This window comes from Pedobacter sp. KBW06 (assembly GCF_003852525.1).
Classification (GTDB): domain Bacteria; phylum Bacteroidota; class Bacteroidia; order Sphingobacteriales; family Sphingobacteriaceae; genus Pedobacter.
The window spans coordinates 790,906-906,248 of the sequence record NZ_QAJL01000005.1 but is presented as its reverse complement, the minus strand read 5'-3'; the positions used below and the strand labels follow the sequence as shown (position 1 = coordinate 906,248).

Annotated in this window: 87 protein-coding genes, 2 tRNA genes and 1 pseudogene (2 of these 90 only partly in view); 53 read left to right on the top strand and 37 right to left on the bottom strand. The window is 43.7% G+C overall.

Annotation, left to right across the window (positions count from 1 at the left end; genetic code table 11):
• On the top strand, window positions 1-277 hold the final stretch of the coding sequence (locus DBR43_RS29850) for a CHAT domain-containing protein (RefSeq protein WP_124586963.1). 1,547 nt of this gene lie to the left of the window's left edge; 277 of the gene's 1,824 nt are visible here — the last part of the coding sequence; the start codon falls outside the window, past its left edge; it ends in the stop codon at window positions 275-277.
• Entirely contained in the window at window positions 270-3,224 is a 2,955-nt protein-coding gene (locus DBR43_RS29845) for an ATP-binding protein (protein WP_124586962.1), read from the top strand. Before DBR43_RS29850 ends, DBR43_RS29845 begins: the two co-directional genes overlap by 8 nt.
• Before the next feature lie 69 nt (window positions 3,225-3,293).
• On the opposite strand, the gene DBR43_RS29840 is transcribed toward DBR43_RS29845, so the two are convergent.
• A complete protein-coding gene (locus tag DBR43_RS29840; RefSeq protein WP_124586961.1) occupies window positions 3,294-6,491 on the bottom strand; it encodes a hypothetical protein in 3,198 nt (1,065 codons plus the stop codon).
• A gap of 214 nt (window positions 6,492-6,705) precedes the next feature.
• On the opposite strand from DBR43_RS29840, the gene DBR43_RS29835 reads away from it, so the two are divergent.
• Window positions 6,706-7,488, top strand: coding sequence for a hypothetical protein (locus tag DBR43_RS29835; RefSeq protein ID WP_124586960.1), 783 nt, complete (start codon window positions 6,706-6,708; stop codon window positions 7,486-7,488).
• A gap of 103 nt (window positions 7,489-7,591) precedes the next feature.
• On the opposite strand, the gene DBR43_RS29830 is transcribed toward DBR43_RS29835, so the two are convergent.
• A complete protein-coding gene (locus DBR43_RS29830; RefSeq protein ID WP_124586959.1) occupies window positions 7,592-8,050 on the bottom strand; it encodes a hypothetical protein in 459 nt (152 codons plus the stop codon).
• Between the two features lie 115 nt (window positions 8,051-8,165).
• Here DBR43_RS29830 and DBR43_RS29825 point away from each other — a divergent pair, with 115 nt between their 5' ends.
• The 5 genes from DBR43_RS29825 (at window position 8,166) to DBR43_RS29805 (ending at window position 15,345) form a co-directional block, all read left to right on the top strand.
• Complete coding sequence (locus tag DBR43_RS29825; protein WP_124586958.1) at window positions 8,166-8,492, top strand: hypothetical protein; 327 nt, start codon at window positions 8,166-8,168, stop codon at window positions 8,490-8,492.
• Between the two features lie 84 nt (window positions 8,493-8,576).
• Window positions 8,577-9,335, top strand: coding sequence for an SH3 domain-containing protein (locus tag DBR43_RS29820; RefSeq protein ID WP_124586957.1), 759 nt, complete (start codon window positions 8,577-8,579; stop codon window positions 9,333-9,335).
• Window positions 9,336-11,115: 1,780 nt separating this feature from the next.
• Window positions 11,116-12,024, top strand: a complete 909-nt coding sequence (locus DBR43_RS29815) for a hypothetical protein (protein WP_124586956.1) — start codon at window positions 11,116-11,118, stop codon at window positions 12,022-12,024.
• Window positions 12,025-12,058: 34 nt separating this feature from the next.
• A complete protein-coding gene (locus tag DBR43_RS29810) occupies window positions 12,059-13,483 on the top strand; it encodes a DUF262 domain-containing protein (protein ID WP_124586955.1) in 1,425 nt (474 codons plus the stop codon).
• Window positions 13,483-15,345 carry a DUF262 domain-containing protein gene (locus DBR43_RS29805; RefSeq protein ID WP_124586954.1) on the top strand — a complete coding sequence of 621 codons (1,863 nt, stop codon included), beginning with the start codon at window positions 13,483-13,485 and terminating at the stop codon, window positions 15,343-15,345. Before DBR43_RS29810 ends, DBR43_RS29805 begins: the two co-directional genes overlap by 1 nt.
• 168 nt (window positions 15,346-15,513) lie before the next feature.
• On the opposite strand, the gene DBR43_RS29800 is transcribed toward DBR43_RS29805, so the two are convergent.
• The 6 genes from DBR43_RS29800 to DBR43_RS29775 all read right to left on the bottom strand — a co-directional run bounded on the left by DBR43_RS29800 (window position 15,514) and on the right by DBR43_RS29775 (window position 22,279).
• On the bottom strand, window positions 15,514-16,665 hold the full coding sequence (locus DBR43_RS29800) for an FAD-dependent oxidoreductase (RefSeq protein ID WP_124586953.1): 1,152 nt from the start codon (window positions 16,663-16,665) through the stop codon (window positions 15,514-15,516).
• Between the two features lie 77 nt (window positions 16,666-16,742).
• Entirely contained in the window at window positions 16,743-17,600 is an 858-nt protein-coding gene (locus DBR43_RS29795) for a helix-turn-helix domain-containing protein (protein ID WP_124586952.1), read from the bottom strand.
• Window positions 17,601-17,883: 283 nt separating this feature from the next.
• Window positions 17,884-18,396, bottom strand: coding sequence for a hypothetical protein (locus DBR43_RS29790; protein ID WP_124586951.1), 513 nt, complete (start codon window positions 18,394-18,396; stop codon window positions 17,884-17,886).
• Window positions 18,397-18,489: 93 nt separating this feature from the next.
• Window positions 18,490-18,565: transfer RNA gene (locus tag DBR43_RS29785), tRNA-Lys, on the bottom strand.
• Between the two features lie 212 nt (window positions 18,566-18,777).
• Window positions 18,778-20,010, bottom strand: coding sequence for a hypothetical protein (locus tag DBR43_RS29780; protein ID WP_124586950.1), 1,233 nt, complete (start codon window positions 20,008-20,010; stop codon window positions 18,778-18,780).
• Between the two features lie 19 nt (window positions 20,011-20,029).
• A complete protein-coding gene (locus tag DBR43_RS29775; RefSeq protein WP_124586949.1) occupies window positions 20,030-22,279 on the bottom strand; it encodes a TonB-dependent receptor domain-containing protein in 2,250 nt (749 codons plus the stop codon).
• Window positions 22,280-22,437: 158 nt separating this feature from the next.
• On the opposite strand from DBR43_RS29775, the gene DBR43_RS29770 reads away from it, so the two are divergent.
• The 7 genes from DBR43_RS29770 (at window position 22,438) to DBR43_RS29740 (ending at window position 29,349) form a co-directional block, all read left to right on the top strand.
• Window positions 22,438-23,430 carry a helix-turn-helix transcriptional regulator gene (locus DBR43_RS29770; protein ID WP_124586948.1) on the top strand — a complete coding sequence of 331 codons (993 nt, stop codon included), beginning with the start codon at window positions 22,438-22,440 and terminating at the stop codon, window positions 23,428-23,430.
• A 272-nt stretch (window positions 23,431-23,702) separates the two neighbouring features.
• Window positions 23,703-25,265 carry a glycerol-3-phosphate dehydrogenase/oxidase gene (locus DBR43_RS29765; RefSeq protein ID WP_124586947.1) on the top strand — a complete coding sequence of 521 codons (1,563 nt, stop codon included), beginning with the start codon at window positions 23,703-23,705 and terminating at the stop codon, window positions 25,263-25,265.
• 50 nt (window positions 25,266-25,315) lie between these two features.
• On the top strand, window positions 25,316-26,818 hold the full coding sequence (glpK, locus tag DBR43_RS29760) for a glycerol kinase GlpK (RefSeq protein ID WP_124586946.1): 1,503 nt from the start codon (window positions 25,316-25,318) through the stop codon (window positions 26,816-26,818).
• 136 nt (window positions 26,819-26,954) lie between these two features.
• The gene (locus DBR43_RS29755; protein ID WP_124586945.1) at window positions 26,955-27,683 is read left to right on the top strand and encodes an MIP/aquaporin family protein; all 729 of its coding nucleotides are present in this window, start codon (window positions 26,955-26,957) and stop codon (window positions 27,681-27,683) included.
• Window positions 27,684-27,689: 6 nt separating this feature from the next.
• Window positions 27,690-28,469 carry a hypothetical protein gene (locus DBR43_RS29750; protein WP_124586944.1) on the top strand — a complete coding sequence of 260 codons (780 nt, stop codon included), beginning with the start codon at window positions 27,690-27,692 and terminating at the stop codon, window positions 28,467-28,469.
• Window positions 28,470-28,548: 79 nt separating this feature from the next.
• A complete protein-coding gene (locus DBR43_RS29745; RefSeq protein ID WP_124586943.1) occupies window positions 28,549-28,854 on the top strand; it encodes a hypothetical protein in 306 nt (101 codons plus the stop codon).
• A gap of 57 nt (window positions 28,855-28,911) precedes the next feature.
• A complete protein-coding gene (locus DBR43_RS29740) occupies window positions 28,912-29,349 on the top strand; it encodes a tail fiber domain-containing protein (RefSeq protein ID WP_124586942.1) in 438 nt (145 codons plus the stop codon).
• Window positions 29,350-29,401: 52 nt separating this feature from the next.
• Here DBR43_RS29740 and DBR43_RS29735 read toward each other — a convergent pair whose 3' ends face one another.
• From DBR43_RS29735 to DBR43_RS29720, 4 genes are all read right to left on the bottom strand, one after another.
• Window positions 29,402-30,433 carry an adenylate/guanylate cyclase domain-containing protein gene (locus DBR43_RS29735; protein ID WP_124586941.1) on the bottom strand — a complete coding sequence of 344 codons (1,032 nt, stop codon included), beginning with the start codon at window positions 30,431-30,433 and terminating at the stop codon, window positions 29,402-29,404.
• Window positions 30,434-30,507: 74 nt separating this feature from the next.
• Window positions 30,508-31,464: an XAC2610-related protein gene (locus DBR43_RS29730; RefSeq protein WP_124586940.1), complete on the bottom strand. Its 957-nt coding sequence runs from the start codon at window positions 31,462-31,464 to the stop codon at window positions 30,508-30,510.
• 141 nt (window positions 31,465-31,605) lie between these two features.
• Window positions 31,606-35,151, bottom strand: coding sequence for a M1 family aminopeptidase (locus DBR43_RS29725; protein WP_124586939.1), 3,546 nt, complete (start codon window positions 35,149-35,151; stop codon window positions 31,606-31,608).
• Window positions 35,145-36,047, bottom strand: coding sequence for an ABC transporter ATP-binding protein (locus DBR43_RS29720; RefSeq protein ID WP_124586938.1), 903 nt, complete (start codon window positions 36,045-36,047; stop codon window positions 35,145-35,147). Before DBR43_RS29720 ends, DBR43_RS29725 begins: the two co-directional genes overlap by 7 nt.
• A gap of 206 nt (window positions 36,048-36,253) precedes the next feature.
• On the opposite strand from DBR43_RS29720, the gene DBR43_RS29715 reads away from it, so the two are divergent.
• A complete protein-coding gene (locus tag DBR43_RS29715) occupies window positions 36,254-37,750 on the top strand; it encodes a sensor histidine kinase (RefSeq protein ID WP_124586937.1) in 1,497 nt (498 codons plus the stop codon).
• Entirely contained in the window at window positions 37,747-38,472 is a 726-nt protein-coding gene (locus tag DBR43_RS29710) for a LytR/AlgR family response regulator transcription factor (protein ID WP_124586936.1), read from the top strand. Before DBR43_RS29715 ends, DBR43_RS29710 begins: the two co-directional genes overlap by 4 nt.
• Before the next feature lie 139 nt (window positions 38,473-38,611).
• Here the strand turns inward: DBR43_RS29710 and DBR43_RS29705 are convergent, their stop codons facing one another.
• Window positions 38,612-39,178, bottom strand: a complete 567-nt coding sequence (locus tag DBR43_RS29705; protein WP_124586935.1) for a DUF922 domain-containing protein — start codon at window positions 39,176-39,178, stop codon at window positions 38,612-38,614.
• 115 nt (window positions 39,179-39,293) lie between these two features.
• Between DBR43_RS29705 and DBR43_RS29700 the strand changes: the two genes are divergently transcribed.
• Window positions 39,294-41,327: a hypothetical protein gene (locus tag DBR43_RS29700; RefSeq protein ID WP_124586934.1), complete on the top strand. Its 2,034-nt coding sequence runs from the start codon at window positions 39,294-39,296 to the stop codon at window positions 41,325-41,327.
• Here DBR43_RS29700 and DBR43_RS29695 read toward each other — a convergent pair.
• Together DBR43_RS29695 and DBR43_RS29690 are read right to left on the bottom strand one after the other, a co-directional pair.
• Complete coding sequence (locus DBR43_RS29695; RefSeq protein ID WP_124586933.1) at window positions 41,324-41,938, bottom strand: hypothetical protein; 615 nt, start codon at window positions 41,936-41,938, stop codon at window positions 41,324-41,326. The genes DBR43_RS29700 and DBR43_RS29695 overlap by 4 nt on opposite strands.
• A 13-nt stretch (window positions 41,939-41,951) precedes the next feature.
• Window positions 41,952-42,617, bottom strand: coding sequence for a DUF2625 domain-containing protein (locus DBR43_RS29690; RefSeq protein WP_124586932.1), 666 nt, complete (start codon window positions 42,615-42,617; stop codon window positions 41,952-41,954).
• 105 nt (window positions 42,618-42,722) lie between these two features.
• Here DBR43_RS29690 and DBR43_RS29685 point away from each other — a divergent pair, with 105 nt between their 5' ends.
• Both DBR43_RS29685 and DBR43_RS29680 read left to right on the top strand, forming a co-directional pair.
• Window positions 42,723-43,583, top strand: a complete 861-nt coding sequence (locus tag DBR43_RS29685) for an SDR family NAD(P)-dependent oxidoreductase (RefSeq protein WP_199757162.1) — start codon at window positions 42,723-42,725, stop codon at window positions 43,581-43,583.
• Window positions 43,567-45,138 (top strand): class I adenylate-forming enzyme family protein, encoded by a 1,572-nt coding sequence (locus DBR43_RS29680; protein ID WP_124586931.1) that lies wholly within the window; start codon window positions 43,567-43,569, stop codon window positions 45,136-45,138. Before DBR43_RS29685 ends, DBR43_RS29680 begins: the two co-directional genes overlap by 17 nt.
• Here DBR43_RS29680 and DBR43_RS29675 read toward each other — a convergent pair.
• Window positions 45,109-47,718: an MGH1-like glycoside hydrolase domain-containing protein gene (locus DBR43_RS29675; RefSeq protein WP_124586930.1), complete on the bottom strand. Its 2,610-nt coding sequence runs from the start codon at window positions 47,716-47,718 to the stop codon at window positions 45,109-45,111. The genes DBR43_RS29680 and DBR43_RS29675 overlap by 30 nt on opposite strands.
• A 119-nt stretch (window positions 47,719-47,837) precedes the next feature.
• Here DBR43_RS29675 and DBR43_RS29670 point away from each other — a divergent pair, with 119 nt between their 5' ends.
• The 8 genes from DBR43_RS29670 to DBR43_RS29635 all read left to right on the top strand — a co-directional run bounded on the left by DBR43_RS29670 (window position 47,838) and on the right by DBR43_RS29635 (window position 59,951).
• On the top strand, window positions 47,838-48,899 hold the full coding sequence (locus DBR43_RS29670; RefSeq protein ID WP_124586929.1) for a helix-turn-helix domain-containing protein: 1,062 nt from the start codon (window positions 47,838-47,840) through the stop codon (window positions 48,897-48,899).
• Window positions 48,900-48,992: 93 nt separating this feature from the next.
• Entirely contained in the window at window positions 48,993-49,187 is a 195-nt protein-coding gene (locus DBR43_RS33245; protein ID WP_199757161.1) for a hypothetical protein, read from the top strand.
• 166 nt (window positions 49,188-49,353) lie between these two features.
• Entirely contained in the window at window positions 49,354-51,750 is a 2,397-nt protein-coding gene (locus DBR43_RS29660) for an outer membrane beta-barrel family protein (RefSeq protein WP_124586928.1), read from the top strand.
• A 152-nt stretch (window positions 51,751-51,902) separates the two neighbouring features.
• The gene (locus DBR43_RS29655) at window positions 51,903-52,469 is read left to right on the top strand and encodes an RNA polymerase sigma factor (protein ID WP_124586927.1); all 567 of its coding nucleotides are present in this window, start codon (window positions 51,903-51,905) and stop codon (window positions 52,467-52,469) included.
• Window positions 52,470-52,534: 65 nt separating this feature from the next.
• Complete coding sequence (locus tag DBR43_RS29650; protein ID WP_124586926.1) at window positions 52,535-53,506, top strand: FecR family protein; 972 nt, start codon at window positions 52,535-52,537, stop codon at window positions 53,504-53,506.
• Window positions 53,507-53,698: 192 nt separating this feature from the next.
• A complete protein-coding gene (locus tag DBR43_RS29645; RefSeq protein ID WP_199757160.1) occupies window positions 53,699-57,097 on the top strand; it encodes a SusC/RagA family TonB-linked outer membrane protein in 3,399 nt (1,132 codons plus the stop codon).
• Between the two features lie 25 nt (window positions 57,098-57,122).
• Window positions 57,123-58,655, top strand: coding sequence for a SusD/RagB family nutrient-binding outer membrane lipoprotein (locus tag DBR43_RS29640; RefSeq protein ID WP_124586925.1), 1,533 nt, complete (start codon window positions 57,123-57,125; stop codon window positions 58,653-58,655).
• Between the two features lie 15 nt (window positions 58,656-58,670).
• Window positions 58,671-59,951: an amidohydrolase/deacetylase family metallohydrolase gene (locus DBR43_RS29635; protein ID WP_233603272.1), complete on the top strand. Its 1,281-nt coding sequence runs from the start codon at window positions 58,671-58,673 to the stop codon at window positions 59,949-59,951.
• Between the two features lie 50 nt (window positions 59,952-60,001).
• On the opposite strand, the gene DBR43_RS29630 is transcribed toward DBR43_RS29635, so the two are convergent.
• Together DBR43_RS29630 and DBR43_RS29625 are read right to left on the bottom strand one after the other, a co-directional pair.
• Window positions 60,002-61,915 (bottom strand): amidohydrolase, encoded by a 1,914-nt coding sequence (locus DBR43_RS29630; protein WP_124586924.1) that lies wholly within the window; start codon window positions 61,913-61,915, stop codon window positions 60,002-60,004.
• A gap of 138 nt (window positions 61,916-62,053) precedes the next feature.
• Window positions 62,054-62,857 carry a hypothetical protein gene (locus tag DBR43_RS29625; RefSeq protein WP_124586923.1) on the bottom strand — a complete coding sequence of 268 codons (804 nt, stop codon included), beginning with the start codon at window positions 62,855-62,857 and terminating at the stop codon, window positions 62,054-62,056.
• A 95-nt stretch (window positions 62,858-62,952) separates the two neighbouring features.
• Between DBR43_RS29625 and DBR43_RS29620 the strand changes: the two genes are divergently transcribed.
• Window positions 62,953-63,168, top strand: coding sequence for a hypothetical protein (locus tag DBR43_RS29620; protein WP_124586922.1), 216 nt, complete (start codon window positions 62,953-62,955; stop codon window positions 63,166-63,168).
• A 56-nt stretch (window positions 63,169-63,224) separates the two neighbouring features.
• Here the strand turns inward: DBR43_RS29620 and DBR43_RS29615 are convergent, their stop codons facing one another.
• Window positions 63,225-63,728 carry a DinB family protein gene (locus DBR43_RS29615; RefSeq protein WP_124586921.1) on the bottom strand — a complete coding sequence of 168 codons (504 nt, stop codon included), beginning with the start codon at window positions 63,726-63,728 and terminating at the stop codon, window positions 63,225-63,227.
• A 294-nt stretch (window positions 63,729-64,022) separates the two neighbouring features.
• Between DBR43_RS29615 and DBR43_RS29610 the strand changes: the two genes are divergently transcribed.
• From DBR43_RS29610 to DBR43_RS29560, 11 genes are all read left to right on the top strand, one after another.
• A complete protein-coding gene (locus tag DBR43_RS29610; protein WP_124586920.1) occupies window positions 64,023-64,616 on the top strand; it encodes an RNA polymerase sigma factor in 594 nt (197 codons plus the stop codon).
• A gap of 121 nt (window positions 64,617-64,737) precedes the next feature.
• Window positions 64,738-65,946, top strand: coding sequence for a FecR family protein (locus DBR43_RS29605; protein WP_124586919.1), 1,209 nt, complete (start codon window positions 64,738-64,740; stop codon window positions 65,944-65,946).
• A gap of 256 nt (window positions 65,947-66,202) precedes the next feature.
• Window positions 66,203-69,589, top strand: coding sequence for a SusC/RagA family TonB-linked outer membrane protein (locus DBR43_RS29600; RefSeq protein WP_158622629.1), 3,387 nt, complete (start codon window positions 66,203-66,205; stop codon window positions 69,587-69,589).
• A gap of 11 nt (window positions 69,590-69,600) precedes the next feature.
• On the top strand, window positions 69,601-71,043 hold the full coding sequence (locus DBR43_RS29595) for a RagB/SusD family nutrient uptake outer membrane protein (protein ID WP_124586917.1): 1,443 nt from the start codon (window positions 69,601-69,603) through the stop codon (window positions 71,041-71,043).
• 18 nt (window positions 71,044-71,061) lie between these two features.
• Complete coding sequence (locus DBR43_RS29590; RefSeq protein ID WP_124586916.1) at window positions 71,062-71,820, top strand: DUF4397 domain-containing protein; 759 nt, start codon at window positions 71,062-71,064, stop codon at window positions 71,818-71,820.
• A gap of 62 nt (window positions 71,821-71,882) precedes the next feature.
• The gene (locus DBR43_RS29585; protein ID WP_124586915.1) at window positions 71,883-72,806 is read left to right on the top strand and encodes an ABC transporter ATP-binding protein; all 924 of its coding nucleotides are present in this window, start codon (window positions 71,883-71,885) and stop codon (window positions 72,804-72,806) included.
• A gap of 43 nt (window positions 72,807-72,849) precedes the next feature.
• Entirely contained in the window at window positions 72,850-75,159 is a 2,310-nt protein-coding gene (locus tag DBR43_RS29580) for a Gldg family protein (RefSeq protein WP_124586914.1), read from the top strand.
• A 1-nt stretch (window position 75,160) separates the two neighbouring features.
• On the top strand, window positions 75,161-77,833 hold the full coding sequence (locus DBR43_RS33360) for a MutS-related protein (RefSeq protein WP_233603271.1): 2,673 nt from the start codon (window positions 75,161-75,163) through the stop codon (window positions 77,831-77,833).
• A 1-nt stretch (window position 77,834) separates the two neighbouring features.
• A complete protein-coding gene (locus DBR43_RS29570; RefSeq protein WP_124586913.1) occupies window positions 77,835-80,618 on the top strand; it encodes a M16 family metallopeptidase in 2,784 nt (927 codons plus the stop codon).
• Window positions 80,619-80,629: 11 nt separating this feature from the next.
• On the top strand, window positions 80,630-82,918 hold the full coding sequence (locus DBR43_RS29565) for a Gldg family protein (protein WP_124586912.1): 2,289 nt from the start codon (window positions 80,630-80,632) through the stop codon (window positions 82,916-82,918).
• 73 nt (window positions 82,919-82,991) lie between these two features.
• Window positions 82,992-83,789 carry a sterol desaturase family protein gene (locus tag DBR43_RS29560; RefSeq protein ID WP_233603270.1) on the top strand — a complete coding sequence of 266 codons (798 nt, stop codon included), beginning with the start codon at window positions 82,992-82,994 and terminating at the stop codon, window positions 83,787-83,789.
• Between the two features lie 128 nt (window positions 83,790-83,917).
• On the opposite strand, the gene DBR43_RS29555 is transcribed toward DBR43_RS29560, so the two are convergent.
• Together DBR43_RS29555 and DBR43_RS29550 are read right to left on the bottom strand one after the other, a co-directional pair.
• Entirely contained in the window at window positions 83,918-84,508 is a 591-nt protein-coding gene (locus tag DBR43_RS29555) for a hypothetical protein (protein ID WP_124586911.1), read from the bottom strand.
• A gap of 213 nt (window positions 84,509-84,721) precedes the next feature.
• Entirely contained in the window at window positions 84,722-85,402 is a 681-nt protein-coding gene (locus tag DBR43_RS29550; RefSeq protein ID WP_124586910.1) for an ankyrin repeat domain-containing protein, read from the bottom strand.
• 463 nt (window positions 85,403-85,865) lie between these two features.
• Here DBR43_RS29550 and DBR43_RS29545 point away from each other — a divergent pair, with 463 nt between their 5' ends.
• The gene (locus tag DBR43_RS29545; RefSeq protein ID WP_124586909.1) at window positions 85,866-86,672 is read left to right on the top strand and encodes an AraC family transcriptional regulator; all 807 of its coding nucleotides are present in this window, start codon (window positions 85,866-85,868) and stop codon (window positions 86,670-86,672) included.
• A 60-nt stretch (window positions 86,673-86,732) separates the two neighbouring features.
• A complete protein-coding gene (locus DBR43_RS29540) occupies window positions 86,733-88,346 on the top strand; it encodes a serine hydrolase domain-containing protein (protein WP_124586908.1) in 1,614 nt (537 codons plus the stop codon).
• Between the two features lie 6 nt (window positions 88,347-88,352).
• On the opposite strand, the gene DBR43_RS29535 is transcribed toward DBR43_RS29540, so the two are convergent.
• The 5 genes from DBR43_RS29535 to DBR43_RS29510 all read right to left on the bottom strand — a co-directional run bounded on the left by DBR43_RS29535 (window position 88,353) and on the right by DBR43_RS29510 (window position 94,468).
• Complete coding sequence (locus DBR43_RS29535) at window positions 88,353-89,339, bottom strand: 2-hydroxyacid dehydrogenase (protein WP_124586907.1); 987 nt, start codon at window positions 89,337-89,339, stop codon at window positions 88,353-88,355.
• A 79-nt stretch (window positions 89,340-89,418) separates the two neighbouring features.
• Window positions 89,419-90,726, bottom strand: a complete 1,308-nt coding sequence (locus DBR43_RS29530) for a paraquat-inducible protein A (protein WP_124586906.1) — start codon at window positions 90,724-90,726, stop codon at window positions 89,419-89,421.
• Window positions 90,713-92,002, bottom strand: coding sequence for a paraquat-inducible protein A (locus tag DBR43_RS29525; protein ID WP_233603268.1), 1,290 nt, complete (start codon window positions 92,000-92,002; stop codon window positions 90,713-90,715). The genes DBR43_RS29530 and DBR43_RS29525 overlap by 14 nt, the downstream gene beginning before the upstream one ends.
• Window positions 92,003-92,193: 191 nt before the next feature.
• Entirely contained in the window at window positions 92,194-93,711 is a 1,518-nt protein-coding gene (locus DBR43_RS29520) for a TlpA family protein disulfide reductase (RefSeq protein WP_124586904.1), read from the bottom strand.
• Window positions 93,712-94,213: 502 nt separating this feature from the next.
• Complete coding sequence (locus tag DBR43_RS29510; RefSeq protein ID WP_124586902.1) at window positions 94,214-94,468, bottom strand: hypothetical protein; 255 nt, start codon at window positions 94,466-94,468, stop codon at window positions 94,214-94,216.
• A 329-nt stretch (window positions 94,469-94,797) separates the two neighbouring features.
• Here DBR43_RS29510 and DBR43_RS29505 point away from each other — a divergent pair, with 329 nt between their 5' ends.
• The 3 genes from DBR43_RS29505 (at window position 94,798) to DBR43_RS29495 (ending at window position 96,881) form a co-directional block, all read left to right on the top strand.
• Window positions 94,798-95,589 (top strand): SDR family oxidoreductase, encoded by a 792-nt coding sequence (locus DBR43_RS29505; protein WP_124586901.1) that lies wholly within the window; start codon window positions 94,798-94,800, stop codon window positions 95,587-95,589.
• A 69-nt stretch (window positions 95,590-95,658) separates the two neighbouring features.
• Window positions 95,659-96,060: a GlcG/HbpS family heme-binding protein gene (locus DBR43_RS29500; RefSeq protein WP_124586900.1), complete on the top strand. Its 402-nt coding sequence runs from the start codon at window positions 95,659-95,661 to the stop codon at window positions 96,058-96,060.
• 17 nt (window positions 96,061-96,077) lie between these two features.
• Complete coding sequence (locus DBR43_RS29495) at window positions 96,078-96,881, top strand: helix-turn-helix domain-containing protein (RefSeq protein WP_124586899.1); 804 nt, start codon at window positions 96,078-96,080, stop codon at window positions 96,879-96,881.
• A gap of 246 nt (window positions 96,882-97,127) precedes the next feature.
• Here the strand turns inward: DBR43_RS29495 and DBR43_RS29490 are convergent, their stop codons facing one another.
• The 3 genes from DBR43_RS29490 to DBR43_RS29480 all read right to left on the bottom strand — a co-directional run bounded on the left by DBR43_RS29490 (window position 97,128) and on the right by DBR43_RS29480 (window position 99,222).
• Entirely contained in the window at window positions 97,128-98,432 is a 1,305-nt protein-coding gene (locus tag DBR43_RS29490; protein ID WP_124586898.1) for a serine hydrolase, read from the bottom strand.
• A gap of 5 nt (window positions 98,433-98,437) precedes the next feature.
• Window positions 98,438-98,875, bottom strand: a complete 438-nt coding sequence (locus DBR43_RS29485; protein WP_124586897.1) for a MarR family winged helix-turn-helix transcriptional regulator — start codon at window positions 98,873-98,875, stop codon at window positions 98,438-98,440.
• 274 nt (window positions 98,876-99,149) lie between these two features.
• A tRNA-Lys gene (locus DBR43_RS29480) sits at window positions 99,150-99,222 on the bottom strand.
• A 244-nt stretch (window positions 99,223-99,466) separates the two neighbouring features.
• On the opposite strand from DBR43_RS29480, the gene DBR43_RS29475 reads away from it, so the two are divergent.
• Entirely contained in the window at window positions 99,467-100,492 is a 1,026-nt protein-coding gene (locus tag DBR43_RS29475) for an NAD-dependent epimerase/dehydratase family protein (protein ID WP_124586896.1), read from the top strand.
• 20 nt (window positions 100,493-100,512) lie between these two features.
• Entirely contained in the window at window positions 100,513-100,932 is a 420-nt protein-coding gene (locus tag DBR43_RS29470; protein ID WP_124586895.1) for a DUF2141 domain-containing protein, read from the top strand.
• Window positions 100,933-101,016: 84 nt separating this feature from the next.
• Here DBR43_RS29470 and DBR43_RS29465 read toward each other — a convergent pair whose 3' ends face one another.
• From DBR43_RS29465 to hmpA, 4 genes are all read right to left on the bottom strand, one after another.
• Window positions 101,017-102,921: an AAA domain-containing protein gene (locus DBR43_RS29465; protein WP_124586894.1), complete on the bottom strand. Its 1,905-nt coding sequence runs from the start codon at window positions 102,919-102,921 to the stop codon at window positions 101,017-101,019.
• A 12-nt stretch (window positions 102,922-102,933) separates the two neighbouring features.
• A complete protein-coding gene (locus DBR43_RS29460; RefSeq protein WP_124586893.1) occupies window positions 102,934-103,434 on the bottom strand; it encodes a GNAT family N-acetyltransferase in 501 nt (166 codons plus the stop codon).
• Between the two features lie 80 nt (window positions 103,435-103,514).
• Complete coding sequence (locus DBR43_RS29455) at window positions 103,515-103,967, bottom strand: RrF2 family transcriptional regulator (protein WP_124586892.1); 453 nt, start codon at window positions 103,965-103,967, stop codon at window positions 103,515-103,517.
• Window positions 103,968-103,977: 10 nt separating this feature from the next.
• Window positions 103,978-105,186, bottom strand: a complete 1,209-nt coding sequence (gene hmpA, locus DBR43_RS29450; protein WP_124586891.1) for an NO-inducible flavohemoprotein — start codon at window positions 105,184-105,186, stop codon at window positions 103,978-103,980.
• Between the two features lie 265 nt (window positions 105,187-105,451).
• On the opposite strand from hmpA, the gene DBR43_RS29445 reads away from it, so the two are divergent.
• Window positions 105,452-105,883: a VOC family protein gene (locus DBR43_RS29445; protein ID WP_124586890.1), complete on the top strand. Its 432-nt coding sequence runs from the start codon at window positions 105,452-105,454 to the stop codon at window positions 105,881-105,883.
• A 386-nt stretch (window positions 105,884-106,269) separates the two neighbouring features.
• Here DBR43_RS29445 and DBR43_RS33090 read toward each other — a convergent pair whose 3' ends face one another.
• From DBR43_RS33090 to DBR43_RS29435, 3 genes and pseudogenes are all read right to left on the bottom strand, one after another.
• A complete protein-coding gene (locus tag DBR43_RS33090) occupies window positions 106,270-106,422 on the bottom strand; it encodes a hypothetical protein (RefSeq protein ID WP_158622627.1) in 153 nt (50 codons plus the stop codon).
• Window positions 106,423-106,571: 149 nt separating this feature from the next.
• On the bottom strand, window positions 106,572-108,395 hold the full coding sequence (locus DBR43_RS29440) for a serine hydrolase domain-containing protein (RefSeq protein WP_124586889.1): 1,824 nt from the start codon (window positions 108,393-108,395) through the stop codon (window positions 106,572-106,574).
• A gap of 83 nt (window positions 108,396-108,478) precedes the next feature.
• Window positions 108,479-109,297: pseudogene (locus DBR43_RS29435) on the bottom strand (LysR family transcriptional regulator); the annotation flags it as partial.
• A gap of 127 nt (window positions 109,298-109,424) precedes the next feature.
• On the opposite strand from DBR43_RS29435, the gene DBR43_RS29430 reads away from it, so the two are divergent.
• Together DBR43_RS29430 and DBR43_RS29425 are read left to right on the top strand one after the other, a co-directional pair.
• Window positions 109,425-110,663, top strand: coding sequence for an MFS transporter (locus DBR43_RS29430; RefSeq protein WP_199757159.1), 1,239 nt, complete (start codon window positions 109,425-109,427; stop codon window positions 110,661-110,663).
• A gap of 33 nt (window positions 110,664-110,696) precedes the next feature.
• Window positions 110,697-111,992: a serine hydrolase domain-containing protein gene (locus tag DBR43_RS29425; RefSeq protein WP_124586887.1), complete on the top strand. Its 1,296-nt coding sequence runs from the start codon at window positions 110,697-110,699 to the stop codon at window positions 111,990-111,992.
• Window positions 111,993-112,026: 34 nt separating this feature from the next.
• Here DBR43_RS29425 and DBR43_RS29420 read toward each other — a convergent pair whose 3' ends face one another.
• Window positions 112,027-113,712, bottom strand: a complete 1,686-nt coding sequence (locus tag DBR43_RS29420; protein WP_124586886.1) for a patatin-like phospholipase family protein — start codon at window positions 113,710-113,712, stop codon at window positions 112,027-112,029.
• 192 nt (window positions 113,713-113,904) lie between these two features.
• Between DBR43_RS29420 and DBR43_RS29415 the strand changes: the two genes are divergently transcribed.
• The 3 genes from DBR43_RS29415 to DBR43_RS29405 form a co-directional block, all read left to right on the top strand.
• Window positions 113,905-114,486, top strand: a complete 582-nt coding sequence (locus DBR43_RS29415) for a Crp/Fnr family transcriptional regulator (RefSeq protein WP_124586885.1) — start codon at window positions 113,905-113,907, stop codon at window positions 114,484-114,486.
• Between the two features lie 128 nt (window positions 114,487-114,614).
• Entirely contained in the window at window positions 114,615-115,040 is a 426-nt protein-coding gene (locus DBR43_RS29410; protein ID WP_124586884.1) for a MoaF-related domain-containing protein, read from the top strand.
• Window positions 115,040-115,343, top strand: partial view of a DsbA family protein gene (locus DBR43_RS29405; protein WP_199757158.1) — the 5' portion only. Its footprint extends 320 nt past the window's final position; the window shows 304 of its 624 coding nt (coding positions 1-304); it begins with the start codon at window positions 115,040-115,042; its stop codon lies beyond the right edge, outside the window. Before DBR43_RS29410 ends, DBR43_RS29405 begins: the two co-directional genes overlap by 1 nt.

Sequence of the window (115,343 nt, the reverse complement as noted above, 5' to 3'; positions counted from 1 at the left end):
GATTCTGGTTGCAGGGGATGATGACCTGAAGTTTCTCAACCTCTCCCCGTTTATCTTTGATGCCCTTGCTTTTGATTCAGTCGGGAAGTCAAAAATAGTGATATTGAACGAATATCAAGAGCAGAAAGATTGCTATCAGTTCAAGGATATATGCAAGCCCGATAGCGTTATAGATTTTGAATTTGTGGAGAATCGAAACCGTTTCTCGACTGTGAAAATGGAACTGGAACATTACCGAACAGATATGTTGGGGATAAACAAGAACGATAATGATTAAGCAAGAAACACCACCTAGCCCTTTTAAGTTCCTGGATGCCTATCTCAAGGAGGATAAGGATGAATTCTTTGGACGAAAAGCTGAAATCAATGAACTTTATCGCCTGGTTTCCAGACATAGGTTTGTAGTGGTCTATGGAAAGATTGGTACAGGAAAAACGAGTCTGGTCAGGTGCGGGCTGGCCAATTGTTTCGAAGAAACAGACTGGTTCGCACTTTATGTCAGGCGGGGGAATAATTTTTTGGAGGCCATGGCCCGCAGTCTGGTGGCCTGTGGTATCAGGATGGAATCAGAATCTGTTAAAGCGATAGAGAAAGGGCTGATTGCCTTGATTAAGCAAAAGCTTCGTCCGGTTTATATCATATTTGATCAGTTCGAAGAATTGTTAATCCTTGGTGATGACCAGGAAAAGAAAGATGCTTATCGTTTGATCAGGTCTATTCTCTCTAATGAGAAACTTGCTTCCTGTAACCAGATTGTAACGATCAGAGAAGAGTATTTTGGTTCCCTTGAGCTTCTGGTCAAAGATACTCCGCGGTTGCTTGATGCCCGGCTTCCGCTTCGTCCTATGGACAGGAAACAGGTGATGGAAGTAATAAGACAATCGGGACCAAAGTACAACATTACATTCGAGGATAATGCCATAGAGCGTATGGTAGACATTCTTCAGGACCAGTCGGACATCTCTCTGCCTTATCTTCAGGTGTATATGGATCAGCTGTGGCGCAGAGATTTTGAGCGTACTTATCCTAAGGGGCTGAGTACGGATATGGGGCTTCCTTATCTCCATTGGGAGGTTAAGGAAATAGAGGAATCGGGTGCGCTAAAGGATGTTCTTCAACGTTTCTTACATGAGCAACTTGAACTAATTGGTAAGGAGCTTGATCTCTTTCTGGTCGTCAGACCTGATATAACGCATCCCTTCAGTAATACGCAGGACCTTTTGGATGAAATTCTAGATGCATTGGTGACTGCTGAAGGGACTAAGTATCCGCTCGAAGTTTCAAGTGACATGAAAGGAATGAAGTTAGGTGATTCTGCTACCCAAGTATTTAAGGATTTTGAGCCGCGGCTTCTTGAGGAGGTACTGTCTTTGCTTGAGTCTCACAGAATAGTGCGAAAGGAAATTCGTTATGTAGAACTGGCTCATGATAAAATTGCTGAGCTTATTTATCAGAAACGGACTCAGCTGATAGGAGAACAAAACGACCTGAAAGTGATCATTGACCAGGTTCAAAAGGATGAGAACAGAAGTTATCTAAGTAATAATGACATTAATCGGTTTGAAAAAATCATTGGCCGACTGGATCATGAAACAAGGGGGTTTATTGAACTTAGTAAAAAGGCAAACCGACGGTTTAAGATTTGGAAATGGGTTTTTGCGGTGGTGGTGGTGTTTTTGTTGTTATTTGGAGCTGGTCTCTGGCAATATGGAATACTCAGGAAAGGATACCGGAAATTATATGCGGAGGCATTTTATGGATCACGTTTTGACAAATTTCCCAATAAAGCTCTTGCCATTAATATTGCAAAGTACCTGTATGACAAGCAGGAAAACGAGGAAAATAAAAAGGAATTGCTTCCCAGTTACTTAAAACTATTCAGGAACCCTTCGGTGCAATCTATGCTGAGTACCAGTCTGATCAATATTAAAGGGGATGGGCTGCGGTCTTTTGAATTTGATATTTCTGACGAAGGGGGCTATATCTCCAGTAGAATTGGAGAGAGTGGCTATCGTTTTCAGTTATGGAACAATAAGGGGGACTCAGTTACGACCTTTGACCGGATAAAATACATGTATTTCATTCAGGGAACCGACCTGTTGTTTCTGGCCAATAGAAACCGGGATTCGACCTCGCTGCTTGCAGAACAGTCTAATTCTTTCGTAATTTATGACTGTAAACATAAGAAGGTACACTTGGAGATGAAACTCGATAACCGATATCTTTATACTTATGATAATTTTCTAGAGGACGACTGGAGCAGAGATGACTCTTATCGTGTACGCTATCTCTCAGATGGAAAACTCATTGTTCCGACAAGGAAAGTGGGAGATGGTTTGAGCCGCCAGGGGGAAGTGCTTATTGTTTCTCCTAATGGAAAAACGGAGCGGGTTAACGGACACTTTTCAGTGAGTAATTCAACGGACCGAAAATGGATTATGACCGGAAGATCTGAGGCGAATAGTAAGGGACTCATTGAAATTTACAATCCTTCAAATGTTAAAAAGCCCATTTTCAGTATCTCTAATGCGAGTTTTGGTGATTTTACTCCAAATAATTCTGCAGTATATTTAAAGGGAAATGAAATCCTGCTGACTAAACTGAATGGAGTGCCGATTAATGTAGTGCCAAATGTTAGCGGGGCTGTGCGTGTAAAAGTCGATGAGCGCGCAAGATATGCGATTACTGAGAATGCCAATCATATATTTACGATGTATGATTTTTTAACCAAAAAGCCCCGGATCACAGAGGATAAGCTGGAGGGAGTTGACTTTGCACGTACGAGGGTTTTACTGAATAAGGTACTCAAAAATAACAAGGAGAAAAGCCAGTTTAGATTTGAAGGATTTGATGGGAAGTTGTTTGGTTCTTTCGGGCTTGATTCCGCTATTGTAAAGACTGTCTTTAACCCTGCTACGGGTGACGTCCTGGTCATGGATAAGGCTTTCAGGCTCTGGCTTCTTAATGGGGATTTAAAGCTTAAGGCAGTCTATCAGCTAACTCCAAACGACTTTTTTGGCTTTACCGCTAATGGAAAATACATTTATTATGTCAGAGATACTATGCTTAATATACTGGAGAATAAGCAAAATATGGTCAATCTGTCGGATGTAAAACAAACGGGAGACTGGCTTCTTGAAAAGGAGAAACTGAAGAATATGAATATTGAGGTGACTCCGGAGATTGTGAAAAAATATGATTTACCCGGCAAGTGGTTGCTTTGACAAAGCATCTTCCTGAAGCAGATTAAGAAATAAAAAAAGCTATGAATTCAATAAAGAGCAAGGCACTAATTATTCTTTCCTAAAATAGAAATCTCTGTAAAGCGCCGTCAAAGCATCCATGGCCCGGTCACAATGTGGCAGTATGGAACCATAGAAGTTGGGCTGGTCAGGTGTCTTTATGCTGTCGAGCATCTGTAAGAAATCAATCTCGTAAAGTTCGTAGCTGGTAACCTGATCGTATTCGTTCTCTTTGTCCATGTCAAACTTGAGATAAATGATCGGGTAGGGTGGAGTCTCGTAAAAGTCCTGCGGCTTGGTCTGTTCAATGCCTTTTATGCTAAGACCGTCAAACGGTAGTCTTTGCTGATCTTCCCCGCGTTTTCTTTTTAGCCATAGCAACAATAGATCGCTTAGGTTTTCACCGCTAAAGTATTGGGAGCTGTTTTGGGAGCTGAGCGTAAGGGCTGGATCCAGTATTTTGGGCTGGCGGTTAAGGAATTCAAAATAAACAGAGGTATCCATGCTCGATTCTGAATGGCAAAGTATGGCCGTACTGAGGTTGGTCCAGGTTCTTCTGCTGTTTTCGATGTAGGGTTCCAGGTCTACGCAGTTCCTGGTAATGTCAGTCAAACCATTTTCTGCTTCCAGGGCAATGTAGACCCCCAGTTCCTTCATTTTTTTAAGGCTGTCATTGAAAGATGTAGGGCTAGCTGGTCTGAATATGTCCAGGATTTCATTTAGCATTTGTGGATTAAAAGGGGTTGAAGGCAGCGAGGGAAAAAAGGTATCATGTTCAGCATAGAAACTGATTCGGCCAGGGCCGATATTGGGGGAGAAAGGAAAGTTAGCAATACCGGTACCATCATATACCCTGTTAAGTCCAATTCTGCAGTCAAATATGGTAATGGTGATCGGTTTTTTTAGCAGGTTAATATTCGTCTTATCTCCATCAATATCAATGGTCATCCGCATAGAAAAAGCCCCATACAATGGGCGGTCATTATTTGGGCCGAAGTAATAGTTTTTTGCCGGATTGAACTGATCGGTACCTATGAAATATTCATATTGTATTTTCAGTGTACCATTGGAGGTAAAGCGCCCAAGAAGGTAGATGAATTGGTCGATGTTCTCAGGTAAATTTGCAATCAGGTTATCATAATGCCGGTTCAGAAGGTCGATTTTGGCCGGGGCAAGATATATCCTTTGTCCTGCCATGAATGGTGGAACCAAGGGGTAGCTTCCCAGAAAATCAAACGTGAACTTCCTTTTGAAGGAGAATGCGAAAAAATCTTCCAGTACAGACAAATTTGATGGGTAGGTTATAGGGGTGTATGGAATTCCATCGGCAAAGTTGCTATCGGTTGGATTGAACAGAAAGGTGTCCAATTGCATCTTGTTCTGATTTGGTACGATTGGTTTGAATTCATGGATAACGGGCTGGATGTTCTTGAATATCTGGAACAATAGGTCCAGCGCGGCTGAGGTATATGCCCGTAGGGCAGATTTTAGTACAGTTTCGGAGCTTAAGCCGAAAGCCATGCCATGGAACCATGAAAATAATTTCCTGAACTCCAACGCTGTATCAAAAAAGCTCTCGTATTGCCCCTGAAGTGCTGAAGGCCTGATTTGGTCGATATTTTCTGTTAACATACTAATATATTTCTCAGTTGCCTGCCCGGAAATGATGGGGTTTAGTAATTCCTTTTCATTCTTCAAAATAGTTTGGAGCTCGGGTAGGATTGACTTCCATAGCGCTTTTTCTGCCGGCGTCTGCAGAGCATCCATAAACTGGTGGTAAAGACTCACTAGCAGCACGGGCCTTTTTTCAATCGGAGACCAGATAAAACTGTCGTATTGACCGATACGGGGAAATGAGAGGAATTCGAACTTTTCCAACTCGGAATCCCTTAGCCTGGTGAAGCGGACATTCGAGGACTCGATCAGCGCGATATTTCCGAGGTGTTCCAGGTCCGAGATGAACCGTTCAATGCTGATCGGAAAGATACTTATGGTTTCTATTTGTTGTGATTTCTCTTCAAAATCAGCTTCCATCTGTAAGTTTTTACTTTCATTTACCTTATCGATGATCAGGTCTATCCCTCCTTTGATTTCCCCTAAATGCGCCTGTGTATACTTGATCATGAAATCTACCTGATCGATCAATGTTACTATGTTTTCGCTAACGATACCAATTTCTTCTCTGAGTGCCTGGATGCTTTCATTGATCTGTCTCAGACCTGCCGCGAGGAAGGACAGTTCATTGTCTTCCCCACCATTAAGGGATTGGATAATGGACATTGTGGTCATCACAGCTCCAACACCGGTTGCAAAGCTGGCGGCGGTGAAACCTATGGTGGCAATCATAGAGAATGCCTCATAAGCGTCAACGGCGGATTTGGTTCCATTGATGATGGCATTACCAAGTTTAGGGTTTTTAGTGGCGACCAACATTCCGGCCAGGGCTCCCCATCCGCGTGCTTCTTCCATTTGATATTTAAAGACTTCAAGATCGTCAGGAGCGGCAGGTTGTTTTAGGATCGCGTCGATGTGCGCTTTTAATTCTTTGGTAATTTCTTCTGTATTTGCTCCCCTTGAGGCGAGCTCTTGCTCCAAAAGTGCATCATAAGCAGCACCTCCCTCAGCACCTCCGTTTTTTTCGATAGCTTTTTCGATGGATTCCCGCAGTAGTTCCTGAAGGGAACCCGCAGGAGCTTTCAGTAATAGCTCCAGGTCGTTTTGCGGAAGGTCGAGTTGAGAGGCGAATTCGTCAAGCAATATGATGTTTTCTTTTGCGGCATTCAACAGGCTGCTGCTCCCGTGCAAACCACCATTATTTCTGATCATTTCTCCCATAGCTTCATGAAGTTTAGGAATGTCCTGGATCATTCGGTATATATTGCCTTCGATATCTGCGCGGATGATTTCCTTTCCCAGTTCTTTCCTGGATTTTCCTGCACTCTCACTGTATATCTTGGCAAGCTGAAGAACTGAGGATAATGGCTTTAGTTTTTCGAAGCGTACAGATGCCAGGTTGACTAGTGCTCCGCTATAGTCTATCTCGGTGGCATAGGCATCAAGAAAAGACTTTAGAAATGGCTTGGCATATTTTGTGGATCCGTTATTTGGGAGTTTGCCCCAAAGCTTGTGATAGGCATCAAACAGGTCAACTGCTTTTTCAGGTGAATCGAGGATCTGTTTGTAGGTATATTGATCTTTAATGGTGCGCCTCATACGCGGGGTAAGTGGCGGTTGATCGAGAGCTGGCATAGTGAGAATGTCTAATTAACTGATATATAATTTGGTTGTTCGGTTTCTTGTGTCTATTTGATAATGCTTCAGTTAAAAGTAGGAATTAAAATTCGAAATAAACACTTATATGTGAGTTGTTTAGGGGGTATTTCCTTTCTATTTGTTGTTCTACCGATCTGCACTCAAGTTCCAAAGCTGTATTAAAACAATTCTATCAGCAATTGGTCTCCAAATGCCTCGAAAATACATTTTCAATCCTCCAAATTTTTTATATTTAATTATTAATATGATTGAAACAAAGTCAGGTACTGACAAAAAACAGACATTTATGCAAAATAATCTGAATCAGGAGATTGCGGGAAGAATTTATCTGCTCAATCTATTTTTAGAAAGAACATCTACTATGCTTGTCATGGGTAAACAAGGAGTGTCACCTTTTCCTTTAGGATTGGAATTCAACGAGCAAGAGTTAAGAAGTCTTGATAACTCACTCCGAATTTTGGTATCAAAAATTTTAGGGCAGGCTGAAATTGATGAAAGTGTTTTTTTTGCTCCTGTGGATTATGCTTATCGCTATGGGTTTGGAGTCACTAAGTGGTCATGGTTGGAGAAATTTCATGAAGGATTATTTAATTCAAAAAGATTTTTGATGACTCATCTAACCCAGGAAGTTCCTTCCAATGTTACTATACACGTAAGTGGACCTGGTGCAGTTGTAGGAATAAATGAAATAGGAATACTGACAAATAATTTTGGATTAACAGATGGTGACCTATCACAGCTTGCAGAAGAACTGATCAGATTAAGAGAGGCAATGAAATTGGAAAGTCAAGCGTCGCCCGAAGAAGATATAGCTGTTGCTGCTGTTGCTGCTGCGGAAATAGCCGCTAAACGTGGAGACGAATTAGGAATACTACAGCACTTAAAGGACGCTGGGAAGTGGGCTTTTGATGTTGCGACCGAAATTGGAGTTTCTGTCGCGGCCAGCGTGATTGAGAGGCAGCTCCCCAGATAATGAATTCAGATTAAAAGTTGGTTGATTTACTTATTTCCACTAATTATAAAAAAAATATTTAGGAAAAACTGTGTCAAGACAACAACCATAATAGCGTATTTCATTAATTTTCATTTGGTTTTATCTCGATACTATCAGTTATTGGCTCACGATATTTGACCATTCTGACTTTGTTCGTTTTGTAGCCATTGGGTAATACCTCCGTGATGAAAAAGTCATATTGTTTATCGAAGTCATACTTTGTTTTAGTGACAATTTTCGAAAGTTCCTTCCAGCTAATATATTTTTGATCAGGTTTGATAGAAAGGATTTCATTAACATTCAGTGCTTTTTTTGGGTACGCAAAGCTCAAATTATAGCCGTGACCGTAAGGTGGTAAACATTGACAATAGAACATGTAATAAGCTCCATTTCCCTCTGTACCTATTTCGAGGATACTATTTTCAGAACTAACATTAATCGTGTCTGCCAAAAAATGAATTTGTTTTTTTTCCTGACCAATGCTTCTTTTATTAAAACCAATCAGGCAGGTAATGCTAAGTATATATAATGTTTTTCTCATATCGTTTTTATTTGTAATCAGGAATAGCAGTAAGTTTTTAGATTTATGGGTTCCCGTAGTTTTCTATTGATTAGAACATCTAAATTCACCGATCTAAATATAAAAGGCTCAAACAATGAAATTACTATTTAAAACGGCTAATCCAGAAACATTAAAATCTGCAATTATTAGAAAGATTGAAGATGCTGAATTGAAGACATGGTCAATTCTAGAAAGTGGCGAAGTGAAATATCTTAAACATACACAGCAATGGGGGGATAAGGGAGTGATTCTTCTTACCACGGATACAGAAAAGGGAGCCCTAGTTGTCAAAGTTTTAAAGTTTCCAAGTGTAACTGAAGAGCTGAAGGATTTTGAGGGTTACTACTATGGCCGGTTTTGCGAAATCATTTTCGTTAACTTTCCAGGAAGATTTACTTCTATTGAAAGAATAGGAGTATAATCTTTATTTGAGGGGTATTTTTACTGAAAATTTTTCATGGGTTTACATCGGGTTTCTGATTTTGGAATAAAAAAAGCACTAAACATGAATAAAATATTTACAAATTTCATCGCAATATTTGGGTTAACAATTTTGATTTCTTGCGCTCAAGGTAATCAGGAGAAAAGTGGTGTAGATCCCACCTTTCCAAAAGAAAGTGTAGAGCCGATGCCAACTATCTATGGTATCGATCATGAAAGCGTAGAAATAAGAAAAGGGCCCGGAACGAAATTTGGGAAGGTTATAAACGAAAAAGCAACGAAATCGTTAGGTGAAACACACTATTGTCAGGTAGATTTTTCTACAAAAGTTGAGGTGTTGGAAACAAAAGGCAGCTGGTCTAAAATAAGAGTCGTTGATCCACAATGGCTTTCGGCTAGTCACGTTGGATGGATCCCTTCAAAGGTAATCATTAGCCCGGAGGATCAGGAAAAGCAATCGATCGGTGAATTGGATAAAGAAAGTTATGAAATTCTAGAAACAGAGCATAACCGGGCAGTCCAAAATTTTCATGTTTTATTAAAGCGTGCAAAGTTTGATAAAAATTACGTTTACCAATTTATCAAGGCATTCAGGAAAGAAAACTGCACAATGAATTGTAATGTGAATTTATACGATAGTAAATCAGTAAGCAACCTAATAGGAGTTTATCCGCTCGAAGGTAAGGATTACCTGAAAATGGCTGATCATTTAATTTCTGCATCGTCCTTCGACGCTACTGAAGTTAGAGATTGGTATCCTTATCAAGATTTTAAGTATAAGGAGTTTGGTGGCAGAAATTGGAAAAAAAAACCTGTTAAATAACAGGTATATGTTGCTATTTGCACTTGAAAACAAAAGTTGATGTATCTGTTGGAAAAGATAAAACACCCTAAATACCCTTTGAATTAAAAATATGAAATATGTCCTGTGAATCTGCTGCAGTCTCTTATCAAATCGAGAGAAGTACCTTCACCTGTAGGGGTGAATTTTCTGTCAAACTCTTGCTTTGTTGAAGTTAGCTTAAACAAGGAGTCAGGGAGAAAGAAACCGTTTTGCCATCCTATCAAATCGTTATTCGCGATCTTGGTGTTTTCTGCAATTCGCAGTTCAAGTTGCGAGTTATTTTGAAAAATTTCGGGCACGTCTTTATCTACTTCACCTATTGTAGGTTATTCTTGCTGTAATCTCATTAATTTCCATCTTTTTTTTTCATGCGTGGCAGGAACCAACTTTGCATGATTGATAAAGTTTAATGCAATGTAGCTTGCAAATGTCCCCATCCCTAAAATAACAATTGTAATAATGAGCAGCTTATAAACACGATAATTCAATGGCTGGCTAATGAGAGGAGCTCTTTGGTTTTCAGGAACAAGTGTCAAGTCTATATGAAGACGTTCGGCAGTTTTGATGATGAGATCGGCCCGCTCCGTCTCGGGGGCAGATTCAATTAATTTTCGCTCGTTAATGTCGCGGCTAATAAAAAAGCCATCACAGCGGCGCTGATGTTGGCAAACAAAGAGATTGGATGCGTTATGTATTAGGCTACACTAAATGCATCTAAAAGAATTAGTTTCATGGTTGAGGTAGTTAATTAGATTTGTTAATGTAGGGCAGCAATGACTTCTCTACATCTCATATAAATATAGTAAATCAATAGTTAAAGAAAATATCTTTATCAAGATCTTGACCGGTCTAATTGTTGAAATGGATTTATTTTCTAAAATTTTAAACCCATTATTTAATTACTGTGCTTATTCCATTATTAGCGTGCTTTGACGACGACCAAGATATAAAAAGAGGCTAGATATCTGACTTTACGGAAAACCGTAAAAATAAGAATTCGCAACGCGTTACATTTGCTATCGAGAGCTCCAAACAAAAGGACAAGGACGATGGAACATCGATGAGAATTGAAAAATAAAGAATAAACCAAGTTATAAACTATAAAATTAAATGTTATGCCACAAAGAGTATTAAATGACGATTGGGAGGATTATGACAATCGGAAAATTAGAGACCAAAGAGATGGGCGGTATTTCTCCTGTGAAGAGCCTTGGGAGGTAGATTATTTGATAAGGAAAATCCAAAAGCACAAACCACAGACCTCAGATCAAGCTATTCTTTCTGCAATTCAATCTTGTTGTAGAACTGTAGCAGCACCTAGACCAAGAAAATCATTTGTAGAATGTGTAATGTCTAAATTGTAATTGTAAAATGGGATGAAAAAATCATCCCATTTTACTTTCGAAGGAAATATATAGATGGAAGAAAAGGATAATAAATTGTTTTCGTATTTGCGGGTAATGTCCTTGCCTTTGATACTGCTATTTTTAATGTATTCTAACATTTGGCCCTAGTTGTAGTGGTCCCATCCAAATCTCATCAGTGATGAGGGTGAAGAGAAACTAATTTTCCAATTAGGGATGACGGAGATTTCAAAAGCGGAAACTTTGGGTATTTAAATTAATAAAACTGTTTATAAAAATAGTTTAGTTACCACCGAAAACTGATATTTCCCGAAATAAACCACTTAATGCTACGGTGATCAAATAAATATAAAGATAATTTTTTTAAATTTGAGAAACGCTCAATCTCTTTTAAAATGCCCACTAACGAACTCGAAGAACATCCTTATCTAAAATATTATGAGACTCTTGGCGAACAGATCTCAACCGATTATTATAAAGGTATCATCGTCGGATCATTCCCTATTTATGCCATCACGAATAGTATCAATGAAGAAACTGTAATAGTTACTGAAAGATTTGGCAAAGAGGCCTCCATGCGTTTTTTTTATGGAAGTAAAAAAAGTGAGCTATGGAAATACATTGGTCTTGCGCTTAATGGTCAGGATCCCAGAAAAGTTGATGGTAATTATCTGGAACCAGTGGTTGCGATAAAGAATTGTATTCAGCTTCTCCTTGATCATCATCTTTTGATGTCAGATGTCTTGTTCCGAGTAAATAGAATTGACCAGAGCTCATACGACAATGATCTGATGGTCAATTCTGATATTGAGTGGAATAATGAAGCCAGAAGCTACAACCTTGATCTTATTTCACAGCTTTCGGAAAATAAGGGTGTAGAAAACATATACTTCACCTCAACGATTACACAGGGCAAAAGTCCATACACTTGGTTTCTTCTAATCTTTTCGGGAAGGATTCAGATCAATGAAGTGTTTGATGTTGGCCTAAGGGTTTGGAGTGCAGAGGCAGATATCGATTTTGGGAACGGAGAGATTAGACGCTTCAAACTATTTCTATTACCAACCCCAAAGCCACGTGGAATGCATTGGAAAGTGAAAAGGACCGCTATGTTTGAAAACTATATTTCTGCTCTATTCACAGATTTCTATAACGAAATCGATCCAATTCCGGCGGCAATGCTCACCTCCGTTCAAAAAAAGAGGCTGTCAGAGTTAAGAGATAGTACGCTCGTGGAATGCTACAGGCAGGCGCTTGTGTATTCGAATACCGTATTTAGAGGAGATAACCCAATATCTTGTTAATCAACAGGGATTAAAATCCCAATATTCAAATTGAATGAACAATTCTATTTTAGCAGAAATTAAGAAAGTCAAAGTTGTACTGAAAAACGACGGATTATGTATCCCAGTTTACCAGCGACCATACCGATGGAAAGAGAAAAATGTTTCACTTCTTCTAGAAGATATATTTGAGGCCTGGCAGAATGGACAACAATCCTACAGGATTGGAGCACTTATTCTCCATAAAGAGAAAAGCGATGAGGGCAATATCTATAATATCGTGGATGGCCAGCAGAGGATTACCACTTTACTTTTGATATTAAAAGTAATAGGTGATCCATTGGTAGAGGCGCACATAGATACGTTAAGATATCCCCACGGTGATTCTCATGAAAATATAAGATCCAATCATCTATTTATAATGCTCTGGCTAAAGGAAAACCTTGGGGAGAGGAAAAAGGAATTTCTACTTTTCCTTACTGAGCACTGTGAAATGGTTGAAATTGTTGTCGATAGCCTGAGTGAGGCATTTCAGATGTTTGATTCTCAGAATGGTAGAGGAAAGGAACTCGAAGCCTATAATCTGTTAAAGGCCTATCATATCAGATCAATGGATGAGGAAGATCAAGAAACAAAGATTCTATTGGATCAGAGATGGGAAAACGGCACTAGAGTTTCCTCATTAGCTAAGGGCGAGTCTGTGGATATTCTAAAACAGATCTTTGGCGAGCAGCTCTACCGTACCCGAGTATGGAGCAGAAGAGGTGAGGCATTAGGTTTTGTAAAGAAGAATATAGAAGAGTTTAAGGGATTTACTATTTCCCAAAGAGATTCTGCAAAATATCCTTTTCATAATACTCATTTTCTGCAATTACTGGCTACCAGGCATCTCAACCATATTGGTGGCAGTGTCAAGGGCATAAAAGGCCGTTTCAATAGTAAGCTTGATGAGGGGATTGATCCCTTTGTTTCCATCAATCAAACAATTGTTAATGGAAAAGCCTTTTTTGATTATATTGAGACCTATAACCAGATCTACCAGCGGCTCTTCCTAAACTTAACGGATTCTCAGGAGCTTGCTGAGTTTAAAAATTTTTACAAAGAGCAGTGTCTATACAAACATAACAGAGCTGGCGATCGATATCTCTGCGAGGTATTTAAATCACTTGTCTTTTTGTTGTTCGATAAGTTTGGGGAAGATGGACTAATGAAGTATTACAAAATACTATATGCTATTATCTATCGAGTAAGGCTTGAAAAACAACAGGTGAAATATGATTTCGTTGCAAAAAACAAGAGCTTTATAAACGCTTTTTTCGTAATCAATAACGCAAAAAGTTACATGGAACTCCTGGAATTAGAAAAGAAATCAAAATATTCCATTACGCTAGCAAAGGACGTCGATAAGGTCAGACATTTTTTTACAATTAACAACATCACAATAATTACAGACGAGGAATTACAGGTAAAATTAGCATAATGGAAACCAAAGATTTAAATAAGAACATATCCGATATCCTTAAATCAAGATATGTTGTTCCGCTTTATCAACGCAACTATGCATGGGGACAGGAAGAAATTAGCCAGCTCCTGCAAGATGTCTATGAAAATTTCACCAAAGACAGCAAATCGAATTATTATATCGGAAGCCTGGTAGTTCTAGAACGAAAAAACGGTGATTTCGAGGTTATCGATGGTCAACAGCGACTAACTACTATTACGCTGATAGGTAAGGTGCTCAAAAATAACGACATAAAGGTAGCAAGCCTATGCTATGACTCTAGACCAGAGGTAGAAAACTTTTTCAATGCACTGTATAGATATCAGTCCATGGAAGGAATTACCTATCATAGTAGGACATCCCATTTATATGAGGCATTAGGTTACATCAAAAATGCACAGCTTAATCCTGACAGCGAAATCGAAAAATCGATTGCCAACTTAAGTGAGCAGGAGCTAAGTGATTTTCGAGACTATTTTTTTGATAAAGTGATCTTAGTTAGAGTAGAGATCCCCGAAGATACTGACGTAGCTAAATATTTTGAGATTATGAATAATAGGGGCGAACAGCTCAAAAAACATGAAGTTCTAAAGGCTAAGTTATTAAGTAAGATTGGAGTCGATCAGGAACAGCAAGATGTATTTGCGCTGATTTGGGATACTTGCTCACAGATGGATGTACAGATACAGAAACTTTTTTCATTAGAACAGAGAAAGCAGTTCTTCGGCGATGACTTTAATTCCTTTCAATTTGATTCCGAGGAAATGGAATACAGTGAAGTGGAAGCAGACGGCAGTAAAGAAAATACTATTGGATTTATTCTGTCGCAAAGGACAGATGAAAAGAGTAACAAAGGCGCAGGTAAGATAGGCGAAGATGTTGAGGATGAAGCAGAGGATAGCTCTATTATTGATTTTCCAAATTTTCTAATGCATGTACTCAAATTAGAGAATAATAAAAAATATTTGAAAAAAACCGGTAAAGATATACCACTCAATGAAAAATACCTATTAGAGGTTTACCAGGTTCTTGAAAATGAAATCAAGCCTATGTATTTCGCAGAATGCTTACTATTTTATCGCACTGTATTTGACCGTTTCGTGATCAAGGCAACAACGAAAGAGGATTCAGAGGATAATTATGAATGGACCTTAAGAAAGCCAAATAGATATTATTATGAAGCAAAAAAGCATTATAAATTTAACTACCTAAATACTTTTAATGATCAGGATCGTCTAATCAAGTCGATGTCAATGTTACAAGTTACCTTTAGGACAAGAATATATAAGAATTGGCTACAGGACCTATTGAGTTGGTTTACTTCATACAAGGATCTTAAAATGTCTTCAGATCACCTGCAGAAAAAGATCGATACCTGGATGTTGGATTATTATAACCAGCATGAGAGATTGAATGGGATAGGAAAAACGAAACTTTATTCAGATGGAACGAATACACCTCACTTTCTGTTTAATTTTATAGACTATCTATATTATCTTGATAATCCTAGAAAATATTCAAGCTTATCATTCAAATATCGGAATTCAGTAGAACATCATAGACCACAGTCCAGGCCAAGGGAAGTGGGGAATGACGTAATCAACTGCCTTGGCAATCTTTGTTTGGTCAGCAAGGGGCATAATTCAAAAATGAATAACGAGGAGCCAAATGGTAAGGCTGTTACTTATTATGACGAGCATCTTACCCCAAAAAGAAAAGTTATGTATGATCTCACCAACAAAAGTACAACAGAAACAAAATGGGCGGAAGAAGAGATCTTAGCGCATTATGATAGTGTAGTAGATTTATTGGGTAAAAAGGAATACTTGCTACAGGTTTAGAATCAAAGAAAGTGTAAAGTGAACTCTAATTACGAACATTGAATGGGGTGAATTTGAATCTAAATAACTTATATGAGATACTATTAATACCAAAAAAGAATTGAGCATATTGAATATTTACAACGCTTTTTCGTGTTTTTAGACCATCCACTTGGAAAAATATTTAAATCAGCTGAGCATTTTGATCAGCTCTTGTACAGACTCCTCGTTTGGTGCGGCAAAGTCTCTGATCCCTTCAACTGATTCTTTACATAGTGGCGCAGCGCGGTCAAACATGAGCTTTTCGTAAGCAGATATCGCATCATGAATATTCCCAAAATCTGCATTGTTCAGGCAATCTGAGAGATCCAGGGCATCCTGCATGGCCAGGTTAACGCCTTCGCCATTGGGCGGCATCAAATGGGCGGCGTCACCAATAAGGGTGAGGTTGTTTTTGGTAATCCAGCGATTTTCTATAGGGAAATAGTAGAGTGGCCGGGGAACAAAATGCGTACATGCCTCAAATAGCGTATGAAATATATGATCCCAGCCCGCGTAATGTTCCTTTAGAAAAGCCCTCACTTCTTTGGGGTTATTAAAATCTATACCGCTGGTTTGGATCCAGTTTTCCGGGTACAAGGATGCTGCATAAAAAGTCAGGCCGCCATCGCCTCGTGGCTGTGCGGCAATTGTCGCCCCGGCTCCCATCGCCATCAAATTCGCTTTATTAACCAATTGGAAGAAAGCCGGGCAAGCTATCTCTGGATGATCTATCTCTCCCTGCATGATCGTCGCCCCGGAATAAAGCGCCTTTACATCGGTCAGGTAGGGACGGACTTGCGAGCGATAACCATCTGCCCCGATAACCAGATCCGCCGTAGCAGTCATTCCATTCTTAAATTTCAATTCCCATTTATAGCCCACCTGCTGCATGCTAACGAGCTGGCTGTCCCAAACCACGGTGCCAGGCTGCAATCCATCGATCAGCAAATCCCGCAAGGCTCCCCGGTCGATCTCCGGCCGAAAACGTGGATCACCAAATTTTGCCTCGCCAGCCTGGTTCCCATCATCCATCACAATATTGCCTTTGGGATCAAGCAGGCGGTACTTATCCGCACCTGTCATGTAGCTGGCTTTAAAAGCCTCCATTAGTCCGGTCGCCTCCATCACCTTGAGACCCGAATCGAAATGCAGATCAACAATCGCACCTTGTACACGTGCCACCTGACTGTGATCCCGTTCGAAAACTTTGGTCCGGGCACCTTTTTGCTGTAAGAGTCTCGCCAGTGTTAATCCACCCGGACCACCGCCAATAATGGCTATATTTTTATGCTGTAACATTTTCTATCTCTTTTTAGTAGGACAAAGGAACAGCAGAAATCGGAGTGATACAAGGACAGGAAGTCGTAATTGTAGGACTATTCGCGGTTTTTATTCCGAAAGGCAACCGGCGTTATGCCAACCACTTTTGTGAACAGCCGAATAAAATAGGAATAGTCATCATAGCCCAACTCACCGGCGATCTCTTTCACGGACCTGGCAGAATGATAAAGCAGGCGTTTGGCTTCGAGCATCACCCTTTGTTGGATATGGGACGATACAGAGCTTCCGGTGATGGCCTTCACACATTCGTTAAGATACGATGTAGAAATATGAAGCTGTCCGGCATAATCCGCAGGATTTTTAACAGCCTTGAAATGCTTTTTCAGCAGGTTTTTAAATTCTTTTGTGATGACATAAAAACGGGTATGGTGCTCGGCAGATTTGGCTAAAGCCAAGTATTGCGAAATGATCAAAGTGACCAAAGTATTTATACTTTCCTTGAGGATCGCATGATAAAGCAGTTCCGTTCTATCCTCAGAAAGCTTTATACTCAGGGCGACCATTTCCTGGAGCATGGCGAGTGTGCCGGGCTTAACAGGCAATGTGTGAACAGGCGTAAGGTCTTCTAGCAAGCTTAAATATTCCGGTCGGAGATTTTCCTCGGTAATGATCCACGTGCTTATCATCGCGTTTTCAAAAGCGATCACTCGGTGTACTTGATGCGGATGTATAAAGATAAGGGCAGGCGCGGCTATCGCATACTTTTGGAAATCAATTTCGATTTGGGTGACGCCGCTCTCCTGAATGATGAAGGTATAGCCTCCGTCACGGTGAGCACGTTCGACCTGTTCAGAATCTGGTGAGCCGTCAAAGAATTCCCGCATCAGCAGAATGCCCCGGCAAGTTCCTTCAGGAAACCTGTTGACAGGAATATGATCAGCTTTCTTACGCATTGCTGTAAAGGTCGCCTTTTATTTAGTTTATATTGTGAATATGTGCTGTAAATAATTTAAACGAAAGAAGCGCACCTAAGTGCGCTTTAACGTCACTTCCGGATTTTGCCTTGCCAGTGTTCCCGGCTCAAAATCAAACAATTGTTTCATGATGACTACTTTTTCGTAAGGAATGTCCTGAACATCATCGACCAGAGTCTCCCTGTAATTGTGAAATGTGTTTAAGGAAACACCCGATAGGTTTGGAAGGATTGTATTGCCATACGTTTAGATTATACAATTTTCAAAATTGATATTCTCTGCCAAAAAAATTGGGAACATAATCTTCCTCACCCAGATAATCATACCCTTTCTCATATAGTTCAAATTGTATTCTCGAAAAATTAAAATAAGCAAATTGTTCTAGATCGATTTTGGTGTCATCACATAAATATATGGTTAGCATTTCATAATGTAGATGCCTTGTTCGTATTTTACAAGTAGAAAAACCCTTTACATCATTTTTATAATAATAGGTATTGGAAAAGTTTAAGAAGTTATACTTTTTTATAAAAGTATCTGTAATGGTATAGTTTCTTGTTTTTTTTAGGAAAGATACAGTTAGTCCTACCCAGCTGAAACCTATAGCTAGAATCCCAACTGCGAACAGGTAAACTTCTTTATGTTTAAGCTCTTCAAAACCAATATTTTCAATAAATCCAGAAATCATGAAAATCAATAAATTCAGCCCAACTAATATCCCAGTAAGTCTTAGTGATGGAATGAAAATATTGAACCTTGGTTTGAATGGAGTCATTTTATGCACTATGTTTTGAGACGTGTGAGGTCAAATTGAATATCTGGTAAAAAAAAAGCACCTCTAAGTTATGTTAGAAGTGCTTTTGTATTCTGGTGATCCCGCTGGGATTCGAACCCAGGACCACTACATTAAAAGTGTAATGCTCTACCAGCTGAGCTACGGAATCTTCTTCGTTGTTTTGAAGAGCGGCAAAGATAGAATTTTAAAATTAAGTTGCCAACCTAATCATGTTAAATTTGAACATTTATTGACAAAATACTGTAAAGTATTGAATTCCAGCTAAAATGTTTTTGCGTAAAAAACAGAAACAATACCAGTTCTCATAATTAAAGAGGAAAGCAACAGAAAAACCTGCTTTTCCTCTTTAATAAATCCAGCTTATTGAAGCCTGTTTACGCCCATTAACTTGCTGCCGCCTTTTAAACGGAAGTTTTCTTTTGCTGTTCCGGTTTTCGGATCAAGCTCATACAAACCTGAGAAGCTATCGATCGCATTGTTCGAGATGAAGTATATTTTGCCATCTGCAAGGAAAGGCTGCTGGTAGCAGAAGAAATTGTCTACCGGGATGTTTAACCTTGTTGCTCTTTTAGATACCACATCGATCGAAGTCCAGTACCAGATGTCGTCACGGTATCTTGTTCCATGGGTTCCACCGCTATAATATCCCGCAGGGCGGGAAGAGATCTTCGTATAGATCTTGCCATCATACGCAAATAAAGCATTGAAATCACTTGGATACTGGTAATCTTTAATGCTCAGCTGAAATGTAGCATCAAAAGCAGTGGAGCCTTTTTTGATCCTGAGAATCTTTGATTCAGGAGTTTGGGTTTTCATGTTGCTCACTGCTACCACGTATAGATCTCCCGTTACTGCATCCACATTCCATAGTGGATGATCGCCAAAAAGGCCAAGGTTAGATGCTTTAGCATATTGTGTAGTGCTTTCGTATTTCTGACTCGCAATGTCAATCACCGCGATATATACATTTTCATCGTTCGGTACGATCTGCCATGCCGCCGTCCTGGTGCCATATTGAAGGTCTACAAACAGTTTTCCTTCTTTCTCTGCAATCACCAGTTGTCCTGCAGCTTCGTAAGAAGCCCCTTTAGTTAACGCACTCAGGTCGATTTCTCCTGTACGCACCATGGTGGTAGGATTAAAGGTTTGAATTTTCATTCTTCCTCTGGAAGAGTCCCAGTAATAACCTTTATCAGCGCTGCTGATGTGAAAATTTCCTTCTTCCGCATCACTGCTGAAAGGCGTTTCCAGGAATCCGGCTTCTACCACAGTTCCTGCAGCATTCACTTCCAGGCGCTGAATACCTTTTTTAGCGTTGCTGTTTAGCTTATAGATGTATTTGCCGAATACACGGCCACCTGCAGCATAACCCAGCTGATAACCACCTTTAAGGCTTGATATGGGAAACTCTCCGGTAGGGAGGCCTTGAGAAGGGCTGATTAATCCAGACCAGTTGGCTTCTCCGTTATAAATGATCCAGGTGCTTTTAGGATCTGATGTTGGCGGGGGCGTCACTACTTTAGCGTCCTTTTTGCAGGCAAAGAGGATCGTACACATGGCTATAAGCAGAGTGGGTTTGATTTGTTTAAACATGGTTTTTATGTATTTATGGTTATAAAGAAATGCTGAGTTTGAGGTGGAATGTTCTGCCGGGTTTCTCGACATACAGGTTGTCAAAAAGTTGCTGATTCGTGAGGTTATGGCACTCCAGGCTCAGGCTTCCATTAGGGCGGGCCAGCTTTTGCATGATGCCTATGGAATGATTTTGCTGGCCCATTCGTCCGTCCTGCGGCAACCAGGAGTTTTGATTGGCATAACCCTCAGGGAAGCGTTCAAAGAAACCGATGGCGCCTGTTAAGCTGTCGTCGTAATTCTGACTGTAGAACCGGTGCGTATAACTGTAATACCAATAGACTTCTGTGGTGCTGCCTTTTTGCAGGAAATCCTTGAAATGCAACCTCGCCTGTGCGTTGCCAAACAGGGGAGGTGTATTGGCCAGACGTCCTTTGTATATTGGCGTTTGAAGTAATGGTCCATAAGAATACAACCTGGTCTGGTAATTTCTCACATCCTGATAAGTGGCATTTGCAGCGAGAGAGAGCAGGGCGAAAGGGCGGTACTGGACATCAAATTCGATTCCCTGTATTTTCACCTTATCCTGGTTCAGGTAGTAAGATTTGGGAATGTCCCGGTACAGCTGGATCAGCTGACTGGTGTTTCTGATAAAATAATTGGCTATGATTTCCAATGCGCCTACGCCCCGCCTGATGCTGTTGTATTGTAACTGAAGGTTGTAATTATGACTGCGTTCTGGTTTTAAGTTGAAGTTTCCGCTCGTTCTGATCGCATCGCCATAGACTTCCACATCATCCGGTACACGCGTGGCGTATTCGTAAGAGACTTTACCGAGCCATCGGTCATGAGGCCGGTAGCTGAGTCCTTCCATCCATCCCCATTTGTTTTCGGAGTTCCGTTCTATGCTTTCTCCACCTTCGGCCTGATAGTTGGAGAATCCGGAAGTATTCATCCGGTAATGTTTAACCGCGATCATGTTTTCCAGTTTGTTGTCGAGCAGCCAGGAGTGAAGGCCTGCTGCGGTGATGTTTTTGCTGTATTTCGCCGGGGTTCGGTACACATCAAGATTGGTAAAAGCTGTGATGCCACCCAATGGATCTGATCCGATGCGCTGATTGCTGGTATAAACGTTGTTGAATTCCAGGGCATGTTGTGAATGGATGCGGTAAACGGCATTGAAACGCAATGCGGCTATTTTGTAGTCTAAAGAAAGGTCCCGTCCTGTGCCCTGGAGTTCTCTTCTGACCTGAGGTGTAAGCTCTTCCCGTTTTAAAAAGTTGCCATACCGGTCGTATTTATTCAAACTCGTATCCCGAAAGATTGTACTTACCCAGGAATAGGAAGCCACCGCATTGAGCTCAAGCTTGTTGTGGAGGAGCTTTTTATCATAACGCAACATCGGCGTGATGTTTTTTTCGTCGGAATAGGCATGGACCGCAAAATACCTGGGCGTAGCAAAAGGAATGAAAGGAACGCCTCTGTAGAAAGTGGAGCCAATGAGGGTAAGGCGGATGTCGTCTGCCCAGCTTTGATGGCGGAGGCCGATATAGGCTTCGGCGGTGGCGGTTCTGGTTTTGTTGTTGAGGTATTTTACCCGTTCAAAATAGGTTTCTGAGCTGTTGGGCCGATCATTATAGGCGCGTTCTTCAGTATAGTTGTTATCCGAATACGCGAAAGAGGCGTTGAGCCCGGTATAGAGCTTGGTTTTCTGGGAAGGGGCGTAAAAGGTAAGGGAAGCCCGATGGGTGTTATAGCTACTGAGTTCGTACGAAAGGTCTATCGTTCGCTTCGCCGGGTAACGGCTGATGAAGTTAATGGCGCCACCCAAAGCATCTGCACCCAGGGATACGGGCAATACGCCTTTGTAAACCTCTACGCGGTCCAGCATATTGACCGGAAGTAAACTGGGGTCAAAGCTATGGCCGAAGACGGAGAGGGGAATTCCGTCTTTAAACAGCGCAATAGCCTTGCCTTCCAGTCCGTTCAGAGAAATGTTGATGGGTGCACCGAGGTAGCCATCACTTCGCAACCTGACTCCGGGGGATCGATTGATGAGGTCAACGAGGTTTCCACTTTCTCCATGTACTTTCTTTACATCAATAACCGTGATGTTAAGAGGGGATTCTTTGATTTCGGTAATTTTTGTACGGGTCCTGATTTCTACTTCCTTCAGTGCTTTGGATTTGGAAACACTGTCTTTTCTGACTTCCTGCGCAGTGGCGGAACCCATTAGCAATGCCCAGGTCATCGTGAGCAGGGGCTTTTTATAGAAATTATGTATGATCATCCTTTTGTATAGAAGCCTTTAAGGGCATGTTCTTAATGGCGATGCAAAAGTAACCGGGGCAGAAAAAGGCTGTTTACCAATTAGGGAGCAAGAATTATGAATTTGGGATTATTTATTCTTTTCGTAATTTAGACGCTTTCCAAATAATGTGAAGAGGTATGAAGTTTAGTCTGGAGTCTAATTTTTTGCAGGAGCTGTTTTATGATCAGGCGGAGGCGACCGTCCTTTCGGATGGTTTCGTTTTAGAAACCACTACTTCTTTAGACCATGAATTTGGAACGATCAGCTACCAGGAAAGCGGCCTGGGGATCGGTTCTGTTTTAAACGGACATTACCAGATGGATAAGAACCTGATTTTTAATTCTGAGATGGAACATCCTTGTCTGGAGATGCATTTTAACCTGACGAATTCTGTTCGCTTTGGCGAAAAAGGGAAGAAAGGACAGCTCGTAGAAGGCATGCAGCAGAATTTGCTCAGCTTAAAAGGAGGGATGGGTTTTGTGGAATTTGAAGAAGGGAAACAATACGAAACCTTCGACATTCATTTAAACGCCGGATTTCTGGATCAATGGTATGGACAGCATAAAGTTCTGGACCAGTTTATCCAGGGCATTGCCGGAGATGCCTCTACCCAGCTTTTCAAACAAGCCTTGCCGGTAACGCCTGCGATGAAACGGATCATTGGGGAAATGAAAACCTGTCCTTTTTCCGGATTAACGCGTAAAATCTTCCTGGAAGCCAAGGTTCATGAGCTTTTCGCTTTGCAACTGGACTTGTCTGATGTGGTATCCAATATAGGACAGAAGCAATCGCTGAAGACCGCTGATGTCGAAAAGATCCATGCTGCAAAAGAATATATCCGCTTGAACAGCAGTACACCATGTTCGATCATTGAACTGGCACATAAGGTAGGAACGAACGATTTTAAACTGAAAAAGGGCTTTAAAGAGTTGTTTGGGACTACAGTGTTCGGTTACCTGCAGCAGGTTCGCATGGAACAGGCCAGGCAGTTCTTATTAGAGAAGGAAAAGAGTGTAGGGGAAATCGCGGAGCTGCTGGGCTACCAGAACCTGTCTAACTTTACCGCTGCCTTTAAACAATATTGGGGATACCCGCCTAGTACCATCCTTAAAGGCGCTAAAAACGGATAGTTTCGATCTGTTTTAATTTCAAATGCTTTCGTAAAATAGAAAAGAAGCCCTGTTGTTTACTGGTGTGGTTATTGCTGCTAAATGATTTGAATTATTCTGCTTAAATGTTCAATGACCTGCTTTTTTAAGTGTTTTTCTGTTTTCTGATTTCCTGATAATTGGCGGGTTCAGAAAAAAACTTAGGAATAATTTGGAAATGAAAGTATAATAAGACAAATTTGTGAAAGTAAATGAAACTAGTTGAAAGTTTCATTTTATTAAAAGATGCAATTATGAATAGACTTCAATTGATACAGAATTTAGCTGCCGGCACGCAATGGGATGTAATCATCATTGGTGGCGGGGCTACAGGTTTAGGTATTGCAATGGATGCGGCCACACGTGGTTACAAAACTTTGCTGGTAGAACAGGCGGATTATGCCAAGGGAACTTCCAGTAAGGCAACGAAACTGGTGCATGGTGGTGTGCGTTATATGGCGCAGGGCGATCTTGGTTTGGTGCGTGAAGCTTGTCATGAACGGGGATTGTTGTTGAAAAACGCACCTCACCTGACAAAAAACGAAACTTTTGTGATCCCGAACTATTCCTGGTTCAACAATGTGAAGTATACTATAGGATTGAAGTTTTACGACCTGCTTGCGGGTAAGCTGAGTCTTGGCGCATCGAAATACATCAGCAAAAAGAAAACCATCGAAGCATTACCTTCTATCAGACAGGAAGGGTTAAAAGGAGGGGTGGTTTATCATGATGGTCAGTTTGACGATTCCCGCCTGGCGCTGAACATTGCACAGACCGCCATCGAAAACGGGGCGACCGTGCTGAACTACATGAAGGTAGAAGGTTTGCTGAAAGATGATAAAAAGAAAGTAAACGGGATTAAAGTGAAAGATATAGAAACCGGCAACAGCTATGAGGCGATTGGAAAGATCGTGATCAATGCCACCGGTGTCTATGTAGACAATATTCTGAAAATGGACAAACCGGAAGCACCGCATTTGGTGCGCCCGAGCCAGGGAGTGCACATCACCCTGGACCGTTCCTTTATGGTGGGCGAAAATGCACTGATGATTCCGGAAACGGATGATGGCAGGGTGCTTTTCGCAGTGCCATGGCACAATAAGCTGATTGTCGGAACCACCGATACTCTGGTAGATCATGCAGAACTGGAGCCCAGAGCGCTGGATACAGAGATTGAATTTATCCTCTCTACCGCAGGAAAATATTTCGTTAAAAAACCGCTTCGCTCGGATGTACTCGCTGTCTTTGCGGGTTTGCGCCCATTGGCGGCACCGAAAGCGGAAGGAGCGAAGACCAAAGAAATTTCGAGAAGCCACAAGATCATCGTTTCGGATTCCGGAATGATCACGATTACGGGTGGGAAATGGACTACGTTTCGCCGGATGGCACAGGATACGCTGGACAAGGCGATTGAAAAGAACTTCCTTCCGGCAAAGAAATGCGTAACGGAAGCACTTCAGATCCATGGTTATGTGCCGGAACCTAACCGTGCCGATCCTTTACATTTTTACGGCGCTGACATCGCAGGAGTACAAAAGCTGATCAACGAAAATCCGGCCTTGCTGGAAAGATTGGTGCCGGAATATCCATATACCAAAGCCATGGTGGTATGGGCGGTGAGAAATGAATATGCCCGAAGGGTAGAAGATGTTTTAGGCCGTCGTTTCCGTTTGCTGTTCCTGGATGTACATGCCGCAGTTCTTGCCGCTCCGGCGGTTGCGGGCATCATTGCTGAAGAGCTGAAACTGGATGAGGCCTGGGTGGCACAGGAGCTGCAGGACTTTACGAAGCTGGCCAAAACTTATACGCTCGATTAGTTTTTTGAATAACCAAATTAAATTTTATACCTAATTAAACCTTATATCATATGAATCCAGACCAAAAATTCATACTCGCTCTAGACCAGGGCACCACGAGCTCTCGCGCCATCATTTTTAACCATGATGGAGAGGTTGTTGCCGTAGCGCAAAAACCATTCGAACAGATCTTTCCTAAACCGGGATGGGTGGAACATGATGCGAATGAGATCTGGTACTCACAGTCGTCCGTAGCGGCAGAGGTAATCGCGAAATCAGATTTGAACGGGCTCAACATCGCCGCAATTGGCATCACGAACCAACGCGAAACGACGATTGTATGGGATAAGGAAACGGGAATTCCGGTTTACAATGCGATTGTATGGCAGGACAGAAGAACGGCAAAATATTGCGACGAGCTGAAGGAAAAAGGATGGTCGGATAAGATTAAGGAAAAAACAGGATTGGTGATTGATGCCTATTTCTCCGGAACTAAGGTGAAATGGATCCTGGACAATGTGAAAGGGGCAAGGGAAAGGGCAGAAAACGGGGAACTTTGTTTCGGTACGGTAGACAGCTGGCTGGTTTGGAAATTTACCCGTGGCGCAATGCACATCACCGATGTGTCTAATGCAAGCCGCACCCTGATGTTTAACATCCATACGATGGAATGGGATAAGGAATTGCTGGAACTGTTAACGATTCCGGAAAGCATGCTTCCTGAAGTGAAACAGAGTTCGGAGATCTATGGAGATACGGTAACGACCCTTTTTGCCTCTAAAATTCCAATTGCTGGAATTGCCGGTGATCAGCAGGCCGCATTATTCGGACAGATGTGTGTGGATGAGGGGATGACTAAAAATACCTATGGTACGGGATGTTTCATGTTGATGAATACAGGACATAAACCGGTACTTTCTAAAAATAACCTGCTCACTACGGTGGCCTGGAAGATTGGTGGCAAAGTAACTTATGCGCTGGAAGGAAGTGTTTTTGTAGGTGGTGCAGCGATTCAATGGCTGCGTGATGGTCTTGGCGTGATCCGGACTTCGGCCGAAAGTGAAAAACTGGCTGCTTCGGTAGAAGACAATGGAGGGGTGTATTTTGTACCGGCCTTAACTGGTTTGGGCGCACCTTACTGGGATCCTTATGCCCGTGGCGCGATCTTCGGAATTACCAGAGGCACAACCTCGGCCCACATTACCCGTGCGGCATTGGAAGGCATTGCTTTCCAGGTGCGCGACCTGCTGAAAAGTATGGAATCTGATTCGGGAAAGAAATCTACAGAACTTCGTGTAGATGGTGGTGCGGTAGAAAATAATGCGCTGATGCAATTCCAGGCAGATATTTTTGGCAGTGATGTGATCCGTCCGAAGGTATTGGAAACCACTGCGCTGGGTGCAGCTTACCTGGCCGGACTGGCAGTAGGGTACTGGAAAAGTGTAGACGAGATCAAGAAACAATGGGCGGTGGAGAAGAAATTCGAGCCGGAGATGGAAAAAGAAAAAGCGAAAGAACTGTTGCGTTACTGGAAAAAAGCAATAGAAAGGACCATGAACTGGTCGGAAGAATAACAACAGAAATCCCTTAAATTTTAATAAAAACGCCTTGCTTTTACGCAGGGAGAGCGGTTCATTTTGAACGGTTTCTCCCTGTGAGGGAAGACTATTGCCTAAAATTTTCAATCAATAACAACCAAAAATAAACACTATGACACCATTTATTGCAGAAATGATTGGTACTATGCTGCTCATTCTATTGGGCGACGGGGTAGTAGCCAATGTGGTCTTAAAAGACACAAAAGGAAATAACAGTGGCTGGATCGTGATCACGACCGCCTGGGCGCTGGCGGTATTTGTTGGGGTAGTGGTAGCGGGACCCTACAGCGGGGCACACCTGAACCCTGCAGTAACAGTAGCATTGGCCATCAGCGGTGCTTTTCCATGGGCAGATGTGCCTGGATACATTGTTGCCCAGTTCTTAGGCGCAATGATGGGTGCCTTTCTGGTATGGCTTACGCATAAAGATCATTTTGACCGTACGGAAGATGCAGGGGCAAAGATGGCAGTATTCTGCACGGGTCCTGCAATCAGAAATTATGGAATCAATTTCATTTGTGAACTGGTAGGAACCTTTGTATTGGTCTTCACTATTTTTCACATCACCGGTGCGGAAATCGCGAATACCAAACAAGTAGTAGGACTGGGTTCTGTAGGCGCTTTGCCTGTGGCACTGCTGGTCTGGGTGATTGGCCTTTCTCTGGGCGGAACCACCGGATATGCGATTAACCCCGCGAGAGATCTTGGGCCGAGGATCATGCACATGCTGCTTCCGATCAAAAACAAAGCCGGAAACGACTGGGCTTATGCCTGGATTCCGGTAGTTGGACCACTTACAGGAGCTGCACTCGCGGCATTCCTTCATTTGATGTTAAAATAAAGAAATATGAACGGGTTAAAGAATTGTGGGGTAGCCGTTGCTTTGCTGTTGCTATCTGGTCTGACACTGCAGGCACAGGATAGTACCGCCCTGAATCAGAGCGAAAAAACGATTAAAAAATACAAACCTTTTGATGCGAATCTCCAGCTTCGGAGCTTGTACATCTGGAGGGGTTTTAAAGTGTCAGATGCGCCGATCTCGGATGTAGACCTGCATTATAAATCTAAAGACGGGAGCTTTCAGGCGGGATTCTGGGGAGGTGCAAGTCTGAACGGGAATTATAAAGAGTTTGATTATTATGTGAGCTATACGAAGAAAGGGTTTACGCTGAGTGTCTGGGACATCAACAATTTCAGTGATTTCCCGAATGCGAACCTCTTCAATTATAACAATGCATCTACCTCGCATTTTATTGATGCCGGGCTTGCTTATAAGTTTGATTTCAAACTGCCTTTAACGCTCAGCTGGAATACGATCGTGGCGGGAAGGGATACTTATGTGAAGGCGAACGGAAAAAGGGCCAATGCCTATTCGAATTATGTGCAGGTAGATCAGGTGCTTTGGCAGGATGAGGAAAACAGCAGCCTGCATGTCTTTGTGGGCGGTGGTTTTGCTTTCGGCCGGGAGAAGAACTTTTACGGGGACCATCCGAATATCGTAAATTCTGGCCTTACTTATAATAAAGACCTGGTGTTGTTCAAATACCACCTTCCGGTAGCCGCAACGGCGATGTTTAGTCCGGAGCACAAAACCGGTACGCTCCAGCTGGTTGCGAATATCTTTTAAAGCGAAATGTTAAATAATTCATTGGGAAAATGGTGGAAGCATGACCATTTTCCCAGAGTTATTTCGCAAATTTGCAGGAATGATGATTAGAAAAATAAGCTGTTTATTGCTGTTGTTCTCTTTCCTGCTGGTAAAGAGTGCGCCGTTGTATGCAGTTGTTTTCAGTCAGACAGAACGTGTTGCGGATCAGCAGGAAGAAGAAATTCCTGAGCAGGACCAGAAAGCCGGAGAAAGGGCAGAAGTCCTCGATGAGGATTTTACCGATCCTTCAGTACCGGCTGTTTCTATGATCTCGATCGATCCCTTATTTCCCCCTTTTTCCTTTCCGGATATGGCAAAGGTCTACATTACACTGAGCAATCCGCCTCCGGACCTCAGGGGCTAATTCAGCCGAAAATACATCCCTCGAATTCAAGAATTTTCTACTTTAATTTATATACTTATGAAATATCCTTTAGCATTTAAAGGTTCTGTATTAGGACTTTTATTGTGTGCTTCTGCAGTAACTGTTCAGGCACAAAAAATTGACGAGAGTGCGTTAAAAGTAAATGTTGATAAGATTGGTCATTCTACTGAGCAGTTGAAAAAGCTGGAACCGGTAACCTTTAAATACGATACCAAAAAATACAATTTTCTGAAACTTCCTGCGGGTCAGCAGTACGGCTTTTTAGCGAGCAACGTACAATCGGAGTTCCCGGCAATGGTTTACGAAAGTGCGAAGAGCTATCCTGCGGGAAAGAACGATTCGAAAATCATGCGCTACAATGAGGTGGAAACGGCACAGCTGATTCCGGTATTGGTAGCTGCAATTAAAGAACAGCAGGCAGAGATTGAGCTGTTAAAGAAAGAAGTGATCCTCTTGAAAGAGAAGTCCAAATAATAGTTTTTTTTAGTTTTGATACAATGAAAAGGCCATCTTCGGATGGCTTTTTTTAATGGAGAGGGGCCAGGGCTACTAGCATCATTTCTTTTTCTTTCCCTCTTAATTTGATAGAGCCCAAAGTCTGCAGGTTGTAATTGCTGGTGATGCCGAGTTCGGTGATCAGATCTGCAGAGGCGATGATTTCCTGATTAAATTCCTTACAGAGGCTCTGAATCCTGGAAGTGGTATTGAGCACATCTCCGGAATAGGTGATGTCTCTTTTGATAATTCCGACTTCTCCGGCAATGACCTTTCCGCAATGAATCCCGGCTTTAAAGGCCGGAACAACACCATACAGTTTGAGGTATTTCTCCTGCAGGCTGTTGATCTGGGTTTTGATGTCGAAAAAGCAATTGATGCATTTCCCGTTTTCAATGCCGTCTTCATATTTCCAGGCTACAACGACTTCGTCTCCGACGTATTGATAGATTTCGCCTTTATTGTCGATGATGGGGTTGGTGATGTCGCTGAAGAAGTCTTTCAGTAGTTCATGGTATTTCTGGTCGCCCAGCTTTTCGGCGATGCTGGTGGAGGAATTGATGTCGAGAAACATGAAGATCCTGCGTTCTTCTTTTGGGGTATTGTATTTTCCGCGGATGATGTCCCAGAAGATGCCATGACCGAATTTGCTGTTGATTTGTATGAGGAATTGCGTGATGGCCACAATGACTGACCATACCAACCCGTTCTTCGCCATTCTGAGCAGGTCTGGCTTGCCCATCATACTCAGGATGATGTTGATGATGATAATGATCAGAATGAAGGAGAGGGTTACAGCAATAACGGTATAGGCATAGGATTTATCCTGGTATTTGACATTGATGTAAAAGACCAGGACACTACCGCCAACGATGGATCCGAAGAGTCCGGCGCCCATATTGATGGCAAGTGCTATTGGAAAAGAATAGCCGGGCGCGGGGCCCTGTGCACTATGTGTCATCAGGACAAGGTGATCGTATACTGCAATGATAAAACCGATGACCATCCAGGATACGATGATGATGCAAAGCTGTTTTATCTTGAACTGCATTCTTCTGTTCATTGCCATGAAATGTGCTGCCTTTGATTTTGGTTGATTTAAATTTACACAAAGGGAAGCAAAGAACAACTAAATTATTAGCTCCTGGACTTGTAGGATTTGACCTTTACCGATTTCTTATTGATGATTTTGTATTCTTCGTAATAGGTGGCATCGTCGTTTTCATAACTAATCACTTTTTTAATGAGGTAGAATTTGCCATCCAGCCATTTATAGCTGTGTGTCGATTCATTGCCGCTTCCATCCGCATAGTCTTTCTCTATAATCTTATTTTTAGCATCGAAACTTAAAACTTGCAGTTCTTCGAGCTCCGGACTGCGGATGTATTTCTTTTGAATGGGGTTGTAGAGGAAATACAGGTAAGCGATATCTCCTTTGGTTGCCTCGGGTAGGTAGGTCTGAATCTTCAGGTCCAGCATGCCATCGAAATTTAAGTCTTCGAGCTCTGCTTCTGCGGTACCATTGTAGATGTATTCGTCAAAGCCTCTTAAGGATTGAATCAATATCCCTTTTTCATTAAATATATTCAGTCCTTTGATCTTGTCAATTTTCCAGTTGGGATAGGTAACGGTGGATTTGTCGATGGTATACCGTATGAATTCGTATCTGTTTTTTAAGGGGTTGTAAGCCTGTTTGTTTTCCAGGCAAGTTAAGGAAGCAGCCAGCTTTTTATCGGCTTTAGCATTTGCCCAAACCCCGGTTAATCCCCAATTTTCGGCAATTTCCAGGTTCAGGTGGCCGGTGATGTTGCTGATCAGTTTTTCGTTTTTTACGCTGTAATTGATCTCGGTGAGGGTAAGGGTGTTGTTGTTTAAGGTTCCTTTTAGATGAATCGCATTGTTGCTTCCGCTTTTGATATAGTAATAGCTTCCAATAACGGAATCCTTGCCGGCATAACTGGTAATGGTCATTTCTACAGGATATTTATCAACTTTCCCGCTAAAATTGCGGGTGATGGCGGTGCTGGATTTCTGTGTCTGACCTCTGAGTGCAAAAAAGGCAAAAGTTAAAAGTAGGGTTGATGTGATTCTCATTTATTGTTGAACTTTAGTTCTTCCGGCGGGAGTTTTCAAGCCGCTGTTAAAGCCGGAAAGGCCGAAAGTTAGCAAATTTGGGCGAAACTAACTGCCGGATCCTGAGTATTAGACCAAAGTACCCGGCAGTTAAATTCCTATTTATTTGAGTTCCTGTATATTGTCTCTTTGATCTTCGTCCAGCACATAACCATAAGGATCGATCCCCGTTGATTTGGGTTTTTTATCAAGAACAATGGTCATCATGGTTTCTTTTTTGTTGAAATGGTGTTTTTGAAGATAGAAAGGCTTTGGCCGCTGGTCCCGGGTTCCTGCCTGATGGTCAAAAAAGGCGATGTCGAAATCTTCATTGACCGCCAAAGCTTTTTGTCCGGATGCCTGCGATTCATTTTTGTCGATGTTGATCTGTAGCGTAACCCGGTACCGGCCATCTGCTAAAGCTTTACAGTTTAAGGCCTTGATTTTTAAGGAATAGCTGACTACTTTTCTCAGCGTTTCGTCGATGAATTGCTGTTGCTGATCTGATGCCCCTACATACAGCTCCCGGATCAGGTCTTCGGCCAGGGCTTTCTTTCCAGGTGCGCTGTGTTTACCGAGCAACCTGCGTAATGCGGCACTAAGCCCTTCTTCTCCAATTGCTTCCGAAATCGCGTACAGGCTGAGTCCTCCTTTTTGGTAACGCACAAAGGCCTGGTCTATGGTGGCCGACAGCGGTAATTCCTGTCCGGACATATTGCGCAGGTTGAAATACAATAGGTTATCTGCTTTTAAATAAGCACTTAAATAAGCTTTTCCAAAACGATGTTCTATGACTTTGGCCTCTGTATATTTTGCCAGTGACTCCGTGAGGAAGGCCGCGCCCGGCGCATTGGCCGGCGACAGTTGATTTGCCCACCATTGATGTGCAGTCTCGTGCGCTGTGGTCGCATAAGTATAATTCACTTTGGACGTATCGCGGTAATCACTCAGAAAGATGATTTTTTCGGAGCCGAACAAGACTCCGGGATAGGCTGTTGCCGCGCCACGATACTGCGGGATTTCTGCAAAACTAAGTTGTTTTAAAGGATAAGGGCTGAAATGCTGGTTGCCATAATCGAGCGCATCTTTCATGCCCTGCAGGATCGCAGGGACGTTATATTCATGTTCTTCCTGATAAAATACCGTCAGTTCCATGCCTTTATGTAATGCTTTTGTTTGGGTATACCGTGCTGAACTGAAGGCCAGCATAAAGTTAACCGGTTTCTCTGTTTTATAATGAAAATACCTGCGCTTATTTGCTGTCCAGCTTCGTTGTAAATTGCCTACGCTGACCACATACTGATCCGGAAGGGTAGAAATGGTACTCTCATAATCGACCAAATGATACTGCTGATTGGGAATGCTCTTCATGACCTGTACTTCCGGTAGTCCTGCCTTCTTCCTGGCAACAGCGTCGTCGCTTTCATTTCCGCTGTTATAACCAACTGAGGGCAGGTATTTCTCCAGCTCAATATAACTTCCGTTTCTGAGCAGGGAGTTTTCGTTGTTAAAAGGCATAAATCCCGAACGGATCACTTCCATGGAAAACTGCACCGGGAGGCTTGCACCAGGCAATAAGGGCTGTTTCAGGGAAATCCAGTATTGGTCAAATTCATCATCATGCAGCTGTTTGCTTGCCGTAGGGATGTTAACGCTTGCGGAATGCACTTCCTGATCTATGTTTAACCAGATTTTTGAAATCGGCTTCCCGGATTCATTCTTCATCAGGTAACTGCCGCTGACCGTATATTTTTGATCCTGCGGATAAAGGGCAATTTGCGTTTTTATAGCGCTGATGACCGGTTGGGGAAGGCTGTCCAAGGCTTTATATTTTTTTTCATAGCGCAATTGCCAATCCAGTCTCGCCTGGCTGTTTTTATATTTCCCAATCATGTTCGTTTGATGGTAAATGTAAGCCCCGGAGCCGAGCCATACGATTAGGCTTATGGAGAAAGCCAGTCGCCCGGTGTTTGTCCAGTGCTTTCCAATGGAACTGATGCGTTCCCTGAAACCATGTTGCCTGCCGTTCTGCCACATGGAAATGGACAGAAGGGAAAGCATCAATGCAAAAGCTGTCCAGTAGATCATATACCAGTTGAAAGCCATTGCATAATGCCCAAAGCCGTTTAGCCTGGAATATTCCAGATGTGGTACACTTGCATAGCGCAACAGGTAATGCTCAATTCCTATGCTCCGGCTAAAAGAAATCAATCCGGCAACAGTGAGGTTGACCATCATGCCCAGGTATTTGTTGGGGATCAGGGTCTGGATAAAGACCACCAGCAAGGCAAATAAAAATAAAGGCAGGCCGGAATAATAATACAGGGAAAGGTAAGGCGGCAAATCAATGCCAAACTGCCCGTTGACAAGCTGTGTGGCGATCCCAATGCCAATATTAAGGCTGATGATGGCCATCACCATCAGGCCAAGCGTAACTGCCTTGGAGGCCCAGAAAATCAGGTTTGGGGCAGGACTGCTGTAAATCAGGGATTGTATATTTACGGTACGTTCCCTGCAGATGAGTTCAGCCGCATAAAAGACGATTAGTAACATTGCCGGACGGACCGCCATCAGTTGTTCTATGATAACTTCTGCTACAGGGTAGGAATGGATGTCATAGAAGCCGCTGAAAAGATGGTCTTTTAATTCGATTGTCATCAGGAAAGCCCAGATCAATAACATCAGGAAAAAAGGAAGGTGTTTAAATACCGCGCTGATTTCCAGTTTGAGTTGTTGCCGGAAGATTGCCCGGTAATAGCTGTTGCCCGAGGTTTGGACAGCACGTTTTCTGTACCAGACCTTATCTGTTACTCCTGCCATTTTCTCTTTCTTCTCCTTCGGAGTTTTGCTTTTTAGCGTTGAGGAGGCGCGGAATTTGAAATACCGGTAACTGACTGCCAGGAGCACTATTGCAACGCCTGTCCAGGCCAGGCGGTTCAGCAGAAAGTCACCTTGAAGTCCAAACAGCTGTCCGTTGCGCTGGGCGATGGTCCAGGAACGTGTTTCCTGGAAAAAGGGTGCCAGTCCGAAGGGATCTGCGAGAACCGTCAGGAGGTCCGGTTCCGTCAGCTTCAACGCGGAGTTGGCGATTAAGGGCGAATTTCCAAGAATGGAGCCCAGTAAATACAATACATAAAGCAGTACTCCGGACACGTAAACCAGCTTCACGTTTCTGCTCAGGATGGCCACTGCAAAAAGGAGATTGCTGATCAGGACCACTGTTGGCAATGCAAGTACAAAAAGTGGCTGCAGGAAATACATCGGATTAAAAGGGCCAAGCTGTGCAGCATCCTGAAACAGGGAAGCCATCAATAACCCCAGCACTGCAATGGCCAGAATTATAAATACAGAAATGATCAGTCCGACAATTCTGATGAGGAAATAGGGCAGGCGTTTGATTCCTGTGGTAAACAGGAGGGATTCCATTTGATAAGTCGTATCTCTCAACACCACATTTGCGCAGAACAGCGTGCTGACGAAGATGGAGAACAAGGCCAGCAGGCCCACCATGGTGCTGACTACATAGGGTGCATTTTTATGCACCTCTTCATTGCCGAAGTTCAGGGTCGTGGACATCATGCCCAGGATAAAAAACAACAGAATCGCAATCTTAAACAAGATCTGGCTAAAGTGATACTTCAATTCAAACCAAAGCATAGACCTTAACATGATATGCCTTCCTTTCCGGTGCCCTGTGCGCCAAACAAGGCAGAAAAATACACCTCTTCCATACCCGGATAGAAAGGTTCAAATCCGGAATCCGGGCAGCTGTCTGCCAGTACATGTAACTGCGTTTTGCCCATTAAACTTCGGGTAGAGATCACATTTAATGTAGTTTGGTAGACCTTCAGTACTTCTTTGGAGACTGTTGCACGCCAAACCTGTCCTTTCAGGGTTGCTGTGAGTTCTGCCGGTTTTCCCTGAAGGATCACCTTACCCTGGGCCAATATGGCCATTTCAGGGCAGAGGTCTTTCACATCCTCTACGATATGTGTGGAAAGCAGCACCACCACCTGTTCCCCGATCTCGCTCAGGAGGTCATGAAAGCGGTTGCGCTCCTGTGGGTCCAGTCCGGCAGTAGGTTCATCTACGATGATCAGCTGTGGGTTTCCCAACAGCGCCTGGGCAATGCCAAAGCGTTGTTTCATCCCTCCGGAAAAGGTGCTGACCGATTGTTTGCGGACCTCATACAGATTGGTTTGCTGCAATAAGGCCATCACCTGCTGGCTCCGTTCCCTTTTGTTTAGCAAACCTTTTAACAATGCGAGATGGTCCAGCAGATCGATTGCGGAAATTCGGGGATAGACACCAAAATCCTGCGGCAGGTAGCCCAGCTGACTGCGCAATTCCTGGGGATGATGGTGAATATCTGTTCCGGAAAATAATACCTGCCCGCTGTCAGGACGTTGCAGGGTGGCCAGGGTTCGCATTAAGGAGGATTTCCCGGCGCCATTAGGTCCCAGAAGCCCGAATAAGCCATTGGAAATATTTAGGGAAACATTGTCTAAAGCTTTGATCCCTTTGCTATAGCTCTTATTGAGCCCGATGATTTGCAGTCTGTACATAATCGTGTTGGTATGAATTGGATGTAAATTAGCGGAGATTCAGAGGCTTCAGAATTATAAGTGAGGAAGGAAAGCCTTATCGTGATGAACGGTCATTATTGACTGATATTCGCATTCTTTTACCTTCGTCATTAAAAACAGGACGTTTGTCATTAAGATTTGTAGTTGCAGGATATTCGGCCGTTCTTTATCATCTTTAAGCGTTTATGAGTAAGTTAACAGCTAAATCAGGTCTCTTTTTCCGGCATCAGGAATTCCTTTTCTTTCTGGGCCTGGTTCTTTGGATTGCCATTCTTTACAATCTGGAAGAGGCGGGTTCCAGCTGGGTCAATTATTTTAAAGGCATTTGTGTTTTCGGCCTGGCTCAACTTCCTGCGCTGTTCTTTTCCTGGCATAAGGCCGGATTAAAAGCCCGCTTAAGCAGAAAAGCTTACCTCAGGTACTGGCTGATTTGTTTTGGTCTTTGTCTGCCTGCCAGCACTTTCCTCATGATCTGGCTAAAGCCCTGGGGCTTTTTTGAAGGGGTCATCTTTGTTGCGGGTGTTTCGGCCCTGGTTCTTGAAGTGATTCTGGAGCTGAACCGTTATTATCAGCTTCAGGTTAAGCACGTGAACTGGCTGAAAAAGCTGGACCTGGACGGTGCCATTCTCCTCAGTCTGCTGTTGGTTTCGGTCATCCTCGGGGCCATGGGGGTCTCTTCGCTGGAAAAACCCGAGTACCTGAAAAAGGGATATCTCCTCATCTATCTCGAACTGAACTTCCGCCTGATCTTCCATCATTTCTGGACTTTTCTGAGCTTTAGCCTGCAGTTTCTACTGATGTACCTTTGTGGCTACCTGCTGTTTTATATCAACAGTCATTTCCTGGTTTCTAAAATTCTGAAAGAGCAGGGAAGGGTGATGTACGCATTGAGCGTTCTCGCCGCAGTAGCCTTTTTATATCCCATCCTCGGGCAACTCTTAATCAGCCTGCCCATCAACAAAATTATGGGAGGGATCATTTCCAGCAATCCCTTTAAAATGGAGAATGCCTTTTCGGCGGCAGGAATTATGGTGGTCAGTCTGCCCATCGTGCTGGCCCTGCAATGGGCAAGGCAAAACAGCCGGATCGTTGCGCTGGAAAAGGAAAAAACACAGACAGAGCTGGACCTGCTCAGGCAGCAGCTCAACCCGCATTTCTTTTTCAATACCCTGAATAACCTGTATGCATTGAGCCTGCAACAGTCAAAAGAAGCACCGGAGAGCATTCTCCAGCTCTCTGAACTGATGCGTTATGTGATTTACAGGGGTAAAGAAGATCTGGTAGGGATTTCCGAGGAAGTAAAATACATCCAGGATTACATCCAGTTACAGCGGCTTCGCCTGAGGAGAAACCTGACTTTAGAATTTCTGACCGATATTGACAATGAGGACCAGCCCATCGCACCTTTACTGCTGATCATTTTTGTAGAGAATGCGTTTAAGCATGGCATTGAGCCAGCCGAAGAGGGGGCAGTATTGAAGCTCTTTTTAAAATGCAAAGCTGGTACACTTTATTTCAGCTGTGAAAACTCATTTGAACAGCCGGCAACACTAAAAGCTCCGGGTATTGGTTTACTTAACCTGGAAAAAAGGCTGGCCTTACTGTATCCCGGGGAACACATGCTGAAAACAGCAATAAATAAACCTATTTTTAAGGCTGAATTATACCTGAACCTGTTATGAGCATGCGCTGTTTAATTGTTGATGATGAACCTCTGGCACACGATGTGATCTTGAAATACATTTCAGATGTCTCTTTTTTAGCGAATATCGGACAGTGTTACCGGGCAACAGAAGCACTGGAGTTTTTAAGCAAAAATACGGTAGACCTCATTTTTCTGGACATCCGGATGCCCAGGCTAAACGGTCTGGATTTTTTAAGAACATTGCAACAGCGGCCCCTGATTATCATTACCTCTGCCTATGAGGAACATGCTTTGGAGAGTTTTGACCTGGACGTTTGTGATTATCTGTTAAAACCCTTTCGTTTCGACCGCTTTTTAAAAGCCGTAAACCGGGCACTTGCAGAGCATACTTTAAAAAAGAGCGCCGGAATCACAGCAACTGCCTTGCCTCCAAACCCGGTTACCGAAGCCGGACAGATCTACATCAAATCTGACAAGAAATTTGTGCTGCTTAGCCTGGATGAAATCTGCTACCTCGAAAGTCTGGGGAATTATGTGAAGGTTTGGGAAGAACAACGGTTCCTGCTGACGCCGAGAACTTTGAGCAGTTTTGAAAGTCAGCTGCCTGCAGAAAACTTTGTAAGGATTCATAAATCCTATATTTTGAATAAGAAGTTTGTGCATTACATCGAGGGAAACACGATTTATCTGAAAAATGCGACGCAACTGCCTTTAGGGAAAAATTATAAACACGTGTTGAAGCAACTGTTACAAGGATAAAATAGCCATCCGAATAACCATCCAAAATCGCCACCTAAAACAGCTATCAAAAACAGCGATCAAAAGCAGCTATCAAAAGCAGCTATCCAAAACAGCCATTCAAAATGGCCTTCCTAACCTTACATCCGCTTTTGCAAGCTTAAGATTTTCCTGCAAGTTCCTTCTTAAAATACAAATCCCATTTTTGCTGCTCTTCTTCATATTGCCCGTGTTCTGTTTCCATATCATATTTGATATTGAGCCCGGCCAGTTCCTTCATCACCGAGTCGTAAATGCTTTTCACTTCGTTCTTATAATTCGCAATGCTGTATTTTCCTTTGGATAAACGACTATAAAGGATCCTGCCATAGATAATTGCAAGATCTGAATGTCCCTGTTCATGATTTAGCAATGCCTTTTTACCCTGGGCATCCAGGCTTTTCAACTTGTCTGGATCCAGGAAGGTTTGCAGCGAATCCAGTGTAACCCCGACTTCAAATTTAAGAGAAAGCTGATTTCCACGTTGTGTGGCCCGATATTTATGCATCGTCTTGTGTGCAGTATAAGCAATATAACTACGTTTACTATTGTTCTTTTTAAGAAAGGAACCCCAATTTAACGTGATTCTGTTCAGGTTGTTTTGCTGACTAAAGACTTGCTGTGGATTTAAAATGGCGAGAAAGATGCTGCATCCAAGAATGTAAATTTGTTTAAGGGAAACGCTCATGTTTTACAAAGAAATAAAAAAATAGGAATAGAAGCTTGGTTCATCCATAGAAATATTTGGCTAATTTGCTGCCGGATCCTGATCCAGACCTATGAAAAACGATAATTTTTAATTGATGAATTCCAACATAACTGCCCGGATTGGGGCGATATTCTTTTTATTGATTCTCCTGCATCAGGCCGGATTTGCACAACGTCTGTCTGGAGATGGGCTGAATCGCATTGCACAATCACTCACAGACCAGCAGCTGCTCAGCCAAACGGGAAAGGCAGAATTGCTCCGGTTTGCAGCTAAAAAACCTTTGGAAGTATACAACGGTTTCAGTAAGACTTTTTTAGATGAAGCCAGGTGTTCCGTCTATTTCCTCAAAAATTATACAGATATCCTTCCCGGCCGGGGGATTTTCCCCATCAGCTATTTTGATTCCCTGTTAAAAGCAAAGCCGGATATTGAAAAGGAAAATGCCATTAAGGAAGAACGTTACCTCAGTGCTAATTTTCCAACCCGCACAGATGTTTTTAATTTCCTGTATACCGCTGCCGGTGTTTACCGGGATGGAAGGTCTGGCATTGATGATTCGAAGGTACTGGCCGATCGCTTTGGGGCCTATTTTGGCCCGGCCATGTCGCCACTTTACGCAGACAGTACCATTGAGTTTAGCGTTTCTTTGGATCGGGATACAAAAGCACTGGAGGACGAACGGGTTAAAAAGGTTCAGCCTTATTTAAGATGGCTGACGATTTTCAAGAAAGCAGGTTTGCTCGATTCAGCGGACAACAGGATGGAAGAGCGCTTCAATAACGGCAGAAAGATCATCTCCTGGGTAAGCCAAGTTCAGATGATGGACGACATCAGGGCATTGATCATTTATCATGATAAATTTCCGTACTACAAACAACAGCAGCTTTCTTTGATAGACAGCCTCATCAGCAGTGGTTTTATAGATAAATCTGCCGCAGGAAAAGTGGTTGAAAATTATAAAAGAGATTCCCTTTTGAACATCAATGACCTGGCCTTACAAACAAAAAATTACCTGAGCCTGGACTACGAAACAGAGCTTAAGCCCCTTGATTACCTCACCCGGGAATATTACGGACAGATCCCTACAGATAAAATAAAGCGGCTTTACGAGCTGGTCCTGCAAAAAGCCTCCCTGCTCCTGAATTTTAAATATTCAGATCTTGAAGTTCATGTACTCAAAGACGGAGCAGAGGAGCAGATGACGTATCCCTCCAACCGGCAGTTTTATATCTATGTGAAAATCAATGGGATCCTGTATAAGGAAATGATAAAAGAGCGGGAATTAGAAAGCTGGATTCTGCCTCAAAACTTTCAGTTTCTGAACCATTTCCTTGAAGATCAGGGGGATTTGCGTCGTCTGTACTTTACAAAACATGGCTTGTTTACAGGTTATGAGTCGCAGGAACCAGGAAGCATCATGATGACCCTGCTCAACGAGAAAGAGGAAGCTTTTGCCAGAAATCTATACATGGCCAGTAAAATAAATGCCTGTTACAATGGGACCCCGGGAGATTATAGTTATACCGCCTGGGAACGTTATGACCTGACAGAGCGCTTAAACCGGGAGCAGATCACAGCCGCCGTTGATCTTTTTCTAAACACAAAGCTGATTAGAAATACCGATCAGAAAATGCAGTTGATTGCTGCGTTCAGGGAGAAAAATCCGGTAACTATTTCTAACCTGCTGCTGGAACTTCCCAATGCTTTTACCTCCGGTGCAGGGCAGACGGTTGAAGGGTTTTTATATGATGTAAATACCAACCTTAAACAGCTTCGGCAGGCAGAAAAAGACCTGCTTACAGATTTTGCTTTTACGCGTCCTGAGGCTTCAGCGAATGGAAAAACGGAGCAGGATTCATTGGTTTTTTCTTTTAGCTGTCATCAGAAGAAATATGAATTCACTGTGGAAACCGAAGATCAGGCCTGGGAGAATAACTTATTGATCAATACCATCAACAAAGCTTTACTTGAAGCGCAGGTTCCTTATGCCATTTACCATTTGCCGGAGGAAAGCAGCTTTTTTCGTCAGGATTTATATGGCAAGAATTATGTGATGGTTTCTCCCGCACAGGCAGAGGCAATGGTCGATAAGTACCCCAGACTTTTCAAAGAGGAAGGGGAGCGTTAAAGCCCCTCCAGTTCTTTTTGCAGGTTTCTTTTGGCAGATGTTTCCAGCATGCTGTAGAAGTAATCTGTTTTGAAAATACGGTCCATCTGTAAAAAATGCTGCAGGACTTTTTTCCTTCCCGGTTTGTAAATCAGGTCCGGATAAATGGAATACTCTTTTCTCACACCTTCGGCATAAGCGGAATAAAGGGGCCAGTCCTGTCCTAAAACAGAGAGGTCGGCATCCGTAAAATAATTGGTATCAGGATCGGTATTGAAAAGGTGTTTTTTAGTCGCCAGGATGCGCTGTTGACATCGCTGAACGAGTTCGGCCGGCACCCCAAGTGTGCGGAGCCTGGCTACAGCAAGTTCCGCACTTTTCTCTTCGTTGTTGTCTTTTAAAGGGTTGTATACGATGTCGTGGTAATAAAGTGTAAACAGGATCGCGTCCCAGTGCTGAATCTGATCCTTTACCGCTTGCAGCTGAAGTAAGAGGTTTTCAAGATGTCTTAAAGTATGGTAATGTCGTTTAGCTCCCGAATGGGCAGTTTCAACTTCTTCCCACAAGTCATTGATCAGCACGCTATCGTCTGTATAAGCAGACACCAGCTTTACAAAGGTTTCTTTTAACATCGGGATTTGAGTGTTAGAGTTGCTCCCTGAAGGAAAGGTTTAACTGGTAAAGTTCTTCTGCGGGGACCAGTTTTCTTGAGTTTTTTTCCAGGTCCTTACCTTCTGCTGTCCAAAGGAAAGGAACAAAGCTGAAAGCCTGATCGCCTGAAGCATTGGAAACCTCTGCTCTCCAGTCGTTCCAGCGGAAACCACGATAGAAAGAATCAAGGTCATTATCGAAGCAAAAGGCGAGGAATTCCGAGTAGGAAAGGTCCAGAGCTTCATAGGATAGGGTATCTGGTGCAAAGTAATAGATCTTTCCAACATCTTCACCCAATTCGCCGCCATTTAAGACAAAGGAACCGCCAAGGATATCATCTGCGACGATTAAAAATGCCGGGGCATCCCCAAATTCATCAAATGCTTTTCCTTTATTCCAGTCTGGCAAAGAGCGGTTCAGTTTCGGACTTCCTGAACCAAGGATCCTGATCCATCCGTCGTCGATCAGGATGCCGCCGGTCATGTATATGATTGCGCCCATTGGGGAGCGTGTGCTGACCTGGGTTTTATAGAGTGCGTCTGTTGCTTTTTCAGGGTCAACGGCCAAAATCTCTACTTTATTTGCCGCTGTTTCGATCCATTCCTGTACTATCGGCCATCCCGGATCTGTTTCATTTATCAGTTCTTCTACTTTACGCATCTTGGTTTTTCGATTTAATATGCGCTCAAGTTATTAAATTTCCCTTAACTTCATATCTTTTAAAAGTAAGAAATCTGACCAGAACCAGGGCTAATCTGTAAAACATTGGAAAAGAAGAAAATACTGGAACGCTTCCTGTTTCCATCGGTAAAAGTAGATCAAAATGACCTCAGCAAGGCGATAAGCGGCAAGATTGTGTTGATCACAGGGGCCAGTTATGGCATTGGGGAATGTGTGGCTTCCGGTCTGGCAAGCGCAGGGGGAACCCTGATTTTGGTGGCGCGTACGGAGGACAAGCTTCTGGCTTTAAAGAAGGAACTGGAGCAGCGCGGGGCTGTGGTTCATACTTTTTCTGCAGACCTCAGAAAGGAGGAAGAGCTCGGTGCTTTATTCGAATACCTGCAAAGGTATTCCTTAGAAAAGGTAGACATTCTGATCAGCAATGCCGGAAAGTCGATTCACCGCCTGGTTTACGATTCTCTGGATCGTTTTCATGATTTTAAACGGACCATGGCGCTCAATTATGAGGCTCCGGTACAAATGATGCTGAAACTGATTCCTGCACTGGAGGAGAAAAAAGGACAGATCATCAACATTTCTGCGATCAATGTGCTTTTGGCACCCGCTTCGGGATGGGCGGCTTATCAGGCCTCCAAAACGGCATTTGACCAATGGTTTCGCTGTGTTTCGCCGGAACTGAAGGCCAGGGGAATTGCCTGTTCATCGCTTTATTTTCCACTGGTCCGCACCCGCATGATGGCGCCGACTGCTGCCTATAACGACATGCCGGCAATGCAACCCGGGCAGGCTGCACAAATTATCTTTCGGGCGATCATCAACAGGAGCCGGATTTATTCGCCCTGGTGGGTCTTTCCTGCTCAGGTTTGTTCTGTGCTCTTTCGCCGTCCCTGGGAATATTTGATGGCTGCTAACCTCAAGAAAAAGAGCGATGCTAAAGGCCATTAAACTGCTGAAAAAGGCAAAACTCTTTTCTGTCAAAGGCATCTTTTATTTGCTGAAAGCATTATTCAGAAGAGGGGTGAACCTGGTGGCCATTTTACGTTTGGCGGCCTGGTTATATCCTGATCACCTTGCTTTAGTTCATGAGAAAGACCGTTTTACCTATCTGCAGCTCTACCGTCTGGTAAGGCAGCTTGCCCTCAGGCTGAACGAAAACCACGGGATGAAAAAAGGGAACAAAATTGCCATTATCTGTGCGAACCATCCTGCATTTATCAGTGCTCTTTTTGCTGTCGCCTATCTTGGAGCGGATGTATACCTGCTGAATTCGGAAATGGGGACTGCACAACTGCAGCGGCAGGTGAACGAGCATCAGTTTGACTTTATCATTTATGATCCTTCTTTTTCTTCCCTTATTTTGGAGATGGGTTATGAAAAGCGAAGCCTTGCCGCCAATGGGGAAGGGGAAATTACCGTAGCCCGTTATTTAAAGGACAGTGAACATCTGCCAACAGGGAAAAAGATCAAAAGATCCAGTTTCAACCGGGTGGTGATTCTAACTTCAGGAACAACGGGGCTTTATAAATCTGCCGCCAGGAAAGCCTCTGTTTCCGCTTATACCGGATTGTTTTTATCATTGCTGGACCGGTTGAAATTTGAAAATTATCAGTCGGTATATGTGGCCACGCCGATTGCCCATGGTTTTGGCCTCGCGGCACTTTGTTTCTCTTATCTGATGGGGAAGGACGTTTATATCCGGACCGGATTTGACCATAAGGCCGCTTGTGCGGTGATCCGGGATGAACAGATTGAATCCGTTACCTTGGTGCCGCTGATGCTGCGGCGCATGCTGGATGAGAACAAAGAGGCCCTTCAATCGCTCAAATGCATCGTTTCCGGTGGGGCAGTCCTTTCTCCTGCTTTAGCCGAAGAAGCGGTTTTGGGTTTAGGCAATAAGCTGTTCAATCTTTACGGCACGTCTGAAGCCGGGGTTTGTCTGCTTGCCGGACCTGAGGAACTGATAAAATACCCCGGAACAATAGGAAAAGCACTGGAGGGCGTTTGTCTTGAGATCAGGAACAGGCAACTCTGGATAAAATGTGCCTGGTCTGCGGAAAGAGATCGCTGGATCAATACCGGCGACCTGGGTTATCAGGATGAGGAAGGCTATTGTTACCTTTTGGGCCGTGCGGATGAGATGATCGTTTCCGGAGGGGAGAATGTTTACCCTTATGAACTGGAGCTCCTGCTGATGCAGCACCCCATGGTTAAGGAGGTGCTGGTAACCGGAATCGCGGATGCCGGCTTTGGGCAACGGCTGGCTGCATTTGTAGTGCTGAAAGATGTTGCGCCCCTTGAAGATTTTGGGGTTCCGAAGGAGAAGGTACCAGCTACAACAGAAGCAACCAAAGCCGCAATCCTGTCCTGGCTTTCCGGAAAAGCGGCGCGTTACCAGATGCCAAAGCACCTGGTATTTACCAACGAGATCCCGCTGACTTCCATGGGGAAACCCGATAGAAAGGCAGCAAGGTTAGGGCTCGATCAGGAGATTCGCGATTAATGCTGTCCATCCCGTTTGGTGGGAAGCGCCCAGCCCTTTGCCATGGTCTCCGTTAAAATATTCATTAAACAGCAGGTAGTCTTTAAATTCCGGGTCACGCTGTAGTTTTTCGTGTTCCCCGAAACACGGACGTTTGCCTTCCTCATTTGGTTTAAAGATTGCGATCAGCCTTTGGGAAAGCGCAAGGGCGATTTCTTTCAGTGACAGGAAGCTTCCTGAGCCTTTGGGATATTCGACCTTAAAATCATCGGAATAATAGTCGTGGAAACGCAGCAGGCTCTGTATGATCAGGAAGTTGACCGGCATCCATACCGGGCCACGCCAATTGCTGTTGCCGCCGAACATGCCGCTATCGCTTTCTCCGGGAACATATTTCACCACGAATTCTTCTTTTTCTGTAGGAAATACATAGGGATGCTGTTCATAGCTTTTGGAAAGGCTTCTGATGCCATAATCGCTTAAAAATTCAGCTTCATCCAGCATTCTGTTGAGGATCAGTTTCATGCGGTGGCCCCGGAGCAGGCTCAGCAAGTGCTTGTCGTCGGTCCCTTTTTCTGTCCACCTTGACACCAAAGAAGCCAGGTCCTGCCGGTGTTCCAGAAACCATTGCATTCTGCCGGCAAATTTGGGCAGTTTTTTTAAGGTTTCGTCCGTGATGACTGCTACGGCAAACAAGGGGATCAGGCCCACCATACTGCGGAGTTTCAACTTCACCGAATGGCTGTCGTCGGTACTCAGTTCATCGTAAAAAAAGCCATCTTCTTCATCCCAGAGCCCATTATCACCCACACCCATGATGTTCATGACGGCACCTGCGATATATAGAAAATGCTCGAAGAACTTGGAAGCCATATCTTCGTAAACCTTATTGTGAAGCGCCAGTTCCAGCGAAATCTGCATCATGTTGAGGGCATACATGGCCATCCAGCTCGTTCCGTCTGCCTGTTCTATGCGGACACCGGAAGGAAGTTTGGTATTGCGGTCGAACACCCCGATGTTGTCCAGGCCAAGGAAACCTCCGGAAAAGATATTACTTCCTTTATCGTCTTTACGGTTTACCCACCAGGTAAAGTTGATCAGCAGTTTTTGGAAAACAGACTCCAGAAAAAACAGGTCGCCTTTACCATTGTTTTGCTGTTTGTCCATTTTATAAACCTCCAGCGTGGCCCAGGCATGGACCGGAGGATTGGTGTCGTCAAAATTCCATTCGTAGGCCGGTAACTGTCCGTTTGGATGCATGTACCATTCCTTGCAGAGCATGGAAAGCTGTTGTTTGGCAAAGTCAGGATCTACCAGGGCGAGGCTGACACAATGAAAACCCAGGTCCCAGGAGGCATACCAGGGGAATTCCCATTTATCCGGCATCGATATGATGTCGGCATTGTTGATGTGTTTCCAGTTCAGGTTCCGGGAAGTACTGTGTCCTGCCGGAGGCGGAAGTTCGGCCGGGTCGCCTTTGAGCCAGCGGCTCACACTATAATTGTAAAACTGTTTGTTCCATAGTAATCCTGCCAAAGCCTGGCGATGAATCAGGCCTTCCTCTGCAGGCAGGGTTTTCTTTTGCAAATCCTGGTAAAACTCATCCGTTTCCTGTTTACGGAGCGCAAAGATCTTTTGGAAATCGGCGAAAGGTTTGTTTTTGCTGCCTTTACAGAGCCTGAATTGTAGGGTTAGCGTTCCCCCGGCAGGGAGCTCCGCAGAACAAAGTGCCGCCACTTTCGTACCTGTTCCGGCCGGGTTAACGGCCTTTTTCAAGTTGTCGGCTAGATAACTGTTGAACGCATCTTTATAATATCGTTTGCCGTTGTCATAGCTGTAAAGCCTCATGGTATTGCTTTCATTCTCGGTAAACAGCCATTGCACCGGGTTTTCTGCATAGAAAAAGTAATCGCCTAAAGTATGGTGCTGTATGAAAAGCTCAGACGGGCTTTTTTGGGAAATGGACAGGTCCTTATCGTGATGGCCCCATGACCACCTGTTTCGAAACCAAAGCGTGGGCAGTACTGTTAAAGGGGCGGGGTTTTCACTTCGGTTATGTGCGGTAATTTTAATCAGGATGTCTTCTGTATCCGACTTTGCATATTCGATAAAAATATCAAAGTATTCATTCTGCTCAAAAATCCCCGTATCGATCAGTTCAAATTCAGGTTCATCCCTGCTTCGGCGGGCATTTTCCTTCAACAGGGACTCGTAGGGAAAGGCCTGCTGCGGATACTTATACAGCATTTTCAGGTAGGAATGGGTAGGTGAGGAGTCCAGGTAGTAAAAGAGTTCTTTTACATCTTCGCCATGATTGCCTTCGCTATTGGTAAGGCCATAAAAGACTTCTTTGAGGATCGGGTCTTTTCCGTTCCAGAAAGCTGGTGCAAAACAAAGCAGCTGCCGGTCGTCGGAGATGCCGCCGATGCCTTCTTCTCCCCATCGCCAGGCTTTACTTCTGGCCATATCATGGGTGCTGGATTGCCAGGCATCCCCATTATCGCTGTAATCTTCTCTGACGGTTCCCCACTGACGGTTGGAGACATATGGTCCCCATTTTTTCCAACCTTCTGTTTTAATGCGCTTTGCTTCCTGACTCATCTGCATAGTTAAAATTGATCTTTAAAGTTAGCACTTTAATCTTTTCTAAAAATGCAGCTCAATGTCAATTTGCAAGCTATTTGCATTACCTTTGAAAGGCTGCAACCTCTAAACCATTTATGAACGTCGGTAAGGAACTCTTGTTTTTTTTTAGCGCTTTAGGAGCTTTTAACGGCTTAATCCTGAGTCTGTATTTTTTCTTTTTCAACAGTAAGAAGTACCTGAGTAATTATTTTCTTGGCGCTTTGTTGTTTGCTTTAAGCGTGCGGATTGGTAAATCCGTTTTCGTATATTTTGATGGCACGCTTCCGCGGATTTATCTGCAGATTGGTCTTTCTGCCTGTTTTTTTATCGGTCCATTCCTTTATTGTTTTGTGAAATCCGCTGTTAATGGGCTGGATACCATGCCGAAGTTCTGGAAATGGATGATTGCTTCCCAGTTTGTGCTTATCCTCCTTGCGGGGATCTCTTATCCGTATGAAAACTATCCCGGGCTGTGGAACCAGTATTTTAGCAAGATCATTTATTCGCAATGGCTGATCTATGTTGTTCTTTCCTCTTTTGTGATGAAAGGAATGCTGAAAAAACTGTTTACAAAAGGACTTCCAATGAATGCTGCCGAAATCTGGCTGCTCATGATCTATGTTGGAAATGTGGTGATCTTCATTACATTTTTTCTGAGCCTGATCCGGGCACCATTTTCATCCTATATTAGTGGTTCCATTGGCTTTTCCCTCATCTTATACGTGATTATTTCGGTGCTTTTATACCGGAAGAAGACCGACGATTTATTCCTGCTTGCTCCCAATAAATACACCGGTAAAAAGCTGAATGAGGGCGAGGCCGGAATGTTGCTTGGGAAACTGGAAAGGCTCATGAACGAGCAGGCCGTTTACAGGAATCCGGATTTGAAATTAGTTGATTTGTCGAAAGGGGTCAATGTGAGCAGTCACCATTTGTCGCAATTTCTGAATGATAACCTCGGGAAAAACTTCACCACCTTTGTCAATGAATTCCGGATCAGGGAGGCTTGCAGGATCATTTCAACAGACCACAGGCTTACCCTGGAATCTATAGGTTATGAGGTAGGTTTTAATTCCAAGTCCACTTTCTTTGCTGCTTTTAAGAAAATTACAGGGACTACTCCTTTAAATTATCAGCAGAATACGTTAAAAGCCTGATTTAAAAGTGTTAAATGTCTTATTTTGATCCTGTTGATATTTGATTGGAAAATAATATTTCCTATTTTAGTTCGAAGCTAAAATTTTAAATATATGAAAACTCCACATGCTAAAATTCAAATTCAGGCTGTTTTAACCAAGGCTGATCTTTCCAAAATTATGGGCGGTAATTCTGAGCCCGGAGCGGAGGATGAAAATGCAGCTGCTGCCCATAAACGGATTAGTGATGTTGCACCGATCCTGATCGGCGGGGTACTGATTGGGGCTGCTGCACAAATAGCGAAATAGCAAGCCTTCTGAGCAACGCTTTAAACGAAAGGGCCTTTTAATGTAGTATTGAAGGCTCTTTTCGTATGAATTTATAAATTCGTACTCCTGATTATTGTTTCCGGCACCTCTTGCCGGAGCCTGCTGCTGACTTTTGTGAAAAAGAAAAACCAAATCCGATTCACAAATGAAAACCCTGCTCATTGCATTCCTTACTTTTTTAATTTTAATCTTCCAGTGCCTGAAATTAAAGGCCCAGAATATCCGGAGCATCTCCGCCAGGGTAATAGACTCCAGACAGGAACCCCTGATGGGAAATGCATTGCTCCATTCGCCTGATGATCCTGCCTTTGTAAAAGGGATTAGTTTCCTCAACGGCCGCTTTGAGTTGTCAGAGATCAACCAGAAAACGCTGACTTTGAAATTGACTTCTTTGCTCTTTGCCGATACCCTGATCAGCATCAAATACAAGGGGGCGGCCCATGTTGATTTGGGAACGATCGTGATTAAAGCACAACACGTTCAGTTGAACGAAGTTCAGATCAGTGCCCAGCCTTCCTTAACCAGGTCTCTGGCCAACGGAAACCTGGAAGTGAAAGTAGCCAATACCATTCTCGCGAACAGCAGTTCCTTAACCGAAATACTCAGCAAGGCCCCCAATGTCATCGTCAATGAAGGACAGATTTCTGTGGCCGGTAAAGGGGAAGCCAGCATTTACCTCAACGGCAGGCTCATTACTTCCGAGCGGATGTCTGCGATTCCGACTTCGCAGATCGAGAAGATTGAGGTCATTTCCAATCCTTCTTCAAAATATGATGCCGAAGGAAAGGCGGTCATCAATATCATTACCAAGGTCAATGCCGGGATGGGGGTGCTCGGTTCTGTTGGCCAGCAGGTTACGGCATCTGAATTTGCAGGACTGAATACCAATACCCTGTTTGACCTCAACTACAACAAAGGAAAGTTTGCTGTGGTAGGGAATTACGGGTTGTTTCAGGGGAGGACCCGGGAGCGGCTGTATACCACCAGAACCCGGCCATCTGAAGAAGATTATTTACGTTCGGAACTAACCACAAACTGGAGACGTAAACTCCGCAATTTCTCCAACTTCGGATTGGGCGTCCAGTACAACCTCAGCGAAGACAAGAACATTTCCCTGGGCTACAACGGGAATTTAGAAAAACAAGGGGGAGGCCAGGACAGTAGGAACAGCATCAGCAACCAGGAAGGAACGCGTTTTTATACCAGCGATCTCAAAAAGAACGAGCAACGCTTAAATCAGTCCTTTACCCTTAATTATAACCAGACCATAGATACTCTGGGTTCTGTATTATTTCTGGGAACCCAGTATTCGGACTATCATGCCGACATCAATGACCTTATTGACGAACGCAGTCTCATCGCCGGGGCGGATGGTTTCAGGTCCCTGAAAAATGATGTCGAACATCAGATTTCGATTTCCAGTACCCAGGTAGATTATTCCAAAGTATTTCGCAGCAGGGAGAAACTCGAGTTTGGCCTTAAATTCAGCTATGTGAATACCAACTCCGGAACAGATTTCCTCGTAGCAGACAATGGGGGCGCGTTTAAGCCCGATGAAAACCTGTCCAGTGATTTTGAATACCGGGAAAAAATACCGGCTGCCTATCTCAATTACAGCGGCATGATTATGGGGAAGACGAACTTCGGAATCGGCTTTAGGGGAGAGTGGACCGATTATACCTTAAATACCAGTGTGGCGGGAGGACAGTTGCTCCGGGATCATTATTTTAACCTTTTTCCCAACCTCCTGCTCAGCAGGACGATTACAGAGCGGCTTAAATTGAGTGCCTCCTATGTATCGAGGATTACCCGGCCAAGGTATCAGGCATTAAATCCCTATGTAATTTATCAGGACCCTTTTACCACGATCGAGGGAAATCCGAACCTTCAGCCGGAGAAAGTCCATTCCTTTGAATTGGGGGCAAATTACCGGAAAGTCGACTTCAGGATTGGATACAATTATGTGATTGATCCGCTTAGTGCCGCCGCTTTGAGGGGGAATACACCAAACAGCTATGTTTTAAAAGGCATCAACCTCGATAAAAGTCATACTTATTTTGCCGCGCTGTCTGTCCCGGCAACGGTGGGGTTTTGGACCGCCACAAATACCCTGAACCTGAGTTATGCTAAAATGATAGACGATCAGTATTCTTTTATCGCTCTGCCTTCAAAGCCGCAATGGTATTTATATTCCAGCAATACCTTTAATGTAAAAGACCTGTTTAAATTGCAGCTTCTGGCCTGGTATCTCGGAACACGCTCTTCCGGATTGTACCAGGACCGGAGCAGGTCTTTTGTGAGCATAGGTATTGATAAAGACCTTTTTAAAGGTGCGCTGAAATTGAAGTTCCTTGCAAACGATATTTTTAACCATACCAACAGTTCCGGGAATTACAGTGTTGGGCAAACTGATATTTTCTACGACAGAACCTATAATAACAACTATTTCAGGCTGATGGCCAGCTATAGTTTTGGGAAACTGAAGAACAACAATTACAAAAATAAGGCAACGGGACAATCAGAAACCAACCGTGCAAACTAAAAAAATAAATTATTTATCAGAACACTAGCTTGTTTGATTAAAAACATATTAAATTCACGTTAACTTTTAACTAACGTAAACAGGATTTATTAATTGAATTTAATGGTCCTGGATTTAATATTTTATTTAACCTCTCAAAATCAAGCTATAAAATGACGCTGTTATACTCAAAAACTTGTTCAGAGCTTGAATTCGAAAACCTCTTTAATACCTATAAGGGACAGGTGTATACCCATGTATTTCTGGTGACGAAATCACGTTATGCGGCCGAAGAAATTACGCAGGAGATATTCATCAAGCTCTGGCAGCATAAGGATTCCCTTCCTGAGGTTAAAAATATGGACGGCTATCTTTATACCATTGCAAAGAACCATTCGCTGAATTTCCTGAGAAAGGCAGCCAGCGATCTCAAAATGACAAATGAGCTGATGCGTATTGCTGTGGTTGCAGATTTCAGTATGGAATCGGAGTTGCAGGTGACGGAATATAAGAAGCTGATTGGTGAGGCGGTAGAAAGTTTGTCGCCACAACGGAAGATTGTTTACCAGCTGAGCAGGGAGCAGGGTTTGTCCTATGATGAAATCGCTGCGCGTTTAAACCTGTCCAAGAACACGGTAAAAAACCATTTGCTCTCCTCGGTGGAGCTGGTCCGGGCATATCTTCATAGAAACGGAGTGGATTCCACGATCATTTCGATCTTGTTTTTTAACTTCTGTTAATTTTTTTTCAAACGGATTAGTCTGTTCGTCGTTTTGCTGTGTCTTTATGGAAACGACCGTTAAGAATGGAGACGAATCAAAGAATTTCAACCCTTTTTACCAAATATCTCGACAACAACTGCAGTCGGGAAGAGTTCGATGAATTTATTCATCTGATCAAAACGACCGGTAATCTGGAAAGTATGGACGAGGCGATGCGGCTGAACTGGGATTATGCTAAGGAGCAGCCATTGCCTTATACGCTCAGCTGGAATGAGGTCAAACCGGCAGCACTTCCACAAAGAAAATTAACTTCCCAGACCACGGTCTGGCTCAAATACGCCGCTGTGCTGTGTGTCCTCCTGTTTGCCGGATTGGTTGGGCAGCAGGTGCTGGACAAGGACTCCATGTATCATCGCTTCGGACAGGCCAGTCTTCATGTTGCCTCCGGTAAAACCGGAGTAGTTGTCCTGGAGGATGGTACAAAGGTGACCCTGAATGCCAACAGTGATTTACGGTATCCAAAAAAGTTCCGCGGACAAACACGTGAAGTTTATTTAACAGGAGAGGCCTACTTCCAGGTGGCCCAGAATGTAGAAAAGCCATTCATTGTTCATTCGGGCAAATTGAAAACCCAGGTATTGGGCACCAGCTTTACTGTAAATGCTTATGGTAATGACCAGCCGGCCGATGTTTCCGTACTTACCGGAAAGGTGAAGGTGCAGGACCAGCAAAGTAAGCGTTCGGTAGTGCTGAACCCCGGGGAAACAGCTGCTAATGATAAAGACGGATTTCGCTTATCCCGTTTTGCCAATCCGGAAGACGTGATCTGCTGGATTGATGGCAAAATGATCTTTGAAGACCTGAGCCTGAGGGATTGTGCCTTAAAGCTGAGCAATAAATTCGGGGTCAGGATTAAGATCGCCATTCCCGGCGCATCGATTCCGCGGATTACCGCAATTTTTCAGGATAAAACATTACCCGTGATATTGAACGCAGTTACCAAACAGAGCCATACGAGGTATAAACTGTGGAACAATACTTACATCATTTATTGATGATGGCTTGAAGATACCAGACCAACAATTAACCAAACTACTAACCAAATATTCTCGCCTATAGGAAAAAAGATCGCCTTTAAAAAAAGGTCGAATGTGGTACCAGCACATCCGACCTCTATCTGAGCTTTGCTCAAATCAATCATAGCAGTCTTTAAAAGACATGACAATTACTATAACTATTTCAAATATATGACAAAAAAAGCATTATGCTTTCGCCATCTGTTTAGCAGGGCGAAAAGAATATCGGTGATCATCATGATTCCAATACTTTGTGCATTAAATCTTCAGGCCAGGTCTGAACCTTCGCAATATCTGGATATGATTATTTCATTGAAAGTCAGTGATATGCCTTTGAAAGAGGTGTTTAAGAAAATCAACAGGCAGACAAAGATCAGCTTTGTCTTTAATCATGATATTGTTACAGATCAGGAGATCAGTATCGATGTAAAAAGTGAAAAATTAGGCCAGGTGCTTCAGCGCATTTTAAACCCTGTAGGGATGGACTATAGTGTAAGCGACGACGTGATCCTGATCCGGAAAAAAGCAATGCAGAAACCTGAAGTAAAGAAGCCAGCTGAATTTCCGGTGACTGGTGTGGTGACCGACCAGGGCGGAATGGTGATGCCCGGGGTGAGTGTAAAAGTGAAAGGAGGAACCGGAGGTTCTATGACCAATACCTCCGGTCAATACAACATAAAAGTACCCGATGAACAAAGTATCCTCGTGTTTAGCAGTGTTGGGTTTCTTAGCCAGGAAATCCGTGTAAACGGACGAAAAACAATCGATGTGAAGCTTCAGGAGAATGCAAATGTTTTGAGTGATGTGGTAATTACCGCATTGGGCGTGACCCGTTCCAGAAGGGCGCTGGCTTATTCTGTAACGGAAGTGAAAGGAGATGAGTTTACCCAGGCAAGGGAAAACAATGTGGCCAATGCCCTGATCGGTAAGGTGGCCGGGGTAAATGCAGCGGGGATTTCTACCGGACCGGGAGGTTCGAGCCGTGTCGTAATCCGCGGTAACGGCTCCTTATCAGGAGGAAACCAGCCTTTGTACGTGATCAACGGAATGCCACTGGAAAATTCTGTTCCAGGGGGCAGTGCAATTACAAGCGGGGGGATTGGAAACGTAGACCGTGGGGATGGGATTTCCAGCATCAATCCGGATGATATCGAGTCGATCAGTGTGTTGAAAGGTGGTACTGCCGCTGCATTATATGGTGCCAGGGCTGCAAACGGGGTGATCCTGATTACGACAAAAAAAGGGAAAGCCCAAAGGGGGATCGGGATAGAGTACAATGGAACTTTTACCGCCGAGACTCCTACCGTTTTACCCGATTGGCAATATGAATATGGACAAGGTATTCTGGGCGCTAAGCCCCTCACAAAAAATGATGCGATAATCAGTGGAAGGCGGTCCTGGGGTGCTAAAATAGATGGTTCGGCTTATATCGGGATGGACGGAAATGAGCATCCTTACTCCGCGCAGAAGGACAATATCAAGCATTTTTACCGCACAGGTACCAATTTTACAAATACCCTGGCCTTTACGGGAGGGACAGAGAACCTGGCTTATCGATTTTCTCTTGCCGACCTGAACAGCCGGAGCATTTTGCCAAACAGCAGCTATCACCGTCAGGGAGGCAACCTGAGTGTGAATGGTAAAATGGGTAAACGTGTGAGCTTTGAGGCCCTCGTTCAATATAATATTGAAAAAGGGAAAAACAGGGCCAATGCCGGAGATGCTTTTGGGAATCCCAACTGGAGTCCTTATATGATCGCGAATACCGCAGATATTCGCTGGTTAAAACCAGGTTTTGACAATAATGGCACTGAAATAGATTGGAACGATGCCAAGGTTGCGACCAACAGTTATTTTGTAGTCAACAAGTTTAAACAAAATGATACCCGAAACAGAACGATTGCCCAGGCCGCAATTACTTACGAAATCCTAAAAAACCTCTCTGTGAAGGGAACCGTAAGTCGTGATTTTTACAATTACGACTATGCTTATATTACCCCAACAGGAACGCTTTACCCTTCTCCGCTGCCGTTAAATGAGCTGAAAGTGGATGCCTCTGAAACAAACGGTTTGCTCAGTTTGAACTACAATGGCAAGCTGGGCAAGGATTTTAACCTTACCGCTTTTGTTGGCGGGAACCAGCAAAGGGCAGTATATAACCAAATCAATATACAGGGGACCAGTTTTGTGATTCCTAACTTTTACAGTTCTACCAATGCCACCATAGCGACGATTCCTACAAATAACAGAACGGCGATCAACTCATTTATGGGTTCTGCCGATTTGAGTTTTAGGAGTATTGCTTATCTGACCGTTACCGGGAGGCAGGACTGGTTTTCTACTTTAAGCCCTAAGAACAACACCTTGTTTTACCCTTCGGTAGGTGGAAGTTTTGTGCTTTCTGAGGCATTAAAATTACCGGAAGTCGTAAATTTCGCGAAGTTGAGGGCGTCCTGGGCACAAGTAGGGGGCGGTGCACCCAATCCTTATCAGATTAACCAGGCTTTTACCATTAGCCCCAGTACCGGAGCGACCATTCAAAACGTGTCCAGCCTCAACATCACCAATAAAGACCTGAAACCTTATACCTCTACCACACTTGAGGCAGGGTTTGAAGCCAGGTTCTTTAACAACCGTTTGGGAATTGATCTGACCTTGTACGATCGCAAAACGACAAATGATATTGTGCAAACGACACTTTCAGGAACGACGGGCTATAATAACGTGATTTTAAATATCGGGGAACTGAGCAATAAAGGAGTGGAATTGCTGCTGAACGGAACACCTGTCAGGTCAAACGATTTCAGCTGGAATGTGAGTTACAATGTGGCCTATAACAAAAATGAAGTCGTTAAGCTGGCTGAAGGTTTAACGCAGATTCAATTGGGAACAACTGTAAATACATGGGCCTATATCAATAATGTGCTTGGTAAGCCCTACGGTGCGATTGTCGGGACCCGCATGGCCAGAGATGCCAGTAACAATGTGATTTTTGGTACTGATAACCAACCGGTCATCTCTAGTCTGCAATATCTTGGCAATGGGGTAGCTCCGCTCACCATGGGGATTTCCAACGATTTTAAATATAAAAATTTCTCCCTGAATGTATTGATCGACGGAAAATTCGGCAACAAAGTGTTCTCCGTGATGGAGATTTATGCGACACGCATGGGATTGATGAAAAGCACCTTGCCCGGAAGGGAAAACGGCTTACAGTTAACAGGTGTAAAACAGGATGGAAGTCCCTATTCCTATCTCGTTCCTGTTAAGGACGTACCCAACTACTATGACAATACCAGGAGGTACGCCGAATTGTTTGTTCATGATGCGGGATTTGTAAAATTAAGGCAGGTGATCCTGAGCTATAACCTTCCTGCAAAACTGCTGAAAGCAGCAAAGGTAGAGGGTGCATCGGTTTCATTTGTTGCACGGAACCTGTTTATCCTGTACCGGAAGACTAAAAATTTCGATCCCGAGTCGAGCTATACCAATGGGGTGACTCAGGGTTTCGAGTCTCTCGGATTGCCGAGAACAAGGAGTTTCGGACTCAACCTGATGGTTAGATTTTAATTATAAACGCTTAAGAAGGTATACCATGAACATAAAAAAATACTATAGCAGATTTTTGATTTTATCCTTGCTGGCCAGTTCGCTGCTGCAGTCCTGCGATAAAGGCTTCGAAGAATTGAATACCGATCCAAATTCTTCTCCAACACTCACTCCAGCCTTCGTATTTACCAGGGCCCAGCTGGATGGAACACGTAATTTGCTCCATCTTTTGCAGGGAACGATGCAATATACCACCACTTTTAACGACGTGAATGGCTTCGGCTCTAAGTACGTCCTTTCCCAGATCCAGCAGACCTGGCAGGTTTTTGACGTTGCCTACAGGGCAGAAATCAACGAAATTACACAGGTAGTTACCGCCGTTACGGGTAATCCGGATCAGGTTAACCATCTTGCAATGTCGAGAATATGGCGGGCTTATTGTTTCAGCAGGGTGACAGATCTTTATGGGGATATTCCCTATTTCGATGCAGTTAGAGGTTATACAGATGCCATTTATAAACCCAAATACGACCCGCAAAAGGACATTTACGCAGATTTGCTGAAAGAGCTGGAGCAGGCCGCTGCAGGTTTAGACCCTGGCAAGCCTAATTTCGGAAGCGCAGATCTGATCTACGGCGGGGATGTCCTGAAATGGAAGAAATTTGCCTATTCCCTGATGCTCCGCCTCGCCATGCGGATGACGAAGGTAGATCCGGCATTGGCAGAAACCTGGGCAAAAAAGGCAATTGCAGGTGGGGTTATTACTGTTGATGCTGATATCGCCAAAATGTCGAATTACGTAAGGGATGGTCAGGACATTAATAAAAGCCCCTTTTCATTCCGGTTCTGGACATGGGACTATTCCAGAGGTGGGGGAGACGAAAATCCGGAAGGTGGTAAATACCAGGAATCGTTTATCAGCTATCTGAGAAATGAAAAAGATCCACGCCTGGCTGTGGTATCGGTAGTATGGGTTAAGGGAGTTCCGGACACAACATCGGCCATTCAAAAAGGAATGCCGGCAAGCCTGAATTCAAAGCCTGCTAATTTTGTGACGTTTTCGGAACCAAACCCCAATACGGTCCTGCGACTGAACAACGACTTTTTGCTCCTGACAAATGCAGAAACTTCATTTCTGCTGGCTGAGGCCGCTTTGCGGGGATGGTACAACGGAGCGTCGGCAAGCGTGATGTATGAAAACGGGATTGCTGCAGCGATGCGACAATGGAGCCTGTTTGGGGCTGGTGGTGTGATCAGTACCAACCAGATCCAGACCTATATCAAATACCATCGTCTGGCGACTTCTGCTCCATTTGCCAGTCAGATGGAACAGATTTATACCCAGTTCTGGGTTGGCGTATTCCCGGACGCGCAGGAAGTGTTTTCCAGCTATCGCCGTACGGGTTATCCGGCACTTATCCCCAATAATTATATCGGAAATGCTACCGGTGGAAAGATTTTCAGAAGAATGCAGTATCCGGTTAGTGAACAAAACCTGAATGCCGAAAATTACAATGCTGTAGTTGCCCGGCAAGGACCTGATGATTTGCTCACCAGAATTTGGTGGGACCGCCCCTAATACCCCGCTCTCTATATGAAAGATAAGGTTGTGAACAGTAAACTAAACTCCGGAATGAATATAAAATCCTTCATTATTATCGCGTTAGCGGCCTTCTGGTCCTTTAGTTTAGCTGCGCAGCCTTACTCTGTTGTGATTAAGGGAGGGCATATAATTGATCCTGCAAACCAGCTCAATGGCGTGATGGACATCGCGATCCAGGGCCGGAAAATTGTAAAGATTGCCAAAAATATAGATACAAAAGTAGCTGGACGGATCATCCAGGCCAAAGGCCTGTATGTGACGCCAGGATTGTTAGACATTCATACCCATCATTTTAACGGGACGAAATCAGGAAATGAATACGCAAATGGCACGCTTTCGCTGCCAGCGGATGCTTTTAGTTTTAGGAATGGTGTGACAACGGTGGTTGATGCGGGGAGTTCGGGTTGGCGTAACTTCCCGCTCTTCAAGAGCCAGACCATTGACCAGTCGAAAACGCGTGTGCTTGCCTTTCTAAATATTGTGGGCGAGGGGATGAGGACTGCTTATGAGCAGGAGCTGAAGGATATGGATCCTGTTGCCTCGGCCAGAATGGCGAAGCAATACAGCGAATTTATTGTCGGGATTAAGCTCGCACATTATATTGGACACAACTGGACGCCGACCGATCGTGCTGTGGAGGCGGCTAAGCTTGCCGGCGGACTTCCGGTAATGGTGGATTTCGGTATGAGCAGACCGGCTTTGTCGCTCGAAGAACTGTTTTTGAAACACCTCCGTTCGGGCGATATTTTTACCCATTGTTTCGGACAGCTGGATGGACGGGAATCCATCATGAATCTGACCACGAAAAAGATCAAACCTTTTGTTTGGGAAGCCCGTAAAAAGGGAATCCTGTTTGATGTGGGACATGGCAGCATCAGTTTTGCCTTCTCGCAGGCCATCCCTGCCGCAAAAGACGGTTTTTTTCCTGACGTCATCAGTACGGACCTTCATGCAGGAAGTGTCAACTATGCAATGAAAGATTTGCTGACCACGATGGCTAAATTTATGGCGATAGGAATGGATTTGAAAAGCGTGATCAAAGCCACGACGGTTAATGCGGCAAAGGCCATCCGGCGGAAAGAGCTGGGTAATTTATCTAAGGGCTCGGAGGCCGATATCGCGATTTTTAGCATCAGGAAAGGAGATTTTGGGCTATTTGACCATGTGGGATATCCTGTGAAAATCGATAAAAAACTGGAATGTGAACTGACACTGAGGGCAGGCAGGGTGGTTTATGACCTGAATGGAATTGGCGGCAGAACGCGCTGGTAAGCAAGATATCCGGCATCTTACACCGGATATCTTAAAATGAGGGATATGTTTTAGTCGTTAACCAGGCTTACCTGTTCAGGAACCGGGAGCTGATACACCATTACTCCACCTTTCCATGTTTCCAGAACCTTGATGTCGCGCATTTGCATGTAATTCGATTCCAGGTGCAAGGGGTCTTGTTGCAGGATTACAAAATCTGAAAAATGTCCGACGGCCAGGGAACCTACCCATTTTTCAGCGTAGCAATGGTATGCTGCATCGGTGGTTACCGTACGCAGGGCCTGCTCCGGACTGATACATTCTGCCGCATTCAGGACATTCTCCTCAGGATTGCCTGGTGCTGCTTCCATGATTCTGGTAATGGATTGTTCCATCATGCGTAGGGGGCCAAGCTGGGTGACTTCGCAATCAGTATGTAAAGATATCTTTATACCTGCATCAAGTGCGGATTTACAGCGGTCCAGAATTTCTGCTTTCTCTCCGAATATGGCATCACGGAAAGCATAACCCCAGTATCCAACGTGCCCGATCAGGAAGCTTGGCAGGATTTCCAGTCTTTTTATGTCTTTAATATTTTGATCTGAAAGCAAAGAGGCGTGTTCTATCCGGTGTCTTACCGGAGTGCCTGTTTGGGTTTTGATCAGCTCATCATATACCTGAATGGTAAAGTTGATGGCCTGATCTCCGTTGGCATGGGTCATGAGTGGCCAGCCTTTTTTTATGGCAACGGTATTCAGGAGTTCTTTGTATGGTGCCGGAACTTCGACCGGTTCCGGATCTCCATCTGCGGTAAAATTAAATTTCCCTTTGGAATCCGGCAGACAGCAATAATGTTCTGACTGGTATCCGGTTAAGCCCTGGTTAGAGCCATCAGAGATGATTTTTGCGTTTCCATAATATACATCTGAGTATTCGGTAACCGGTTCATATTGCTTTAGTTTATCGGCGTCAGCTTGTGAACTGCACATCTTTGCCGCACCAATGCGGATGTTATTCGGGTAAAAATGAAGGTAGATCTTAAGCAGACTTTTGAAAGCATCGTTCATTCCGGCATCATAGAGGAAGGTATGACCGCGTTTGTTGGCTTCCTCAAAGAAGGTTTTCAGGTGAGAGAAACAGCCAATCACCATTTCTGAAAGCTGGGATAGGGGAATGGTCTTTAATGCAGGTTCCATTCCGACACCTTCCTGCAGTTGTCCGTGATTACTTGCTTTGTATTCTTCGAAAGTCATCTTGTTGTGGATCTCGGGAGTATGGTCGTAGGTGAGCTGCATCGCTTTGGTGTTTACGTAAGCGGTATGCATGGAGGCACTCAGCATCATCAGGGGCACATCTTTGACGATTTCGTCTAACGAATCGCAGGTAAAAGTAGTGAGGCCAATACCGTTCGCCGCCTTGGGATCGTGCACGAAAGGCATCAATGCCGGATCAGCCCCTTTGCCCAGCAGCCAGTTTCCTTTATCGTATTTCTCCCGGTTAGGGCCTGTCCGTTCCTTGTTGATGATTACACCAATCGTTTGTTCATTATATTCTGGTTTTAACTTCTGGTTATCAAACCTGCCCAAATCCATCCAGCCCATCAGTAGGGCAGTCGGCACGATGTGAACATGCGGGTCGATAAATCCAGGGAGCAATACCTCTGCATCCTGAAGCTGTTTAAATTCGAAGGCGATGCCTTTTTTTTGCATTTCCGCTTCCACTGCCGCTTTGCTGCCGGTAGCGATGACTTTGCCATGGTGAATGCCGATGGCTTCGACATTATCCATTTTTCCGTCGGTAAGTGGCCGGATGGTACCTCCTGAAATGACCAGCGATAAGGCTTCCGCATGGATCTGATGGGTTAATCCTTCAGCAGTTTTTAAGATCTTTTCGGGATGAAATAATTCCTCTTCGAGGATGTTCCACATGGGGTTGTTGCATGCGCAATGCGTACAGCCGAGTTGGGCTGAATTTTGATTTTCCATAATGAGAGCGTTTTAGTGTAAATATTTTGTTAATCCAATTATAACAATTATTTACGTATAAAGCAATGGAAAAATACAACTTTCAGGAATATTTTAATAAAAACAGCTGCATGCCTTTTTGATAGATAGGAACAGTGATCAGCGGTTCATCAAAGCCAGGCGTTTACTGACTTCAGTCTCCATCTTTTTTGTTTTGGCAAAAGTAAGTAAGCTTTCCAGGGTGTTACGGCTTGTTCTTTTGTGTTCCAGTACATAGTCATGGAAGTATTTATCTCCCTTTTTCAGGAGCTGATGAACTTTGTCCGGATTGTTGTAACAGGCATCATATGCTGCCATCATTTCTTCCAGCTTATAATGGTCTTCGGCAGTCTGTCCGGAGGTATCCTGTATAAAAATCTCGACCAAAAGCTGGTCAGTTTCTGTGGCATATAAAAAAACATATAGCGTTTCATCCCAGCCTAAATGTGTTTTGTTCGTTTTGTTTTCAGGGATGTAAAATTGCGTGGAGAAGTAAAATAGTTTTTCTTTATATTTTGGAATGCTGGCTTCTGAGGCTTTCCATTTGGGTGCACGATGCAGGTAAAGGATGTCCTTTTTCTTCAACATATCTACGCATTCATAATTGTCCGTATGATCTGATACATTTTTATACATAATGGAGTTGTGCTGAGTCAGGTGATACTGGATACTTTCTCCGGTTTCCAGATTTTTCTCTACCAATATGAGTTCCAGTCTCTTTAGTTCCCCAAATTTAAAATGTACTTCTCCGGTTTTGACCACTGCGGCAAAAAGGTATAATTCGCGGGGTATTTTACTTTCGAGTTTTTCTAATTCCTCCTGCCCAAGTATGATTTTGCCGACAAACAGTGTAGGAGTGCCTTTTATTTCAGGATTTGCAAAGCCAAGGTCCAGTGCTTCGTCTTCTTTTATATTTAAATTCATTGTTTAACAGGGGGATTGCTTTCTGTGGAGGGCATAATAAGATTTTCTTTTGAATTCATCTCATTTAAATTACTTTTAAGTATAAAACAAGGACCATGAATTTAGAAGTAATCGAGGAATATAAACAATTGTTCAGAACTGAAACCGGTTTGGATGCCGAAGAAAATGCGGCAGACTTTGCCGGATGGCTCTTTCTCCGGCGACAAGCCGCGATGATGGAAATCCTTCAGGATTTAACCGAACGCCATCAAAACCAACCGGCAACGGTAGCGCTGGTTAAAAGCATCATGAACCGGCTATTTCAATGCTAAGTAAGCTGCGTACAGGTTCATTTGATTAAAATAATTGCTGATTAGCCTGGTTTAAATTAACTTTTTCTGCTTTCTTCATAGGTAGGACCATAGAGGCCTGGTACTTTATTTCCCGTGGCACGCAGGTAAACGATCAATTCGCCACGGTGGTGATAAATGTGGTTAAAAAGAAAGCCGCGGGTGACGAGACCTCTGGGTATGGGGCCAAGGAGGACTTTTTCACCTGCTTTCATCGTCCAGTTGTCCGCTAACTTTTCTTCCGTAAGTGAGGCTAATGCCGTTCGGGCTTTTTCGACATTACGCTCAAAAAGTGCGAGGGTTGCCTGGATATCGTTGGTGTCGCCCCGTTCAAGTTGATCAGCCGTTATATCGTATACATCCTGAGTCAGCGTGCCATGGTACCAGTGGTAAATCGTGGCAATGTGCTGGGCAAGTTCGCCCATTGTCCAGGAAATGTCTGAAGGCTTATAGCCGAGGTCATTCTCCGGAACTGCCTGTAACAATTTACGTGTGTTGTTTACTTCATTTTCAAATTCGCTTGTTAGGTATTGAAGTATCATAACCAAAGTTGATTTAAAGTTTATAAATAATAACCGTTATAAAACATCTGCTATCGCCAATAAGTTTTCGGCGGCCGGAGTAATTTGTTTTTTTCAGAAGGAAAAGCAATGGATAATGTAAGCTCCTGACAGGACAGGCTTCGTAAATTCGGCTGTGATTGTAAAAAATATTTATGTACGTTTGTTAAGGGGCGATTAAGATGTTGTTAGCTAACAGCTAACAACGTGTCTCCTCATGATCAAATCTTTTTTTATTTCTTTTAATTTGCTGGGGGGCATTGAATACTGACTATCATGAAAATGTATTCTGAATTTACGGATTCTGAATTGGTTCGTCTTTTAAAGGACAGGAACCATGAAGCTTTTGCGGAGATCTACAACAGGTATGCAGTGCTGATGTTTTATAAAGTAAATCAGATGCTAAGGGATGAAGAGCCCTCTAAAGACCTGGTGCAGGATTTATTTGTAGCCCTTTGGGATAAACCGGAACTGATTCAGGAAAACAACAACCTTTCGGGATACCTATATATAGGAGCCAGAAACCGCGTCTTGAAATTCATACAAAGGAATAAGCTCAAAAATGACCACATTGCCTCTCTGGCACAATATGCTTCAGAAATTAGCCTGGAAACGATACAGGACATCGATGAACGGGAGCTGAAAATCATTGTACAAAGGGAGATTGACAATTTACCCGCAAAAATGAAGGTCATATTTGAAATGAGCCGTAAGGACAACCTTTCCCATGCGGAAATTGCCGAAAAACTCGGGCTCTCCGACCAGACGGTAAAGAAACAGGTGAACAATGCCCTGAAGATTTTGCGTTCAAAGCTGGCTGTGTATGCTCCTTTCGGATTGATTATCATTGAACTTTCTAAAAGAAACTAAAATAATTACTACTGAAAATCAGTCGATTACAATTATTTGAAGATTTTTATCATTTCCATCTACCCCCTGAGGGCCTTTCATCGCTATTACTTATAAATCAGGATTAAACTGATAAATACAAATGAATAGGGAACAGGTAATAGAATTGATCAGGAAGTATAATGATGGCAGCGCATCAACAGAGGAAATACGCCTGGTAGAAAACTGGTTTGTGAAGCAATCTGAGCTTCGGCAACAAGAACCCGAGGAGGTCGACTACCTGGATGTAAAACGGCAGATGTGGCTGAATATTGGTCAGCAGATTGACCGCCCTGTAAGCGAAGGCCGTTCCACTCATTCCCCTGTACGAAAATCAATGTTAAGATTTAAAATCGCCGCTGCCGCTGCGGTATTGATTGTCGCAATGACTGCTGTATTCTTCTATCAGAACCATAAAGATGTTGCCGGAACTCAATTCGCGAAAAACGACATCAATCCAGGTAAAAATAAAGCCGTGCTGACTTTGGCCAACGGACAAAAGATCAGTTTAACCGATGCGCTTAACGGACAGCTGGCGCAACAGGCCGGGGTGACGATCAGCAAAACTACCAAGGGACAATTGATTTATCAGGCTGCTCCAAATGCTTCCGGAAAAGGCAGCACCGAATACAATACCATTGAAGCACCCCGAGGCGGACAATGGCAGGTGATTTTGCCGGATGGCTCTAAAGTCTTTTTAAATGCTTCTTCGAGTTTAAAGTATCCGGTGTCTTTTGCAGGGAAAGAACGAAAAGTAGAACTAAAAGGAGAGGCTTATTTCGAAATCAGCCATAATAAAAAGGCTCCTTTCCGGGTACTGGCGAAAGGACAAATTGTGGAAGTATTGGGAACCCATTTTAACATCATGTCTTACGATGATGAAAAGGCAGTGAAAACTACTTTGTTATCAGGAAGTGTGAAGGTTTCTTCAAACGCAAGCAATGCTGCCGGAGCCAGAGATGGCGTAATCAATGCGGTTAAACCTGCCGCCGAATTCCTGATCCTGAAACCAGGCGAACAATCCCAGGTATCTCAGGGTAATATGAAACTGATCCATGATGTGGACCTGGAAGATGTATTGGCCTGGAAAAATGGCTATTTCAAATTCAATGAAAACTTAAGGTCTATCATGACTAAGGTTTCCAGGTGGTACGATGTGGAGGTGATTTATGAAACACAGCCGGATCCTGAATTCAAATTTAAGGGAGAGATTTCCAGGGACAAAAACATCTCTGAGTTACTGAATATGCTGGATTATACTGGAAATGTACATTTTAAAATTGAGGGAAGGAGGGTGATCGTAAAGAAATAGATACTATTTAAGCGACGTAATCCTTAAAAAAAGAGGTCAGAAGTGCTCGATACACTCCTGACCGATGCCGGAATACGTTAACAAAAATTTTGAGATCCTATCAACTAAACCAGACAAACAAACTTAGCAAATATTGTGAGTTAAAGCAATGCTATGGTTTCATCAGCCGCTAAGAATTTGTCGCAAACCAGATGAAATGTATAAAACCTATACGAACCAACCCGTACTCAAAAAGTATGCGAATAAGATTTTGCTAATGATACGATTCACCACCGTCATTTTAATAGCTACAATTATGCAGGTAAGTGCGAGCAGTTTTGCCCAGCGCATTACCCTGAATACCAAAAATACCGCCTTAGAGCAGGTATTGAAGGACATCCGGCAGCAAAGTGGTTACGACTTCCTTTTTAGCGAAGGACTGATCAGGTCCAGCAAGCCGATTTCCATCTCTGTGAAAAATGCAGCGATAGAGGAGGTGCTGGAAAAATGTTTCAGCGACCAGCCGATTACTTATAAGATTGAAAATAAAACCGTTTTATTGAAGGCCAAAGCCGCGACCATTATGGACCGGGTAGCGGCAGTTTTTGCTGTCGGCATAGACGTGCAGGGAAATATCATCAATAAAAAGACGAATGAACCATTGAGCGGGGTGACACTTAAGGTGAAGAATAAAAGAATTAGCGCCGGCTCTAATGCGAAGGGAGAATTTCATCTGCCAAAGCTGGAAGAGAACAGTGTGATTACCTTCAGCTCTGTTGGATTTGATTCCCTGCAGGTGAGGTTGGCCGAGTTTGAAAAAATGGAAGTCAATACCAGCTCCTTTTCTAAGAACATGAGCGTGGTGAAAACCGCTACCGGATTTTACCTGACCATTATGCTGGAGCCATCCGTATCTTTTCTGGATGAAGTGATGGTGCAGGCTTATGGAACCACAGACCGCAGAACAAGTACGGGTAACATTGCCAGAGTCAGTTCGAGAGAGCTGGAACAGCAACCTGTAATGAATCCATTGCTGGCTTTACAGGGAAGGGTGCCCGGTGTAATCGTTACCTCGACAGCGGGTTATGCCAGCAGTCCGGTGAAAGTAGAAATCAGGGGAAGAAAGACCATTAATTCTGCGTTCGTTTCAGAACCCTTGTATGTGATTGACGGGGTACCTCAAAATACCCTGGATTTGGGTGGAAATTCCAATTATCAGACCGGTTCTCCCGGTGTTGTTCAGGATGGATTTTCTCCTACCGGAGGCCAGAGCCCGATGTTTGGCCTCAATAGTAAAGACATTGAGAGTATTGAAATTTTGAAAGATGGTGATGCCACGGCGATTTACGGTTCGAGGGCGGCCAATGGCGTCATTCTGATCACCACAAAAAAGGGCCGGCCAGGGGCTACTAAATTTTCGGCAGCCCTGGGGCAGGGATTTTCTGCGATCACCCGCCATTGGGATGTACTCAATACAGCCGAATACCTGCAAATCAGAAAGGAAGCATTTAAGAATGACAACATTATACCAGATCTGGAAAATGCCCCTGATCTCGTACTGTGGGACCAGAATAAATATACAGACTGGCAGAAGGTACTTTTGGGAAATATTGGGAAACAATCCAATGTTTCGATGAGTCTGAGCGGTGGTGATGTGCAGACTCAGTTCCGCCTCAGTGGCAATTACGGAAGACAGACGGAGATCCTGACGAGTAAAGGAAGCAACCAGGTGGCCGGACTCAGCTTTAACATGAGGCATAAAACTGTCGACAGGAAATTTCAGGTAGATTTTGGGGTTATCTATTCTTATACTACAGTCAATACCACCACCATTCCCGCTACGGTTGCTTTGCCGCCCAATGCACCGGATATTTATGGACCTGACGGGCTGCTGAATTTTGCACCATGGAGAGGTCCTAATGGAGCAAGTAAATTCCCTTTTAGTGGTCTGGAAGCTCCATATTATTCGGATACGCATTCGTTTACCGGCAATCTGAATCTGAGCTATGAAATATTGAAAGACCTGAGTTTTTCTACCAGATTTGGTTATGGCTATACCAGCAATGCCACTAAGTACTTCGGCTATATTTATGCGCAGGACCCGATCACTAATCCAACAGGATCTTCCCGGTTTGGAAGCACCAATAACCTTAATTTGGTGGTAGAACCACAGTTAAATTATAAACTAAAAATAGGTGAAGGTAACCTGGAGTTGTTGTTCGCAGGTTCTTTACAGAAAAATGTAACCAGGGCCAATTCATTGACGGGGCTTGGTTATGACAGCGATGATTTTATTGAATCTATTAATCTGGCACCTCAGATTTTCAACCCTACCGGAGATGTAAATTATCATAAACTGGCGGCGTTATTTGGCAGGATCAATTACAATTGGAAATCAAAATATATTGCCAATATCAACTGGCGAAGGGACGGATCTTCCCGCTTTGGGCCTGGCAACCGTTACGGTAATTTCGGCTCTGTTGCAGGCGCCTGGATTTTATCGGAAGAAGCGCCGATCAAAAAAGTCCTTCCTTCATTTATCAGTTTCTTAAAGTTGAGGGGAAGTTATGCCTTAACAGGTGGGGATGCGGTAGGTGATTATAGATACCTGGCACAGTGGGCTAAAAATAAACAGTATAGCGATCCATTGCCCGATTATGATGGCACTACTCCTTTAATCAGCTTACTGGCGGTAAATCCAAATTACAAATGGCAGGTGAATAAAAAACTGGAGACCGCTTTAAACATAGGTTTCTTAGAAAACAGAATCAATTTTCAGTTTGCGATATACCGGGAAAGGTGTGACAATCAGCTGACGGATTTTCCTACGCCGGTATATACGGGCTTTCCTACGGTAATGGCCAACTGGCCTGCGGTAGTAGACAATAAAGGCTGGGACATTACGATTGATGCGAATGTGCTGAATACGGAAAAATTCAACTGGACGGTATCGCTTTTTGGTTCCAGAAACAAGAATGTATTGGTCTCGTATCCCGACCTTGCACATTCCCCGTATGTAACTACGCATCAGGTGGGTAAATCTATCAATACCCAATATCTGTTCCACTATTTAGGCGTAGATCCCCTGACTGGATTTTACAAGGTAGAAGATTACAATGGCGATGGCTTTGTTGGTCAGAATACCGGCCGCGCCGGAGGTGGCGACCAATATGTTGCCTTAGATCTTTCTCCAAAATTTACAGGCGGATTGACTAATGTTTTTACCTACAAGGGGTTCAGGCTGAGCACTTCTTTCAATTACAATAATTTTATCGGGGCTGATCCCAATTTCAGTTCGGATGTTTATCCCGGCGCTCCGGGAAATTTACCGAAAGATGTGATCGGAAATTATTGGAAAGCGCCTGGCGACCATGCCTTATATCCAAAACCAACGACCAGATATAATGATGGAACCCAGTTGTTTTTTAGTTCTGATGGCAGGTATAGAACAGTTTCTTATATCCGCTTGTCTAACGCAGCACTTTCCTATGAGCTGGATCAGAAATGGGCAAAAAAGCTCGGTGCAGGGGCGCTGAGCATCTACGTAAATGCCCAGAATATATTTGTGATCAGCAATGTTAAAGGGCTTGATCCGGATATACAGCAATTTGGGGCGCTTCCACCCGCCAAAATCTATTTGTGTGGCCTTTCGGTTAATTTTTAATTCCTAACGAGATGATGATGAAAAGAAATTTAAACAGATATAGCTTTATGGCGGCATGCATCCTGATGTTTTCTTCCTGTAAAGACATGATTGATATTCCTGATCCAATCAATACCATTACTACGGATAAGGTTTTTGATAATGATAACCAGGCCAATTCTGCTATGGCTGGTGCCTATTCGCAATTGATTAATGATCAGGTGCTGAATTTTGGGAATGGGGCCGTTACGACCTTGTGCAACCAGTCGGCCGACGAGCTGAATCTCTCTTTCACAGGGCCTAATGCGGTATATACGAATAAACTGATTTCGTCCGAAATAGCGACCTCTGATATCTGGACTACTGCTTATAAGAATATTTACAATGCCAATGCCGTTATTGAGGGAATTGCAGCTTCTACTTCATTAAAGCTGCACAAGGAGGTACGAATTAAGCTGACTGCTGAAGCTAAGTTCATGAGGGCTTATACCTATTTCTACCTCGTTAACTTTTTTGGAGACGTGCCATTGGCACTGACCGATGATTTTAATAAGACGGTTCGGATGACCCGTACGCCCAAGGCAGAAGTTTATGCACAGGTGGTTAAGGATTTACAGGATGCCAAATCAGACCTTGCTGCAGATTTTTCCGGATCAAAAACCGGAGAGCGGATCCGTCCGAACAAATGGGCAGCAACGGCCATGCTGGCCAGGGTTTACCTTTTTATGGGCGATTATGCCAATGCCGTTGCCGCTGCAACGGAAGTAATCGAACAAAGCGGGTTATTTGAATTGAATGGAGACTTAAATGAAGTTTTTCTAAAGAATAATAAAGAGGCCATCTGGCAAATGCAGCATAGTAACATGACGCTCACACGTGGGAACGCCACCCCCGAAGGTTATGTGATCAAGCCTTTTTTATCGCCGGTAGCGAACGAGTATTTTGGTGTTCGTCTTGCAGAGGACCTTGTTGAGAAATTTGAAAACAACGATAAGAGAAAGGCCTCCTGGCTGATGCCGGTGACTAAAGCGGGAGAAATCAATTATTTTGTCTATAAATACAAAATAGGGGTAGGGAACTCATCCGTTGGAGGCCCGGTTACAGAATACTATACCATGCTGCGACTGGCAGAACAATACCTGATCAGAGCAGAAGCTTTAACACTTGGAAGTCAGCAACTGGATCTGGCCATTGCCGACCTGAATGTAATTCGCCGCCGTGCGGGCATTGATGAGCTCCCTGCAGGGCTTTCCAAAGATGCTGTAGTTGCCGCGATTGAGAAAGAAAGAAGAACAGAGTTTTTTTCTGAATGGGGACACCGTTGGTTAGACCTGAAAAGGACCGGAAGGGCACACGATGTGCTTTCTGTGATTTCTGTAAAACAACCCTGGGCAGGAGATTACCAGTTGTTGTATCCAATTCCTTTAACGGAGATACGGACAAATAATAAACTGATTCAAAATCCTGGTTATTAGCCAGCTAAACTGAACCACATGAAAACTTATAAACTCAATATAATATGGTCCATCAGCTTATTGTGCTTTGCTTTTGTTTCCTGTAAAAAAACTGAACAAGCACCTGTTATCAGTCACCTTTCGTTATTTAATGCGATGCCCGGAGATACGCGGCTGATGCCCAGCTTTAGAGGAACCAAGCCTTTGGATCGTTATTATGACGGACAGCTTTTTTATTATGCTGTTTTTAATGGATTTAATAAATTCTCGATTAATAAAGAACTGCAGCCTTTAGCGATTTACCGCTATCCGGACACCTTGCCAGCGAGTAAGCCGTTATACGACCTGAACCTAAAATTAAAACAAGGGAGCATCAACAGGTTATACTTTACAGGGACGGTTGAGCATCCTGATTACCTGCTTTCTACCTTTGTTCCGCCCGCTTATAATGCTGCAGACAGCACATTTGGTATTAAATTTCTGAACCTGTCTTATCAAAGCAGACCTATAAATGTTTACCTGGTTGGCAATGGGGAACGTAAGGAAGCAGAAGGGCTGGCGTACAAAGGGGAAACGGAATATAAGCGCTATGCCGCAGCCTTAAAAACCGGAGAATATACTTTTGAATTCCGGGATCAGGAAACACAAAAACTCCTGGCCAGGTATACCACAAATGGGCTGGGCGTTGCCAAAGATAATTTATGGCGTTTCCGGAATTTCACCCTGGCCCTGATTGGCTTCCCTGATGAAACAACTGAAGTATTAAAACAAAAGCCCTTTTTGCTCGACGACTACTAATCAAAAGCAGGCTTCTTTAAGCCTGCTCTTCAATAAATTTTCTTAATCCAAATTTAACTACTATGGAACCAATCGTTCGTATTAGCGGTCTGTCGCACCGTTATAGTACCAGCTGGGCTATTCGTGACATCAATATAGAGATCCCAAGGAGTGGGATTGTAGGTCTGTTAGGCTCCAATGGGGCCGGAAAATCGACCACCATGAACATTCTTTGCGGTGTCTTATCGCAAACCGCCGGAGAAGTCATCATCAATGGCATAGACCTGAGCAAGGAACCGGAACTGGCCAAACAGGAAATCGGTTTTTTGCCGCAGACCCCTCCATTATACATGGATTTAACGGTAGATGAGTATCTGCGGCATTGCGGCATACTGCGTTCCATCGATGCCAAAAAACTGAAGTCTGCTATGGAGGAAGTGAAAGAACGCTGCGGACTGACCCACATCAGCAAAAGGCTGATCAAGAACTTATCCGGTGGCTATAAGCAAAGGGTTGGAATTGCCCAGGCCATTATTCACCATCCGAAACTTGTGGTCTTTGATGAGCCGACCAACGGACTCGATCCCAACCAGATCATCGAAGTTCGTGGCCTGATCAAAGACATCGCTGCAGAACGGGCGGTGATCCTTTCTACCCACGTCCTTACCGAAGTTCAATACCTGTGTAAGCAGATTGTGATGATCGAAAGCGGACGCATAGTGTTTTCGGACACGATGGAAGCTTTTGACAATTATGTAGCGCCGCACAGCATGATCGTCCTGATGGAAAATGCACCTGCGGAGGACCGTCTGCTGGCCATTGAAGGTATTACCAGAGTAGAATACCTGACGGAAAAACAGCTGAGGCTCTATTTTAACGGCGACCGCAGTATTTCTGAAAACCTGGTGCTGGAAAGTGCAAAGCAGGGATGGCGGTTACGCGAGCTGAACATGGAAAAGAGCTCATTAGATGAAACCTTTGCCCAATTGTCCAGAATTTCGAATTAAGCATCATCACACAAATGAAGCCATCACCAATAAATACATTAGAATGAAAAAAATAATACAAATAGCGAGGCTGGAACTCAGTCTGCTATTTTATTCTCCTATTGCCTGGTTACTGATCATGATCCTGTTTCTGAAAATGAGTTTCGATCTGATCCCGGCTATAGATGAAATACAACACATCCAGCAATATATTCCTGCTTTTTCTTTTTTAACAGACAAGCTGTTCACCACGAGTCTGAGGGTAGGTAATCTTCCTCTGGGGATCTTTTTCGGGATTCTTTCCAGCCTGTTTCTGTATACACCTCTGGTTACGATGGGAATCATCAGCAGGGAGATGAGCAGCGGAAGCATTAAATTGCTGTACTCTTCTCCGGTAAAGCTGAGTCAGATCGTTTATGGGAAGTTTTTCGCCATGATGGTCTATAATTTAGTGATCATCGCTTTGATGTGCCTCTTTCTCCTGATCGGTTTCGCCTGTATCGACAACTTTGATTTTCCACATCCCCTTGTGGCATTGCTTGTGGCATATTTACTCTTAAATACCTATGCGGCAATCGGAATTTTTATGTCCAGCCTCACGACTTATCAGGTGGTTGCCGCGATTTGTACTTTTGCGGTCCTGGCATTTATGAATTATATCGGGAACTTCGGACAAAGTCTGGATTTTGTGCGGGACCTGACTTATAGCCTTTCTATGCCAAGCAGGGCAGAGCGCATGGTGGCCGGATTGCTGAACAGCCGTGATGTGATCTATTACTTCGTGGTTACGGGAATTTTCCTGGGCTTTACGATTGCGAGATTACAACTGGCCCGCGTTAGCAGATCCTTTATTTACCATGCAGGCAGGTATCTGCTCGTGCTGGGGATTGGATTGGCGGTTGCTTACCTCAGCTCGCGGCAGCCCCTGATCGGTTACTATGATGCGACATTTACCAAAGCGAATACGATTGTTAAAGCGACCCAGGAAGTCTTGAAAAAAATGGGTGATGAACCCCTCGAAGTAACGGCTTATGTAAATGGATTACATGGTTCCTATAGTTTTGGGGCACCAGTTGGCCGCATTCCTGCGACTGCCAGGTGGGAACCTTATTTGCGTTTCAAGTCCAATATTAACTTGAAATGGGTCTATTACTACGATTACCGGGACCCTCAGTTCTATGTCATGAACCAGGGAAAAAGTTTAAAAACCTTGTTTACAGAACATGCAAAGGCTTTTGAGGTGGATACCGCAGGTTTTTTAAATCCGGAACAGATCCGTAAAGAAGCAGACCTGCGCGGGGAGAACGACCGTCTCGTATTTCAGCTGAAGTATAAAGGGAAGACTACTTTTCTAAGGACTTTTGACGATGCTTCTTTCTGGCCGGATGAGCCCGAAGTAGCCGCAGCGCTGAAACGCCTGATCGTTACGCCGCCAAAGGTTGTTTTTGCAACTGATGGTTATCAGCGTAGCATGGACAAGGTGGGCGACAGGGACTATAAAATGCTGACCAATAATAAGTTCGCCAGGAATTCCATGATCAATATGGGCTTTGATATTGACAGTGTTTCTTTGGAGCATGCAGTGATTCCAGCGGGCATTGCCGCCCTGGTGATTGCTGACCCCAGAGTTCAGTTTAGTCCGGCTGCTTTGGCCAAACTTCAGAAATATACTGCCGAAGGGGGAAACCTATTGATTGCCGGCGAGGCGGGTAAACAAGCCATTGTAAACCCATTGTTAGATGCTCTGGGGGTAAAAATGCGCAATGGAACACTAGTGCAAAAAAGCAGAGATTTCTCTTACGGACTGGTTACGCCAAGCTTAGCTGCTGCTGCTGTGTCGATGAACGCGGGCCTTGAAAAGCCTTATAAAGAGAAATCGAGAATCTCGATGCCGGGTGTCGCGGCCTTGAGCTATGACAGTAAAGGGCCTTTTACGATTCAACCCTTGTTAATGACAAATGAAAAGACAGCCTGGATCAAGAAAGGACAATTTGTACTCGACTCCGCGGCTTTGGTATTTGATGCAAAAACAGGAGATGAGCAAGGTACTTTTCCGGCATCACTGATGCTGACCAGAAAGCTGAAAAACAAAGAACAACGGATTGTGGTAACAGGTGATGCCGATTTCTTTAGCAATAAAGAGCTGGCAAGGAGCAATATGGAAGTCATCAACGGCTCTTTTGCTATCAGTATTTTCGGCTGGTTTGCCGATGGGGTATTCCCCGTTGATATGACCCGCCCACCATCAAAAGATAACAAACTGCTGCTGAGTAAAGCAGGGGTGAGCACTCTAGAAATATTGTATTATGGGCTGATTCCCGGCACCATATTCCTGTTGGGATTGGTGTTGCTGATTCGCAGAAAACGTAAATAACATGAGCTTTATAACCGATAAACAGACAATCGATGATTTGAATATCTTCTCCAGATCGGGGAGTGATTCCATCTACCATATTTTTAATAAAACCTATACTCAGGGAGGCGCTGCGCTGCTGGAAGAGCTGTTTCGCAATCCGCTTTCGGACGAGCAGCTGATCAACGACAGGGTAGCGATACTGCGGTATTTTCAGGAAAGCAAATCTGTTTTTCCTTTACAGGGAAACCGCTTTGAAGAAGCGGAAAGATACCTGGGCAATACCGATCCCCGCAGCAGGCTTTCCAATCAGGGTTTTAGCATGGCCGACTTTAAAGCGGCGGGCGAAAGTGTCATCGCATTGACGGAGATTTTACAGGGATTGAAAAGGTTTATGCTGGAGATTAAGTCAAAGGTAGCGGCAAATCCTTATGGTAAAGAAGTAGAAAAAATATTGGCGCTGGTCAATTCCAGGGAGCTGGAAATCATCTTTGCAGAGCATGGAAAAGGCAAGATCTCTTCTGGTAAAATTGTAGAGTATGACAATATTTTGCGCTTTCAGCAACGTCCCTTAATGGAGAAAATCCTGCAGCACATTTATCAGCTGGATGTCTACATTTCCATCGCCAGAGTGGCTGAAGAGCGTGGTTATCACTTTGCTACCGCATTAAAACGCGATGCCAACTGTTTGAAGCTGCAAGGGGTACGTCATCCATTGCTGAATAAACCGGTTACGAATTCTCTGGAGATGAACCCGGACAGCAATATTGTATTCCTTACCGGGGCCAATATGGCGGGTAAATCCACTTTTATGAAATCGCTGAGTATTGCCATGTACCTGGCGCACCTGGGTTTTCCTGTTGCGGCAAAACAAATGGAATTCTCTGTTTGTGATGGCATGTACACCACCATTAATCTGCCGGATAACCTCGCCATGGGGGCCAGTCATTTTTATGCGGAGGTCCTGAGGGTGAAAAAAGTGGCCGTTGAACTTGGCGCAGGAAAAAACCTGTTTGTGGTTTTTGATGAGCTGTTCCGCGGTACCAATGTGAAGGATGCTTATGAAGGCACGATTGCCATCATGGAAGCTTTTGCCAGCAAGCCACATTCGCTGTTTGTAATTTCCACACACATTATGGAAGCAGGAGCGGTGTTGCAAAAGAAATGCAATAACATGATTTTTCGCTACCTGCCTACCCGTATGGAAAATGGCAAACCGGTGTATACCTATACCTTAACGGAAGGGATTACCGACGACAGGCATGGGATGATCATCATCAACAATGAAGGGGTACTGGAGCTGATCAGCGACAAAAAAGAAGTAAAAAAAGCACAGACAAACCTAAGTGCAGATCGGCAAACCATAGAAGACCTGAATTTACAAGGCAAGTTTAAACAGCAATCCATTTACAGTCTGTTTAACCGTCTGCAAACCAGGGGTGGAGAGAAAGTACTGGAAAGTATGTTTGCAGCTCCCCTGAATCAGCCGGAGCTGATCAATAAGCGCAGTGCCTTATTTGCATTTTTTCAGCAGCACAGGGTGATTTTTCCCGTGATCCGTTCGCAGGTGGAATCGATGGAAGATTACCTGTCTGGCGGAGCAGGAGCATCCCTGCCAAGAGTGGCATGGGGAATATTCCTCAAAAAATTCCAGCAAACGCTTTTCCATAGTGCAGAATTATTGCAATTACAGGCCGGGCAATCGGTAACGGTTGAAGTGCTGCAGGCATTCCGGGTGTTCTTTTCAGAATTGAAAAGAAAAGCAGGGATTGGGGTTTATCAGGTTGAACTGGACATTGCAGAACAGGTCCTGCAGGATTCCAGGTTGCAAAGTATTTTGAATGCAGAAGAGGAACAACCTTCCTTAATGCAGCTGATCAGGAATGACTATGTGATTCGCCATGCGATGATGAACCAGATGGAAAACCTGTTGAAACTGATCTACGAACTCGATGTTTTTGTGGGCGTAGCAGCAGTTGCCGCAGAACAGGACTTTGTGTATGCAAGGGCATTGCCTGCCGAGCAGATGGTGTTAAATATAAAGGGTTTCCGCCATCCGGGATTGAGAAATGGGGTGGCCAACGACCTGCATTTAACCCGGGACCGGAACGTACTGTTCTTAACCGGAGCAAATATGGCCGGAAAATCCACCTTTATGAAGTCGATGGGCATTGCAGTTTACCTCGCCCATATGGGCTTCCCAATCGCGGCTAAAGAGATGGAGTTTTCGGTTAAAGATGGTTTGTTCTCCTCGATCAACGTTTCTGATAACCTGGATATGGGATACAGTCATTTTTATGCCGAGGTATTGCGGACTAAAACTGTGGCCAAAGCGATGAGTGAATCTCTGGACTTGTATGTCTTGTTTGATGAGTTGTTTAAGGGGACCAACGTAAAAGATGCTTACGATGCCACACTGGCCGTGACAAAAGCCTTTGCAGCAAACAGGAACAGTTTCTTTGTGGTCTCTACACATATTATTGAGGTGGGCGATGCTTTAGGCAAAGTCTGCCATAACCTGCAGTTCTCCTTCCTGCCAACGGTAATGAAAGATGGCGTACCAACTTATCCATATACACTGGCTTCCGGTATCACGAGCGACAGGCAGGGAATGATCATTATTGAAAATGAAAAGATCGTCGACATCATTAAAGCAAATGATCCGGTAAGTCATAAACCATTATTATCACTGTAATATGCTGATCAAATATAAATCTTTAAGTGTTCTTTTACTTGCAGCTTTGTGTATCCCTTTGGCCTGTAAAACCAGCCTGGATACGCAGCCACTGCAACTGGACCCGGAAGTAAGAACGGGTAAACTGCCCAACGGCTTTACCTATTATATCCGCAAAAATAAAACACCCCAAAAAAGGGTAATGATGTACCTGGCCAGTAAAGTAGGCTCTATTCTGGAAACCGATCAGCAAAGAGGGGTAGCCCATTTTATAGAACATATGAGCTTTAACGGAACCAAACATTTTCCCAAAAAGGCGCTGTCTGATTACCTGGAGAAATCAGGCGTACGTTTTGGGGCAGACATCAATGCCAATACCGGTCTGGACGAGACCGTTTATCAGCTTCCATTACCTTCGGACCATCCGGAGTTGCTGGCCAACGGTTTACAGATTATCCGCGACTGGGCACAGGATGCGAATATGGAAGCCGAAGATGTGGAGCGGGAGCGCCACGTGATCCTGGAAGAGAAACGTTTTCGCCAGGGGCTGGCACAGCGTTTCCAGGAAAAAAGTGTGCCTTTTTACACCAATAACTCCCGACACGGATCACGTTTTCCGATCGGAACAGAGGAGGTTTTACTGAAGGTGACTCCGGAAGAAATCCGTAGCTTTTACAAGGACTGGTACCGTCCGGATTTGCAGGCGATATTGGTGGTTGGTGATATTGATGTGGACCAGATGGAGAAAGACATCAAGGCAAAGTTTTCAGACCTGCGTAATCCTGAAAAGGAAAAAGAGCGACCGGTTTACCGGGCAACGTTGACTGGCAAGAACCAGTACCTGCAGTTTATCGATTCTGAATTAGGCGGGATTTCTTTGGAGATCATGAAGAAATCGCTGGCCGATACTATTGTTACTGCTGCAGATTACAGGGCTGGTTTGCTCAAAAAACTGCTGGCAGAATTGGTTGGTATCCGATTCAGAAGGCTGCCGATAGTCGGTTTTAATCAGCTGACCGGTGGATTGTCTGCTTTTTCCGTAGGCCTTACGACTAAACCCGCGGAAACAGAACAGGGATTAAAAAGTATCTGGCTGGAACTCCGCCGCATGGAGGAACAGGGTTTTACAAAATCAGAACTGGAAAGGGTAAAGAAAGCGCATCAGTATCAGATGGAGGAAGCTTTGAAAGAAAAAGATAAGACTTCCTCAGAAATATTGATCAGGCCCTATCTGCAGCATTTCTTAACCGGTAATGCTGCACCCGGCATCACTAAAGAAGCCGAATTGACTGCTGCATTGCTTCCTGATATTACCCTGGATGAAATCAATGCGCTGATGAAGGAGTACATGAAAGCAACAGACCGCGACATCATTGTGAAATCTTCTGAGTACAATAAAGCATTTCTTCCGGATGAAGCTACCGTATTGAAATGGATAGAAAGCGTGTATAGCCAAGGTCTGCCTCCTTTTGAAGAAGATAATCTCGACCTTCCATTGCTTAAAAATGAGCCTGTTCCCGGAAAAGTTACCAGGGTGGAAACAATCAAACAGATTGATGTTCAGAAAATTGTGTTGAGCAATGGCCTGACCGTATTATTGAAAAAAACAGATTTTCAGAACGACCAGATCCTGATTAAGGGGCTTGCAGAAGGCGGGACTTCTTTATGCAGCGATGCGGATTTCGAAAGCGCCCTTAATGCTGCCAATCTCGTGGCCGCAGCTGGTGCGGGCAATTATGATGCACTGCAGGTCAGTAAATTTATGACCGGAAGAAAGGTTCAGCTGAGTCCTTTTATCACGGATCAGTATCAGGGATTCAATGGCAGTACGACAAAAGAGGACCTTCCGGTTGCGCTGGAATTGCTGCATGCTTATTTCATGGAGCCACGTAAGGATGAAGAAGCCTTTCAGACACTTTTGGGGAGAAGTAAAGAGCAGTTGATGAATAAAGAAGATGGCCGTACTCAGGTATTTATGGATACGGTGAACCTAGTGCTGGGTAATTACCATGTACGCAGAAGGCCACAAAGCATCGGTCGCCTGGATGCCATTAAGCTGGACAGGGCGATTGAAATTTATAAAGCGCGCTTTGCCGATGCTTCGGCTTTCACTTTCTTATTTGTAGGGAATATGGAAGAGGGGAAGCTGAAATCGTTATTGGAAAAATACCTGGGCTCACTGCCTTCAACAGGAAAAAAAGAAACGATGAGAGATCTTGGGATTAATGTTCCTCCGGGCCGCATTTCAAAAACCGTATATAAAGGAACCGAGCAGAAGTCAAGTGTATTTCTGACTTATTCAGGTGCTTTCGATTACAATTTTGAAAATACCATTAAAATGAACGCGATTGCTGATGCGTTAAAGATCAGCCTTACCCAACGCCTTCGCGATCAGGAAGGAGGGACCTATACCCCAAACGTGCAGATGAACCTGTCTAAAGTTCCGAAAACGAGGTTTGCCATGGCTGTTTCCTTTGATTGTGCACCTAACAATGTGGAATCACTCATTGCTTCGGTACAGGATGAACTGAACAAAATGAAAACATCGGGGCCCTCTGCGGAAAACCTGCAGAAATTTAAGGCCGCACGTAAAGTGGGACTGGAAACAGGCGCAAAGAACAATGAATTCTGGTTGGATTACCTCGCTTCTCAGGTGATGAACAAAGAGCCTTTGACACAGTTTTTTGACTACGATGCTGCCCTGAATGGCATCACTGTAAAATCAGTGCAGCAAGCTGCGGCAACTTACATTCAGGATAAAAACTATGTGAAACTGGTACTGATGCCGGAAAAAACTAAACCTTGATTATAAAAAATATGAAGAAAATCATACAAATAGCCAGGCTGGAACTCAGCCTGCTATTTTATTCGCCGATTGCCTGGCTAATGTTGCTCATCCTGTTTGTACAAATGAGTATGGGGTTTACGCCCAAATTACCTGAATTGGCGCGTGGACAAGAAGTTAGCGGTCTGACCGATCGCTTGTATATGAGCTTAGACTATGGTGGTGTACTTAGTGCTATTCTGGATAAACTGTACCTGTATATCCCTTTAATCACCATGGGCATCATCAGCAGGGAAACGAGTAGCGGGAGTATCAAATTACTGTATTCTTCTCCGGTGAAACTAAGCCAGGTGATTTATGGGAAATTTGTGGCGATGCTGGTTTATAACCTGTTGATTGTCGGAGTGATCTCGCTTTTTGTAGCGGTTGGCGCCGTTTATATTCCGCATTTTGATTATCCACATGTTTTAGTGGCACTGCTGGCTATTTATTTGATGCTCAGTGCTTTTTCGGCTATCGGGATTTTTGTATCCAGTTTAACGACCTATCAGGCGGTTGCTGCAATCAGTACTTTTGTGGCGCTGGGTTTTATGAATTATATCGGTACTGTTGGACAGGGGGTTGATGTGCTGCGCGACCTGACCCATAGTTTGTCTATGCCAGACCGTACCGCGCGTATGATGGGAGGATTGCTGAACAGCCGTGACGTGATCTATTACCTTGTGATTTCCGGGATGTTTCTGGCTTTCACGATTGCCAAGCTGGAACTGGAAAGGATTTCCGGAACCCTGATGCAGCAGGTGATGCGATACGGACTGATTGTGGCGATTGGTTTAACGGTTACCTATGTCAGTTCCCGTCAGCAGATGATTGGTTATTACGATGCTACCGCTACGAAGCAGAATACGATCAGTAAATATACCCAGGAAATCCTCAAAAAGATGGGAAATGATCCTGTGGAAATGACCGAATACATCAACGGTATGGAAGATTCTTACAGTAAGGCCACACCGAAACAGCGGATTGAGGACATTGCCCGTTGGGAGCCTTATCTGCGTTTTAAACCAGATATTAAATTAAAATGGGTATACTATTACGATAGCATCCCGGGCATCACCGAACAATTGAAAAAGCAGAAAGTTACTTTTAATTATTACGTGATGTTTATGTCGAATCTGATGAAACTCGACCTCCGTAAGTTTTTAACGCCTGCAGAGATCAAACAACAGATCAACCTGGAAGGGGAAAATGCACGCGTGGTGATGCAGTTGAAATATAAAGGTAAAACTACTTTTCTAAGGACCTTTTCTCCGGATAATTATTTCTGGCCTAAAGAAGCGGAGACCGGAGCCGCGTTAAAACGATTGATAGTAAACGCGCCTAAAGTGGTTTTTGCAACCGATGGTTACCAGCGTGGAATGGACAAAATAGGCGATAGGGATTATAAAACCTTAACGAATACCAAGCTGAGCAGAGGATCTATGATCAATCAGGGATTTGATGTAGACAGCGTTTCTCTGGAAAAAGGCGAGATCCCTTCGGGAATTGCTGCATTGGTGATTGCTGACCCTAAAGTGGCATTTAGTCCGGTTGCCCTCGCCAAGCTTGGGAAATATATTGATCAGGGTGGAAACCTGATGATTGCCGGGGAAACGGGGAAGCAGAGTGTTGTAAATCCCTTGCTGGATTCCCTTGGGGTGAAAATGCTCGGCGGAACCTTGGTTCAGGAGAGTAAAGATTATTCAATTGATCTGGTGGTTCCAAATTTAGCGGCAGGAGCAGTGGCGATGACTCCGGAATTACAACCCTACTATTTAAGGAAATGGGTTGTTTCCATGCCCGGAGCAGCTGCATTAAGCTACGATCCCAATGGTCCTTTTATGGTGCACCCTTTGTTAACGACAAATGCGGAGAGCAGCTGGTTGAAAAACGGAAAACTGGTGCTTGATTCTGCTGCAGCGACATTTGATGCCCAGGCAGGTGATCAGAGGGGAAGTTATCCGACTGCATTGATGTTGTCCAGAAACCGGAACAACAAAGAACAGCGGATCATGGTGTCTGGTGATGCCGACTTTTTGAGCAATGCGGAGTTGTCGCGCATGAACATGCAGACGATTAACGGAGGTTTTGCTTTAGGGGTGTTCAAATGGTTTGCCTATGGGGAATTTCCGATAGACACCAGCAGGCCGGAGACGAAGGACAATGTAGCCACGCTGACCAAGACCAGTGTAAAAACATTACAGGTATTTTATTATGGGATCATTCCGGGAGCCATCTTCCTGTTGGGGCTGGTGATCCTGATCCGCAGAAAGCGTAAATAATACAGGACCTATAAATCATGCAGAACACCTAAATAATACAGCAAACCTAAATCACTCAGAAAAATAAGTAATTATGAATCAAACTTTTGAGAATATCATTTTGGCATTTCTCCTCACGATAGGTCGTTATTTTTTAATTGCAGGTATCTTTTTTTTAGTTTTTTACCTGCTTTTCCCCAAGAGCCTGCTGCGAAATAAAATTCAAGGCAGGCTGGCGGGAACGGCCGATTTCCTGCGGGAAATCCTGCATTCCTCTGTTTCCAGTATGGTATTGGCAGTGATGGCACTACTGGCTTTATCTGAAGGAATAAGGGGATATACCTTTATTTATACGGATTTACATGCTTATCCGATATGGTGGGTTCCGGTGAGCCTTGTGCTTACGCTGGTGGTACACGACACCTATTTTTACTGGATGCACCGGATTCTGCACCATAAAAAACTGTTTAAGCTGACCCATCTGGTACACCATCAATCGACCAATCCTTCCCCCTGGACCTCTTATTCTTTTCATTTCCTGGAAGCGATAGCAGAAGGAGCAGTGATGATCGTATTGGTGTTTGCCATGCCTTTGCATCCTTTAACGCTGATGCTGTTTGCACTTTCTTCCTTTGTAATCAATGTTTACGGGCATTTGGGCTATGAGATTATGCCTAAAGGGTTCAGGAATACCTTTCTGTTCGAAATCATCAATACTTCTACTTTCCATAACCTGCACCATCAGAAGTTTAGAGGAAATTATGGATTGTATTTAAGGGTATGGGACAGGTTGATGAAAACAGAGCATCCTGATTATGTGAAGGATTACGACCGCATGCAAGAGAAACGGTTTGGAAATTTACCAGGCGATACCCTGGTTAAAGCAAAATAAAGCATTAAATGGCTTCATTAGTTACAGTAGCATAAAACACAGCTGAGGTAGTAAAATCAAAGCCGCATTTAGATCTGAATGCGGCTTTGATTTTTGATGAGGTTTGGGCAATGACGGCCGGTTGTGCTTTACCTGCCGAAAACACGGGGAAAGCGACGGCGGTTTTCGTCGATAAAAACGGCTAGCTGATAATTCTCTTCCGAATCTATCGCCAGATTCTCGATCTCCTCAATACCGCAGGTATAAGGTTTTTTACCGACTTTACGATTGCCTCCGGCGAGGAAAGTCTTGCGGTTAAACACATGCAGGATGCCATCTTCGACAAAGGTGTTAGGACGGTCTTCGCGAATGAAGTCCGTGTCGCTGTCATAATATCTGCGGTTCAAGGTCCTGATGCTGAAAACCGAATCGTAGCGCTGGCCTTCCTCCGGATTAACCACATGCTTGTCGTAGGTTTCGATCATGTAATCGATCGTCTGCTGTTTCAGGAAAGGGAAAATAGGTCCAAGCTGCAGGAAATGTTCTCCCTCTACATGTTTGAGCAGAGCTTCGGTCGTCCGGTCGGAGGTCAGTTCCAGTTCGATCTCCTGAGGTTCTGCCTGGTAGACGTTTATCACTTTTACTTTTCCGGAGCGGGAGTAGTCGCTTTTAATTCTGGCTGAATCGGTATTGACAATGATCTTACTAACCTGTGGGATAGCCTCAAGCTTATCAATCATGACGCTGTACAGCGAGCTGTGGGAGATGCGTTGGAAATGTCTGTCGGGAAAAAAGTATCCGGCCTCTTCCGGAATTGAAATGAGTGCCGTCAATGAAAAGTTATCCATCGTTTGAGAGTTGGTTGGTTTATAAGACTAATGTACGAATCGCAGGGCGCTGTTGCTTACCCAGATCGAAAAAAAGACCATTTTTACAACCGTTGAAGATGGCAGCTATGTTCCTAAAAGTTCCTTTAGGGCTACATCTTCGTCGCTTAATAAATCGCATACGCTATGTCCGTCAATATTAGGGATACTTTTATTTGCGCCAGACTGAAGCAATAGTTTTACGCATTCCAGGCAATCATCCATGCGCTGGTAACCACCATTTTTGAGGCCATGAATTGCCCAGAAGAGTGGACTCGCTTTGAAATCTAGACATCTTTGGTCAATTGCTGCGTCTCTTTTCAGAAGTTGTTCAACGACTTTGCTTCTTCCGCACCAGCAGGCCCAATGCAAGGCGGTGCCTCCATGACAACCAACATGATGGATATCGGCGCCCTCATTCATATAAAAGATTGCAAGCTCATCCGCATGCAGGCTCGATGCGGCCGTGAGCGGAGAGTCTTCTTTTTCTTTTAATTCTCCACCATTGATATTGGCTCCGTATTTAAGAAAGATCTTTGCCATTGCAATTGCAGCTTCCTCAGTATAGATTCCGGAAAATACGCCGTCACAAATCCGGTGCAATGGATGCGCTTTGGTGGTATTTTGGTCGTCATATCGAATTCCCTGGTTGGCGAGCTCTGGTTGGTCGGAAAGTCTGGCTTCAATCTCTTTGAAGGCTGTAGTGTCAATCAGTTTTTTCATTTCTTGTTCTTCAGTTTGCATATTGTCTGGTATTGTCCTATACATTCTTGTTAATTAAAATGGTGTGGACCAGGTCGTTTTTATGGGCAACTTTGTTTTGCCGGCCACACATGGCTGTTGTTCTTATTATGGTTTAAATATGCAAATTTATAGTTCAACTGTTTGTAATTAAGTTTTTTAAACGATTCTCTTCTGCTTCTGGTGTTTGCTAAATCCGGCGATCCTGCCCGGATTAATACGCGGGTCTTTAAATTCGGGTCACAGAAATACTAAGTTTCTTTTGTTGTCCCATTTCCTTCTGAAATTAAATTCCAGTCAGCGAAATGTGTTGCGATGGTTTGTTTGATCAATTTCCTTCTGAATTTATCTAGTCAGCGAAATGTGTTACAATGTTCTGTTCTACTAATTTCCTTCTGAAATTATCTAGCCAGCGAAATGGGCTGTTCGACTAATTTTCTTCTCAAATTAAGCTGTAACAAATCTTAGGGCCAGGCTTCTAAATCAGGCTATGGAAAAATTGAGTTCGGGTGAGTTCTTTGGTGTTACCAGTCAGAAGCTGGAAACAGGTGGGCTAATTCTGACCAATACGGCCTACACCCATGATTACGTAGACTGGCACCACCATGAGAATGTCTATTTCACCTTTCTTTTAACAGGAAAAGTGATTGAGGGCAATAAAAAAGGTAAAGTAAACCTCTCGGCGGGAGGCCTGTTGTTCCATAATGTCCAGGAATCGCATTACAACATCAAACCTCCGGGAGAAACCCGCGGGATGCACCTTGAGCTCCGGCAAAGCTGGATCAGGGAAATGTATCCTAATGTGGAGATGCGAGAGGGAAGCTTTGAAATATCTTGTCCCAGAACAAAAATCCTGTTTTATAAGCTATTGAGAGAAAGTCAGATGGCGGATGACCTGAGCGCACTTGGAATTCAAAACCTTGTGATGGAGGCCATCAATCCCCTTTTTTCTGTCGCCAGGGAATCCAAATTCAGGCCTTCATGGGTGGATAAAGCAGGTGCGTTGTTGCGGGACAATTATCTTTGTCCGCCGGACCTTAAGACGATCGCTGCCGTAGCAGGTGTACATCCGGTTCATTTATCAAGGTCTTTCACAAAATACTTCGGTTGTACTATCGCAGAGTATATGCGCCTGTTAAAGGTAGAGCGGGCATTTACCCAGCTTTCCCTTAAGGGAAGCTCATTGAGTACCATTGCCCATAGCTGCGGTTTTGCTGATCAGAGCCATATGATCCGGTGTTTCAAAGCGTTTAGCGGAGATACGCCATTATTTTTCAGGCGGCTCATTAAATTTTAGCCAGATGTTAATCTCGTTCTATATTGGGCAGTCGCACTGCCTTATTTTTGTACAAAAAAAATGATGATACCGAAATTTTACGCCATAATCCTTCTTTTTACACTCCCGCTTTTTGCCTTGCAGTCTTATGCACAAAAAATGGCTTTTTTTGATTTCAGGCCTGCAAGAGAGGGGCTCCAGACTGCTCCGGCGATTTCTTCCTATAATATAGGTTCGGACAAAGATCTCTATTTGCTGTTATCGCCGGATGCTTCCCTGCAGGCGGAACTTGCCAAACTCGCTCCTTCCGTAAAAACGGAAGATCTTTTGGCTATTGGTAATTACAGCTTCGATTTTTATATCGATGGTAAAAAGGTGTATACTGAAAATCTCGGGCCGGGAGCCATTCTGCCACAAGATAAGACTACTAATCGTCCTCTGGATGTCGTGCTGATCAGCTCAAGCCGGTCGGGCTTATGGAGCATCAACCTTTGGGACCGCTTTATGGCAAAAGCAGGGATGTCGCTTTTAAGTACAGCGCCAAAGCTGCTGGAAATCCGGATCAGCGTTTATGCGGAACAAAACGGCCTGAAATACAGTCCGGTGCAGGCAGCGGCACAAATCCAGGTGACAAGGATTCCCAAAATCATCGATCCATTGACAATGGGACCACAGCCCATCGCTGCAGGAAGTGGTTTTAAGATTTCCAAAGCGAAACTGAACAGGGAGTTGATTGTTGCGCTCAATACCAGGGTGGCCGATCAGACTTATCGTATGATCAACGGGATTGTGGTCATGAAGAAAGGGGAGTTGCTTCTGGAGCAGTACTACAATGGAGAAAAAAGAGAAACCCTGCACGATCCGAGGTCGGTGAGCAAATCCATAACCGCAACACTTACAGGAATGGCCATCAGGGAAGGTTTTGTCCGTTCTGAAAATCAGAAACTAGAAGAGTTCTACAGGCTTCAGGACTATGCCAATTACAGTGGCAAAAAGGATAGCGTAAGTATTGCAGACCTGCTGAGCATGAGCGCGGCATTTGAAGGGAATGATGAGGTAGAAAGTTCTGCAGGAAATGAAGAAAATATGTATCCAACAGCCGATTACACCAAATTTACATTGGACCTTCCGATGGCTGCTGATCGGGAAAATGGTAAAAGCTGGTCCTATTTTACCGCGGGTACCAATTTGGTGATGGACATTCTCGACAAAAATATCCCGGGTGGCGTAGAGGCATTTGCTAAAAGCAGGTTGTTTGCTCCTTTAGATATAGACAAATTTGAATGGGCAAGAACGCCACAGGGCAAACCTTTTGGTGGTGGCGGACTCAGGTTACGTGCACTTGATTTTGCGAAATATGGTCAGTTGTATTCAAATGGAGGCCTATACCATGGCAAACGGCTGCTCGAAAAATCCTGGGTAGAGAAAAGTCTTTCACCATTACAGGTCCTTCCAGCTGATAGACCGGGGTTTTACGGATTTCTTTTTTGGAATAGGGCTTTTGTGGTAGCTGGCAAATCTTACCAGGTATATTATAGCAGTGGAAACGGTGGAAACAAGATCTATATGTTCAAAGACCTGCCCCTTGTGATTGTGATCACAGCTTCCGCCTACGGTAAAGCATTTGCGCACATTCAGGCTGATGAAATCGTCGAAAAATATCTGTTGCCGGCGATCTTGTGGGAAAGAAAATAATCAGTATTAAGCTTTTACTTCATTAATCAGCGTTAATCCGGATTCAAATGCATCTGCATTGGCAAAAGTGATTTCTGCAATTTGCTGCATCGCCTCCCTCGTGAAAAAGCCCTGATGGGAGGTGATCAGTACATTCGGAAAGGAAATCAGTCTTGAGATCAAATCGTCCTGTATGATGTCTCCTGAAAGATCATGGAAGAAGAGTTTTGATTCCTGTTCATATACATCGAGTCCAAGATAACCAAGCTGAGCTGATTTTAAGGCTTCGATTACGTCTTGTGTATGAATGAGTCCGCCGCGACTGGTATTGATCAGCATTGCGCCCTTCTTAAATAGTTTGAGTGTCTCCGCATTGATCATGTGATGCGTCTCTTCAGACAGCGGACAATGTAAGGAAACTATTTCTGCATCTTTAAGTGCTTCTTCCATAGTGCCATAAACGAGTCCTTCCTCAACAAGAACAGGATCTGGCCATGGATCATAGGCAACAACAGTGCAGCCGAATCCTTTCAGTATTTTATAAAAGGCCTTTCCGATATTTCCGGTTCCGATCAGCGCTACTTTGCAGTTGTGGAGGTTAAATCCGATCAATCCTTCCAGGGAGAAATTTCCTTCCCTGATCCGGTTATATGCCTTATGTGTTTTGCGGTTAAGCGTGAGGATCATTGCCATGGAATGCTCAGCTACGGCCTCTGGCGAATATGCAGGAACCCTGAGGACCTTAATGCCCAACTCAGCAGCAGCTACAATATCAACGTTGTTAAATCCTGCACATCTCAACAGGATCAGCCCGACTCCGTTCGCTTTTAATGCCTGCAGGATTTCCCGGTCTGCACTGTCATTTACAAACAGACACAGGGCATGGAAACCTTGAGTCAGGGCTACATTTTGCAGACTGAGCGGGGATTCAAAAAAGGTCAGCTCATGGGCTGTATTGTACTCCAGAAGGAAATCACGATCATATTTACAGGTACTGAATACAGCAATTTTCATAAGCGGGCTTTTGTGCAAGATACTTTATTTTACAAAACAAGGGGACAATTTTACCTCGCTCATTGTTGTTTTTTTAAGCTTATTGCTGTTTTTTTAAGGGATTTATACGCTTTAAGATCAGTGATAATACCCATGCATAGACCACATATGCCACAAAAATATAATAGCCTGGCTGCAGGGAGGTATTGTTTTGTGTTACGGTAGAAAGCAATTCCTCCTTTATATTGAGGCCAGAAAGCTGACTTTGCAAGATTCCGTTCAGGCCAATATAGGTCATTGCAATGCCCACAACCATGACATCGGCCATATCCCATTTCCCTAAATCCAATGCTAAAAACCTGATCAGCTTATTTTCTGCGTATTTTTCCCTGCCCCAGATCAGGATACCTTTGCCAATCATCCGAAGCACAGGCAGGATGATCACGAAGAGCAGGATGAGGATCCCAACGAGTACCGCGTCTGGTTTAGGCTGTCCCACCAATGACGCAACAATGCCTGCTATGCTCTTACTTTGAAAAAATAAGACCTGGTTGCTAAAAGCCAGCTTTTCGCTCAGCAAGGTCAGGTTCAACGACTGGATGCGTGCATCAACTTCTATGATCGTAGCGGTGACACCGACAAACAGGAGGACCAGGGCAAACGAGATAGAAAGGATGTACAATGTGGTATGAAGGCGCACCTGTTTTCTAAGAAAAAACCAGAGGCAGAGGGCAAGCAGCACACAGGCAATCATAGCATAGGTGTAATTGTGCAGGAGGGTATGGATCCTGCTGAGCCTGGAATTGATGGTTTTCTCGAAAGCCTCCTTATCGGAGACCTGGTATTTTTTATAAATGTGCCTGGTTACGGTAACACTGGCAGGTTCGGTATTGTCAAAGGTTTGCTTTTCCAGCTGGTTAACTTTACTGGTGATGATGTTTTTGATCCGTTTTTTGCTTGCCGGTTTATTAATCCTGTTTACGATGGTTGCAGCAAAACCGGGAACCTCCGCGTGGATTTCATCCTGGTCGACCATTGCGTTAAAGGCCAGTTTTTTAAGCTTGCCGCCAATGCTTTTCTGGGGTTTGTTGAACTCCCGGACCGCCTTGTCTACAAGACCATTCAATTGTTTTTCTACTTTTTTCTGGAGGTCCTTTTTCTGCATGGAGGTCATGCTGAACTCATTGACCTTTCCCTCCACCACAGCGGCCATTTTTTCCCGCCACTGGTCTACAGACAAGATGCCAAAGGTGATGTTGTTGGCGACACTATAATCTGCTTTGATCTCTTCCTGCTGAGCGGAAAGGGTAGATACACGATATCCAAACCAGGCCTCTCCGCAAAGCAGCAGACTCAGGCCAACCAGGAGTAAAATGTTGGGAAGGACTGTTTTCTTAGTGGCTTTCATGAGGAGAAATGAATTTTAGAATGGTGGATAAAATAAGACCGTATAATACAAAGCTGATGAATATGATAAAGCCTGGCTGGAGGGCGGTATTGTTGGTGGTCATGACATTCAGGTCGTCACTTTTTATATTCAGGCTCCTCAACTGACCATCTAACAGTCCGTTTAAGCCGATATAGACCATCAATATGGCGATAACAATAACATCAGCCATGCTCCACTTACCCGATTGAAAGGCAAAATAGCGGATCACCCTGTTCCTGGCAATTTTCTTTTTACTCAGGAGGTGGATGCCGGTTGCGCTGAGCTTCATGACAGGGAAGAGGATACTGAAAATCAGGATCAAAACCCCTACAAGCACTGCATCCATCGCCGGCTGGGTAATCAGTACCCTGACCACATCCAGAATGCTCTTGCTCTGAAAGAACAATACCTGGTTCTCAAAAACCACATGCTCGCCCAGCAGTACAAAATCGAGTGCTTTGATGCGTGCATCGACTTCGATCATGGAGGCCGTTAAGCCTATAAAAAGCAGGATAAATGCGAACATCAATGACATGATGAAAAGAGGGGCATGCAGGTCAACCCGTTTCCTTAATATCCACCACAGGGATAAAACGATGGCGATACAACCCAACATCGCGAAGGAGTAATTGTAAGTCAATGTCCTGATGCGCGATAAAGAGGAGTTGAGTTTGGTATTTAATTCTTCATTGGAGGAGGCGTTATATTTTTTATATACTTTTTCAGTGGCCGCTTTTGTGGCCGCTACGGTACTGTCCAGGTATTCTGCACGTTCCAGTGCATCAAACTTGGACATCACCACTTTGCTGAGCTGCTTTTTATTGGCAGGATTGTAAACTTTGGCGATGATTTTTTTTGCGAAACCGGGTGCCTGTTTTCGGAAATCGTCCGTATTTACAAAAGTCTTCACCAGGAATTTCCTGATTTTTCCGTCGATGGTCTTTTTAGGCTTGTTGATCTTTGCTTCCGCCTTGTCGATCAGCGCGATGATGACTTGCTCTACTTCCTTCTGAAGATCTTTCTTTTGTTTTGCGCTGAGTGTGAAATCACGGATCTGGCGACTGACGATCGCGGAGACTTTGTCTCTCCATTGCTCTACAGAGAACAGCCCTGAGCTGATGTTGTTGACATTGGAGTAATCCTCTTTGATCTCTTCCTGCTGGTCTGAAAGCTGGTGCAGCTGGTAACCAAAGTACCCTTCAGCAGCCAATAAAACCGCAAGGCCCAAAATCAGCAGCAGTTTTGCAAGGAACATTTTTTTTCCGGAAGTAGTTGTGTCGTGCATCGGCTTCTAAAAGGGCTGTGAATCGCTAATGGTTAATTTAGTTTGTTCAACAAAGCCGAATTGGTAATTGTTTTAAATGCACGTTAAAGAAATTAATAAAAGTAAAGGGGGCTTATTGCTTTACCACCCGGAACTTTTATTAAAATCTGACTTAGGGTGTTTTACAACAGGGCGTTAATCATCGCTTTCAGTTGTTCATTTCCTGGAAAGGGGCTGATTTTTTTTATGAGCGTACCTTGTTTATTGTACAAGAGATAGGAAGGAATGTATTCGAATTCAAAATGTTCCATGATATAATCCCACTGCGTGGCTGTCAGGTAATAATGTTCATCGCCTATTCCTTTAATTTTTTCTTCCCATAGCTTTCGGGGAGAAGAGCCATTTGTCAGGTACACGAATGCAACATCCTTATCCCGGAAATCATTTTTTGCAGTTCTGAATTGCTGCATTGCATTCAGACAAGGTGTACACCAGGTTGCCCAAAGGTCAATCAAAACAGCCTTCCCTTTATGTTTAGATACAATTGTTTCGATAACTTTATTGTCCGGAACCGACGAGACATCATTGACAACGGCTGGTGATTTGAATTTGTCCAATTCAACTACTTCCTGGTTTTTTCGGAATAGTATTTTTGCAATTTCTCCCTTTTTCCAATAGTTTAAGATGTTTTCTTTTTGTTTTTCGCTTAGCGGTCTTACTTCTTCATTTAGCTGTCTGCCATAGGCATTGGCCGCTAAAATATCATAATATGCACCATTGTTGAACCCAACCAAATCCGCTAAAATAACTTTCACCTTTGCCAACCAGGAGGGAATGTCGCTTTCTCCGATCACAGGAAGCCCTAAGATTTCGTTTTGAAGAATTATTTTTTGAACTTCCAGGAAGGTAAAACAATTCAGATATTGTGGATCATTGAGCTGGAAATCACTCAAAAAACGATAATATGACCTGTCAATTTTTTGGATTTCAGGTTTTTTACTTTGATCCGCATTTGTGTTGCTATAATTAAGCTTCATCTGTCCTTCGTAATCAAAGACATGTGCTTTATAGAGGAATAAGCGAAAATCTTTAGATAGCAAATCTTTTAGATCTTTTGATATCAAGGTATCATTATCTAAAATCGCCAATCTTTCTGATAAAATGGTCTTGACATAATTCAGAAAATACGCCGTGCTTTTTTCATGCAGAAGTTCCGGTGTCCTGCCTGATCTGTAGTCAATCATTTTACCCATGAGCCGAAAGCCCCTGATCATGTCATTTTTATTCATATCCGGCTTAACATCAATATTTTCGATCTCAAAGCCGGAATTGTAAGTAATATTAATGTTGGTGACGCCTCCATTTGTGAGTTTAACAACAAGGGATTGCTCCGGATTTAAACTTGGGTACAAGCCAATCAGAGAAATATCTGTTTCCACATCCACATCAATAGAGAACTTCCCTGATTGATCGACAAGCGCTTTATATTTAGCATATTCCCCCGAAATCGGATGTGGAACAGTAATGTTTATAAACGCGTTATCGTGATTGCTGCCATTCGGACTTGTGATCCTTCCTGTTATTTTAGCCGTACCTGCTTTTATAACGGGTGTCTCTGCCATAGCAGCAGCGGGTTTGGAGGAGAACAGGAACAAAAGGCTGAAGAGGTAAAAAAGATTTAGTTTTATTATTTTAGTCATCGATGTCTTGATTGGATTTCAGCAGACCTCTTTCAAAGGTCTGCCGGAATTAACTGAATAGTTAGATAAGAGTTGAACAATACAATTCAGAGGCCATGTGTGTATCACATTTTCCAGTGTATGTTGTACCGTTATAGGAAAAAGTACAAGGGTCATACCTTTTCTTAGGTGGTTTACAAGCGTCTGTCTTAGGGGAGGAGCCTCCTATTTCGTCACTGCCGTCACGACAATTATTCTCCCCATCCAGAACCAGGCTTGCATCAATGCAGGTACCATCAGCACATGCGAATTCATTCGGTTGACACACGTTTCCTCCTCCCACATTTCTCATTTCTGCTCTACTGAGCATTTTAGCATTTTTCATTGTTTAACAGGTTTTTAGATTTTACAACCTCTATTCCACGCAGGTTATTTACGCAGCATTCATTTTATAACTGTATGCTGGTTATTTGGACGGCATCGTTGCAACTCCACCATCCATTTTGTATACAAATTCTTTAGCTTAAGAAATATCTGAGCTTATCTGATCAACTTTTGCCACTTTATACGCATGCTTCGACCTATAGCGCGACTCCGGCCCATTGGGGATTTTCCATTCCGTCGGGCAATCACAAAGTGCCGGTAAACTTAAATAGCCGGGGTAGACATGCAGGGAAGAGTTCGTGGTTGCCGGGCTTACAGGCATATTTAGCTTGCCAACAAGGGAAGTAAGTACAGAAACAGCATTTTTTTTATTGAATGGGGGGAATAAGAACATTATGAAATAAATTATTTTCCCGAATGTATAAAGAATATTGATCAAACAATAAGTATTTATTTCTTTATATCGGATGTGTGTTTAAGTGTAAGATAATGAGTGGTTTAAAGCACGAAGTGGAGCTGAAATAAAAAAATAAGAAATGAATAAGCGAAAGCTTTGCAGTTAATGGAGGTCCGGTCGCTTAAGGAATGAAGTTGCTGTGAATATTCTAAAAGGCGATAGGATCAAATCGTATGAACCTTGCAGCAACACATAATTGAGCTTTACGGCAATAAAATTTATCGGTTATTAGGCCAATTTTACCATATAATTTTAAAACTAAAAAGATGAGTAAGACAATTTTAATTACAGGAGCTGCAAGCGGTTTTGGGAAAATCGTTGCATTTGATTTGGCAAAAAAAGGGCACGAGGTAATTGCTACGGTACAGGTTTATCCGCAGATGAGCGACTTGATAAGAGAAGCAAAGGAGCTGGGAATAGCGCTAACGGTTGACAAACTGGATGTTACCAATCCTAAAGATCTTGCCTATATACACGATAAGTACGACATCGACATTTTAGTCAGCAATGCAGGAATTATGGAAGGCGGGCCAATTGCTGAACAACCATTGGATTTAATCCGCTCAATGTTTGATGTTAATGTTTTTGGTGGGCTTGAACTGGCTCAGGGCTTCATTAAAAAGTTTATTGATCAGGAAAAACCAGGCAAAATTGTTTTCACTACTTCTATGGGCGAATTATGGACCGTTCCTTATGTTGCCGCCTATTGTGCATCGAAACATGCTATGGGTTCGATCGCAGAAGGCCTGAAAACGGAATTGGCCGAATTTAACATCAAAATTGCCACCTGTAATCCTGGTGTTTTCGGTACTGGTTTTAATGACCGCGGTGTAGATACCATTTCCCGTTGGTACAACTCTGAAACTAATTTTACACCTTCATCTGCTTTTGATGGTACAGCAGAGGCTTTGGCAAATCAATTAGACCCGCAATCAATGGCTGACTGTATTGTAAATGTGGTACTGGATGATCATTCAAACTTTAGAAACGTACATCCAAAAGAGACCGAAAGTTTTGTAAAACAATTACAGGCAGATGCCTGGACAGCTAAAAGCTAAATTAAACCAGGAAAGCACAGATTTTTCATTTGTGCTTTCTTTTACTACAAATTTAAACTGAAACAAAAAATGAACATAACATATAACGAAGCAGTTAAAGTATTAAACGCAGCAATAGAAAAGGCGAAATCATTGGAGATTCCTGTGAGCCTTGCCGTTGTAGATAGCGGTGGACATTTGGTTGCTTTTGCAAGACTGGACAGTGTTTACGGTGTGATAGATTTCGCCGTTAAAAAAGCAAGAACAGCGGTAATGTTTGGCCTGGATAGCGATGAGATGGGGGCGATAGTTGCCGCTGCGGAATTACAGGGATACGGGATGTTAAATTCCAACGATGGATTATTAACCATTGCAGGCGGTGTGGTGATAAAAGATACAGCGGGCCATATTATCGGTGCCATTGCTTCATCGGGAGGTTCAGCGGAACAGGATAAAGAGATCGCTATTGCAGGTTCTGTTAAGCTTAATTAATTTGAGATATTTGTAGTATGGAAGGAAAACGAGAAATAATTTTTGACAGGTTAGTGTATTCCTGTGCTTTTGAAAAGCATAGAGGATACGAAGAGTTTATTCCTGAACATTTTTTAGGATTTCAGCTCTCTGGCGAAACACATGCTTTTCATGCCGATGGAAATACCATCATTCCCGAAAATACGGTTGTATTGGTAACGAAAAATCAACTGATCAGGACGATCAAGTATCCTTCCAAATCAGGAAAATATCAATTTCTTTCCATTACGCTGGATAAGGAAACTTTACAGCAATATGCGCTTGAAAATAAAATGATGGTCGAAAACCGTTACGAGGGAAAGCAGAAATTGTATTTTGAACCTGATGAATTCCTGCAAAATTATTTTATTTCGCTTACGCCGTACATCAATAAGAGAAAAGAAGCAACTCCTAGACTGGCAGAATTGAAAATCAGGGAAGCGATAGAATTGCTTTTGCAAAGTAACCCTGATTTTAAACATCTGTTGTTTGACTTTTCTGAACCTTACAAAATAGATTTAGAAGAATTTATGAACCAGAATTACATGTTTAATGTCTCTGTTGATTCTTTTGCTAAACTGACGGCCCGCAGCCTTTCGGGTTTTAAACGGGATTTTACCAAAATATTTGGCACCACGCCAAAGCAATGGCTCCGTGAAAAGCGACTTGAGGAAGCGTATTACTTAATTAAACACAAGCAAAGAAAACCAAGTGATTTTTATCTGGATTTAGGGTTTGAAAATTTGTCCCATTTCTATTTTTCATTTAAGCAAAAATTCGGCGTAACCACTTCTGAAATATAAAATTTAAAAATCAACGTCCTGGATTTTATCCAAAAACGCAGGTATTGGGTGATGTCAATTTCGGTAATGTTCTTAATAATAACGAATTGTTGAAATTACCTCATGATATACAATAAGTCAGAGGCTGAAAATGACCCGTTGAAAAACCCTGTTAATCGCGCAATTAACAGGGTTTGAAACGCAAAAAGCCCCATATTTCTGTGAGGCTTTTCGTGATCCCGCGGGGATTTAAATCGAATCACCTTTTCATTTGTTTTTATTTTTAGTTTCAATTACTCCGGCTTTCGAGGTCAACATCTTTACGATTTCACCTTCTTTATTTGGTACAAATTCAACGGTTCTTTCATGGTCATCTGATCTGAAAAATTTAGTTTTAGATTCCGGTAATAATTCTATCTCAAAATCCTGATAATATAACTTATTGTCTTTTTGCAAGATTTTAATGTTTTCATAATTGCCAGTATATTTCTTGTAGACAGCCGTGTCTATTGCGATCTGTTTGTGTTTATAAGGCAGTTCAACATTTTTTCCAAAATATATTCCGGCAAGACCATAGGCAATAAGATATGAAGCGGATTGGTTATTTGACAAGACTGTTATGAAAATATGATCGTCTGTATATCGGTTTAATGAAGTCATGGTACCAAAGAAACCGCCGTCATGTGCAATCAGCTGATGTCCCTGGTTGTAAAATGGATTAATGGTAAATCCATATCCCCAATTCTGGTCGTTATGCGAAGTAAACATGAGTTTCTTCATCTCAGCAGATAAGATCGTTGTTCCATATAATGCCTTATCCCATAAAGCCAAATCTTCAACGGTAGAATAAACACCATCATGACCTATATTGATTCCCCAGTTTATGTAGGGATTATGGATAAACCCTTTTTCGGTCTCACAATAGGTTTTCGCTTTTTTTAAGACTATCGAATCATTATTACTTACACCAGTGTTCTTCATTCCTGCTTTTTCGAATATATTTTTTCTTAAAAAATCTTCGTACTTCTCGCCTGAAACTTTTGTAATAATCCTGGCCAGTAAGTAATAACCTATGTTACTATAGGCGCTTTTAGTTCCTGGCGAAAATTCGTAAGGCATTTTTTTTATTTCAGCATATGCATCATCACTGTTGATGGTACTTGTGGCCAGTTCTTTAAAGCCCATTGCAAGCCCGGAAGAATGAGACAATAACATGTGAATGGTCACACTATCGGCTTTTGGATAATCCGGAAAAAATTTACTCAGAGGATCCTGAAGGGACAATTTTCCTTTTTCTGCCAATTGAAGAATAGCGGTAGCTGTAAATTGTTTGGTGACCGAAGCCAGCTGAAATTTCGTGTCGATCGTGTTTTTGATATTCCATTCATAGTCTGCTAAGCCATAGGCTTTTTTTAACAAAACAGAATTATTTTTAGTCACCAGTACCGTGCCACCAAAATTATTAATGGCTGCCTGCGCATTCATATAATTTTCCAGTTTGCTTGTAAGGTCATTCTGTGCATATCCTATGGCAGAGATCAGTGTCAATATCAGGGTGAAGACTTGTTTCATTTTCATTATTTTTTGCAATTATTGATGATCTTACTTAGCATTTTATCTAACAATGCGACTTCTTCCTCCGAAAAATCATGTAAAGCAGTTGCTCTGTTTTGTTGAATGACCGGAGCGATTAAATCAATCGTTTTTTTGCCTTTTTCAGTGATTTCAAGGGTGTATTTCCTCCGGTCTTCGCGATGGATAGTTCTTGCCAGGTATTCTTTTTTTACCATCAATTCTATCATTCTTGTGATAGAGGCATTGTCTTTAAATATCAGTTGTGCCATCTCATTTTGAGAGATATTTGCATTCCTGGTGAGTACCATCAGAATTAAGTATTGGTCTATGGTAATGTCTTCTACAATGTTTGAAATGTTTTTCTGTGATATCTTTCGATATTCTTTAATTGCCAGTTCAATTAAATAGAGTACGGTTCCTGTTGGGTTTTTAATGCTCATCTTATTTTGTTTGATACAAATATAATTGATATATCAATTATATTTAGACAGAAGTTTATTTTTCTTCAAAATTCTTTTATTGATCATTCAGGCTAAGGAGTGGAAGGGGACCGGCAACTTCTTTTTTTCAATAAACGGAGTCCATTTTCCCATACCATATGGTTTACCATGTTTGGCTGATTTTAATTGATTTTGCTGATGTGTTTTTTGGGGAGCTGGTAGGACCAGGTGGATTTGAATACAAAAAAGCCCCAGATTTCTCTGAGGCTTTTCGTGATCCCGCTGGGATTCGAACCCAGGACCACTACATTAAAAGTGTAATGCTCTACCAGCTGAGCTACGGAATCATTTATTGTTCCCTTGTTTCGGGAGTGCAAAGGTAGAAAATTTATATTAAGTTGCTAATAATTTTGAAAAAAAAATAGATTAAATTTCTTTACATTCCTGCGTCTTCAAAATTTCTCGCCGAATTGTCTTAATAATCAGTCTTTTCCGGAAAACTTAACAAGGTAGAAATATTTGCGTAAAAAAGAACATTCTGTGTTTTTGGAATAATAAATGCTTGACTAGCCGGAGAAGAGAAATCAGCGCATGGGCAATAGAAAGAGAATTTTACTTACAGGAGCTTCCGGAACGGTAGGAAACGAAGTTCTGAAGCAATTGCTGGAATTACAACAGTTTGAAATTACCGCATTTGATAAAAAGACCAGCAATTCGAAGCGGATACTGGCGCCCTTTGAAAAACAGGTAAATGTGGTTTATGGCGATATCAGGCGGGCGCAGGATGTCGAAGAAGCATGTAAACAGCAGGATGTGGTGATACATTTGGCGGCGGTTATTCCACCAATTGCAGACCAGCATGTTGAACTCGCTTATGAGGTGAACGTGACCGGAACTAAAAACCTGATCCGGGGAATGCAGAAATATGCCGCAAATGCTTTTCTGCTTTACAGTTCTTCCATCTCCGTCTATGGCGATAGACTTAGTGATCCATGGATTAAGAGTTCTGATCCCTTGATTCCAAGTCCTCATGATAACTATGCCCGTACTAAAATTGAAAGCGAGGCGCTCATTCAGGCGACTGAATTGGACTGGTGTATATTCCGGCTGGCCGCGATTATGGGTACCGGGAACCATAAGGCTTCGGGAATTATGTTTCATATGCCGCTCAATACCGCCATGGAAATTCTTAGCCCTAAGGATACGGCAAGGGCGTTTGTTATGGCAATTCTGCATAAAGCCGAGCTGAACCATCAAATTTTTAATCTTGGCGGGGGCGAGCATTGCAGAATTACTTACCAGGACTTTCTCCGCAGATCATTTGATGCTTTTGGACTGGGAAAAGTTGATTTTCCGGAGCATTCATTTGCGGAGAAGAATTTCCACTGCGGATATTATGAAGACGGGGATGAGCTGGCTGAGATCATTGATTTCAGGAAAGATACTTTGGAAAGCTATTTTGATCAGCTGAAGAGTGCTGTGTCTCCCTTTAAGAAGACGCTGACCCGATTGTTCAGAAAGCCAATTAAAAGCCGTCTGCTGAAACAATCTGAACCATATGACGCTTGGCTGTCAAAAGATAAAAAGATGGCTTCACGCTTCTTTAATGAGTTTTAAATGCAAAAAAAAGAATTCTTATGAAATATATGCTGGTATTGGTCCTGTTTTTCGGCCTTCAGAAAGGTTACGCACAACAAGGGCAATTGAAAATAACGGTTCCAAATGTGAACAAAATTGAAGGGAAGATCCAGGTGAGTTTGTATAACACTAAGGATAGATTTATCAGGAAGGGGCAGGAGTATAAGTCCCAGACCAGAAAGGTCAACTCAAATTCTGAAACCTTTATTTTTAAAGATCTTCCGGTGGGAACCTATGCCGTTGCGCTTTATCACGATGAAAATTCTGACGGTAAATGCAATACAAATCTGATCGGAATTCCAAAGGAAGGCTATGGCTTTTCGCAGAATTTTAAACCATCTTTATCGGCTCCGAAGTTCGATGATGCCAAATTTAAGCTGGAGAAGGAAACTGAAATCATCATTAAACTTATATATTAAGTTTAATGATGTAACTGTCTGTATCTTATTTATTTAAAATATTAAAAATGATAATGTGGAATGTTCATTCCATAGGTTTTGAGGCTAAAGATCTGCAAATTCCCAGGCACTTTGGTAGGCCTCGTGTGTTTCTGCATAGCCAATGAAATCACTATAAAAAGGCAGTCTGGAAAGTGTGGCACTGTCGCCAATTACCACCAGTTTTTTTCTTGCCCTGGTCATGGCCACATTCATCCTGCGGGTGTCGGAAAGGAAACCAATAATGCCTTCATTATTACTCCGGGTCATGCTGATATAAACCAGGTCCCGTTCCTGTCCCTGAAAGCTGTCGATCGTGTTCACGGAGATTTTGTCTCCATAGGATTGAAGCAAGGGGGAATGCTGCAGGAGCTCTTTCATCAACAGGATCTGCTGCTTATAGGGCGATATCACGGCGATACTTGGGAATTCATCAACCTGATAGTGGCTGCTCAGTTGTTCCACCATTTGTGTCAGGTGTTTGAAAAGAAAAGCAGCTTCCTCCGGATTGGTGGTACTTGTTCCTTCTGATTTTTCCTCAAATCCACAGCCTGCAGTGTCGACAAAAGCGAGGGGCATGTCTGCTGCAAACAACCGGTGATCGGCTACCGAATGATGTGCTTTCAGTTTATTCTCATAGAAGACTTTTGACGAATAACCCATAATGGTTTCGTGCATCCGGTACTGTTCTTCGAGTAAGGTAACGGATTCAGGGTGAGCTGATACAGACTTTTCAAGTAATGTAGTTCTTAAACCGCTTTTGGCTGCTTCACTGGATTTTATGGTTGGGGAAAGCTGACAATGATCACCGGCAAAGATTACTTTTTTCGCTTTCAGGATCGGGATCCAGCAAGCTGGTTCCAGGGCTTGTCCGGCCTCGTCAATTACAACCGTATGAAATTTAAGGCCCCTGATGGTGTAATGGTTGGCCCCAACCAGGGTAGCGGTAATGACCTGAGCTTTGCTCAACAGGTCATCAATGATGTATTGCTCTGTATTGCCGACTTCCTTCATGATCTTGTGGGCTTCATCAAAAAGGGCTTTGCGCTGTTCTTTTTCTGCCCTCCCAAAATTCCGCTTGTACTTATGGGCCATATTTTTGAATTCATTGGCCTGTTTTTTAAATGCACGTGCCTGCTTCATACTCGGATGTTCAGCCATCTTGCCATCCAGGGTTAGGGAGAGCAATTTCTCCGATACCCTTGCCGGATTTCCTACCCGAAGTACATTTAAGCCCTGCTCATCCAGTTTTTCCGTTAGCAGGTCTACAGCCGTATTGCTGGGAGCAACCACCAGGATTTGCTGGTGATCCTGCTTGATCAATGCTTTGATGGCCTGTACCAGGGTGGTCGTTTTCCCTGTTCCCGGAGGGCCGTGAACAATGGCCAGCTCCTGTGCGGAAAGGATTTTATCTACTGCCTGCTGCTGTACTTCATTTAATCCGGGGATAACATAGTGGGGAGACTGATTGGAAAAGGTAGGACTGCTTAGGCCTGTCAGGATCTTTATCAGCCGCTGGTCCTCAGTGCTTTCCATCGAAATGGCAGCCTGTTTTAGGGCAGTCTGCATCTCATCATAGCTGTTGTTGTCGAACAAGACGTCGATTCCCAGCTTGCCATCACGTGTCCAGTCTGGCAATTCGTCTGTTTTTAACGTGATTTTAAGCTTATTGCCGCTTTGGTGGGTGATGGTTCCTTCTACACGGTCTTTTGCATCGTGGTTAGAGAACAATACCGCTGAAGCACCAAAACGAAGCTGATGGGAGAGGTCCTGATGGGTAGTCCGTTCTATTTCTACGGTTAAATAATCGCCACGGCTCATTTCAGAGCCTCTGATGGCGATCGGATACCAGGAAAGCCCATTGGTCCGCCGTTCTGCGACAGAAGCCGATTCGGTTAATTTTTGATAAGACCTTAAGTCTTCTTCGCGCTCTATTTTTAGTAAGTCAAGGAGCTTTTTGAAATATTCCAACAGGTATCGGGGTTAAACTAGTTTTTTGTCCATTATAAAATCTTCCATCAGGAAGCCATCACCGATATCTATGTTTTCTTCTCCGGTTTTTTCAAAGCCTATCTTTTTATAGAAATCAAAAGCAGCGTTGTCCCGGTTCACATTCAGGGACAGGATCGTGTCCTGATTTTTCCTGGCAATGTCTGTGATGCTGTTCATCAACAGTTTACCTACACCTTTGCCCTGGGCTTCTGGAAGGATATAGATTTTGTGGATTTTTGTTTTTGATAAACCTTTGTAATTTAGCTCATAAGAGGCGTAACCTAAATTTTTTGTTTCGTCTTTTACAAGAAGGAACTGGTGTCCTTTTTTGGAGGTTTGCTCAGTTAAGGAGTCAGTGCTATACATCATTTCGAGCATGTAGCTGATCTGTTCTTTGGATAAAATGGCACCGAAAGTGTCAGGCCAGGTTAGGTGTGCGATCTCCTGAATGATGGGAAAATCGCTGGAAGTTGCGTTGTAAATATGAAGCATTGGTAATTGTTAGGATGCTAAATGTATCCAGAAAGAATTATTTTTTCAACTATTCCGCTAAAAATGATAGAAGAATAGCATTAAATTTTCTGATCAGGGAGATCAGAGAAGAGGGATTGTAAGGTCTTGCTGACTGCAGGTTTGCTGATGTCGTCCAGCGTATACTTGTCCAGGTAAAGGTACAAAGCTTCCAGTCCGCCGTCCAGGATGCTTTTCAGTCCGCAGTCGCCGGCAAGGACACAAAGTGGGTTCTGGCAATTGATCAGGTCTTCGTCCTGTTCCAGCAGCCGGACCAGCTTTCCGACCCGGTAAGTTTCAGGGGCAGCGAACAGGCGCAAGCCGCCGCCTCTGCCTCTTTGTGCATCTATAATCTGCTGGTTAGAAAGAAACTGAACCACCTTAACGAGATGATTTCTTGAGATTCCAAACCGGTCGGCGAGTTCTGTAATGGTCGTGGCAGGAAGGTGTTCCGGCTTACGGCTCATGTACATCAGGATCCTCAATCCGTAATCTGTAAATTGGTTCAGTTTCATTGATATGGTGTTAATTCATTTGAATGGTTTGTGGACCAAACTCTTCAAAAAACAGTTTTTTACGATCTATTCCTAAAGCAGAAAGGTCAGCAATTGTTTTTTCTATAAAAGGTTTGGGGCCGCAAAGATAATAATCTGCTTCCGGTATCAGGAGCATTTCGCTGATTTCAGTGACATCCATTCGTCCGGATCGGGTATGCTGGTCTTCGTTTTGAACATTTTCATAAAATACCACATGTTCAAACCAATCGTGTTCTGCATCCCATGCTTTTATCTGATCGCGGAAAGCATGGACCTGCTCAGACCTGCAGGCATGTGCCCACCTGACCTGGCGCTGCTCATTTGCGCCGCTCAGGAAGTCCATAATGGAAACAAATGGAGTCTGACCTACACCGCCACTCAAAAGTACGAGAGGAGAGCGCTGAGTGGTGTTCAGGATAAAGTCACCGGCAGGACTGCTTGCCTCCAATACATCACCTTCCTGAAGTACATTGTGCAGGTAATTCGATACTGTGCCTTCTTCTTTGTCCAGGTTTCCGGCTTCTTTCTTTACGGATATGCGGTAGTAATGCCCGTCAGGGGCGGAGGAGATGCTGTATTGTCTGGGCTGGTAAAGATTTAACGAAGGAATAAAGACTTTGACGCTCAGGTATTGACCGGGTTGGTGCATAGCAACTTCCAGTCCGTCTTCCGGACGCAGGTAAAATGAAGTAATCTCATCTGATTCGGGTATTTTCCGGTCAATGACGAATTTTCTCCATCCGGACCAGGCGCCTTTGACTGCACCTTTTTGCAGATAGATCGATTTTTCCAGGTTGATCATGAGGTCTGCCAGCTGTCCGTATGCTTTCGCCCAAGCGCCGATCAGGGCTTCCGTCGCTGTTGTGCCCAGTACTTCGGCGATGGAGGCGAGCAGGTGCCTGCCAACAATATCGTATTGATCTGCACTGATTTGCAGACTGGTATGTTTATCACCTATTCTTTGAAGAACGGGGAGGAGTACAGATGGGTTTTCAATGTGTTCCGCATAGGCGAGGACCGCCATTGCCAGTGCGGTTTGCTGAACGCCGTTTTTTTGGTTTCCCATGTTAAAGACATGCTGAAGTTCGGGGTTATGACTGAACATCCTTTTATAGAAGTGTTTGGTTAACAATACTCCGTGTTCTCTTAAAATTGGTACTGTGGCTTTAATTAAGCCAATTTCTGATGTGCTAAGCATAGTATGTATTTAAAGTTGTATCAAAAATACAACTTTAAAAATGAAGCACTAATTTTAAGCGGATTTTCTCCCAAAATTACATTTCCCGGATAATGGGAAGGGAGGGATGGCTTGTCTTGATTACCCCCTGTTATTGTCTTGTACAGCCTCGTTTGCCAGCTAAATTTTGAATAAATTTGAACTGCAGAATTAACCGGATATATTTAGGATATCTTTAGTTAATACTTGAAACCTTTTAAAAACTAAACAATTAAAAAGACAAAACATGGCAGCAATTAATCCTTATTTGAATTTTGAAGGAAAGACGGAAGAAGCATTTAATTTTTACAAATCTGTATTCGGAGGAGAATTTCAGGTGATTCAACGGTTTAAAGATATGCCCGACGGAGATAAGATGTCTGCTGAGGATGGAAATAAAATCATGCACGTTGCTTTGCCGATCGGAGCAGGAAATGTCTTGATGGGAACGGACACCCTGGAGTCAATGGGTCAAAAACTTAACGTGGGCAATAACTTCTCTATCTCTGTCAGCACCGATAGCGAAGCGGAGTCTGACCAGATTTTTAATGCACTTGTGGTAGGTGGAGAAGTGGTGATGCCATTGGAGAAAGCTTTCTGGGGTGCTTACTTTGGAATGCTGACAGACAGATTTGGCATTCAGTGGCTGGTAAACTTTGACTACGGAAAAGAGAAATAACCCTCTTTTCTAAAAATGATGGGGAGTTGACAACGGCCAGCTCCCCATTTTTTTATGCCTGTTTTTTTATCTTTCAGCAATACATTTTCAGCAAAGAAAAGAAGGCTTCGGAAAGGACTGGAATAAGTGCAGTTCTACCCCTGTTTGATCCGTGTTCTATCCGCGTTTTATCCGAAGCAGTTTTGACCTTGCTTAAGCGCTTTCGTGCAACAGAATTTTTTTTTTCGTAAATCAGAGGGGCGTGTTTTACGTTTCAATTTATGGTTGTCTTTTCTGGTCGGTCTGGCGGGAGCCAGCATTGTTTTGTCCGTATAAATGTCTCCTCAGGAAGACATTTATACGGAGTTTTTAAGATGTTGGAATTCTTTAAAAAGCACGATTTAAGGTTAATCGTCGTAATAGTCCTCATTATCCTCATCATCGTCCATTTCTCTCCAGGGTTCATCTATATCCTGGTCAAATTCATCGTCATCATACTTCCTTTGTTTTTCATCCCCTTCCTCCCTTGGATCAGGATAATTTAAGTGGCTTGTTTTCATATCTTTTTGCAAATGAGTTACTTAAAGGTAAGCAGTTTCTGGCAATTGTATTTGTCAAATTTTATTTTTTTTCCATCAGATGATTCGTTTTTACAGGAAAATGGCATTGAGGGGCCGATGGCGGCAGGATAAGTAATGATCAAAGGGTTTTATACCCAGAGCAGGAAAGGAACCATACCCCAGCAGATCAGCACCACAAAGAGCTGCAGAGCAAGCATCAATGCAAGGAGTTCTATCCCTGAATTTTTGGAGGCGCTTTTGTTTTTGAAATGCGCAAAGATGCCTGCAAGCATGGCGATTGGCAGCATTGAGCTGAGGATGGCCAGGCTAAGGCTTGCCGGAGTCACATCGCCGAGTGCGGTAAAATCCTGGTTCATAAATAAGGCAGCGGGAATTGAAAGGAGCAGGATGGAAAGAAAAGGAATTGCACTGAGCCGCTTCAAAAAGGCTGTTCCCTGGCCAATCAGCCTGACCAGTCCGCCGATAAACAGGTAAAGTAAGGCGAGGACACCCAGGATGAAACTCAGCCACATCGCCCATAGATACAGGGAATTGATCTTTTTAAACGTTCTAAAACCGGTGCTGATCAATTGATTTCCAGATGCATCGGTATAAAAAGCATGCGAGGACCTCATTTTGTCGGCAGATTTGAAGAGGTGATGACCGGTAGGGCTCAATATTTTGTCGTCCTTTTGGAACTGCCGGAAGATCAGCTGTTCTTTTTGAGGAAGGATGGTTACAAAACCTGCAAGGAAATCCAGGTAAGCGAAAGATTTGATCTTATCTCTTACCGCGACATAATTGCCTTTCCATTTGCTGATGTCTGCCGGCATTTCCGTCAGCTTTTGTTCTCTGGCTTTCCGGAGGTTTAGCGACTGCAGGAGTATTTTATTGAACACTTCATAATTGGCCGTTTCACTATCCATGTTATGGGAAATAAAGAAACCTTTCTTTTCTGATGGAAAGAGGTATATCATGGCATGGTAGCCGATGGTATTGCCGGAATGTGCATATCCGACAACCTTGTTGAAATCACGCTTCATGAGTCCGCCGCTATAACCAATTTCAAGACCTTGTTCAAGCGCTTCACTTGCGGCCGGGCTTCCCATAGAACGGAGCAGGTCTTCCCGGATAAAGGGGAGGTGTTGCAGGCTTCCATCGCTCAGGAGGAACCGGATGAAAATTCCCATATCAAAGGCTGTCGTGGTGAATTGTCCGGCTGGCCTGAGGTACATCGGAACCGTTGGCTGTGGCCTCATTTCTTCCAGATGCCCCATGGCCAGGTCTTTATCCGCATTTTCGCCTTGTTGTGTGACAAAGTGGAAGGTACTTCCGGTCATGCCCAGAGGGCTCAAGAGAAACTCGTCGAGGTAATCTTCATAGCGTTGTTTTGTAACCGCTTCAATGATCATCCCCAGCAGGGTGTAGCCCATATTGGAATAGGCGAACTGTGTACCTGGTTTGGTATAAATGCGCAGTACGGAAGGGTTTCTGCTAAAATTATCCATCAAGGGGGTATTGGGGCCCGCTTTTTTGCTGAACAATTGCCAAAGCCTTAAATCTTCCATACCGGAAGTATGGTTTAACAAGTGACGTGGGGTAACCGGGGTATCGCGAGCCCATTGGTTTTCAAACCGGATGCCTGGTAATATTTGTTCTACCGGGGTATCCAGGTTTAATTTATGGAGGGTCACAAGTCTGAAAATACCGGTTGCCAGCAGTGTTTTCGTAACTGAACCTACCTGTACACGGTCTGTGACAGATAACGGGCGTTTTGTTCCGAAAGATTTAGTGCCGTAAGCATCTGCTAAAATTACGCCGTTGCTGTCTACTGTAGACCATGCTGCGCCTGCCAGTTTTTCCTCCGCCAGGGCAGTCATAATTTGACCGCGCAATTCCATCTGAGGGGTCTGGCCAATCAGGGAAAGGGAAATGAGGTTAAAAAGAAGGCTGAGCGTAAAGATCCTGGTCATGTTTTACAAATCTATTGTTTTTGCACCAGTTTTCTTACCATTTCTATCTGCCCTGTGGTGGCCCTGTTTTTATCATAGCAAAGGTAAATGGTGTTTGTAGCAGGCTTATGGCTTTTCCAGATTTCTTTGAGTTCTCTTTTTTCTATCAATTCCCTTACCAGGTAATCGGAAGCGATGGTCAATCCGTGTCCTTTGCTGATGCCTTTGAGGATGGAATTGAAATCAGGAATGATGAAACGTGGTTTTATGGAAGGACGTTTTTTGAAATTCTCCAGCCAGAACCTCCGGATGATCGCCAGGTCGCTGCTATAGGCATACCAGTTTTGTTCACAGAGCCATTTCTCTGCTTTATCGGTCTCGCCATTGGCGATATGGGCATCAAATTCGGCTGTGTCCATCTCTGCATTGGCGACGAGCACAAAGTTTTCTTCTCTGATGGGTTCGTAAACAATGTCTTTTTCATCACTGCAATGTGTGGCGATGACAAAATAGAGCTTGCCTTTCCCCAGTTTCTCCATCAGGTTTTTAGTGAGCCCGAATTCGAAAACGAAATTTGCGGGTGCTTTGCTGATCTCCGGACTTAAAAGGGTGTAAAAAAACTCTTTAGGGGCACCAATACAGGTGAGGGGGATATTGGAAGAACGGATGTACCGGAACTCGGCCTCCACATTTTCCAGTTTCTCCATGGCCTCAATAATCTGGGTGTAAAACAGCTTCCCATAGTCTGTAGGTACCATTCTTCTTGGTTTCCGCTCAAATAGCTGCTTTCCGATATGTGCTTCCAGTGCAGAGAGGTGCTGACTCACATTGGGTTGAGAAATCAGGAGCTCCTGTGCCGCACCCGTTAAGGTGCCGGTATGATAGATCGCCTTAAATGTCCGGTACCATTCTAAATTTACCATTCCCAAAATTACAGATATTTAGGGTTCTTATCTATAATTATATTTATAGTAAACTATAAATCATGTTATTTCATTTATAGTTATAGAGAGATGACCTTTGTATTGACAATAGTCTAACAAGGAAATCATGAACAACAAAACAATAAAAGCCAGAACCGGAATGCCGCTTGCCCTCTGGGCTTTAACCATTAGTGCATTCGGGATCGGCACCACAGAGTTTGTCATCGTAGGCTTATTGCCCACGGTGGCCAACGATTTATCCATTTCTATTCCCTCGGCAGGATTGCTGGTCAGTTTTTACGCGATAGGGGTCGCAATTGGGGCCCCGGTTTTAACCGCTCTGACCAACAGGTTTCCCCGCAAGCCTTTGCTGATTTACCTGATGCTGCTTTTTGTTGCCGGCAATTTGCTGGCCGGAATCTCAACAGGTTTTATCCCACTGATACTGGCCAGGATCGTGACCGGATTTGCACACGGGGTCTTTTTCGCTGTTGGCGCCACCATTGCAGCCGCATTGGTACCTGCCGATAAGCGTGCCAGTGCCATCGCGATTATGTTCGCAGGTTTAACGGTAGCCATGGCGGTTGGCGTTCCCCTTGGCACCATGATCGGGCAGCATTTTGGCTGGCGTGCTACTTTTCTCGCTGTAGCAGGGCTTGGCCTGATCGGATTACTGGCCAACCTGATTTTGTTGCCCGGAAACATTAAAAATGAAGCGTCTGCGCCTATAAAAGAACAATTCGGGATCCTGGGCAATAAGAAATTATTGCTCGCCTTTCTGACCACCATATTTAATTATGGCGGGGTATTTCTCGTTTTTACCTATCTCTCTCCATTGTTAACGGAACTGACCGGGATGTCTAAGGACCTGGTCAACCTGATGTTGCTGGTCTACGGCGTGGCGATTGCTGTGGGCAATATCATTGGTGGAAAACTCGCCAATAAAATGCCGCTTAAGGCATTGTTGTGGATGTTGGTCTTACAGGCAATGGTGCTGCTGGTTTTTAGTTTTACGGTACACCATACTGTTCCGGCAGTGATCACTTTGTTTGTCGTAGGTGCCTTATCTTTTGGTACAGTTCCGGCATCTCAACTCTTTGTAGTTCAGACTGCAGAAAGAATAAACCCCTCTATGGCCAATGTCGCTTCGGCGTTTAATATCGCCTCCTTTAACGCAGGCGCTGCCCTGGGGGCTTATGCAGGCGGATGGGTGGTTTCTTCTACCTTAGGCTTAGCCGCAGCCCCATGGATGGGGGCGATTTTCGTTTTGTTTTCCATTGTACTCGTCTTGCTCAGTGCGAGGGAAGAAAAAGTGGCCATACCAAATTTAAGTGCCGTTAAAACAAGGGCTTCAGCAAGCCACTAAGGGCTTATTAAAATCAATTAACGAAAAATAGCGATGAACTTAATAACAATAAACAGGGCCCTGATCGGCAGCATTTTATATTCCATTCCTCTTCTGACAGAGGTACGGGCACAGGAAAAACAGTTTGAGCAGGATCGGCTGCAGAAAGTTGACGCCCTGATTCAGCGTCAGATCAGTGCAAAACACATTCCCGGTGCCACAGCATTGGTGCTGAAAAACCGCAAAGTAGTTTATGAGAAAGCATTTGGTTATGCAGATGTGGAAAGCAAAAGGAAGATGCAGACCGACGACATCTTCAGGATTGCTTCCCAATCCAAAGCCATCACCAGCCTTGGGGTAATGATGCTTTGGGAAGAAGGAAAGTTCCTGCTGGACGATCCCATTTCCAAATACATTCCGGCATTTAAGGCAGCAGCGGTATTGAAAGCTTATGATGCGCAGACAAAAACCTATACTACGGTTGCTGCGAAAAGGGAAATCACTGTACGTGACCTCCTGCGACATACCTCCGGAATTGCTTATCCTGCGATTTTCAGTGATCCAACGATGCAGAAGATCTACGAAGAGGCAGGCATTCCTTCCGGGATTGGGACTACTTCAGGTACCTTGAAAGAGAAAATGGAATTGCTGGGCAGACAGCCTTTACAGCATCACCCCGGCGAAGCATTTACCTATGGCCTCAATATTGATTTGCTGGGCTACCTCATTGAAATATGGAGCGGACAAGCGCTGGATGTCTTTATGGAAAACAGGATCTTCCGGCCTCTGGAAATGAAGGATACCTATTTTCACCTTCCATTGGAAAAGCAAAAACGACTGGTGAGCCTGTACGAAAGCACAGCAGATGATCAATTGGTTAAGGTCAGTCACCTTTTGTATGAGGGGGTTGATCCGGATTTCCCGAAACTTAAAGGCAGTTATCTGTCCGGAGGAGCAGGGTTAAGCTCAACTGCAAGGGATATGGCCAATTTCTACAGCCTCTACCTGAACAAAGGCTTATTTAAAGGCAAAAGGCTGATTGGCATGAAGACCATGGAGCTGATGCTGCAAAATCAGCTGGGAAATGAGGTCAGGATTTCGGCAATGCCCCCGCAACCGGAAAACTTTCAGTTTAGCCTGGCTGGTTTCGCATTGGAAACGGAGAAAAACGATTACCGTTCTCCCTTAAGCCCCGGTTCGTTTGGTTGGGGAGGTGCATTCAATACCCATGGATGGGCAGATCCAAAGGAAGGCCTGATTGCAATCCTGCTGACACAGGAATACCTTTCTCCCTATTTTAGTATCGGAGAAGAATTCCAGATTGCCCTTTATCAGGCCCTCAACAATTAAAAAGAAAGGCGACAGGAATGCTGAAAGAGCACTGTTATCTTTCTGACAGGAGCTTCCAGGTCATCAGGTCTTTCCTGATCTTTTTGAGCACCGCATTGGAAAGGACCCTGTTGAGGACAATCTTTGCACCTGCCCAGATCAGAAATTTACTGGTGCCACTGAGCTCCGCAACGTTTAACAGAATTGCCTGAATGCGTTCCTTCAGCTTCGATTTATACCGGTCGATGTCCTGGTCTTCGACAACCGGCCAGCTTTCTCCTGACTTAAACTTAAGCTGGGGGAAAGTGTAATCGGTCTTTTCAGCGAAGATGGGGATAATCTGATATCCTCCATCTTTGGTGGATTTAAACCGGTCGCGGTTGGCATTGGCATAACCTTCTTTGAAAATGACATTTTCTTCCAATGCACTTTCAGGTATGGTAAAATAATCCCTGAGGAAGATTTTGCAGTTGTGCCTGCCCAGAAAATAATCATGAACGCGGAACTCTTTGCTGAGGAATCCCCCGAAACCGTTTAAGCTGCCACAGGCGATGGCCATTTCACCGGTAACATGCTGTTCTCCTTCCGGGCCGTTCACGATTCTGGAAGGGGCTACAAGAAACTGGCCTGCGCAACTTTTACTTAAAGCGTCGGAGATTTCCAATGGTTTTGACCGCATCTGATTGATCATCGAGCTGAGCGTGAGGCCAAGGACATTCATCAGTTCCTGTAGTTTGGAGATTGGTTTAGGCTTCTGGCTTGGAAATGGATCAATCATCAATACCGTAGAAGTAAACCGATGGAAGTCGCGGTAATCTTTGGCTTCCTGTCCGGTGACTTCATAAAGCACATCACGCACCTTTTCGAAAGGTTCATTATTGATCAGTCCGCCGTCTACATTGAGCGTTTGGTAATTGCCCGGGGCGAGGGGATTATTGGTTAAATATTTTTTTAGCCAGAGGTTCGCATTGACATAGGACGCATCGCGGTTCAGGAGCCTGGATTTTAGTCCGACAGGGAAGGCCCCGGTTGCAATTGCAGCGTCCCGGGCCAGGTCAACATTGATGTCATCTTTGAGGTTCAGGGGCACCCAGCCGCCATTTGGACCAATGATCTCCCTTTCGGTGAGCTCAAAACAGGCATAGTCATTATGAATGGACATATGGTACTTTCTGGTTTGTGGCTTATCGGGACCAAAATCAGCGGTATAGCCGAAGCCTTCCAGGTTGGTCAGGGTACTGAAAATCTTCAGGCCCGGTTTGATGAAAGCAGGTAAAGGACGCCATTTGCTCCGGTCGGCTTCAGTGGCCACTACACGCGCTGCGATTTCATCTATAAATGCAGAATTCAACCCGGAAATCAGGCCCTGCTCTTTGATGTCGGAGGTGTCGAGCATTTTCTCTAAAACGTCGCCCTGACTCAGGTCTACCCAGGTATGGTAAAACTTGTTTTCCGGGTGTTCGGCAAGGATCTGCTCCCCGGGTTTATCAATCGGGATATGCAGGCTGTTCAGGACGGTAGAAGTCAGGATACTGGTCATCCCTCCGGCAGAAGCACCACCGATTACCGGGATTTGTACGGTGTGACTGGGAACGCCGGGCTCATTTTTTCTTTTTTCCCATTCGGCAAGGGCTTCTAACAGATAATCCATTACGCCGGCAGTATAAGCGCCTGCGGAGACTGCACCGGCCATACACAGGCCAACATAAAAGGTGTTTTCGTTTTTGTTTTCGGACAACATAGGGGGCTGATTTGTAAGTTGAAATTAAAGCTTAATTTCCATTGGTACCTATTTTTTCCTGTTCTTTATTGATAAATGTTCCCGGGGATTTATAAAGTCCGTTTATGGCTGATGAAGCAATCATGATCTTTTTTACCTGTTTGTGTCATCTCTGCGGTCATGGTGGTTTCAATTTGTCTTATATTAGGCCTTATGTTTGAGCTGCTCCGTAAAAATATTGAAAAACACCTTTCGATCTCCGATGCGGACTTTGAACAGTTTATCAAGCCATTTTATCACCGGAAAATCGCAAAGAAACAATTTCTCCTGCGGGCAGGGCAGATTTGCAAATTTGAAGGCTTTGTCATCAAAGGTTGTTTGAGGGTGTATTATCTGGACGAGCAAGGGCAGGAGCGGATTTTGTATTTTGCCATCGAGGACTGGTGGATCACCGATATCGACAGTTTTACGAACAATACCCCTTCTATCTTAAATATTGAAGCCCTGGAAGACAGCGAAGTGCTCCTGATTACGCAGCCTTATAAAGAAGCGTTGTATGCGCAAATTCCCATGGTGGAAAAGCTTTTTCGCATCATGACGCAGAAAACGCATGTCGCTTTGCAGAGAAGAATGATTTCTGCATTGGGAAAGACCGCCGATGAGCGCTATCTGGAGTTTGTAGAGAAATATCCGCAGCTGGAACAACGCCTCACACAATTACAGGTGGCTTCCTATCTGGGCATCTCCCATGAATTCCTCAGTAAGATCCGGAAAAAACTGGCTAAGCTGAGGTAATTTTCTTTTTTGAACTAGTTCAACTTTTTCCCTGTTCGGGTGTTCTAATTTTGCTGTCCTGATCATCAGCGCAGATGAACCCGATAGCAATGGTTCCATCTGCCTGTTAAAAACAAAAAAGCAAAAAGATGAAAGCAATTACATTGATCCCCGGGCTATCTATATTCCTTCTTTTTCAGGCCTGTGCCGGAAACAGCACTCCGCCAGTAGAAAAAAGCGATGCCACAGAGCCCCTGATCGGCAAGACGGCAAAGATTACGTATCCCGACTTTAGTGCGGAAGTTCAGTACTTAAACGACAGTACGGTGCATTGGAAAGCGGTTGATAAAACCGGAAAAATAAATGAGGGAATGGAACACATTTCCTACAAGCAACTCAACGGGCACCTTTATTTCTTAAACTGGATTGAAAAGGACGGATTGACCGTGAGCCAGGTCATCAATACCAAAGAGGGGGAAGTTGACGCTTTTCTAAGCTATAAAGACGACAAATCTTCCGCAGGAAGAGCAGCGCAGTTTCTAAAAGGAAAATTTGAATTTAACACTAAAAAATAATGAAACTCATATATGTGATGGATCCGCTTTGCGGATGGTGCTACGGGAATTACAGGAATACGCTGCAAACTGCCGAAAGGTATAAAGACCGCATTCCATTTGAAATTATTCCCGCAGGGATGTGGGCAGGGCAGAATGTGCGCAAACAAAGCAAACAAATGGCCGCGTATTTTATGAAGCATGATGAGCAAATTGCCAACCTTACCGGGACGGCTTTTGGAGCGGCTTATTTTAAGTTCATCGCTCAGGATGAAGTGGTATTGGACAGTGAGATCCCATCCAGGGCGATTCTGACGGTACAGC

Bases quoted from the DNA above. Each gene is read 5' to 3' on its own strand.
- hmpA (WP_124586891.1), bottom strand. From the start codon at position 105,186: ATGCTTAGCACATCAGAAATTGGCTTAATTAAAGCCACAGTACCAATT.
- DBR43_RS29655 (WP_124586927.1), top strand. From the start codon at position 51,903: ATGACGCTGTTATACTCAAAAACTTGTTCAGAGCTTGAATTCGAAAAC.
- DBR43_RS29640 (WP_124586925.1), top strand. From the start codon at position 57,123: ATGAACATAAAAAAATACTATAGCAGATTTTTGATTTTATCCTTGCTG.
- DBR43_RS29590 (WP_124586916.1), top strand. From the start codon at position 71,062: ATGAAAACTTATAAACTCAATATAATATGGTCCATCAGCTTATTGTGC.
- DBR43_RS29695 (WP_124586933.1), bottom strand. From the start codon at position 41,938: ATGTTAAAAGAAACCTTTGTAAAGCTGGTGTCTGCTTATACAGACGAT.
- DBR43_RS29525 (WP_233603268.1), bottom strand. From the start codon at position 92,002: ATGTTCCTTGCAAAACTGCTGCTGATTTTGGGCCTTGCGGTTTTATTG.
- DBR43_RS29410 (WP_124586884.1), top strand. From the start codon at position 114,615: ATGAAAGCAATTACATTGATCCCCGGGCTATCTATATTCCTTCTTTTT.
- DBR43_RS29550 (WP_124586910.1), bottom strand. From the start codon at position 85,402: ATGTATAGGACAATACCAGACAATATGCAAACTGAAGAACAAGAAATG.
- DBR43_RS29650 (WP_124586926.1), top strand. From the start codon at position 52,535: ATGGAGACGAATCAAAGAATTTCAACCCTTTTTACCAAATATCTCGAC.
- DBR43_RS29645 (WP_199757160.1), top strand. From the start codon at position 53,699: ATGACAAAAAAAGCATTATGCTTTCGCCATCTGTTTAGCAGGGCGAAA.
- DBR43_RS29495 (WP_124586899.1), top strand. From the start codon at position 96,078: ATGGAAGGAAAACGAGAAATAATTTTTGACAGGTTAGTGTATTCCTGT.
- DBR43_RS29790 (WP_124586951.1), bottom strand. From the start codon at position 18,396: ATGACTCCATTCAAACCAAGGTTCAATATTTTCATTCCATCACTAAGA.
- DBR43_RS29620 (WP_124586922.1), top strand. From the start codon at position 62,953: ATGAATTTAGAAGTAATCGAGGAATATAAACAATTGTTCAGAACTGAA.
- DBR43_RS29565 (WP_124586912.1), top strand. From the start codon at position 80,630: ATGAAGAAAATCATACAAATAGCCAGGCTGGAACTCAGCCTGCTATTT.
- DBR43_RS29500 (WP_124586900.1), top strand. From the start codon at position 95,659: ATGAACATAACATATAACGAAGCAGTTAAAGTATTAAACGCAGCAATA.
- DBR43_RS29530 (WP_124586906.1), bottom strand. From the start codon at position 90,726: ATGAAAGCCACTAAGAAAACAGTCCTTCCCAACATTTTACTCCTGGTT.
- DBR43_RS29475 (WP_124586896.1), top strand. From the start codon at position 99,467: ATGGGCAATAGAAAGAGAATTTTACTTACAGGAGCTTCCGGAACGGTA.
- DBR43_RS29615 (WP_124586921.1), bottom strand. From the start codon at position 63,728: ATGATACTTCAATACCTAACAAGCGAATTTGAAAATGAAGTAAACAAC.
- DBR43_RS29680 (WP_124586931.1), top strand. From the start codon at position 43,567: ATGCTAAAGGCCATTAAACTGCTGAAAAAGGCAAAACTCTTTTCTGTC.
- DBR43_RS29510 (WP_124586902.1), bottom strand. From the start codon at position 94,468: ATGTTCTTATTCCCCCCATTCAATAAAAAAAATGCTGTTTCTGTACTT.
- DBR43_RS29725 (WP_124586939.1), bottom strand. From the start codon at position 35,151: ATGTTAAGGTCTATGCTTTGGTTTGAATTGAAGTATCACTTTAGCCAG.
- DBR43_RS29815 (WP_124586956.1), top strand. From the start codon at position 11,116: ATGCCCACTAACGAACTCGAAGAACATCCTTATCTAAAATATTATGAG.
- DBR43_RS29535 (WP_124586907.1), bottom strand. From the start codon at position 89,339: ATGAAAATTGCTGTATTCAGTACCTGTAAATATGATCGTGATTTCCTT.
- DBR43_RS29750 (WP_124586944.1), top strand. From the start codon at position 27,690: ATGAACGGGTTAAAGAATTGTGGGGTAGCCGTTGCTTTGCTGTTGCTA.
- DBR43_RS29720 (WP_124586938.1), bottom strand. From the start codon at position 36,047: ATGTACAGACTGCAAATCATCGGGCTCAATAAGAGCTATAGCAAAGGG.
- DBR43_RS29540 (WP_124586908.1), top strand. From the start codon at position 86,733: ATGATGATACCGAAATTTTACGCCATAATCCTTCTTTTTACACTCCCG.
- DBR43_RS29440 (WP_124586889.1), bottom strand. From the start codon at position 108,395: ATGACCAGGATCTTTACGCTCAGCCTTCTTTTTAACCTCATTTCCCTT.
- DBR43_RS29670 (WP_124586929.1), top strand. From the start codon at position 47,838: ATGAACGTCGGTAAGGAACTCTTGTTTTTTTTTAGCGCTTTAGGAGCT.
- DBR43_RS29425 (WP_124586887.1), top strand. From the start codon at position 110,697: ATGAACTTAATAACAATAAACAGGGCCCTGATCGGCAGCATTTTATAT.
- DBR43_RS29660 (WP_124586928.1), top strand. From the start codon at position 49,354: ATGAAAACCCTGCTCATTGCATTCCTTACTTTTTTAATTTTAATCTTC.
- DBR43_RS29505 (WP_124586901.1), top strand. From the start codon at position 94,798: ATGAGTAAGACAATTTTAATTACAGGAGCTGCAAGCGGTTTTGGGAAA.
- DBR43_RS29825 (WP_124586958.1), top strand. From the start codon at position 8,166: ATGAAATTACTATTTAAAACGGCTAATCCAGAAACATTAAAATCTGCA.
- DBR43_RS29805 (WP_124586954.1), top strand. From the start codon at position 13,483: ATGGAAACCAAAGATTTAAATAAGAACATATCCGATATCCTTAAATCA.
- DBR43_RS29780 (WP_124586950.1), bottom strand. From the start codon at position 20,010: ATGTTTAAACAAATCAAACCCACTCTGCTTATAGCCATGTGTACGATC.
- DBR43_RS29460 (WP_124586893.1), bottom strand. From the start codon at position 103,434: ATGCTTCATATTTACAACGCAACTTCCAGCGATTTTCCCATCATTCAG.
- DBR43_RS29445 (WP_124586890.1), top strand. From the start codon at position 105,452: ATGGCAGCAATTAATCCTTATTTGAATTTTGAAGGAAAGACGGAAGAA.
- DBR43_RS29840 (WP_124586961.1), bottom strand. From the start codon at position 6,491: ATGCCAGCTCTCGATCAACCGCCACTTACCCCGCGTATGAGGCGCACC.
- DBR43_RS29700 (WP_124586934.1), top strand. From the start codon at position 39,294: ATGAATTCCAACATAACTGCCCGGATTGGGGCGATATTCTTTTTATTG.
- DBR43_RS29580 (WP_124586914.1), top strand. From the start codon at position 72,850: ATGAAAAAAATAATACAAATAGCGAGGCTGGAACTCAGTCTGCTATTT.
- DBR43_RS29470 (WP_124586895.1), top strand. From the start codon at position 100,513: ATGAAATATATGCTGGTATTGGTCCTGTTTTTCGGCCTTCAGAAAGGT.
- DBR43_RS29735 (WP_124586941.1), bottom strand. From the start codon at position 30,433: ATGAACAGAAGAATGCAGTTCAAGATAAAACAGCTTTGCATCATCATC.
- DBR43_RS29800 (WP_124586953.1), bottom strand. From the start codon at position 16,665: ATGTTACAGCATAAAAATATAGCCATTATTGGCGGTGGTCCGGGTGGA.
- DBR43_RS29595 (WP_124586917.1), top strand. From the start codon at position 69,601: ATGATGATGAAAAGAAATTTAAACAGATATAGCTTTATGGCGGCATGC.
- DBR43_RS29420 (WP_124586886.1), bottom strand. From the start codon at position 113,712: ATGTTGTCCGAAAACAAAAACGAAAACACCTTTTATGTTGGCCTGTGT.
- DBR43_RS29730 (WP_124586940.1), bottom strand. From the start codon at position 31,464: ATGAGAATCACATCAACCCTACTTTTAACTTTTGCCTTTTTTGCACTC.
- DBR43_RS29845 (WP_124586962.1), top strand. From the start codon at position 270: ATGATTAAGCAAGAAACACCACCTAGCCCTTTTAAGTTCCTGGATGCC.
- DBR43_RS29545 (WP_124586909.1), top strand. From the start codon at position 85,866: ATGGAAAAATTGAGTTCGGGTGAGTTCTTTGGTGTTACCAGTCAGAAG.
- glpK (WP_124586946.1), top strand. From the start codon at position 25,316: ATGAATCCAGACCAAAAATTCATACTCGCTCTAGACCAGGGCACCACG.
- DBR43_RS33360 (WP_233603271.1), top strand. From the start codon at position 75,161: ATGAGCTTTATAACCGATAAACAGACAATCGATGATTTGAATATCTTC.
- DBR43_RS29690 (WP_124586932.1), bottom strand. From the start codon at position 42,617: ATGCGTAAAGTAGAAGAACTGATAAATGAAACAGATCCGGGATGGCCG.
- DBR43_RS29600 (WP_158622629.1), top strand. From the start codon at position 66,203: ATGATACGATTCACCACCGTCATTTTAATAGCTACAATTATGCAGGTA.
- DBR43_RS29485 (WP_124586897.1), bottom strand. From the start codon at position 98,875: ATGAGCATTAAAAACCCAACAGGAACCGTACTCTATTTAATTGAACTG.
- DBR43_RS29795 (WP_124586952.1), bottom strand. From the start codon at position 17,600: ATGCGTAAGAAAGCTGATCATATTCCTGTCAACAGGTTTCCTGAAGGA.
- DBR43_RS29555 (WP_124586911.1), bottom strand. From the start codon at position 84,508: ATGATTGATAAGCTTGAGGCTATCCCACAGGTTAGTAAGATCATTGTC.
- DBR43_RS29625 (WP_124586923.1), bottom strand. From the start codon at position 62,857: ATGAATTTAAATATAAAAGAAGACGAAGCACTGGACCTTGGCTTTGCA.
- DBR43_RS29715 (WP_124586937.1), top strand. From the start codon at position 36,254: ATGAGTAAGTTAACAGCTAAATCAGGTCTCTTTTTCCGGCATCAGGAA.
- DBR43_RS29675 (WP_124586930.1), bottom strand. From the start codon at position 47,718: ATGAGTCAGGAAGCAAAGCGCATTAAAACAGAAGGTTGGAAAAAATGG.
- DBR43_RS29520 (WP_124586904.1), bottom strand. From the start codon at position 93,711: ATGACTAAAATAATAAAACTAAATCTTTTTTACCTCTTCAGCCTTTTG.
- DBR43_RS29430 (WP_199757159.1), top strand. From the start codon at position 109,425: ATGAACAACAAAACAATAAAAGCCAGAACCGGAATGCCGCTTGCCCTC.
- DBR43_RS29490 (WP_124586898.1), bottom strand. From the start codon at position 98,432: ATGAAACAAGTCTTCACCCTGATATTGACACTGATCTCTGCCATAGGA.
- DBR43_RS29710 (WP_124586936.1), top strand. From the start codon at position 37,747: ATGAGCATGCGCTGTTTAATTGTTGATGATGAACCTCTGGCACACGAT.
- DBR43_RS29755 (WP_124586945.1), top strand. From the start codon at position 26,955: ATGACACCATTTATTGCAGAAATGATTGGTACTATGCTGCTCATTCTA.
- DBR43_RS29770 (WP_124586948.1), top strand. From the start codon at position 22,438: ATGAAGTTTAGTCTGGAGTCTAATTTTTTGCAGGAGCTGTTTTATGAT.
- DBR43_RS33245 (WP_199757161.1), top strand. From the start codon at position 48,993: ATGAAAACTCCACATGCTAAAATTCAAATTCAGGCTGTTTTAACCAAG.
- DBR43_RS29635 (WP_233603272.1), top strand. From the start codon at position 58,671: ATGAAAGATAAGGTTGTGAACAGTAAACTAAACTCCGGAATGAATATA.
- DBR43_RS29605 (WP_124586919.1), top strand. From the start codon at position 64,738: ATGAATAGGGAACAGGTAATAGAATTGATCAGGAAGTATAATGATGGC.
- DBR43_RS29830 (WP_124586959.1), bottom strand. From the start codon at position 8,050: ATGAGAAAAACATTATATATACTTAGCATTACCTGCCTGATTGGTTTT.
- DBR43_RS29585 (WP_124586915.1), top strand. From the start codon at position 71,883: ATGGAACCAATCGTTCGTATTAGCGGTCTGTCGCACCGTTATAGTACC.
- DBR43_RS29810 (WP_124586955.1), top strand. From the start codon at position 12,059: ATGAACAATTCTATTTTAGCAGAAATTAAGAAAGTCAAAGTTGTACTG.
- DBR43_RS29740 (WP_124586942.1), top strand. From the start codon at position 28,912: ATGAAATATCCTTTAGCATTTAAAGGTTCTGTATTAGGACTTTTATTG.
- DBR43_RS29610 (WP_124586920.1), top strand. From the start codon at position 64,023: ATGAAAATGTATTCTGAATTTACGGATTCTGAATTGGTTCGTCTTTTA.
- DBR43_RS33090 (WP_158622627.1), bottom strand. From the start codon at position 106,422: ATGAAAACAAGCCACTTAAATTATCCTGATCCAAGGGAGGAAGGGGAT.
- DBR43_RS29820 (WP_124586957.1), top strand. From the start codon at position 8,577: ATGAATAAAATATTTACAAATTTCATCGCAATATTTGGGTTAACAATT.
- DBR43_RS29455 (WP_124586892.1), bottom strand. From the start codon at position 103,967: ATGAAACTGAACCAATTTACAGATTACGGATTGAGGATCCTGATGTAC.
- DBR43_RS29560 (WP_233603270.1), top strand. From the start codon at position 82,992: ATGAATCAAACTTTTGAGAATATCATTTTGGCATTTCTCCTCACGATA.
- DBR43_RS29765 (WP_124586947.1), top strand. From the start codon at position 23,703: ATGAATAGACTTCAATTGATACAGAATTTAGCTGCCGGCACGCAATGG.
- DBR43_RS29570 (WP_124586913.1), top strand. From the start codon at position 77,835: ATGCTGATCAAATATAAATCTTTAAGTGTTCTTTTACTTGCAGCTTTG.
- DBR43_RS29835 (WP_124586960.1), top strand. From the start codon at position 6,706: ATGCCTCGAAAATACATTTTCAATCCTCCAAATTTTTTATATTTAATT.
- DBR43_RS29775 (WP_124586949.1), bottom strand. From the start codon at position 22,279: ATGATCATACATAATTTCTATAAAAAGCCCCTGCTCACGATGACCTGG.
- DBR43_RS29705 (WP_124586935.1), bottom strand. From the start codon at position 39,178: ATGAGCGTTTCCCTTAAACAAATTTACATTCTTGGATGCAGCATCTTT.
- DBR43_RS29630 (WP_124586924.1), bottom strand. From the start codon at position 61,915: ATGGAAAATCAAAATTCAGCCCAACTCGGCTGTACGCATTGCGCATGC.
- DBR43_RS29745 (WP_124586943.1), top strand. From the start codon at position 28,549: ATGATGATTAGAAAAATAAGCTGTTTATTGCTGTTGTTCTCTTTCCTG.
- DBR43_RS29415 (WP_124586885.1), top strand. From the start codon at position 113,905: ATGTTTGAGCTGCTCCGTAAAAATATTGAAAAACACCTTTCGATCTCC.